General features: G+C 39.7%; 91 protein-coding genes and 9 pseudogenes (2 of these 100 cut by a window edge). 58 read left to right on the forward strand and 42 right to left on the reverse strand.

What is annotated here, in order from left to right:
- The 10 genes and pseudogenes from LOC50_RS15900 to LOC50_RS15945 all read left to right on the forward strand — a co-directional run.
- Positions 1-496: the final stretch of a type I restriction endonuclease subunit R gene (locus LOC50_RS15900; RefSeq protein ID WP_036983740.1), read on the forward strand. The gene continues 2,810 nt to the left of window position 1, outside the view; the window shows 496 of its 3,306 coding nt (coding positions 2,811-3,306); its start codon lies off the left edge, out of view; the stop codon is at positions 494-496.
- A gap of 148 nt (positions 497-644) precedes the next feature.
- Complete coding sequence (locus tag LOC50_RS15905; protein ID WP_036983741.1) at positions 645-2,150, forward strand: DUF262 domain-containing protein; 1,506 nt, start codon at positions 645-647, stop codon at positions 2,148-2,150.
- The gene (locus tag LOC50_RS15910; RefSeq protein WP_081762929.1) at positions 2,143-4,203 is read left to right on the forward strand and encodes a DUF262 domain-containing protein; all 2,061 of its coding nucleotides are present in this window, start codon (positions 2,143-2,145) and stop codon (positions 4,201-4,203) included. Before LOC50_RS15905 ends, LOC50_RS15910 begins: the two co-directional genes overlap by 8 nt.
- A gap of 247 nt (positions 4,204-4,450) precedes the next feature.
- A complete protein-coding gene (locus LOC50_RS15915; protein ID WP_036983742.1) occupies positions 4,451-5,425 on the forward strand; it encodes a helix-turn-helix transcriptional regulator in 975 nt (324 codons plus the stop codon).
- Positions 5,426-5,498: 73 nt separating this feature from the next.
- On the forward strand, positions 5,499-6,596 hold the full coding sequence (locus LOC50_RS15920; protein ID WP_036983743.1) for a cell division protein FtsZ: 1,098 nt from the start codon (positions 5,499-5,501) through the stop codon (positions 6,594-6,596).
- A gap of 416 nt (positions 6,597-7,012) precedes the next feature.
- A complete protein-coding gene (locus LOC50_RS15925; RefSeq protein ID WP_036983745.1) occupies positions 7,013-7,339 on the forward strand; it encodes a cyclic-phosphate processing receiver domain-containing protein in 327 nt (108 codons plus the stop codon).
- Between the two features lie 27 nt (positions 7,340-7,366).
- Positions 7,367-8,083 carry an SIR2 family NAD-dependent protein deacylase gene (locus LOC50_RS15930; RefSeq protein WP_036983748.1) on the forward strand — a complete coding sequence of 239 codons (717 nt, stop codon included), beginning with the start codon at positions 7,367-7,369 and terminating at the stop codon, positions 8,081-8,083.
- Positions 8,084-8,438: 355 nt separating this feature from the next.
- Positions 8,439-9,254, forward strand: coding sequence for a TlpA disulfide reductase family protein (locus LOC50_RS15935; RefSeq protein WP_036983750.1), 816 nt, complete (start codon positions 8,439-8,441; stop codon positions 9,252-9,254).
- A 255-nt stretch (positions 9,255-9,509) separates the two neighbouring features.
- Positions 9,510-12,437: a TonB-dependent receptor gene (locus tag LOC50_RS15940; protein ID WP_036983752.1), complete on the forward strand. Its 2,928-nt coding sequence runs from the start codon at positions 9,510-9,512 to the stop codon at positions 12,435-12,437.
- A 120-nt stretch (positions 12,438-12,557) separates the two neighbouring features.
- A pseudogene (locus LOC50_RS15945) lies at positions 12,558-13,204 on the forward strand (response regulator).
- A gap of 26 nt (positions 13,205-13,230) precedes the next feature.
- On the opposite strand, the gene LOC50_RS15950 reads toward LOC50_RS15945, so the two are convergent.
- The 3 genes from LOC50_RS15950 to LOC50_RS15960 all read right to left on the reverse strand — a co-directional run bounded on the left by LOC50_RS15950 (position 13,231) and on the right by LOC50_RS15960 (position 17,407).
- On the reverse strand, positions 13,231-15,318 hold the full coding sequence (locus tag LOC50_RS15950) for a bifunctional diguanylate cyclase/phosphodiesterase (protein WP_248532527.1): 2,088 nt from the start codon (positions 15,316-15,318) through the stop codon (positions 13,231-13,233).
- 182 nt (positions 15,319-15,500) lie between these two features.
- Positions 15,501-16,181, reverse strand: a complete 681-nt coding sequence (locus tag LOC50_RS15955) for an SDR family oxidoreductase (RefSeq protein ID WP_250653943.1) — start codon at positions 16,179-16,181, stop codon at positions 15,501-15,503.
- 227 nt (positions 16,182-16,408) lie between these two features.
- Positions 16,409-17,407 carry a DUF4382 domain-containing protein gene (locus tag LOC50_RS15960; RefSeq protein WP_248532529.1) on the reverse strand — a complete coding sequence of 333 codons (999 nt, stop codon included), beginning with the start codon at positions 17,405-17,407 and terminating at the stop codon, positions 16,409-16,411.
- Between the two features lie 348 nt (positions 17,408-17,755).
- Here LOC50_RS15960 and LOC50_RS15965 point away from each other — a divergent pair, with 348 nt between their 5' ends.
- Entirely contained in the window at positions 17,756-18,613 is an 858-nt protein-coding gene (locus tag LOC50_RS15965; protein ID WP_036983755.1) for a mechanosensitive ion channel family protein, read from the forward strand.
- 238 nt (positions 18,614-18,851) lie between these two features.
- Here the strand turns inward: LOC50_RS15965 and astB are convergent, their stop codons facing one another.
- The 3 genes from astB to LOC50_RS15980 form a co-directional block, all read right to left on the reverse strand.
- Positions 18,852-20,198 (reverse strand): N-succinylarginine dihydrolase, encoded by a 1,347-nt coding sequence (gene astB, locus LOC50_RS15970; protein WP_036983756.1) that lies wholly within the window; start codon positions 20,196-20,198, stop codon positions 18,852-18,854.
- 412 nt (positions 20,199-20,610) lie between these two features.
- A complete protein-coding gene (locus tag LOC50_RS15975) occupies positions 20,611-21,714 on the reverse strand; it encodes an L-dopachrome tautomerase-related protein (RefSeq protein ID WP_250653944.1) in 1,104 nt (367 codons plus the stop codon).
- Between the two features lie 2 nt (positions 21,715-21,716).
- Positions 21,717-22,727 (reverse strand): zinc-binding alcohol dehydrogenase family protein, encoded by a 1,011-nt coding sequence (locus LOC50_RS15980; protein ID WP_250653945.1) that lies wholly within the window; start codon positions 22,725-22,727, stop codon positions 21,717-21,719.
- Between the two features lie 173 nt (positions 22,728-22,900).
- On the opposite strand from LOC50_RS15980, the gene LOC50_RS15985 reads away from it, so the two are divergent.
- Positions 22,901-23,800 carry a LysR family transcriptional regulator gene (locus LOC50_RS15985; RefSeq protein WP_069439156.1) on the forward strand — a complete coding sequence of 300 codons (900 nt, stop codon included), beginning with the start codon at positions 22,901-22,903 and terminating at the stop codon, positions 23,798-23,800.
- Here the strand turns inward: LOC50_RS15985 and LOC50_RS15990 are convergent.
- The gene (locus tag LOC50_RS15990; RefSeq protein ID WP_036983764.1) at positions 23,789-24,247 is read right to left on the reverse strand and encodes a MarR family winged helix-turn-helix transcriptional regulator; all 459 of its coding nucleotides are present in this window, start codon (positions 24,245-24,247) and stop codon (positions 23,789-23,791) included. The two genes, LOC50_RS15985 and LOC50_RS15990, sit on opposite strands and share 12 nt — an antisense overlap.
- 128 nt (positions 24,248-24,375) lie before the next feature.
- Here LOC50_RS15990 and LOC50_RS15995 point away from each other — a divergent pair, with 128 nt between their 5' ends.
- The 4 genes and pseudogenes from LOC50_RS15995 (at position 24,376) to LOC50_RS16010 (ending at position 26,831) form a co-directional block, all read left to right on the forward strand.
- On the forward strand, positions 24,376-24,804 hold the full coding sequence (locus LOC50_RS15995) for an organic hydroperoxide resistance protein (RefSeq protein ID WP_036983765.1): 429 nt from the start codon (positions 24,376-24,378) through the stop codon (positions 24,802-24,804).
- Between the two features lie 199 nt (positions 24,805-25,003).
- Positions 25,004-25,359, forward strand: a pseudogene (locus LOC50_RS16000) (metalloregulator ArsR/SmtB family transcription factor).
- A gap of 16 nt (positions 25,360-25,375) precedes the next feature.
- A pseudogene (locus LOC50_RS16005) lies at positions 25,376-25,693 on the forward strand (glyceraldehyde 3-phosphate dehydrogenase NAD-binding domain-containing protein); the annotation flags it as partial.
- A 427-nt stretch (positions 25,694-26,120) separates the two neighbouring features.
- Complete coding sequence (locus LOC50_RS16010; protein ID WP_016900505.1) at positions 26,121-26,831, forward strand: VC0807 family protein; 711 nt, start codon at positions 26,121-26,123, stop codon at positions 26,829-26,831.
- Positions 26,832-27,026: 195 nt separating this feature from the next.
- On the opposite strand, the gene LOC50_RS16015 is transcribed toward LOC50_RS16010, so the two are convergent.
- A complete protein-coding gene (locus tag LOC50_RS16015; RefSeq protein ID WP_202807727.1) occupies positions 27,027-27,413 on the reverse strand; it encodes a transposase in 387 nt (128 codons plus the stop codon).
- A gap of 115 nt (positions 27,414-27,528) precedes the next feature.
- Here LOC50_RS16015 and LOC50_RS16020 point away from each other — a divergent pair, with 115 nt between their 5' ends.
- The 3 genes from LOC50_RS16020 (at position 27,529) to LOC50_RS16030 (ending at position 28,790) form a co-directional block, all read left to right on the forward strand.
- Positions 27,529-27,930 (forward strand): trehalase family glycosidase, encoded by a 402-nt coding sequence (locus tag LOC50_RS16020; protein WP_051498258.1) that lies wholly within the window; start codon positions 27,529-27,531, stop codon positions 27,928-27,930.
- Positions 27,887-27,997, forward strand: a complete 111-nt coding sequence (locus tag LOC50_RS16025) for a trehalase family glycosidase (protein WP_250654183.1) — start codon at positions 27,887-27,889, stop codon at positions 27,995-27,997. Before LOC50_RS16020 ends, LOC50_RS16025 begins: the two co-directional genes overlap by 44 nt.
- A gap of 103 nt (positions 27,998-28,100) precedes the next feature.
- On the forward strand, positions 28,101-28,790 hold the full coding sequence (locus LOC50_RS16030) for a helix-turn-helix transcriptional regulator (RefSeq protein ID WP_036983767.1): 690 nt from the start codon (positions 28,101-28,103) through the stop codon (positions 28,788-28,790).
- Positions 28,791-28,959: 169 nt separating this feature from the next.
- Here the strand turns inward: LOC50_RS16030 and LOC50_RS16035 are convergent, their stop codons facing one another.
- Positions 28,960-29,925 carry a hypothetical protein gene (locus LOC50_RS16035; RefSeq protein WP_250653946.1) on the reverse strand — a complete coding sequence of 322 codons (966 nt, stop codon included), beginning with the start codon at positions 29,923-29,925 and terminating at the stop codon, positions 28,960-28,962.
- Between the two features lie 238 nt (positions 29,926-30,163).
- On the opposite strand from LOC50_RS16035, the pseudogene LOC50_RS16040 reads away from it, so the two are divergent.
- Positions 30,164-30,286 (forward strand): annotated as a pseudogene (locus LOC50_RS16040) (helix-turn-helix transcriptional regulator); the annotation flags it as partial.
- Between the two features lie 52 nt (positions 30,287-30,338).
- On the opposite strand, the gene LOC50_RS16045 reads toward LOC50_RS16040, so the two are convergent.
- The 4 genes from LOC50_RS16045 to LOC50_RS16060 are packed head-to-tail and all read right to left on the reverse strand — an operon-like array spanning position 30,339 to position 33,470.
- Positions 30,339-31,112 carry a CsgG/HfaB family protein gene (locus LOC50_RS16045; RefSeq protein ID WP_024602690.1) on the reverse strand — a complete coding sequence of 258 codons (774 nt, stop codon included), beginning with the start codon at positions 31,110-31,112 and terminating at the stop codon, positions 30,339-30,341.
- On the reverse strand, positions 31,112-31,534 hold the full coding sequence (locus LOC50_RS16050) for a curli assembly protein CsgF (RefSeq protein ID WP_036983769.1): 423 nt from the start codon (positions 31,532-31,534) through the stop codon (positions 31,112-31,114). Before LOC50_RS16050 ends, LOC50_RS16045 begins: the two co-directional genes overlap by 1 nt.
- On the reverse strand, positions 31,528-31,920 hold the full coding sequence (locus LOC50_RS16055) for a curli production assembly/transport protein CsgE (protein ID WP_036983770.1): 393 nt from the start codon (positions 31,918-31,920) through the stop codon (positions 31,528-31,530). The genes LOC50_RS16050 and LOC50_RS16055 overlap by 7 nt, the downstream gene beginning before the upstream one ends.
- 41 nt (positions 31,921-31,961) lie before the next feature.
- Positions 31,962-33,470 carry a curlin gene (locus LOC50_RS16060; RefSeq protein WP_250653947.1) on the reverse strand — a complete coding sequence of 503 codons (1,509 nt, stop codon included), beginning with the start codon at positions 33,468-33,470 and terminating at the stop codon, positions 31,962-31,964.
- A gap of 576 nt (positions 33,471-34,046) precedes the next feature.
- Between LOC50_RS16060 and LOC50_RS16065 the strand changes: the two genes are divergently transcribed.
- From LOC50_RS16065 to LOC50_RS16075, 3 genes and pseudogenes are all read left to right on the forward strand, one after another.
- Positions 34,047-36,554, forward strand: coding sequence for a S8 family serine peptidase (locus LOC50_RS16065; protein WP_250653948.1), 2,508 nt, complete (start codon positions 34,047-34,049; stop codon positions 36,552-36,554).
- Positions 36,555-36,773: 219 nt separating this feature from the next.
- Positions 36,774-37,046 (forward strand): hypothetical protein, encoded by a 273-nt coding sequence (locus tag LOC50_RS16070; protein ID WP_076921967.1) that lies wholly within the window; start codon positions 36,774-36,776, stop codon positions 37,044-37,046.
- 92 nt (positions 37,047-37,138) lie between these two features.
- Positions 37,139-37,576 (forward strand): annotated as a pseudogene (locus LOC50_RS16075) (glycosyl hydrolase family 18 protein); the annotation flags it as partial.
- Between the two features lie 115 nt (positions 37,577-37,691).
- On the opposite strand, the gene LOC50_RS16080 reads toward LOC50_RS16075, so the two are convergent.
- A complete protein-coding gene (locus tag LOC50_RS16080; RefSeq protein ID WP_036983776.1) occupies positions 37,692-38,174 on the reverse strand; it encodes a putative 4-hydroxy-4-methyl-2-oxoglutarate aldolase in 483 nt (160 codons plus the stop codon).
- Positions 38,175-38,522: 348 nt separating this feature from the next.
- On the opposite strand from LOC50_RS16080, the gene LOC50_RS16085 reads away from it, so the two are divergent.
- On the forward strand, positions 38,523-39,986 hold the full coding sequence (locus LOC50_RS16085) for a carbon starvation CstA family protein (RefSeq protein WP_013463008.1): 1,464 nt from the start codon (positions 38,523-38,525) through the stop codon (positions 39,984-39,986).
- A 72-nt stretch (positions 39,987-40,058) separates the two neighbouring features.
- Here the strand turns inward: LOC50_RS16085 and LOC50_RS16090 are convergent, their stop codons facing one another.
- Complete coding sequence (locus LOC50_RS16090; protein WP_250653949.1) at positions 40,059-40,577, reverse strand: TetR/AcrR family transcriptional regulator; 519 nt, start codon at positions 40,575-40,577, stop codon at positions 40,059-40,061.
- A 177-nt stretch (positions 40,578-40,754) separates the two neighbouring features.
- Between LOC50_RS16090 and LOC50_RS16095 the strand changes: the two are divergent.
- The 3 genes and pseudogenes from LOC50_RS16095 to LOC50_RS16105 all read left to right on the forward strand — a co-directional run bounded on the left by LOC50_RS16095 (position 40,755) and on the right by LOC50_RS16105 (position 42,602).
- Positions 40,755-41,372 (forward strand): annotated as a pseudogene (locus tag LOC50_RS16095) (glutathione S-transferase).
- Between the two features lie 14 nt (positions 41,373-41,386).
- Entirely contained in the window at positions 41,387-42,079 is a 693-nt protein-coding gene (locus tag LOC50_RS16100; RefSeq protein WP_250653950.1) for a cupin domain-containing protein, read from the forward strand.
- 121 nt (positions 42,080-42,200) lie between these two features.
- Positions 42,201-42,602 carry a SpoIIAA family protein gene (locus tag LOC50_RS16105; RefSeq protein WP_250653951.1) on the forward strand — a complete coding sequence of 134 codons (402 nt, stop codon included), beginning with the start codon at positions 42,201-42,203 and terminating at the stop codon, positions 42,600-42,602.
- Positions 42,603-42,800: 198 nt separating this feature from the next.
- Here the strand turns inward: LOC50_RS16105 and LOC50_RS16110 are convergent, their stop codons facing one another.
- The 3 genes from LOC50_RS16110 to LOC50_RS16120 all read right to left on the reverse strand — a co-directional run bounded on the left by LOC50_RS16110 (position 42,801) and on the right by LOC50_RS16120 (position 47,660).
- Positions 42,801-43,745 (reverse strand): carbohydrate kinase family protein, encoded by a 945-nt coding sequence (locus LOC50_RS16110; RefSeq protein WP_069439127.1) that lies wholly within the window; start codon positions 43,743-43,745, stop codon positions 42,801-42,803.
- Positions 43,746-43,870: 125 nt separating this feature from the next.
- Complete coding sequence (locus LOC50_RS16115) at positions 43,871-46,264, reverse strand: TonB-dependent siderophore receptor (RefSeq protein ID WP_250653952.1); 2,394 nt, start codon at positions 46,262-46,264, stop codon at positions 43,871-43,873.
- Positions 46,265-46,430: 166 nt separating this feature from the next.
- Positions 46,431-47,660: an MFS transporter gene (locus tag LOC50_RS16120; protein ID WP_250653953.1), complete on the reverse strand. Its 1,230-nt coding sequence runs from the start codon at positions 47,658-47,660 to the stop codon at positions 46,431-46,433.
- A 175-nt stretch (positions 47,661-47,835) separates the two neighbouring features.
- Here LOC50_RS16120 and gtfA point away from each other — a divergent pair, with 175 nt between their 5' ends.
- The gene (gene gtfA / locus LOC50_RS16125; RefSeq protein WP_250653954.1) at positions 47,836-49,308 is read left to right on the forward strand and encodes a sucrose phosphorylase; all 1,473 of its coding nucleotides are present in this window, start codon (positions 47,836-47,838) and stop codon (positions 49,306-49,308) included.
- A gap of 73 nt (positions 49,309-49,381) precedes the next feature.
- On the opposite strand, the gene LOC50_RS16130 is transcribed toward gtfA, so the two are convergent.
- A complete protein-coding gene (locus LOC50_RS16130; RefSeq protein ID WP_250653955.1) occupies positions 49,382-50,413 on the reverse strand; it encodes a LacI family DNA-binding transcriptional regulator in 1,032 nt (343 codons plus the stop codon).
- 81 nt (positions 50,414-50,494) lie between these two features.
- The gene (locus LOC50_RS16135) at positions 50,495-51,388 is read right to left on the reverse strand and encodes an AraC family transcriptional regulator (protein ID WP_069439129.1); all 894 of its coding nucleotides are present in this window, start codon (positions 51,386-51,388) and stop codon (positions 50,495-50,497) included.
- Between the two features lie 195 nt (positions 51,389-51,583).
- Here LOC50_RS16135 and exaC point away from each other — a divergent pair, with 195 nt between their 5' ends.
- Complete coding sequence (gene exaC, locus LOC50_RS16140; RefSeq protein WP_250653956.1) at positions 51,584-53,104, forward strand: acetaldehyde dehydrogenase ExaC; 1,521 nt, start codon at positions 51,584-51,586, stop codon at positions 53,102-53,104.
- A 747-nt stretch (positions 53,105-53,851) separates the two neighbouring features.
- Here the strand turns inward: exaC and LOC50_RS16145 are convergent.
- The 5 genes from LOC50_RS16145 to LOC50_RS16165 all read right to left on the reverse strand — a co-directional run bounded on the left by LOC50_RS16145 (position 53,852) and on the right by LOC50_RS16165 (position 61,399).
- Positions 53,852-55,519, reverse strand: a complete 1,668-nt coding sequence (locus tag LOC50_RS16145) for an RluA family pseudouridine synthase (RefSeq protein ID WP_250654184.1) — start codon at positions 55,517-55,519, stop codon at positions 53,852-53,854.
- A 152-nt stretch (positions 55,520-55,671) separates the two neighbouring features.
- Positions 55,672-57,720, reverse strand: a complete 2,049-nt coding sequence (locus LOC50_RS16150) for a S9 family peptidase (RefSeq protein WP_250653957.1) — start codon at positions 57,718-57,720, stop codon at positions 55,672-55,674.
- Positions 57,721-57,848: 128 nt separating this feature from the next.
- Positions 57,849-59,075: a threonine/serine exporter family protein gene (locus tag LOC50_RS16155; RefSeq protein WP_028834183.1), complete on the reverse strand. Its 1,227-nt coding sequence runs from the start codon at positions 59,073-59,075 to the stop codon at positions 57,849-57,851.
- 123 nt (positions 59,076-59,198) lie between these two features.
- Positions 59,199-60,422 carry a glycosyltransferase gene (locus tag LOC50_RS16160; RefSeq protein ID WP_250653958.1) on the reverse strand — a complete coding sequence of 408 codons (1,224 nt, stop codon included), beginning with the start codon at positions 60,420-60,422 and terminating at the stop codon, positions 59,199-59,201.
- Positions 60,422-61,399 (reverse strand): LacI family DNA-binding transcriptional regulator, encoded by a 978-nt coding sequence (locus LOC50_RS16165; RefSeq protein ID WP_250653959.1) that lies wholly within the window; start codon positions 61,397-61,399, stop codon positions 60,422-60,424. The genes LOC50_RS16160 and LOC50_RS16165 overlap by 1 nt, the downstream gene beginning before the upstream one ends.
- Positions 61,400-61,563: 164 nt before the next feature.
- Between LOC50_RS16165 and LOC50_RS16170 the strand changes: the two genes are divergently transcribed.
- The 14 genes from LOC50_RS16170 (at position 61,564) to LOC50_RS16235 (ending at position 73,914) form a co-directional block, all read left to right on the forward strand.
- Positions 61,564-64,026, forward strand: a complete 2,463-nt coding sequence (locus tag LOC50_RS16170; protein WP_250653960.1) for a S9 family peptidase — start codon at positions 61,564-61,566, stop codon at positions 64,024-64,026.
- A 69-nt stretch (positions 64,027-64,095) separates the two neighbouring features.
- Positions 64,096-64,716 carry a LysE family translocator gene (locus tag LOC50_RS16175; RefSeq protein ID WP_069439159.1) on the forward strand — a complete coding sequence of 207 codons (621 nt, stop codon included), beginning with the start codon at positions 64,096-64,098 and terminating at the stop codon, positions 64,714-64,716.
- Between the two features lie 279 nt (positions 64,717-64,995).
- On the forward strand, positions 64,996-65,718 hold the full coding sequence (locus LOC50_RS16180; protein ID WP_069439134.1) for a hypothetical protein: 723 nt from the start codon (positions 64,996-64,998) through the stop codon (positions 65,716-65,718).
- Positions 65,718-66,620, forward strand: coding sequence for an LPP20 family lipoprotein (locus LOC50_RS16185; RefSeq protein ID WP_248532545.1), 903 nt, complete (start codon positions 65,718-65,720; stop codon positions 66,618-66,620). Before LOC50_RS16180 ends, LOC50_RS16185 begins: the two co-directional genes overlap by 1 nt.
- Positions 66,621-66,628: 8 nt before the next feature.
- Complete coding sequence (locus tag LOC50_RS16190; RefSeq protein WP_250653961.1) at positions 66,629-66,817, forward strand: hypothetical protein; 189 nt, start codon at positions 66,629-66,631, stop codon at positions 66,815-66,817.
- A gap of 79 nt (positions 66,818-66,896) precedes the next feature.
- Positions 66,897-67,760, forward strand: coding sequence for a hypothetical protein (locus LOC50_RS16195; RefSeq protein WP_250653962.1), 864 nt, complete (start codon positions 66,897-66,899; stop codon positions 67,758-67,760).
- Positions 67,757-69,124 (forward strand): hypothetical protein, encoded by a 1,368-nt coding sequence (locus tag LOC50_RS16200; RefSeq protein ID WP_214552449.1) that lies wholly within the window; start codon positions 67,757-67,759, stop codon positions 69,122-69,124. Before LOC50_RS16195 ends, LOC50_RS16200 begins: the two co-directional genes overlap by 4 nt.
- Before the next feature lie 48 nt (positions 69,125-69,172).
- Positions 69,173-70,429: a hypothetical protein gene (locus tag LOC50_RS16205; protein WP_250653963.1), complete on the forward strand. Its 1,257-nt coding sequence runs from the start codon at positions 69,173-69,175 to the stop codon at positions 70,427-70,429.
- Positions 70,429-71,142, forward strand: a complete 714-nt coding sequence (locus tag LOC50_RS16210) for a hypothetical protein (RefSeq protein ID WP_069439139.1) — start codon at positions 70,429-70,431, stop codon at positions 71,140-71,142. The genes LOC50_RS16205 and LOC50_RS16210 overlap by 1 nt, the downstream gene beginning before the upstream one ends.
- A 37-nt stretch (positions 71,143-71,179) precedes the next feature.
- The gene (locus tag LOC50_RS16215) at positions 71,180-72,379 is read left to right on the forward strand and encodes a murein transglycosylase domain-containing protein (RefSeq protein WP_250653964.1); all 1,200 of its coding nucleotides are present in this window, start codon (positions 71,180-71,182) and stop codon (positions 72,377-72,379) included.
- A gap of 1 nt (position 72,380) precedes the next feature.
- Positions 72,381-72,950, forward strand: a complete 570-nt coding sequence (locus tag LOC50_RS16220) for a hypothetical protein (protein ID WP_250653965.1) — start codon at positions 72,381-72,383, stop codon at positions 72,948-72,950.
- Positions 72,951-73,028: 78 nt separating this feature from the next.
- Complete coding sequence (locus LOC50_RS16225) at positions 73,029-73,277, forward strand: DUF4282 domain-containing protein (RefSeq protein ID WP_069439142.1); 249 nt, start codon at positions 73,029-73,031, stop codon at positions 73,275-73,277.
- Between the two features lie 146 nt (positions 73,278-73,423).
- Entirely contained in the window at positions 73,424-73,711 is a 288-nt protein-coding gene (locus LOC50_RS16230) for a DUF2798 domain-containing protein (protein WP_250653966.1), read from the forward strand.
- A gap of 14 nt (positions 73,712-73,725) precedes the next feature.
- The gene (locus LOC50_RS16235; protein WP_250653967.1) at positions 73,726-73,914 is read left to right on the forward strand and encodes a DUF2798 domain-containing protein; all 189 of its coding nucleotides are present in this window, start codon (positions 73,726-73,728) and stop codon (positions 73,912-73,914) included.
- Here the strand turns inward: LOC50_RS16235 and uvrA are convergent.
- Both uvrA and LOC50_RS16245 read right to left on the reverse strand, forming a co-directional pair.
- Positions 73,911-76,475, reverse strand: a complete 2,565-nt coding sequence (gene uvrA / locus LOC50_RS16240) for an excinuclease ABC subunit UvrA (protein ID WP_250653968.1) — start codon at positions 76,473-76,475, stop codon at positions 73,911-73,913. The two genes, LOC50_RS16235 and uvrA, sit on opposite strands and share 4 nt — an antisense overlap.
- A 266-nt stretch (positions 76,476-76,741) precedes the next feature.
- Positions 76,742-77,626 (reverse strand): LysR family transcriptional regulator, encoded by an 885-nt coding sequence (locus tag LOC50_RS16245; RefSeq protein ID WP_069439145.1) that lies wholly within the window; start codon positions 77,624-77,626, stop codon positions 76,742-76,744.
- A 121-nt stretch (positions 77,627-77,747) separates the two neighbouring features.
- Here LOC50_RS16245 and LOC50_RS16250 point away from each other — a divergent pair, with 121 nt between their 5' ends.
- The 6 genes from LOC50_RS16250 (at position 77,748) to LOC50_RS16275 (ending at position 85,634) form a co-directional block, all read left to right on the forward strand.
- The gene (locus tag LOC50_RS16250; protein WP_250653969.1) at positions 77,748-79,733 is read left to right on the forward strand and encodes a ligand-gated channel protein; all 1,986 of its coding nucleotides are present in this window, start codon (positions 77,748-77,750) and stop codon (positions 79,731-79,733) included.
- A 535-nt stretch (positions 79,734-80,268) separates the two neighbouring features.
- Positions 80,269-81,123 carry a PA4780 family RIO1-like protein kinase gene (locus LOC50_RS16255; protein ID WP_250653970.1) on the forward strand — a complete coding sequence of 285 codons (855 nt, stop codon included), beginning with the start codon at positions 80,269-80,271 and terminating at the stop codon, positions 81,121-81,123.
- A 394-nt stretch (positions 81,124-81,517) separates the two neighbouring features.
- A complete protein-coding gene (locus LOC50_RS16260) occupies positions 81,518-82,351 on the forward strand; it encodes a tyrosine-type recombinase/integrase (RefSeq protein ID WP_063528612.1) in 834 nt (277 codons plus the stop codon).
- Positions 82,348-83,436 (forward strand): IS91 family transposase, encoded by a 1,089-nt coding sequence (locus LOC50_RS16265; RefSeq protein ID WP_250653971.1) that lies wholly within the window; start codon positions 82,348-82,350, stop codon positions 83,434-83,436. Before LOC50_RS16260 ends, LOC50_RS16265 begins: the two co-directional genes overlap by 4 nt.
- Before the next feature lie 872 nt (positions 83,437-84,308).
- Positions 84,309-85,115 (forward strand): hypothetical protein, encoded by an 807-nt coding sequence (locus LOC50_RS16270; RefSeq protein ID WP_250653972.1) that lies wholly within the window; start codon positions 84,309-84,311, stop codon positions 85,113-85,115.
- Positions 85,116-85,463: 348 nt separating this feature from the next.
- The gene (locus tag LOC50_RS16275) at positions 85,464-85,634 is read left to right on the forward strand and encodes an energy transducer TonB (RefSeq protein ID WP_250653973.1); all 171 of its coding nucleotides are present in this window, start codon (positions 85,464-85,466) and stop codon (positions 85,632-85,634) included.
- Positions 85,635-86,022: 388 nt separating this feature from the next.
- Here LOC50_RS16275 and LOC50_RS16280 read toward each other — a convergent pair whose 3' ends face one another.
- Both LOC50_RS16280 and LOC50_RS16285 read right to left on the reverse strand, forming a co-directional pair.
- Complete coding sequence (locus tag LOC50_RS16280; protein ID WP_250653974.1) at positions 86,023-87,612, reverse strand: tetratricopeptide repeat-containing sulfotransferase family protein; 1,590 nt, start codon at positions 87,610-87,612, stop codon at positions 86,023-86,025.
- Positions 87,613-87,721: 109 nt separating this feature from the next.
- On the reverse strand, positions 87,722-90,136 hold the full coding sequence (locus LOC50_RS16285; protein WP_250653975.1) for a TonB-dependent receptor: 2,415 nt from the start codon (positions 90,134-90,136) through the stop codon (positions 87,722-87,724).
- Between the two features lie 373 nt (positions 90,137-90,509).
- On the opposite strand from LOC50_RS16285, the gene LOC50_RS16290 reads away from it, so the two are divergent.
- Positions 90,510-91,604, forward strand: a complete 1,095-nt coding sequence (locus tag LOC50_RS16290) for an NADH:flavin oxidoreductase/NADH oxidase (RefSeq protein ID WP_076922003.1) — start codon at positions 90,510-90,512, stop codon at positions 91,602-91,604.
- Between the two features lie 76 nt (positions 91,605-91,680).
- Here the strand turns inward: LOC50_RS16290 and LOC50_RS16295 are convergent, their stop codons facing one another.
- From LOC50_RS16295 to LOC50_RS16305, 3 genes are all read right to left on the reverse strand, one after another.
- Positions 91,681-92,550, reverse strand: coding sequence for an EamA family transporter (locus LOC50_RS16295; RefSeq protein WP_016899600.1), 870 nt, complete (start codon positions 92,548-92,550; stop codon positions 91,681-91,683).
- A 192-nt stretch (positions 92,551-92,742) separates the two neighbouring features.
- Positions 92,743-93,744 (reverse strand): Gfo/Idh/MocA family protein, encoded by a 1,002-nt coding sequence (locus tag LOC50_RS16300; protein WP_036983826.1) that lies wholly within the window; start codon positions 93,742-93,744, stop codon positions 92,743-92,745.
- Between the two features lie 37 nt (positions 93,745-93,781).
- Positions 93,782-94,783 (reverse strand): AraC family transcriptional regulator ligand-binding domain-containing protein, encoded by a 1,002-nt coding sequence (locus LOC50_RS16305; protein ID WP_250653976.1) that lies wholly within the window; start codon positions 94,781-94,783, stop codon positions 93,782-93,784.
- Between the two features lie 89 nt (positions 94,784-94,872).
- Between LOC50_RS16305 and LOC50_RS16310 the strand changes: the two genes are divergently transcribed.
- Positions 94,873-96,483, forward strand: a complete 1,611-nt coding sequence (locus tag LOC50_RS16310; protein ID WP_036984065.1) for a GMC family oxidoreductase — start codon at positions 94,873-94,875, stop codon at positions 96,481-96,483.
- Here LOC50_RS16310 and LOC50_RS16315 read toward each other — a convergent pair.
- The 3 genes from LOC50_RS16315 to LOC50_RS16325 all read right to left on the reverse strand — a co-directional run bounded on the left by LOC50_RS16315 (position 96,480) and on the right by LOC50_RS16325 (position 98,181).
- On the reverse strand, positions 96,480-97,289 hold the full coding sequence (locus LOC50_RS16315) for a class I SAM-dependent methyltransferase (protein ID WP_250653977.1): 810 nt from the start codon (positions 97,287-97,289) through the stop codon (positions 96,480-96,482). The two genes, LOC50_RS16310 and LOC50_RS16315, sit on opposite strands and share 4 nt — an antisense overlap.
- Positions 97,290-97,295: 6 nt before the next feature.
- The gene (locus LOC50_RS16320; RefSeq protein WP_013463074.1) at positions 97,296-97,694 is read right to left on the reverse strand and encodes a hypothetical protein; all 399 of its coding nucleotides are present in this window, start codon (positions 97,692-97,694) and stop codon (positions 97,296-97,298) included.
- A 67-nt stretch (positions 97,695-97,761) separates the two neighbouring features.
- Positions 97,762-98,181 (reverse strand): DUF3429 domain-containing protein, encoded by a 420-nt coding sequence (locus tag LOC50_RS16325; RefSeq protein ID WP_016899606.1) that lies wholly within the window; start codon positions 98,179-98,181, stop codon positions 97,762-97,764.
- 297 nt (positions 98,182-98,478) lie between these two features.
- Between LOC50_RS16325 and ahpC the strand changes: the two genes are divergently transcribed.
- The gene (gene ahpC / locus LOC50_RS16330; RefSeq protein WP_036983829.1) at positions 98,479-99,048 is read left to right on the forward strand and encodes an alkyl hydroperoxide reductase subunit C; all 570 of its coding nucleotides are present in this window, start codon (positions 98,479-98,481) and stop codon (positions 99,046-99,048) included.
- A 164-nt stretch (positions 99,049-99,212) separates the two neighbouring features.
- Positions 99,213-100,790: an alkyl hydroperoxide reductase subunit F gene (ahpF, locus tag LOC50_RS16335; protein WP_076922006.1), complete on the forward strand. Its 1,578-nt coding sequence runs from the start codon at positions 99,213-99,215 to the stop codon at positions 100,788-100,790.
- Between the two features lie 95 nt (positions 100,791-100,885).
- On the opposite strand, the gene LOC50_RS16340 is transcribed toward ahpF, so the two are convergent.
- The 3 genes and pseudogenes from LOC50_RS16340 to LOC50_RS16350 all read right to left on the reverse strand — a co-directional run.
- Positions 100,886-101,077, reverse strand: a complete 192-nt coding sequence (locus LOC50_RS16340; protein ID WP_036983831.1) for a DUF3185 family protein — start codon at positions 101,075-101,077, stop codon at positions 100,886-100,888.
- A gap of 47 nt (positions 101,078-101,124) precedes the next feature.
- Positions 101,125-103,150: pseudogene (locus LOC50_RS16345) on the reverse strand (ATP-binding protein).
- 189 nt (positions 103,151-103,339) lie between these two features.
- A pseudogene (locus LOC50_RS16350) lies at positions 103,340-104,018 on the reverse strand (patatin-like phospholipase family protein); the annotation flags it as partial.
- Between LOC50_RS16350 and LOC50_RS16355 the strand changes: the two are divergent.
- On the forward strand, positions 103,953-104,243 hold the full coding sequence (locus LOC50_RS16355; RefSeq protein ID WP_138626968.1) for an isochorismatase family protein: 291 nt from the start codon (positions 103,953-103,955) through the stop codon (positions 104,241-104,243). The pseudogene LOC50_RS16350 and the gene LOC50_RS16355 sit on opposite strands and share 66 nt — an antisense overlap.
- Positions 104,244-104,312: 69 nt before the next feature.
- Here LOC50_RS16355 and LOC50_RS16360 read toward each other — a convergent pair whose 3' ends face one another.
- From LOC50_RS16360 to LOC50_RS16370, 3 genes and pseudogenes are all read right to left on the reverse strand, one after another.
- Positions 104,313-104,765, reverse strand: a complete 453-nt coding sequence (locus LOC50_RS16360) for an NfeD family protein (protein WP_036983833.1) — start codon at positions 104,763-104,765, stop codon at positions 104,313-104,315.
- Positions 104,766-104,782: 17 nt separating this feature from the next.
- Positions 104,783-105,740: pseudogene (locus LOC50_RS16365) on the reverse strand (SPFH domain-containing protein).
- Between the two features lie 126 nt (positions 105,741-105,866).
- Positions 105,867-107,291, reverse strand: coding sequence for a diguanylate cyclase domain-containing protein (locus tag LOC50_RS16370; protein ID WP_250653978.1), 1,425 nt, complete (start codon positions 107,289-107,291; stop codon positions 105,867-105,869).
- A 223-nt stretch (positions 107,292-107,514) separates the two neighbouring features.
- On the opposite strand from LOC50_RS16370, the gene LOC50_RS16375 reads away from it, so the two are divergent.
- On the forward strand, positions 107,515-108,408 hold the full coding sequence (locus tag LOC50_RS16375) for a cation diffusion facilitator family transporter (RefSeq protein WP_036983838.1): 894 nt from the start codon (positions 107,515-107,517) through the stop codon (positions 108,406-108,408).
- A 42-nt stretch (positions 108,409-108,450) separates the two neighbouring features.
- Here the strand turns inward: LOC50_RS16375 and LOC50_RS16380 are convergent, their stop codons facing one another.
- Positions 108,451-112,950, reverse strand: a complete 4,500-nt coding sequence (locus LOC50_RS16380) for an EAL domain-containing protein (RefSeq protein WP_250653979.1) — start codon at positions 112,948-112,950, stop codon at positions 108,451-108,453.
- A 160-nt stretch (positions 112,951-113,110) separates the two neighbouring features.
- Here LOC50_RS16380 and LOC50_RS16385 point away from each other — a divergent pair, with 160 nt between their 5' ends.
- The 3 genes from LOC50_RS16385 to LOC50_RS16395 all read left to right on the forward strand — a co-directional run.
- On the forward strand, positions 113,111-113,665 hold the full coding sequence (locus tag LOC50_RS16385) for an isochorismatase family protein (RefSeq protein ID WP_250653980.1): 555 nt from the start codon (positions 113,111-113,113) through the stop codon (positions 113,663-113,665).
- 131 nt (positions 113,666-113,796) lie between these two features.
- Positions 113,797-115,263: a methyl-accepting chemotaxis protein gene (locus LOC50_RS16390; RefSeq protein WP_138626964.1), complete on the forward strand. Its 1,467-nt coding sequence runs from the start codon at positions 113,797-113,799 to the stop codon at positions 115,261-115,263.
- On the forward strand, positions 115,247-115,343 hold the beginning of the coding sequence (locus LOC50_RS16395; protein WP_013463088.1) for a DUF6436 domain-containing protein. The gene runs 428 nt beyond the window's last position; the window shows 97 of its 525 coding nt (coding positions 1-97); it begins with the start codon at positions 115,247-115,249; the stop codon falls past the right edge of the window. Before LOC50_RS16390 ends, LOC50_RS16395 begins: the two co-directional genes overlap by 17 nt.

The raw sequence follows: 115,343 nt of genomic DNA on the forward strand, positions 1-115,343 counted from the left end.
AGCTAAAGCCATAGGCGAGCTTAAAAAAGTAAACCAAACCCAAGGTATCGACTTTACTAAACGCTTTGAATCGCTGGTACAGCGCTACAACGAACGAAAAGAAGATGACGTACTGGTAAGTAGCGTACTTGATGAATTTTCAGACAGTATGGTTGATATGATTTACAGCGTACGCGACGAAATGAACGCCGGCGACGAGCTAGGCATTGATATTGAAGAAAAAGGCTTTTACGACGCCTTAAAAATGCTCGCCATTAAATACGACTTTGACTACCCCGAAGACAAGCTCATTGAGCTTGCTCAAGCAGTAAAAGTAATTGTAGACGATAAAGTTAAATTTGTTGATTGGAATCACCGCGACGATATTAAATCATCACTAAAAGTCGAGCTGATTTTAATACTCGCTAAATTTAAATACCCACCAATCAGCCGCGATGAAGTATACAAAGAAATATTTGAGCAAGCGCAAAATGTAAAAGCGAATAAAGAGGTGTAAAGCCGATGATGATTCGTTTGTTTTGCTGATGATTGTTGAACATTAGTAACGTTTTTGTTGCGAGTATAAGTTTTAGAATTGAAAGGGTGATGACAGGTTGGATAAGGTTATTTTTTATCTGGCAATTTTTTAACTACAAGGAGATGACATGGCGGTTGAAGTTGCAAGTTGTACTTTAGCTCAGTTGTACAGTAAGAAAAGTATTGTCAGTGCTAATGGAACTGAAATTCATGGTAAGTTAGCCATACCTGAATATCAGCGACCTTATCGCTGGGGGGAAGTGCAAATAAAAAAACTGCTTAGTGATTATCAGCTGTTTTTAAGTGATTTAGCACAAAGTGACACTGCTTATGGGTATTACTTAGGCAGCGTGATTTTGCATCAGTCAGCAGAGAATGGACAGTTAAATATTATTGATGGTCAGCAACGCTTAACCACTTTAGCATTGATTGCCTATGTGAAAAGTTTGGCTAATCAGCAAAATGAACTAGATGTATTTGAACTTAACCTAAGCTACGACTCACCAGAATCGCAACAACAAATCATTAAAAACCTTGCTTGGTTACAGCAATTCCTGAAAAGCAGTAATGCTAGCCAAATAGCTACATTTGATGCAAATAAAATCAATTTGACGCTTGTTGTTACGCGCTCAGAAGATGATGCTTATCGTTTTTTTGAAACTCAGAATACCGGTGGGGTAAGGTTAAGTGGTCCAGACATAATTAAAGCGCATCATCTTAGGGCTATTGCACGGAAAAACCAAAATGAGTTTGCCGCTAAGTGGGAAGCGTTGGGCGATTTAAACCCAGTTGTTGCCTTACTAGTTAAAGGTCGCTACTGGCAAAAATTGTATAACCGAAGTGTGCCTTCTCACCGTCAACCACATTTAGTTAGAAGCGCTGTAGTACATGAACTTGGCGAAAGCACCGGTAAAGGTGATGATATTGCTTTTGGTCGATTTGAACGAATTTACTTAACTGATGGTGGCCAAATAGACAAACAAGCGCAACAAGGTTATGAGCTAAGGCAGCCGTTAAATAGCGGTATAAATACCATTCATTATTTAAGCTATTTTGAGCAATTAAGAAGCAAGTACTTAACCAGTGTTATTAAGAATAATCAGGTAACTGCAAATAATACCGTGCAAGTAGGGAGCCCCCTTGCACGCTTTTTCCATTTTTATCAAAACCTGATCTGCCAACTCGACGGTTGTAGTTACGTTAAAGGATTATACGACACCGCATTGCTTATTTACATTAGCCAATTTGGCGAACAGCAACTGGATATTGCCGCGAAAAAACTGTTTCGAGTTATCTACTCACTAAGAGTAAGCAACCAAAAAGCAGTGAGAGAAAACTCCATATCAGCGTTTGTTCGCGATAATCCAGTTCTTGACTGGATTACAGCTAGTTACACACCAAACATGTGTTTTGATTATTTAGATCGTTTTAGTTTTAAAACTGATCCTGCCAATTTAGCGGTTGATAAAAACAGCGTTAAAAAACGCTTTATATTTAAGGTATGTGAATATTTTGGAATAAAAGTTATTACTAGCCTTGCTGCACAAGAGCTTGCTGATACTTATACCGCAAAGATAGATGATTATATTTTAGTATTAAGCAAGCGTAAAATGGATGGAGTGCTACATGGATAACTCATTTAGTAATGTTGTTAATAAAGAATACACTAAAGACAAGGTATGCCAAATGACACAAGATCGCGTTGAAACGCAGGTGCTGACATTAAATTACATTCAAACGAATGAATATCAATTTAGTATACCGAGTTATCAACGCCCTTATGTTTGGCCTGATGAGGCTGTATTAAAACTCTTTAAAGATATTAATGATGCACGAGTGGCTAAAGAAGCTAATTACTTTATTGGTACAGTGCTTACTTCAATTGAGCAAGATGAAGATGGTAATAGCTTTTATGAGCTAATTGATGGCCAGCAACGCACCACCACGTTAATACTTATTGCGCTTGCTTTTAAAATGGCAAAAGTTGATTCCGCCATTGCAGGTATTGCGGCATTTAAAAAGCAGCCGAGACTGCAATTTACTATTCGTGATCAAGTTCAACAATTGTTAGGTAGTTTGGCTGGTCTAGATGATTACGTATTCCCTGGGCTAGAAGCCATCGGTGAAAACCCATATTTAAAGCGCATATATGCAGCGTTACAAGTATTAGAACAACAAGTAAAAGCCCTTAAGCACGAAGATCGCATTTTATTAGGCGATTACATTTTTAATCATGTGCAATGGGTAAATAATATTGTACCTAAGCAAATGGATTTAAACCGCTTATTCGCCACCATGAATACTGCCGGGATACAGCTTGAGCAGGCTGATATATTAAAATCAAAACTGCTTAAACAAGTTTCTACAGATAAGCCTTTATTCGATGCCATGTGGTTAGCATGCGAACATATGGAAAATTACTTTGAACGTAATGTACGTAAAGTTTTTCCTAACGCAAAGTGGAATGATATTAAAGCAGAGCATTTAGCTTTCTTTGACGAAACGTTATTTGTAAAAAATGCTAGCAGCACTACGCAAAAACAGGGCTTAACTATTATGCAACTAGCAGAGCAATTAAAAGCAAGTACAGAGACTAGTTGCAAAGAAGATGAAGGCTGCAAACCTGACAATGAGCAGGACGCTGGCACCTACGATTTAGAAACCGAAACCGTATATTGTCGTCCCATTATTAGTTTCCCATTATTACTTATCCACGCTTACCGCATTTATTTGGCTAACCGTGCTGTAGAGTTAGGTGAAGACACTAATGATGTTATTCCTCGTGTACATGCTGATAAGCTACTAGAAACCTTTGAGCCATTAACAAACGCCAGTGAAGACAAAGTTAAAGAGTTTATTAAAACGTTGTGGCAAGTGCGTTATCAATTTGATCGTTGGGTAGTTAAATGGGTTGAACGTGATGATAATGATGACGAACAATTACGTTTAACCTACCTGACACGAAGCGAATCAAGTGGCAAGTGGTACATTAATCGTAGCCAAAAAGAGTTAAACGAACTAGTTATGCTGCAAAGCGTACGTAACTTTACCGGTGAACGCAGTGCACAGTATTGGATCACACCATTTATTGCAGGCTTGATAAAAGGTAATATTACTGAAGATGCGCAAGCTATAGCGCTGCTTGAAAAAATTGATAACGATTTATCAATGGCTAGTGAGTCTGAAACTCAAAAAATAGCCAGTTTCAAGCAAGCTAAACAACAGCAACCAGAAGTAGATTCTTGGCAAGCAAAAGTTGGTTATTTTGCCCAAGCGAGAGGAACCAGTTTTGAACATTATTGGTTTCAAAAACTAGAATATGTTTTGTGGAAAAAAGAGCCAGATAGGCAGCTAGAGCAGTTTAAAAAGTATCGTATAACAGCTAAAAATTCTGTTGAGCACGTATATCCACAGCGTGAAGAGCATCAAAATGTGTTGGAGCGAGACTTTTTAGATGCATTTGGTAATTTAGTTTTATTAAGCCCTGGTGAAAATTCGTCATACAGCAACCAGGCGGTTAAGAAAAAATGGGTTGATTTTGAAGCCAAACCGCAATATGACTCTTTAAAGTTAAAAGCCATGTTTAAACTGTTGAAAGAGCAAAATGATTGGCAAAAGGAGCAAATAAAACAACACCAGAAAGAAATGTTAACAGCGTTAGCAGAGCATTATGGTTACACGGAATAATTATGCGATTAAAGCTTGTAGAGCAAGTGAATTTGACCACTGCCATGAGAGTTAAGCGTTAAGTGCTTTGCCAAAGCAAATAGAAGCCCCGATTTGGGTAATAAATCTTTTTTAAGCAGCTATTTTAGGCTAACTGCGTGGAATTTTAATGGGTGTAATTTGTTAGGTTGAATCAGCATCTTAATTTTTTGTGGAAGATAAAAAGCCATGATGTTCTATCTCACCTTTATATATTGAGTAAGGCATAATGAATTCACACCGCCATTTATTAATTTTAGAGTTTGTGCCAATAGCGCCTGGCTCTATCTCGACCCACCAGTTGCAGCAAAAATTGCTTGAACGTGGCTTTGATATTTCAATTCGTATGCTGCAACGCGATCTACAATCACTTTACGAGCAAGGTTGCTTTGGGCTTGAAAAAGATAGCCGCAGTAAGCCCTATGGCTGGTCTATCAATGCGCAGTGGCGAAGTAGCAACTCAAGAGTAATGAGTACCGAAGTTGCAGAGCATTATTTGCTGCTAGAGCAATTACTACCGCAATCTATACCGAGCGATGTTAAACGCTCAGTTCATATTAAAGCAGAGCAGGCGCTTAAACGTGTTAATGGGCATGTGCCTGACTGGCTTTCAACTCTGCCAAAACCGTCGTTAAAAGTGAATATTGATAGCAAATTAGTTGCGCAAATTGAGCATGCGATTAAGCATAAGCGTGCTGTGAGCGCTGAGCTTTATAGAGTGCTGTACGATGAGGCACATTGGTTAAAATTTACTGAGCTGAGTTTTTATAACTTAGTTGAGCAAGGCGGCGTGTTAATGGCGCAGTTTATGGTGGGGTCGCTTCACGATAAATGTTACCAGATGCCGGTTTATCGCATTCGCAATGTTCATATCCTGCAAAAAACACGACGAGAGCCAACTGCTGAGCAGTTAAAGTCGTTACGCAGTGCGATTAATAAAGGTATGAAGCAAGAAACGATTGAGTTAGTTGTGAAAGTACCCAGCGACTCGGCGGTTAATCAAGGGTTTATTGAGCTTGGTGAGCTGACTGACAAGCAACATATTGATGAAAAAAATGTATTATTTACCTATCAAACTATTGATACTGAACAATTAACCGATGAGCTATTTAAATGTGCTCATTGGCTGGAAGTTATTAAACCTGAGCGCATTAGAAAAAGAATTACCACAAAGCTTAAAGCGGCTGCTAGTAACTATCAATAACGCTAATTAATTTGAGTGCGTCAATTTTTGACGCACCTATTTGTTATGCTCCTTTAAAAGTTAAGGAGTGGTTATGTTTCAATTAATTCAGCAAAATGATGGTTTATCGATTGGTGTATTTGGCATTGGTGGGTGTGGATGTAATACGCTTAATAGTATTTTTGAACAACGCGAGTCTGAGCAGGCGCACTTGTACAGCGTTAATACCGACAAAGTAGTGCTTGAGCATACACAGAGTGATGAAGCAGTACTGATAGGTGCAGAGCTCACTCATGGGTATGGTGCAGGAGCCGACCCTAAAGTTGGGCTGCAAGCGGCGGAAGAGAGTAAAGAGCAGCTTTTAATGCTTATTAATGGCTGCGATATAATTCTGTGTGCAACAGGGTTGGGTGGCGGTACTGGGACTGGCGCTAGCCCGTATATTGCAGAGCTTGCTAGTGAGCAAGGTAAGCCCATTATATTTGTTGCTACACTGCCATTTAGTAGTGAAGGACAGTTTAGAAATAATATAGCGCAAGCAGGTTTAAATGAGCTTAAAGAGCATGCTAATGCGGTTATTACGCTCCCTAACGATCAACTTATTGAAGTGCTTGGTAACGATATAGGATTATTTGATGCGTTTAAACACTCAAACCAAATACTCCACTCACTGATAAAATCACTCATCGATATGCTTTGTTTTCAAGGGCTTATAAATGTTGATTTAAATGACTTTGCTAAAATTATGGATTGCCAGGGTGATGCAGTCCTAGGTGTTGGTAAATGCGATGAAGAAAACGAGCTTACTACTGCACTTGATAGTGCACTCAATAACCCACTTGTTAATCAGGTAGATATGTCATCAAGTACGGGTGTAATAATACAAGTAAATTGCAAAGATGAAATTTCACTCGGTAGTTATAACCTCATTACCGATACAGTGCGCCAGCGGGTCAGCCCAAACGCGTTAGTTATTTGTGGTGTTTCTAAAATTGAAAATTTAGCAATGAATTATGAACTGTTGATCATCGCCACAGGAGCAAGCGCTAAGATAATTGTTGAACCTTTCGATAATGCGCCTAGTAGCGAAACCGAACAGTCGCCAGCTGCAAGAGCTAAACCTCAAGCTTCTGATATTTTTGACATACCAGCGTTTATACGTAATCAAGCACCAGCTCCTTGTGGAAAATAACTATGTTAGGGCCTGTTGACCTTTCAGGATTAAAATTTGTTCAATCTAGGGGCCATTTAATCGCGGCGCGAGGTTTGTAACCTAGTGGGCTCGATAACTGCTCCTGCGTTATTCTACTGGCTTACATCCATGTAAGAATTAGTAAAAACCGAGCAAAGCTTCCGCGTCCTGCTCACGCCCCTTACCTACATCCATGTAGGCAACAAAGAGTAAATGACCCCTAGGCAGAAACCCTTCGGGCAGCGCCTGTTTGGCATTTATGCTACGTTATCGCCTATTTATGGGGAACAACCACACTACATAGGCTCTGTCTTGCCTAATTACCAAACAGACTGCTGCAAATTCAACCTCGAAAGATAAACAGGCCCTAGTTACTGCTTTGAGAGTCTGAATACATTTTTCAGTGAGATAACCCTATGAATGTATATTTAGATGATGAAAGAGAAACACCAACCGGTTGGTTCAGAGCCTTTTGGCCTAGTGAAGTGATTAAACTTTTGAAGACTGGTAAAGTAAAGCTGCTTAGCCTTGACCATGATTTAGGGAATGATAATAAAGGCACTGGCTATGACGTTTTACTTTGGATTGAGCAGGCAGTGTTTATTGATGGCTTTGTACCGCCAACAATAGCCGTTCATTCAGCCAATAGCTCAGCACGAATTAAAATGGAACGCGCAATTACACAAATTAATTTACTGGCTAAAAATCAAAAGGGTTCTAAACGCTGTGATGGCGAGTGGTGAGCTTTGCAAGTAAACAGGAATATTTTTATGAATACGTTATACATTACAGGAGCTGGTGTGAGTGCTGCTAGTGGTATTCCAACTTTTCGTGGTGAGGATGGCTTTTGGACCATTGGCAGTAAAAATTATACACCCATGCAAATGGCAACCCGTGCCATGTATAAAAATAATCCGCGAGAATTTTTAGCTTGGTATTATCATCGCTTTGCTACCTATCGTAATCATGGCCCTAACGAGGTGCATCATTGGCTTAGCGACAAAAACCTAATTACCCAAAATATTGACGGGCTAGACGGCAAATCCGGTAATAAAAATTATATTGCTATTCATGGGCGGCTTGATCAAATGACCTTATTTCATAAAAATGGTCTGGTAAAACCGCAAACAGCACCTTGGGATAAGGTCGATGAAAATCGTTTAAATGACTCATTACTTGAGCTGTTTAACATTGAAAATAATAATCCTAAGGTCAATCGCTCGTTTAAACCCTATGTGCTGCTATTTGATGAATATTACACGGAACTTTACCGTATTACTGAAGCACAACAGCGAATGATTGATGCCGATAAAATGGTGTTTATGGGTACTTCGTTTAGCGTGAACATTACTCAAATGGCGCTGGATATTGCGCGTAATTATGCTATTCCAATTGAAATTGTTGACCCTGATCCAGTTCACGTTATGCATACAAACGTAAGCTATAAAAAAATGACTGCATTGGAGTACATACAGCAACAAGGTTAGTTAGGTAAATAACCTGAACTCTGGATAATAAATCTATCTCAAGCAGCTATTTACAGCGCTAACTACGTTGAATTTACTTGCAATAGGCGAGCTATTGACGCGTAATTTCGCCTTGTTTTCACTGGAAATCTCTGGCTAGAGAAAATAAACATAAATATCAATTTTGATTCAATACGTTAGTAAATCTCTTAACCAAAGTTCAGGTTAAATAGGTTATGTATTGCTGCTGGTATACATAACCTATTATGCGTTATTAATAATCAGTACAACTTACATTATGTTATTGTTGGTATTTAATTCACGCTGGTACTCGTTATTTTAGGTACTTAAATACATTATTAAGAAGACGGTAGCAATGTTAAGTATTTCTCTTGGACCTTTGGTTATTTCCATTTCTCAGTTAATTATTTTTTTAGGGTTAGGCATTTTTTGGGGGCTTACCTATTTATTAACGCGCCAACATCCATTACAAAAAGCGATTTTAGATACGGTTTTTAAAGCAATTGTGGTGGGCTTTTTAGTCTCGCGTTTAGCGTTTGTGTTTACTATGTGGGATGCTTATCAAGGTAATTGGTGGCAGCTTTTTAATATTAGCGACGGTGGTTTTATTGGTTATTATGGTTGGCTCAGCGGCATAGTGGTTTTAGCGTTTTATGCCCGTGGTAAAAAAGCGGTAATGAAACACTACGCTATTGCTGGGTTTGTTGGTTTTTGTTCAATGATTATTCCTAATTTTGCGCTGTCTATTTACCAAACGGGTGTGCAGTTACCGCAGTCTGTTGTGCATAATATTCAAGGGCAGCAAGTTAACTTACAAAACTTTAAAGGTAAGCCGGTGGTGATTAACTTTTGGGCGTCGTGGTGTCCGCCGTGTCGAAAAGAAATGCCGGTGCTACAAGCGGCTCAAAAAAATAATCCAAATATTACGGTGGCGTTTGTAAACCAAGGCGAAGACTTACACACGGTAAAAGCGTTCCTTGATGAACAGCAACTCGACCTTAATCATGTGTTTTTTGATCAAAGTAGTAATGTGAGTCGCGAATCAGGTGCTGCGGGCTTACCAACCACTTTGTTTTATAACAGCCAAGGTGAGTTAGTCACCAGTCATATGGGAGAGCTTTCTCATGCGAGTTTAGGCTATTATATTCAAGCTATTAGTGATAATAAATAACGGTGTATTGCTGTTTAATCGCGTCATTCCTTTTTATGCCCTTTTAAAAAGCAGCTAAATAGCAATTTTGCTGCTTAACTTCCTACCTTTATTTGAATTGACTGTTTTTTGATAGTTTATTCAGTTACTTATCAGTTTGCATTAACAAACTATTAAGCTTGGTTATGTAAAATACAGCTACTTTTTTCGTACCATCTTTAGCTAGTACGATCATCTTTAAGTATTAACTGTATTTTAAATGGAACTGTTAAAACTATGACCGCTCATCGGATAACCCACGCTGTACATCACTCTCTTCCACTTTTTATTAAATCAACGCTGTGCATCTCTATTTTATCTGTGATTAATCATGCATATGCTGATGAAGCAGAAGATAAAACATTAAAAAGCAAAGATATGGAAGTCATTGAGGTGCGTGGTATTCGTTCCAGTATGGCGGCTAATTTAGATATAAAGCGTTTATCGAGCTCTGTGGTTGATGCCATAACAGCAGAAGATATTGGTAAGTTCCCTGATAAAAATGTCGCAGATTCATTACAACGCGTACCAGGGGTCGTGATTGACCGTGACGGAGGCGAGGGCTCATCGGTAAGTATTAGGGGGTTATCATCTGAGCTAACCTTTTCTCAGCTAAATGGTAATTTTATTGCGTCATCACCAGGTGAGCCATCTCGTTCGTTTGATTATGCATTACTGCCCTCAGCCATGATTGAAAGCGTGGAAGTGTATAAATCACCAGAGGCACGTTTAGATGAAGGTGGCGTGGGCGGCACGGTATTAATGCATAGTCGTAAGCCGCTAAGTATGGATGCAAACTCAGGGGTGATTAATATTGAAAGCACTTATGCCGATGTGACTGAAGAGTCTGAGCCCCAAGTAACCGCACTTTATTCTTGGAAGAATGAGGCTGATACTTTTGGTGTGTTGTTTGGTTACACCTCACAAAAACGCACTAACCGAACTCTCTCAGGAGGCACAGATGCAAACGTATGGCGCTTTGTCGGTGATAACCCGATAGATACCAATGGCGAGCTGGTTGATAATAATAATCAGTGGGGCTCAATAAGTGATGCTCAGGGTAATAGTTATGACGATGTTTGGTTTCCTCAAGTGGTTCGTGGCTCAATTGTAAACGAATTACGTGAGCGAGAAGGAGTGCAATTTAGCACGCAGTGGCGCCCAACCAGCCGTGTTGAAATTGGCTTTAACTATTTTGGATTTTCACTTGATAAAAATAGAACTGAGTCGGTGATTGATATACCTGAATGGTCTTTAAATCCAGACTTTTTAACCGATGTAAGTTTGGATGAGTCGGGCACTATTATCAATGGGATGCAATTTGATGCAGCTGCGAGTGGCGCAGAGAATGATATGCAATTGCCGTGGATGCGAGGCTCTTATGTGCGTGAAGAGTCGACCTCAGACACCTTTGATTTTAATTTAACCTATGAAGGCGATTATTTTAAAGCCCGTTTTGTGGCGGGCAATACGCGCTCTGAAGGCGGGCCAAAGGAGAGTTGGGAAGCGGCGTATAAAAGTTCAAACGCCGGTGAAAATGAAAGCCGTATAGAAAATGCATCGCAAAAAGCGGGTTGGCAAATTAATGAAAACGATATTAGTTTAAATATAGACCCTAATACGCTAGCTAACTTACTAAATGGTGTGGGCGGTGGGCGCGATCCAGGCTCGTCAAATTCAAGCTTTGTGCGCAGTGAACTCGAAGAAGATTACTATCAAGCTGACTTTGATATTTATACCGATTGGGGAATTTTAAGAACAATTAAAACAGGGGTTAAGTATCGAGAAGCTACACTGCATCGCGAAACCGGTAATACCTTCTTTTTAGATCCTAACTTTGATATTGCTGCAGCAGAAGCCAGCGAGGGGGGGATCACACGTTTTGACAGTTATCAGTGGAACAACGGTATGCCACTAGCACAAGACGTGTTTATTAACGAAGGTAACATTGCGGGTGGTTTTAATATAAACCAAATGCCTGGTATTGATTGGCAAAAATACCGCGATATTGTGACCAGTCATTATGTGCCGTATACACGCAAAGAAGATAACTTTATTTATGATATTGAAGAGCAAATAGCGGCGTTTTATCTGCAAGGTGACTTTGAGTTTAATAGCGTGCGAGGTAATTTAGGGGTGCGGGTGGTGCGCACTAAAACCATGACATCATCAACCGACCTATATACTTATTTATTAGATCATACCAATGATGACAGCGGCGAGCCGGTAACCGGAGATGATCGATTTGTTGAAGACTATCAACTTATTACTCAAGAGAGTACCGATACTCAAATTCTTCCTAGCTTTAATATTGCATGGGATATAAGTGATGATGTAGTGGTACGAGGCGCGGTTGCTAAAGTGATGTCACGACCTGATTATGCCGATTTAGGCGCACAACAACGCATTACGTTTGTCTCAGATGAGTGGGCAGACGATAGAGCTGAGTTTAATGAAATCCCGGGTTTTAGTGGCAGTGGCGGTAATAAAAACTTAAAGCCATTTGAGTCGGTGCAAGCTGATTTATCTATTGAATATTATTACAGCGAAGGCTCTGCCATTGGTTTAGCATTGTTTCATAAAACTGTTGATAATTTTGTTGTTCCCTTAGTTATTGACGTACAACAAGATTTTGCTGGTAAAGAGGGCATAGTTGAGGCAGGAAATATTACTGTATCGCCATATAGCACAGTAGGTAATGGCACTGATGCCGTATCTAAAGGGGCGGAAGTATTTATACAGCATGCCTTTGATAGTGGTTTTGGTTTTTATGCAAACTACACTTATAACAAAACCAATAAAGCCGATGTAAGTGTTAATGGTAAAGAGTTTGGCCAATCACCATTAATAGGCAGTGCTAAGTATCAATACAATACCTCGATATATTATGAGGGAGATGCCTTTAATGTTCGTGCTTCTTATAATAAACGCGGTGAAACCGTGTTGGGTTTAAACAGCGGCTTAAATGTATACCAAGACCCATACGAGCAAGTTGATGTAAATGCTTCGATTAATTTATTAGAGGATTTGAGTTTGACCGCTGCAGTTATTAATTTAACTAAATCTGAGTCGGTAAAGCGCCTAGGTAATGATACAGAGTCTCGGTTATTAAACTCAAGCTATTCGGGAAGACGTTATTATGCGGGCATAAACTACCGTTTTTAAGCTGAGTGTGTTGAGTTTGGGTAAACAAGCTGCTTTGTTGCTGTTTTAGCTTTTTCTTGTAAGTTATTACTTTATAATGAGCGTTATAAAAATTATAGAATTAATAATAACAGAATTGAAATGAGTGATTTAACGGCAATAGCCAACTTATCTATTTTATTAGTTGAGCCTTCTGAAGTTCAGTAAAAGCTAATAAAAAATCACTGGCTCAGTGCGGTGTTACACAAATTGAAACGGCCAGCACTCAAGAAAACGCGCTGGCTGCTTTATCAAATTATCACCCTGATTTAGTCATTAGCAGCCTGTATTTAAGTGATGGCACAGCTGATTCTTTATTACAGGCAATACGCAGTAATAGTAATACCGAGCAACAAGTGGAACTAGAGCACTTTGATGTGACGCTTCTTAGAGTGCTTGTGGTTGATGACAGCCGTTTTGCGCGAAAACATATAATACGTGTCTTGGCGGGGATGGGAATTCTAGCACCGGTAGAGGCCGAAGACGCTAAACAAGCGATTGAAATGTTAAACAGCCAATCATTTGATTTAATTGTTACAGACTACAATATGCCAGAAATGGATGGTAAAGAATTAGCTGAAACGGTAAGGCAATCGAATGCATACTCGCCTATTCCAATTCTGATGGTGAGCTTAGAAGCTAACGATACCCATTTAGCTAATATTGCTCAAGCGGGTGTGGATACAATATGTGACAAACCGTTTGAGCCTGCTACGGTGCGCGATTTACTCTTTAAAATCATGAGCTAAAACATAACTATAAAAGCACTTTTTAACTAAAGTGCTTTTAAGTAACGCAATGAAAAATTGAGCAGCTTGGCGGCCGGCAAGGGCTTACTTAAATAAAATCCCTGAGCAATATCGCAGTTTAGCTCGTTGAGTAAATCTAGCTGCTCTTTGGTTTCTACCCCCTCAGCCACTACTTTTATTTCTAGGCTGTGTGACATAGCTATGGCCGCTTTCACTAAATTACAGTCTGCCTTGTTATCTGTTATGCCAGTAATAAAGCTGCGGTCAATTTTTAGCACATCAAAAGGGTATTCTCGTAAGTAACTTAATGATGAATAGCCTGTGCCAAAGTCGTCCATTGACAGCTTTATGCCCAGCTCATCAATTTGCAATAAGGCATCATGAATTGACGCTTGGCTATTCATCAGCACCCCTTCGGTAATTTCCAGCTCTAAACATTCATTATTAATACTATTTTTATGCAGAGTGTGTTTAATTATATTGACCAGTTCCGGGTCTCTGAATTGGCGCGGTGATAAATTAATCGCCATGGTATAGTTTTGCTTGTTAATTGATTGCCATTCATTTAAAAAGCGTAAGGCTTGTTGAAGAACAAATACACCAATAGGCGCAATTAAGCCGGTTTGCTCTGCAATTGGGATAAACTCATCTGGGGTGATTTCCCCTAACACTATATTATGCCAACGAAGCAAAGCTTCAGCGCCAACGATAGTGTTTGTTTTTACATCTATTTGTGGTTGGTAATAAAGCTCAAATTCATTACGCTCTAGTGCACCATGCATTTGCTCTTCTATTTCAAAGCGGCGACGCATGGCGACGTTCATTTGTGGGGTGAAAAAAGAGAACGTGTTTCGCCCCATGGTTTTTGCTTGGTACATAGCGGTGTCGGCATTTCGTAACAACACCGAGGCGCAGGTGCCATCCTTAGGGGAAATAGCAATACCAATACTTAATGTCAGTATTAAGTCTCTACCTACAAGTTTAAATGGTTTCTTAAATGCTTGAAGTAACCGCTCAGCAATCGCTAAAGCATCGCTTTCATCATTTAAATTGGATATTAAAACAATAAACTCATCGCCGCCCAATCGGCCTATTGTGTCATTTTTTTTAAGTGTTTGCTGTAATCTTGCTGCTGCCGCAATTAATAATTTATCCCCCACTTCATGGCCTAAAGAGTCATTTACTTTTTTAAAGTCATCAAGATCTAAAAAGAACACGGCGGCTTTTTCGTGGCTCTTTTGTGCTTCCAGTAATATTTGTGATAAGCGGTCTAGAGATAAAAAGCGATTAGGCAAATCGGTTAAACTATCAAAGTGGGCCTGATGGCGAATTAGTTCAGCGGAGCGGTGTAGTTCGCTAATATCACGAATAATCACCATAATTTGGTTTGTTTTGGGCAATAAACGCAATCTCGCTTCGTAATAAATTACGCCTTCAGGCATGCTTAATTCGTATTCAAAACTGACCATACTGTCTTGTGCTATCGTTTTTTCTATATGAACCTGAAACTTTTGCGCTATTTTTTCAGGTAATACATCCACCATTTTTTTACCAATAAACTGGTTAGGTGAAATATATAAATCGTTTTCATTGTTTGCATGGTAGTCAGTAATAGTGCTATTTTGCTCTAGTACAAAAAATAAATCAGGAATTGCCTCAAATAAAGTTTTGAGCATGGTGGCATTAAATACGGCTTCTGCTTGTGCTTTGTGAACCTCAGACAGATCAATATCAATACAGTACATTTGTTTGGTATTGTACTGATTGGTAAACATAACATGGCTTGAAAATACGGCTACCTCATTGCCATTTTTATGTCTGAGTATGAGTTCTGATGCGGGAATTTCAATATCATACTTAATCCAATTACTATGCGCTTTAATAACGGGCTCTCGCATTGGTGCGGGTATAATTAAATTTTCGAGTTTTTTGCCAATGGCTTCTTGGTGTGTATACCCATAAAGCAATTCACTGCCTTTGTTCCAATAAATAACACGTCTTTGCTCATCGTAACCTTGTACTGAGATAGAATCGACAGCATCAAAAAGCTGGTGCAATGGGTCATTTGTAACATATTGATGAGTCGGTATATTATTAGTTTTATTGGGAGCCATTAAATAGGTTCCAGTTATTGAATTACTTTATTTATATAATAGACATAAAATTGTGATTTAGCATGGTAAGCGGCATTTCAATAAGTGATTTTTTATTGATTGAATAGATAGTGATTTGAATAAAACACAGGTAAGCACTTTTATAGTAAAGGCCAATAAACATTGGCCTTTACATTTTATTATTAGTTGGTGGGCATTAAATAGATTTCGCGTACGCTATTACGCTGATTAGCTTCAATGGCAAACAATACGGCGTCGGCCACGTCTTGAGGGTCGAGCTTATCTGGTTTTGCTTCATCAAAAAATGGGGTGTTTACCATTCCAGGGGCTATGGTGGTACATCGGCCATGCCAAGGTTTCATTTCTTCTGCAAGGTTTTGACCAAAGCCATGGGCAAACCATTTAGTGGCACCATAAATAGAGCCGTCAATGGGTCTTCGCCCTGCTGCAGAGCTGGTTAAAATAAAATGTCCTTGGTTTTCACGTAAATGAGGCAAAGTGAGTTTAGCAGTCCAAAGCAATGCTTTAATATTAAGGTCAACCATGGCTGACCACTCATTGGGGTCGCCATTCTCTGTACCTGGTGATGATACACCCATGCCTGCGTTAGCGAATGCTACGTCTAATCGGCCAAATTTTTCAACGCCTTTACTCACTACATTCTCAAGCTCGCTAAACTGAGTGGCATCGGCTGAAACGCTAAATGCATTTTCATGGCCTAACTCGTCAACTAGTTTATTGAGTTTATCTTCGCTGCGCGCGGTTAAGATCACTTTGTGGCCATTATTAACTAATGTTTTTGCACTCGCTTCACCTATGCCACTAGAGGCACCTGTAATTAGAACTACTTTTTGTTTCGCCATGATTATTTCTCCTATGTTTACATATTCAAAATGATAAGAACGGTTTAACTAATACGTGCTATTAACTGTACCAGTTCTGGTTTAACGGTACTTGAATGCAGGTCACTTTTCGAATGAATTATTTGGATGATGTTAGATGAGTGGCTTTAATGGGTTTTTGCAAAGGTGGAGTGTTCGTTTTTGTTATACTTTTTATAAAAAAGCGCACCTAAAAGTGCGCTATACGTTTATTGTGTTATGTCAAAGCTAACTGAAAGGTCCTCAGTTTGCGGTACACTAATTTGCTTAAGTTGATAAACAGTGAAATCAGTATCTTCTAGCTCTGCATCGTCTATATGTGCGGTGCACGTATAGCCAAGTTGGTAGTCTCCCGGTGTAATGAAAGCAAGCTCAAACTCATATTGGTTATCGTCTTGGTCAAATACAACATTTGCGGTCGCAAGTGGAGCATCTTCTGGGGTTTGCTCATCTATTTCGTATATATCTTTAGGTACTTGAGCATCTGATGAATATAAATATACGGCGTGTCCAAACGTTGAATCTGCAGCAGCAGTGGCGATATTGTCTGTTTCACAGTTATTAATAAGCGCTTGGCTTACTGTGCCTTCAATTTCTTGTGATTCAGAAAGATTTTGTAATCGTACGCCTCTAGGTTTTAAAAAGATCTCCTCATTATTTTGGGGATCGACCAGCGATTTTTTTAGGTCAAATTCTAAAACAAAGTCGTTATCAGTTTGGTTAAGTGTAAAGCCATCGAGTTGTATTTCGCCTACACCATCATTCCCTTTTCTTTTTACCACGAGCGGAGCAATGCTGTCGTCTTCGTATACTACGTGAGATGTAAAACTAAGGTTATTAGTATCGCCATTTATAACCTGAGCGCGGATCCACGAGTATTCGCCTGCTGGCACTTCTTGATCGTCAAGCAGCTCAAAAACATCGTCCCCGGTGTAATCGAGCAAATTAACCATTTGTGGTTGAGATGCGTCAGCTTCACTTCGGGTTTCAAAACTAAATTCTTCATCGCCTTGCGTTTTAATCGTGATTGAATCAAACACGACGTTAACCGCTTTTAAACCACTAACCGGCGCATCTGACACACCAAGGCTAAAGGTTGACTTGTCGCTAGATTGTGGCGGTGTTGTGTCATTGTCATCACTTGAAGAGCCACACCCGGCTAATGCAAAAAGAACGGCGCTGCTGACTAATGTTGATTTAAAATTCATGATTTACTCCTTTAGTTTATAAAGCGGATCGTAGAAGATCTAAGCTGAATTTAGATTGAACAGGTTTTTAGAATAGTTACTTGAAATTAATCTTTATTTTACTTTGCGTATTTTTGAACAAAAGTATGTACGCCATAGGTTAACTAGTTTGTGAGCACTAAGGTTTTAAGTGTGAAAATTTAAGCGAAAAAAAGAAAAACCTTGCCCAATTAATTTGCTGATATAGGCACACCTTCTACTTATTTTAATGCTATCGCTTTAAAATTTTTACTATATACTCCTGCCACTTCTTTTGAAGTGTATAGATTTAATTCTTGCTGATAATCAGCCCATTTTTTTGGAATACGTATGAAAGATAAACTTATTGTGTTTTGGCAAAGCCATTCAGAAACCATCATCACTTTGGGTTACAAAGTGGTGTTAGCCTTGGCTATTTTAGTTACGAGTGCACTTATTGCGCGCTCGGTTAAAAAAGCGATTAAAAACTCTAAGTCGCCATTAAAAAAGGTAGACGAAACACTTATGCCGCTGTTATCGAGCATTGCGGGGTATTTAGTTTACATAATTGCAGGGCTGTTTATTTTAGATATTTTTGGTGTTAATACGGCAAGCTTAATAGCGCTAATGGGCGCGGCGGGTTTAGCCATAGGTTTGGCGCTTAAAAACACCTTAAGTAATATTGCCGCTGGCATTATGCTATTAATACTTAGGCCATTTAAAATAGGCGATTTTGTAGATGCAAGCGGCACGCTTGGCACAGTAAAAGAAATAAACTTATTTACGACTATTTTTAAAACCACCGACGGCCTTTATATCGCATCGCCTAACGGTAAAGTATGGGGCGGCAACATTAAAAACTTTACCCGTAACGGTAAAAGGCGTATGGATATAGTGGTGGGAATTTCGTACGCCGACTCTATTGATGTAGGCTTAAATGTACTTAAAGAACTCGCCGAATCAGAAAGCCGACTACTCGCAGAGCCTGCACCTAAAGTAATGGTTACCTCAATAGGCGAAAGCGCAGTAAATATACAATTACGTGCTTGGGCTGTAAATGGCGATTACTGGCAAACCGTGTGGGATTTAAATAAACGCGTTAAAGAGGCCATAGAAGGCGCGGGGCTGAGTATTCCGTTTCCGCAGCGAACGCTGCATATATCTGAGTCGATGGCATCGGCACTAACGGTTAATACCAATCCGCAATAATACTTAATCATTTTGCGGGGCTAAACGTGTCGCTACCTGCGTTAAAAAATTCTCATTTAGAATAACTAAATAACGAATTTTTTGCCTAGTTATCAACACGTTTTTCCAGCCTCAAAATAGATCACTTAATTAAGCGAATTGGTATAAAAAACGTTTAAACTCTATTAGCATAAGCATAAATAAAAATAGCGAGCCTTGGCTCGCTATTTTTGTATTAACCTTTGTGTTGGTTGATGTATTAACCTTCTAATTGAAAGTCGTACACTGAGCCTAAATTAAGCAGTTGGGTTAACTCATCAAGCGCTTGATAACTTTCGGTTAATAACGCTGGATCGGCAAAGTCGTTAGCACCGAGTTTATCGCGGTAATGGCGCGTAGCCCAATCACATAATTGGGTGTACTTTTGCTCATTTAAAATAACCTCTGGATTTACCGCTGCTAATTCTTGACTATTAAGCGCCACACGTAAACGCAAACAAGCAGGTCCGCCGCCATTTTGCATGCTTTGGCGTAAATCAAAAAACTGTACTTGATTTATGGGGTTATCGGCAATAATCATTTCTTCAATATACGCTTTTACAGCAGGATTACGCTGGCATTCTTGTGGAGCAACGAGCAACATTTTATCGTCACTAAGGCTAACCAGTTGGCTATTAAATAAATAGCTACTAACAGCATCTTGAATACTCACTTTGCTGGTTGGCACTTCAATAATATAAAGCTGTTTGTTACCTACATAAGCTTCGCGGATATCGTCTAATGCTTGCGTTTGATTTAAAAACGCCTGCTGATGGCATAATAAAACATTGGCGTTACCCACCGCGATTACATCATTATGGAACACCCCTTGGTCAATCACATCAGGGTTTTGTTGTAATAGTATTTGGCTCGATTCTTTTAAATTATGTAATCGGCAAATGGCTTCTGAGGCCTCTAATGTTTGCCTTGCAGGAAACTTAACCGGTTTTGGTAGTTGGCTGTTAAAGGCACTTGCGCCAAATACAAACATTTCTAGGCCTTGCTCGCCGTGGCTATCGCAAAGTCGGGTGTGGTTAGCGGCCCCTTCGTCGCCAAAAAAGCCCTGATCGGGTAAATGTGTATGGTGTGCAAAGTAGCTATCGTTATTAAACATGGCTTTTAGTAAGCGGGTAGTGGTAGCTGGCTCTAGCGAGCGATGGAACTTATTGTTTAAATTAGCTGAAGTAAAATGCACTTTGCCATCGAGGGTATCTGGCGAAGGTGACACAGTGGCGGCATTGGCGGTCCACATTGCAGAGGCCGAATAACACGCGCGCAATAAAATAGGGTCGGCTTTAAATGCTTTTTGAATAACTTGCGAGTCGTTGCCAGTAAAACCTAGGCGACGTAGTACGTTTAAATCGGGGCGTGCGTGGGGTGCAAACACACCTTGTGTTAAGCCTTTGTCGTGCATGGCTTTCATTTTTTCAAGACCCTGTAACACAGCTTCTTGTGGGTTTGAAATACTCGCCGCATTGTTTAACGAGGCAACGTTACCATACGATAAACCCGCATAGTTGTGAGTAGGGCCAACTAAGCCATCAAAACTTACTTCTAAGGCGTGCATACACGTTCCAATTATATTGTTTTTAGTTACTTAACAATACAACGCAATGGCTGTGCTTGCAAAGTATATAAATACCAAATCTATTGGCTGTAAACTCGCTCTTTGTCGCACGTAGTATGGGTATTACTCGGATCGTTTACCTGCCATACGCTAATGTCTAAACGCCAGAGTAGGTAGAGGGTGTGGTATAGGTTAGCCATGGTATTTTCCTTGAAAGTTTCACTGAACACATTGTTACTGTGGAAGAATTATGCCAACTGTTAATTAAATATTTTATGAATATAAATCAGGTATTTATTAAACAACTAAAAAATAACTTTTAAACGTTTAGCACCACTTTGGGGCTAAAAGGCCTAAAAGTTGCACCAAAATGCCACGCAGCAGGTGCGTGGCTTGGGTTTTTACGCTGTAATTAGCGCCCTACCTTACCTTTTACTAGCGGGTCGAACGACAGCACACTAAATTTTCCTTGGCTGGCATTTTTACCGTTATTTAATACTGGCGAGCGATGTAGCTCATTTACGGTAAAGTATATTTTATGATCGGCGCCATAACTAAAGCCATCTGGCCAGCTTAAGCGCTCGTCTTTAAATAATACTTGGTATTTACCACTTGGCTTTACTACGCCAATTGCGCCATTGGTTATGTCGGTAACATACACATTGCCACCGCCATCAACAATAATGCCATCTGACATGGGTTTAGAGCCGTAACGCGTTACTTTACTCTCAAGGGCGCTTGCGCTCAGGCTTTTATTGTTAATATCGCTTGTGGCAATACGGTAAACCGACGTGCCAGACATAGAGCCAAAGTAAAGCCACTGTTCGCTTGGGTCGAGTGTGATTGGGTTTACGCCTAAACGAGCTGGTTGACCGCCTAGTTTCATGGTGCGCTCTTCAATGACCATGTCGATGTTTTCGGCTGTGGTGTATGAGCTATTTTGTAATACTCTGCGCGCCTCACCAGTTTTTAAATTTACGATAATAATAGCGGCTTGGCTGCCTTGTGCGGTGTCGGCAATGTATACAACACCGTGTTTATTATCGATGACTAAATCGTTTAAAAACGAGGTGTCGGTAATGGTGGGTTTAGCTAAGTAAATTATTTTATATAGTTGCTCTTTATTGGTATCCCAACCGATTAAACGCCCAGCATGATCAGGGCCTGATGTATCAAGCATCCATAATACGCCATCGGCTGATACATTTATGCCAAGTACATCGTAAAACCCTTTGCCGTTTTTATACGCGTATGCCCATTCTTCATTAGGGTAGGGTTTGGTGGTGCCATCACTTAATAGCTCCATAATTTTTTGTTTTTGGCCGTAAAAACCATGTACCGATAAAAACTTACGACCCGATGGCGTAATAGCAATATTACCCGGTGGGTGTTGCGTGCCAAATGTGGCGACTGTTTTTAAATCAGCATTTTGATTAGCGGTATTAGCAAACACACTGCTGGTTAAAAACGCTGCACTGCAGGCTGCAATTAAAAGTAATTTTTTAATCTTGATCATGTTTAAAAGCCTTCTAAAACAAGTTTACCGCGTGAGGTGTGCGATTCTAAAATTTGATGCGCTTTATATAAATTAGCGGCGTTTATTGGGCCTAAATTTTTCCCAAGTGTGGTTTTAAGCGTACCTGAGTCTATCAGCTCACTAATTTCATTAAGTAAGGTGTGCTGCGCTGTTATATCGGGTGTAGTAAATAGCGAGCGGGTAAACATAAACTCCCAATGGACCGATATAGATTTAGGTTTAAATTTTAAAATATCGAACGATGTAGGGTCATCTATTAGCGCAAATTTACCTTGGGGCTTAATGCACTCCACTATTTGGTCTTGGTATTGGTCGGTATGAGTTAATCCAATAACGTAATCAAACTCAGCTAAACCGAGCTCTTTGCGCTGCTCGTTTAAGTTTTTAGAATGATCGAGCACGTGATCGGCGCCTAACTCTTTAAGCCAGGTTACGCTTTGCTCGCGTGATGCAGTACCAACCACATTTAGCCCAGTAAGTTGCTTGGCAAGCTGTACTAAAATAGAACCAACGCCACCTGCGGCGCCAATAACTAAAATAGATTGCTGAGTATTTTGCTTATTTTTAGGCACTTGCAGGCGGTCAAACAGCATTTCGTAGGCGGTAATACTGGTTAGCGGCAGTGCCGCGGCTTGTGCGTCGGTTAATGTTTTAGGCGCACGCCCTACAATGCGCTCGTCAACTAATTGAAATTGCGCATTACTGCCTTGGCGCGATAAATCGCCGGCGTAAAATACACGATCCCCCACATTAAATAACGATACTGACTCGCCAACGGCTTTTACAATGCCTACGCCGTCCCAACCTAATACTTTGTAGCCTTGTTCCGGCGCTACATTTGCACGTATTTTTGTATCTACTGGGTTTATTGAAATAGCATTTACTTCAATAAGTAGGTCGTGCCCGGTAGCGGTTGGGGTATCAAGCTCAATTTCTTGTATAGAGCTTGCTGTAAGCGTTTTAGTGTTTTTGCTGTATCCAAATGCTTTCATGTGCGTTCCTGATGATTTTAACTAGGGCTTGTTGACCTTTCAGGATTAAAATTTGTTCAACCTCGAAAGATAAACAGGCCCTAAGTACTTTTAACTTAATAAGTACTATAGCTCAGTTGAAAAATAGAAAAAGACATGAAAAACTAAAGCACTTTCAAATTTTAATTGAAAATATGCGATCATTTAACGATATTCAAACTTTTATAGATGTAGCTAGTTGCGCCAGTATTTCTGAAGCCGCACGGCAAAACGCGCAAACCCCAGCGGCGGTAAGTGCAGCTATTAAGCGCCTAGAAAAAGATTTAGGAAACGTACTGTTTATTCGCTCAACCCGCAGCTTACGCTTAAGTGTGGCAGGAGAGCAGTTTTTAACTTATGCCAAAGATTCACTTTCGCTTATTCAACAAGGGGTAGCCGCAGTGCAAACTGCAGTAGGCGAAGTAACAGGGACACTACAGGTATCGGCCCCGTGTGATTTAGGGCGAAATAAACTAAGTGAATGGCTTAATGAGTTTTTAGCGCAATACCCGAATGTAAAACTTAAACTGCACTTAAGTGACGAAGTAAGCGACATTTATAGCCAATCAATTGATATTGCACTGCGCTTTGGTGTACCAAAAGAGTCGCAGTTAATTGCAGCGCCACTATTTTTAAATAATGCGCGTATTTTAGTGGCCTCTGCTGAATATATAGCAAAAAATGGATTGCTTACACACCCCCTTAACTTAACGCAGCACACCACCATTACCTTTATGCGTTTTGGTGAAGTGTTTAAAGAGTGGCGTTTTTATAAAAACGGCGCAGTACAAAAAGTACATCTAAATTGCCAACATATAGTAAACGATGGTGAAATGGTGAGGCGCTGGGCGCTAGAGGGCAAAGGCATTGCGTATAAATCGTATTTGGATGTCATTGATAATTTAGCAAGCGGGGAGCTCGTTCATTTATGCCCACAGTGGCAAAGCGATCCGCTACCGCTTTATATGATGTACGCCGACCGACGCCAAATGACTCCGGTGATCACCGCATTTAGGGCGTTTATTCAACAAAAAATAACCGCGTTAGTTGGCTAACTCATCGTCGCTTTTAGTATTTAAATCGTTTACTACTAAATCAAGCAGCTGCATAAGCTGTTTGGCTTGCGTAGGGTCTACACTTTCAAACTTACATAATATATTTTTTGGAATATCAGCGGCTTCGTTTTTAAGGGCTTGCCCACGATGGGTAAGCTGAATTAGGCGCTTGCGCTTGTCGTGCTCGTCTTTAATAACGGCTAACAGAGACTTTTCGGTCATTTTTTTGAGTATTTGGGTCATAGCGCCGCCATCAATAGCGGTTTTATCTATTAGCTGCGCTATGGTTATTTTGTCTTGCTCCCACAGCGCCATCATTACTACATATTGCGGATACGTTAAGTTAAGTGCAGCCAAAGGCTCACGGTAAGCGCGTGCAATGCTATTTGATGCCATATATAACCTATGACACAGCTGATTTTTTAACTTTAATTGCTCAAACGACATACCTAACTCCTGAATACCTTAAATTCAAAAAACATTTTAATTTGCATGCAAAGTATTTGCAATCTCTAATTACTTGTCTTACTATTTTGCATGCAAATTAAATTAATTGATAAACTTTGGAGTTCACTATGAATGTATTACAAAACGTTGCCTACACGGCAAAAGCAACTGCAACCGGTGGCCGTGAAGGTGTAGCTAAATCTGACGATGGCCGTTTAGATGTAAAACTATCAACCCCAAAAGGGCTAGGTGGCGACGACGGACAAGGCACAAACCCAGAGCAATTGTTTGCAGCAGGTTATGCTGCCTGTTTTATTGGTGCACTTAAGTTTGTAGCGGGTAGCGAAAAAATTGCCCTGCCAAGTGATACTTACATTAACTCTGAAGTGTCTATTGGTGCGATTGATGCCGGTTTTGGTATTGCTGTAAAATTGGCTGTATCACTAGGTGATATGGACAAAGCAGCGGCACAAGCCTTGGTAGAGAAAGCACATCAAGTATGTCCATATTCAAATGCAACTCGCGGCAATATTGAAGTAGAGTTGTCGGTTATTTAATTAACCCCTTTATATTGTTTATAAAAACACGCCATGAGTGATCATTGCGTGTTTTTTATTGGGCACATCTCTAAAAAGCCAAACTTGAGTTGACGCGGAAAATAGATAACTTTACCTGTATATATGAAATTTCATATTTTCACTACTCCATATGTCTTTCTTTTCATATATTGTTGTATGCAAAACAAGACTACACTGTATGAATAAACTAAATCCTCTGCATTTTTTTAAATGTATCGCTGATGACACCCGCTTAAAGACAATACTGCTTATTGCGCATGAAGATGAGTTATGTGTATGTGAATTAGTGGCGGCACTTGATGTAAGCCAGCCTAAATTTCACGGCATTTAGCTGTATTACGTCAATGCGGTTTGCTTGCTGATCGTAAGCAAAATCAATGGGTGTTCTATAGCTTAAATAAATCACTACCTGATTGGGCGAAAGATGTAATTACAAAAACATTACATGCCACCCCTACATTTTATGAGTATCAATTACAGCGTTTAAATGTGATGGCCAAGCGTCCTGAGCGAATTTTAAAATGCTGTGACTAACTAAAGGAATTTTATAGTGACGATTAAAGTAGGCATAAATGGTTTTGGACGAATTAGACGTTTAACCTTACGAGCGGCAATTGATTGGCCTGAGGTTGAATTTATACATGTTAATGATGTGGCAGCTGATGCGAAAACACATGCTCATTTATTAGAATTTGACTCGGTTCACGGGCGTTTAAAATATGAGGTGCAAGCCGATGATAATAGTTTTTCTTTAGCAAAACATACGGTTAAAGTAACGAATAATAAATCGATTGCAGAGACTGACTGGTCACAATGTGATGTGGTGATTGAAGCCAGCGGTAAAATGAAAACCACAGAATTACTCAACGCTGGCGAGAGTGTTTTATCTTCTTGTAACTGAATTTTAGTTTGCTCAACTATTTCAGTGATATTTATGCTGTTTAAATTCATTAAAGCTAGAGCGATAGGGTAATCGCTCTAGCTTGGCATACTGGCAGGATCAGCAAATAGCTAAAAATGATCCTTAGAAAATAGTTTGTCTTAATGAAGAGTTACATTTTTTGTAGCTTTAATATAGTCTTTGAGGGCTTAAAATACGACTGGTGATTTAATTAACGCCTAAATTTATACCTATATTACTGCAGAGTAAGCGCTACATAATAAAATAATACGACTAAGTGCCATGCTAGAATGGCGAGCGTATTGCGAGTATTATGCAAAGAAGCAATGTTTAGCATTATTTATTCCACATAAGGGGAAATTAATGGCAGCAGTAATATTTTTTGGAACTAAAAATGACCAGTAATAATCAAGCTACAAATAAGCGTAAAAAAAATAATCCGCTTATCGAAATAGTCTTTAATATCATCATCCCTTCAGTCATTTTAATGAAGTTTTCTGGCCCTGAATATTTAGGCAGTGTGGCTGGTTTAATTGTCGCGCTTATATTCCCCATTAGCTATGGGATTTATGATTTTATAAAAGCGGGCTCATTAAACTTCATCTCGCTTTTAGGCTTTTTAAGTACTTTGCTTACCGGTGGTATTGCCTTGTTTGAGCTAAACGTTGAGTGGTTAGCTATAAAAGAAGCAGCTATTCCGGCAATCATTGGTTTTACCGTGTTGATGTCGGGTTTTTTTGGTAAACCCCTGCTAGCCAAACTTTTATTAAACTCACTTTTATTTAAGCTAGATACTATTTACGATGCCTTAGATGCACGAGGCAATACACAAAGCTTTAAACAAAAGATTACTAATGCTAATTACTTATTAGCGCTTACCTTTGTGTTTTCATCTACGATGAATTACATCCTTGCTAAATGGATTGTTACCAGCCCTGCAGGCTCCGTTGAATTTAACGAACAGCTTGGCGAAATGACGTTACTGAGTTATCCGGTAATTGCTATTCCGTCTATGCTCATGCTCATTGGTATTTTTGTTTATGTAATTAAAGTACTAACTAAATTAACCGGTATGAAGTTTGAAGACATGGTTAATGCTGAATAGGGTTATCCATAATCTATAATAAAAAGCCGTTGTTAAATAATAACACCACTCGTTTAAGAACGAGTGGTGTTATTTCGTTTATATCTAACCGGATATTTTTGTGTCTTTGCCAGCACCGCTCGCGGATAAGCTTTTCGCTTTCTTTTCTCCGGTAATATTAGCCGTTTACCGTTTTCACGTAGTTCTTTTAGCTTTTTAGGGATTGTCCCTGGGCTTTCGACCTGAACACCATAAAAACTCGTCTTGTATGAGATATAATGCGTTAATAAAACTGATGCGTAATGGCTCAACTTTATGGGCTTTAGCCATCTCTGCCATTTCTAGTCTCACGATATTATATGATGTCAGAATACCCCAGAGCTCTTGATAAATACCTTCCTGTTTCAAGCTCCGTAATGCTGGTTTATTTGAGAGTTGGTATTGCTTGAGCTCACCATAGCCTCGCTCTATTTCCCATCGTTGCCAATACACATCGAGTAGCGCTTTAAGCGGGTACTTTTCTGGACAGGCGCATGAGGTGAGCTGATGCAACCGCGCGTGTTGATTGGCAAAGTGCCTGTAAACAGTATGAGCAAATAGCACCCCTTAATAAGACTCAATTAAGAGACTTTGTTGATGCGCATTTTATAACAACGCTTTTATTAACCATGAAAGGGACTGCAAATACCACCAGTGTAAAAGGCTACATAAACTCACTGTGGAGCGGCCTGAGCAGCGTTTTTTTGTTGATTATAATCATAAGGTATCTAAGCCGTCTGCTATTTTAAGTGCAGCGGCAAGTACCCCGCTTTTTGTTAATTTAGCCTCGCAACAGCAAGCTGAACTGGTTGCAAACGTATTGAGCGAGCAGTTTTTAAAAGTAGGTGGTATTGTAACAACGGTTGTTGATACTCCACAGCAATGGGACAGCCCGAATGGCTGGGCTCCATTACAATGGTTTGCGGTAAAAGGCTTGCGTAATTATGGTATTGATCAATTAGCTACACGCATAATGAAGAATTGGCTAACAATGGTAGAACAAGATTTTATTGAAAATAAATGCTTGTTGGAGAAATATAACGTATGCACACCGCAACAAAAAGCCAGCGAGCGGGGGTGAATATCAAGTACAACAAGGATTTGGTTGGACTAACGGTGTTACATCACGCTTTTATACCCTTTTATAGGGTAACTAAACTCATTGGCTCATACCAAAGAAGCATTGTGTTTTGTAGTTAATTTAGGTAATGTGGCGATTGTTGTAAATTTAATGTTTCAAGGGTTGGTTATATGTTTAAAAAAAGCTCGGCTTTTATTAAGACAACGCTTCAATCGTCTTTCCATTCTCAAAACTACACAGTTATTTTAAGAACACTTCAAGCCATTTTTGGTGATATAAAAATGGACAGTACTATCCCACATATTGATCAGCGTGGTGCTTATGACATTTTTCTAATTGATGGGTCTAAAAATGATTGGCAGGACTTGATCCCAGCAGATTTAATTTGTTTGGCTAAACAGCATAAAGTTGTGCTTTTTAATGTAGAACTAGAGCAAGTATGTGAAAAAAACTTATTAATCAATCATTTTAATGGGGTATTTTATAAATCGGCAGCAGCAGAAGATATATTTAAAGGCTTAGTAAGAATTTCTACTGGTGAGCTTTGGTTTACTCGTAAAGTAATCTCTAAGGTCTTTAATGATATTCTAAGTGTCGCCTCTTCGTTTAGCTCCTTAAGCGAAGACATCACATTAAATGAAGCTGACTATAAACATTTAACTAAACGAGAAAAGTCGGTTATTCATTTAATAGCACAAGGAGCGAGTAATAATAAAATAGCGGACAAACTAAACATTAGCGACCACACTGTTAAAACTCACCTTTATAGCGCATTTAAAAAAACTAATTCGCGTAATAGAGTTGAATTGGCCAATTGGGCGCAAAGATATATTTCAGTATTATTACCCGTTGAGAGCTAATCGTTATTTGTGTTTGGGTAGTGTTTAGAAATCTGTGTCATTTCAGTAATATTAAGAAAACAGGAGTGACACATGACTCAATCTTTCGACTTCAACAAAGCATTAGCTGAAATCCATGCTTTTTGATAAGCATAGCGAGCGTTTATTATAAAGGTATCTCTATTAGATACTATATTTGGCATTCTTTTCTTATTTTATCTACTACCTCTTTCCCTAAAGTTGAAAATTTAAAACTTTTTTGTTTAAAAGAAACATTTATTCTATCGGTGTTTGTTATTAACCTTTTAACATCTACATTAGGGAATTCAATTTCTTCGCCGTTACTTGATGAAATACCTACAGTTTCGACTCCATTAATATCAACTTTAACTACATCTTCAGTTTTATAATCTGACCACATTACAGAATCTATAGCACTTAAATTGATACTATGAGAGTTTACTTCAGCGGAACGCTTTCCGATTTGACATTGGAATGATAACTCCAAACGCTTAGTATCATCTATTACACTAAAAATGTTTTTATAATGCATATCGTGAGACCGCTTAAGAAATAGATATTGATCAAATCTATTTGTTTCGCCTCCATTTCGTTTGATGCTTCTCATTCTATAAATGATATCTTTTGCCATACTTGAACATTTTTGGAAGTAATTGTTATAAAAAGAGTACGGATGGTTGTTAGCCGATAATTGATTATCAATGCACTCTTCACTGCAACGATTCACTATGGCCTCAGATAATTGAGCGACATCATCCTTACCACTATCATAATCTATTGCGACTTCTGAAAGGCACCTTAATGATATTGTAGATGCTCTATAGGGAGTCATAAATGCATCAGGTTTAACTATTCGGAATTCATATTTATAACTTGCCCAGTCACCAAGTATTCCAACAGGGTGATAGTAAGATGATATTTCAACTGCTTTTCCACCATTTTGTTCGGCTATTCTATGAACTTCATTCATGACTTCTTGCTTGAGTGCTGAGCTTGAACCAAATATACCTTTACGATCTTCTTTAAATACAACAAAAGTGTCCTGAGAAAGTTGTTTTGTAACTGGAGCTGAACAACTGGCTAGTAACAAAATCATCGCAACATATACTATAATATTAAGCTTATTGGCTGGCATTTTACTTCCTTGAAAACATTGGATGACACTATATTCGCATAGTGTCATTATATAAAGATAGAGCTAAATATCACAAAGAAGTACTTCAATATGGACATTGTGATAGCCTTAACGACCTTTAAGTGCCAAAACAGCCTGTACGTTTAATTAATATATTGTTTTGAGGAAGAAACAAGCGAGGGACGAACAGCCACATATAGCACAAACGCAACTGTCAGATTTGATTGAGCCATACTGATCTAATCTGACAGTTCAAGTTAAGGTTTATAGCGCATTTAAAAAAACTAATTCGCGTAATAGAGTTGAATTGGCCAATTGGGCGCAAAGATATATTTCAGTATTATTACCCGTTGAGAGCTAATCGTTATCTGTTTGGCCACATCAATGACGTTGTGGCCATCTACAAGAGTACGTTAAGTTGCCTGTTTAGCCCATAAGCCTTTATCAATACCTTTGGTGATAAGATCTGTAAGCGCTTTTTCTATTGCTTGCGTTACGCAAATGCTCATTGGTTCATTATCACTAAAGCCCGCCTCAGCTTCCGCCAGACGTTTATAGCTAACATACCTAAAAAAACCTGCTCGCATTTCTTGGCTCAATACTTTTTTGCTGGTGGCTACTGATAACAATACCTGGCCAGTTCTTACATCTACGGCACGTAAATAGATTGATATTGCATCTTCACGATATAGCTCTGATGCGCCAATACCAAAATATTCCATTCCTAAGCCACCCGTTTTTACATTAGTGTCGTAACTAATTATACCGCCTTCTAAAATGATTTTCGCAGTGGTTAACGGCGGTAGCTCGCCTTGATTAGGGTTAGTTGCTTGTGCCGCTCTAATAATTTTTCGCTCAGTCAAAATATTTTGCAAACCCTCACGTTCAACCGGCGTAAACCAGTCAGACTCATGTAATGCTTGCACTAGAATAGAGTTTGCACCTTGAGTGACTGCCGTTGAAAAAGAGCTAACATTAGTCTGTGGTTTATATTGACCGGTTTGATCGCGAAATGAATAAACCGAGACTGGAATGCTGCCCGCAGGTTTAGGTAAGCTTTTTAAATCAGAAAAAACATCTGTTGGCTCTAACGTTACCGCACTTTGTTTTGACGGAGGGATTAAATTACCCATAGTAGAGCAACCACTAAGAGAAAGAGCGATTGTTATTATTATTAATTTATACATTATCCAAACCTCGGTACTTCGATAACCACAACCGAGTCATCAATTACATTTGTTATTCTAACCGTGATAGTGTCGGTTGTACTGGTGATCACTTCTATTTGATAATCACCGCTCATAAAAATGGAGTCTTGATTAAAAATACTGTCTTCAATATTTTCCCCAAAAGCCATGTCGGTGATTTCTCTCACCATTCGATTTAAGTATGTCCGCTCTAATGAATCTTTAAACTGGTCTGCATACCCTTTTTCGACAACCGGCGCTTTATGTTTATTTTGTGCTTGTGCCTTACTAAGCAACATATTGGCATTGAGAGGGTTGCCACCAAAACTCGGGTTAATAGGGGTATAAATAATTTCAGTTGCGCAGACTGAAAAGCTTAAAGTTGTTATTATTGTTAATGCTATTTTTTTCATTGTTACCATCCATTCAATGCCATATCAGGACTCGCTGTTTGCATATTCGATCGCGCCATGGCGTCCATTACAGAGTGCACTGCTTGCTCTACTCGCTCGTCCAAAGGCTCTAACTTTCGTCCCAAATGGGTTGCATAAATAATCTTATGATTCATTATCAAAACTAATTTAGTACCAGCACGGGGTATAACTGTTTCTTTTATTTCTACATTAAAGCCAGCTGTTGAAGGCAGTTCACGCCAATAATTTGAAAATTCACTGTAAAATTGATACCCAAAGCGACTAATACTTTTGTTTAGTAATAATCCATCGATTTCTAAATCAGCACTGGCATTACTCAAAGGAGTAAAAAAAGTTAAAAGTATAAAAAGATAGATATATTGTTTATTTTCCATAGTTAAAATAAGGGAGAGGGTTACTCTCCCCATCTCATCAATTACATTTGTGTAATTGTTGCTGTATTACCATCACCAAGTTGAGTGACAGAGAATGTACTGTTAAAGCCAATTGCGCTACCTTCAACAGTGTTGTAGTTACCGGTTTGAGTAACAGAGAATGAAACGTTTTCACCGCCTAATAAAAACGGTGAATCTCCAGTTCCACCTACCCAGTTACCTTCGCCTTGCTGTGCAATATCAATAGAGTGATTACTGCCTTCTACCATTAAGTCAATAACGTTAATATCACCATTTTGAGCAATATCAATTTGGTTTGCGTTACTATCAAGGATACCCGCTAGTGTAACAATCGCCTCGTTTTGATTACCGACTTGATTAACATCAATATCGTTATCGTTTGAAGTGAGAGAAACATCAGGGTATGAAGACTGCACTAAAATTGCGTTTTCATCGCCACCTGATTGGCTAAGATCAACATCGTTACCGCTACCATTAAAGTTAGCTAAATGAGCCGAGTTAAAATCACTAACCTGGGTTACTGTAAATTCATTATTTGAACCAATGACACCCATGTATGCTTCATTAGTGTTACCAACTTGCATTGCTGTAAGCTCATTGTTATCGCCCATTAGCTCAGTAGTCGCAAGGTTTTCATCACCAATTTGATTAACTGTTACTTCATTGAATGAACCGTCAAAAAGACCAGACTCAATAGCATTATTCGAACCTTCTTGGTCTAGTTTTATTTCATTATCATTACCAGTAACGGCTGCAAAAGTAATGGTATTGTTATTACCGCTGCTTTGTTCAATAGCTATTTCGTTGTCATCACCAGCAATATCAGTAAATGTAATGATGTTACGTGAACCATCTTGGCTAACGTCAATCTCATTTTGGTTACCGCGTAATGAGCCTACTTTAAATTCATTCCAGGTGTCTGTTTGTTCAATTTCAATAATGTTTTCATCGCCTGATAAGCTAAGTACTTCAAATTCTTGCCACATACCAGACTGAGATGAAATAATTTCGTTACCATTACCTCTCATGTCCATGTTGTAAAACCAGTGACCGCCATTTCCTTGTTCAACGTCAATATTATTATCGCTACCAGTGATAATATTGATTGATTCATTGTTTTGAAATAATCCTTGGCCGGTTTGAGAAACATTAACGCCGTTGTTATCACCCGTTATGCGCGTAATGAAACCATTAGCAACACCATCTTGAGCATAAGTTTGTTGGTTGTTATCACCTGTTGTTTCAACTTCGGCGTAATTACCATTTTGTAATTGAGCTATTTTAACATCGTTGTTGTTACCGATTTCAGTAGCTAGTGCAGTGTTGCCATCGCCATCTTGAGATACTAATGCCGTGTTGTCAGAAAATGATTGGTTAACTGTTACAGCATTCTCAATACTTTTTACAGATACTTTAGCTGCAAGCTCAGAAGTTGAACCCGCTTTTGTTTCTGTGTTTGCGTTTGCTGTAAAGCTGGCGCCCATTGCAATTGCAATTGCACAGCTTAAAAGTGATTTATTCAATTTCATTATTATTCTCCTTGAAAGATAAAATAAAATACCTTGATTATTTATTAAGTTTTAAAAAGGTATTTTCGTTTTCGTTGCAGCATGCCGTGCTGCCATAATGTGTGATTAGCTTTTTATTCTTAAACGTAAAATGCTGTTTTAAATATGAATTAGGGTTTGGTCATTAGTACTTGTTAAGGTGGTTTGCCATTCACTAATTCATAACTGCTCAGTCACTATATTCTTCGATGAGTTCATTTTGAATCATCTTTTTTAATGGTAATTTAAATTCATAAATTTCAATTACTTACTCGTTTAATTTGTGTTTTCTATCTATTTACATAAAAAAACCAGTAAAAAATAATTAGTTAATTACATGTTAAAAATAAGTTATTTAATTCATTAAAATGGCTGTTATTAGTGTTTTTTTACTGTATTTCTAGTTAAAAATAATGGTTTTGTTCCTGATTTTGTTTTTTTTACTTGAGTTAGTGACTGATTACCCGTTTTCTTAATGCTTGCCACGTGATTACTTAAATTCATAAACGTAAATATTTCGCTTAGTAAAGCTAAGTTAACTTAATTACGGATAAAACAATGAAAACAAAATTATCTATTATTACACTTGCACTTTTACCTTGTTTAGCTGCGGCTAAATTGCCTGATGTTAACAGTACAACTCAAAAAGTAACTGCGAGCAGTGACTCGATTATTGTTAAATATAAAAAGAATGCTTCGCCGGAAATGCGTAAGCAAGCTCGTTCGTTAGTAAAAGCAAAAATATCAGATCTAAATAACGATGAAATTGATGATAACTTCACCTCGTTATTTTCAGGCCGCCTTGCTAAATTTAAAGTATCAGGAATGAGCGCTAAAGAAGCAATTGAGCGCTTAAAATCGCATCAAGCTATTGAGTATGTTGAGCCTGATTACCGAGTGAGCATAGCAAGTGCAACGAATGATCCTCGTTTTGATGATTTATGGGGCTTAAATAATGAAGGCCAAACTGGTGGTACTGCTGATGCAGATATTGATGCGCCAGAAGCATGGTCAATTTCAACTGGTAGCCGTGATGTTGTTGTAGGTGTTATTGATACCGGTGTAGATTATAGTCACCCTGATTTAGCTGCGAACGCGTGGGTAAACAGTGGTGAAATTGCTGGTGATGGTATCGATAATGACGGTAACGGTTATATTGATGACGTTCACGGTATTAATGCAATTACTGATGTTGGTGACCCGATGGATGACCAAGGCCATGGTACACACGTATCAGGTACAATTGGTGCCAGTGGTAACAATGGTGTCGGTGTTGTTGGTGTAAATCATGATGTTTCTATTGTTGGTTGTAAGTTTTTAGCCGCAGATGGTACAGGTTCTACCTCTGGTGCTATTAAGTGTATCGATTACATGGTTGGCCTTAAAAATGCGGGTGTTAATCTGCGTGTGTTAAATAATAGCTGGGGCGGCGGTGGTTTTAGCCAAGCGTTAGCTGATGCGATTACGGCTAGTGAGCAAGCTGATATTTTATTTGTTGCTGCTGCGGGTAACGATGCGGTTGATAACGATCAAAATCCACACTACCCATCTAACTATGAAAACGACAACGTATTATCGATAGCAAGTACTGATAGCAGAGATAATATGTCTAGTTTTTCTCAATGGGGCCTAACAAGTGTTGATATGGGCGCACCTGGCTCAGGTATTTTGTCGACCGTTCCTGGTAATAGCTATGCTACTTATTCAGGTACATCTATGGCAACACCGCATGTAGCTGGTGCTGCTGCACTTGTACTTTCAGTTAATCCTGATTTAACAACACTAGAGCTTAAAGAATTACTTATGTCTAGTGGTGATGCTAATGCAGCATTAAATGGTAAAACGGTTGCAGGTACACGCCTAAATGTTAATCAAGCGCTAATAGATGCTGATCCAACTCCAGGCTTTAAATTATCTGTATCTCCGGTTTCTCAGCAAGCGACTGTAGGTGATACGGTTACTTATACCTTTACGATTGGTTCAATTTCACAATGGGATGGTGACGTTTCACTGGCTTTAGCTTCAGATCTTTCAGGTGCATCACTAAGCGCAACTACTGCTCGTCCGGGCGATGAAGTTGTTCTAACAGTTGCAACTAACAGCGATACTCAGTGGGGAAATTACGACTTTACTGTAACTGCGACATCAGACGAGCAAGTTAAAGAACAAACTGTTAGCTTAATGCTTCAACCTGCTGGTTTAAATGACTTTACTTACAGCAGTGATGAAAACATCGCTATTCCGGATAATTCTCCAGAGGGCGCAAGCTCGGTTATTACGGTTGCTGATGATTTAACTATTTTTGGCACCACTGCTGATGTAGATATTACGCATACTTGGTCTGGTGACTTAGTACTTACGCTTATTTCAGCGCAAGGTACAGAAGTAACTTTACAAAGCAATGAAGGTGGCAGTGCAGACGATATTGTTAAGTCATTTACATCAAGCGTATTTAATTCTGAAGTGGCAACTGGAGATTGGACACTTCATGTTGAAGATACAGCTGGTGCAGATACGGGTAATATCAATGGTTGGTCACTTACATTTAGCGCTATCGGTGAGGTAAGCCCACAACCACCACAAGCTGGCTTTAGTGTTTCAGCACAAGGTTTAACTGCTACATTTGTAGATACAAGTCGTGATGTAAATGATGACATTTCACAGTGGAGCTGGAACTTTGGTGATGGTTCAACATCAACAAACCCAAATCCTACACATGTTTATGCTCAGTCAGGAAGTTATGAGGTTGAATTAACCGTAACGGATAGTGAAAATAACTCAGATACATTCACTCAAACAGTGGTTGTTAGTGATGTTGAAATTGAATTGAGCTTAAAACGCGCTAACAAGTCACGTCTTGATACTATGCGTGTTGAGTTAAACTGGGCAGAAGTAGGGGCTGAGTCACTTAGCTTATACCGAAATGGCGAACTAGTAGATACCGTATCGGATAATGGCCGTTACCGTGATTACTTACGTAAAGCAACATTACCGGCATACGACTACCAGTTATGTATATCTGAAAACGTATGTTCGAATATTATTACGGTTTCATTTTCTGAATAAAACGTTTACCCCTTAGACATCCAAAGCCCAGCAATGCTGGGCTTTTTTATGGAATATCCCTTCTTAACTTTATAGTTATAAATAACTAGTTAATTTTATAATGTAACTATTTTGTATGTGTTTTTGTGCATTGTTTTCTTGGTATTTACGATATCCATGTTAAGTTTGTACCTGAAAGGTAAAAAATAATGAGTATAAACATTGTTAATGGAGGAGCCAATGAGCTCACGTAAAATAATAACAAATGCCTTTAATCTAAGTGCTTTATCGTTAAATTTTCTTAGTTTAAATGTACACGCGTCTATTGATTGCAGTGCGTTAGAACAGTGGCAAACAGGCCAGACACACGTTGCTGGAGATCAAGTGCAAGTGCAAGCGTATGAAGCTAGCTGGTGGACACAAGCCAATCCAGTGGAGAATGCTGGTGATTATAAAGATTGGAAAATTCTGGGTGCATTTGACAACGCTGTCATTAAAATGAAATTCCCTTAATTATCGAGTTAATGCCAGCAGACGGTTTTCAACTAACCGATAAAGATAGCGTTGTCGTATCGACGCAAGCAATTGATAACGATGGAGAGGTAACCACCGTTGAGTTTATTGAAAAATATGAATTTGACGGCGTTGATATTGATTACGAATACCGATCTTCAATGAACGACTCAGGTCACCCCGATGATTTTCCTATTTCCAACGCGCGCCGTGCAGAATTGAATGCCTCATACCAAGTGCTAATGAAAAAAGTACGTGAAGAGCTATATCGTGCAGGTGAAGCCGCAGGTAAGCACTATTTACTCACTTTTGCGTCTCCATCTTCTGGTTATTTATTACGAGGTATGGAAACCTTTCAAGCGGTTAAATATCTGGATTATGTAAACATTATGTCTTACGACTTACATGGCGCATGGAACTCACATGTAGGGGACAATGCTGCCTTATTTGACACCGGTTTAGACTCATAATTAACACAATGGAACGTATACGGCACTAAAGAGTTTGAAGGGATTGGTTATTTAAATACCACGAGCCAGGCGTAACCGATGTATGGTTAGCACTTTAATGTAAAACCTTAATGTTAGATTTTATATAAAGCAGCTTTCGAGCTGCTTTTTTATCGCGAACAGTCACTTTTATTGTTCAAAACAAGGCTTTATTACTAATAATTAATCCATTGACATCAGCATACACCCAATCACCGGTATTAATTGTGGTGTTTAACATATTAACCGGGTGATCTTTGGCACCTAAACCGCGCTTAGTGGTGCAGCGCGGCGTAGCGCCTAGTGCCATCACGGGTAAATCAAGCGTGGCAAGAATTTCAATATCGCGGCAGCAACCATTAATAATAATGCCTTGCCAGCCATTTTTTAGGGCTCGCTCTGCAATCATATCGCCAATGAAGGCAAAACGCTTGCTAGCAAAGCCATTCACAACCAACACTTTGCCTTCACCATTTTCATGTAATATATTGCCAGCAAACGAGTTATCGTCTGGGCAGGTGACAGTCACTACTTGACCATAAAAGAGAGTTTTATTACCAAAGTGTTGCAAGCCACTGTCAGCGACTTGCACATGGTCGCGATGTTCATCGTATAAATCGGGCGTAGTAAACTGTGTCATTGAGGGCATCCTTGTTTTTTGTAAAGCCACGTAGGCCAACGGCAGTACATTTAAAGTAGTAATAATGTTTATCGTAGGCTAATTAATCATTCAGGTGTAGCTATTGTTGCAAATTGGCGTATAGATTTTAGTCGCAATATAAGTACTTTTAACGTTTTTTAACGCTTTTTTATAAGTAACTTATGCTGTTACTTAGTTTTATTTTTTGAATAAATTTGATTTTGCCAGAGCATTAGCCAAACGTCTCATTGTTGCGTGCTTTTTCATATGCTACGTTCAATTGTTATTTTAAAATTTGGGCTGTAATAATTGGCCCTATACACACATACAAAAAAAGAAGCGTGCTTTATGATCATCTTTTTTATTTGCCTAACTATTTTAATATTAGGCTATAAGTTTTACAGCCCGTTTGTTGAAAAGCAAGCGGGCATGGATTCAACGGTCGACACACCACAAAAACGCTTTAGCGAAGGTGTTGATTACGTTGCAATTCACCCTGTTCGTGCATTTTTGATTCAATTTTTAAATATAGCAGGCGTAGGCCCCATATTTGGCCCAATATTGGGTGCATTATATGGTCCGGTTGCGCTTGTATGGATTGTGCTTGGTAATGTTTTGGGTGGCGCTGTACACGACTTCTTCTCAGGGGTAATGAGTATAAAAGAAGACGGTAAAAGCTTACCGGAAATAGCTGGGCACTACTACAACGTTGTATTTAAAGGCTTTATGCTTATTTTTACTGCGATGCTACTATTTTTTGTTGGTGTTGTATTTATTATGAGCCCGGCAGGATTATTAAGTAACCTTGATATATTTAAGGATACAATATTTGCAAATAATACCTTTTGGGTTTTGGCCATTTTAGCTTACTACTTTTTAGCCACGTTATTACCCATTGATAAAATCATCACTAAGTTTTACCCTATTTTTGGTTTGTTAATGATCGTAATGACAGTAGCTATTGCGGTATCGCTGTTAATAAACGCACCACATTTACCAGTAGCGGGCGACTTTTTAGCATACTTTGAGGCTGATCACGCTCATGACTTCTTAGCACCAAATCCTGATGGACTGCCCACTTGGCCGCTGCTATTTATAACCATTACCTGTGGTGCTATTAGTGGTTTTCACTCAACGCAAGCCCCTATTATTGCCCGTTGTTTAACCAACGAAAAATACGTACGCCCAGTTTATTATGGTGCGATGATGTGTGAAGGCATTGTAGGTTGTGTTTGGGCATTAGCGGGTATTGCTGCATTCCCTGAAGGCTATGCGGGTTTAAAAGCTATGCTTGATCTTGGTGGCCCAGGTTTGGTGGTTAACCATATTGCAAACAGCTACTTAGGTGTATTTGGCGGTATTATGGCAATTATTGCTGTTGCTGTTTTCCCTATTACCTCAGGCGATACGGCGTTTCGTTCACTGCGCTTGACCGTGGTTGATGCGTTTAGTATTCCGCAAAGTTTACGTAATCGTTTATTGCTAGCAATCCCTATTTTAACCATTGCCTACTTTATGACTAAGCTCGATTTCTCTGTGATTTGGCGCTACTTCGCATTCTCAAATATGCTGCTTTCTACCAGTGTGTTGTGGCTTGCGACCAAGTACTTATTTGACCGTGGTACATTCCACTGGATCACTAGTATACCAGCAGTAATCGCTACAGCAGTGACCTTGTCATACATAATGACCGCGGCAATAGGGTTAAACTTATCAAGTGATTTAGGTAAACCGATTGGTGCAGCGGTGGCTGTTATAGGGTTTATTGTATTAGCTGTTGTGCATTCAAAGCATAAAGTGCGTACGGCTTAATAAATCGTAATCTTAAAAATGTAAAAGCGAGCCTTATGAAGGCTCGCTTTTTTTATACTTGATCGCCAATCGCTAAAAAGTGGCTTGTTCGAAGTAGCTGATATCATCTAGGGTTTTACTAATCATCATCGCACCCTCTAATAAGCTCACTGTTTGTATTGCCGCGCGAGCAGGGTTTTCTTCACCATTCGCAGCGTGTGCTTGGGTTAACCAGGCTAAATTTTTATTAAAAAACCGCTGAACTTCAACCCGCACTTTATCAGGTAGGCTGTCGCTTTCTGCGCCGAGCAAGCCACATAAACACATTTTTTTATCAATCACGAGTGCATTTCTAAATAACTGAGTGTAAATATCAATAGGGTTTTTACCATTTGCTTTGTGTGTCTGCGGTTCACCAAGTAAAGCGATAAAGGCATCGGTATATTGATGCGCAAGCTCTGCACCTAAATCAGCTTTAGTTGGAAAGTGATAATGCACACTGGCACTTTTAATACCAACTTCACTGGCCAACTCTCTAAAGCTAAAATTGCTATAGCCACCAAGTCTAACTTTATTTTCTGCTGCTTTTAACAGGGCCGCTTTTTTTGTCATTTTAAACTTCCTTCATATCGCTGCAAAAATTATCAACCAGTAGGTAGTTATTTTCAAGCTCTTTTATTTTTAGTTTGCAAAGGTCGAGATCTTAATATAAATTACCTATCAGAAGGTAGGTAATTTATTCTTGCCAGTATGAGTTCAAACTGTGGTAAAAAATATAAAGAGATAATTATGAAAATTTATGGCGTAGAAAACTTTCCTAATCCATTACGTGTACGTATTGCGCTTGCTGAAAAAAGGCGACTGATAAAGTAGAGTTTGTTGCTGTCGATTTATTAAATGGTGAGCACCGTACTGAGGCTTTTTTAACTAAAAACCCTTAGCAGGCGTACCTGTTTTAGAGCTAGATGATGGAACGTTCATAACAGAATGCACCGCGATTACTGAATATATTGATACCGCTTTTGCAGGCCCTTCATTAACCGGTGTTGAGGCAAAAGAACGCGTGGTGATTAATATGATGCAAAAGCGTGCGGAGTCTATGGTGCTTGATGCTGTAGCCAGTTACTTTCATCATGCAACGGATGGTTTAGGCCCAGCGCTTGAAACCTATCAAAATGTTGCTTGTGGAGAAAAGCAAGGTGAAAAAGCGCGCCAAGGCTTTGTTTATTTTAATACAGTGTTAGCCAACTCTGCTTATGTTGCCGGTGAGAATTTTAGTGTTGCAGATATTACTTTGTACGCCGGTCTGGTGTTTGCAGGCTTTGCAAAAATAGCTATTCCTAGGAGCTATCACATTTAATAGCATGGCAAGAAAAGGTCGCTCAACGTCCAAGCATTGCTGTTTAGATATGGAGTCAAATATGAAAATTGCAGCTGATTTTAGCGAACGTGTTGTTGTACATAGCGAATCGTTAGAATGGATAGCCTCACCGATGGCGGGTGTTGATAGGCGTCCACTTGATAGAGTGGGCGATGAGGTTGCACGCGCAACCAGCATTGTACGTTATGCGCCAAACAGCCATTTTTCTGCTCATACACATACCGGCGGTGAAGAATTTATTGTGCTTGAAGGTGTTTTTCAAGATGAACATGGTGATTTCCCCAAGGGTTCTTATATTCGTAATCCGCCTGAGTCAAAACATACACCAAGCTCTGAAAACGGGTGCGTTATATTTGTAAAATTATGGCAGTTTCAGCCAGAGGATAGAGAGCATGTTCGCTTGCAAACTAATACCATGTGCAGTGTTCCTCACCCTGAGTTTAGTAATGTAAATGTAGCTCCTCTTTATAAAGACGCCTTTGAAGAGGTGAGTATTTTAGCATTTGCACCTAACAGTGAAATATCGTTAAACGCCTTGGGTGGGGGCGAGCTTTTAGTTCTTGAAGGCTCGCTTGAAGAGCAGGGCGATATATTAGTAAAGCACAGCTGGTTAAGAGTGCCGCTTAACAGCGAAATTAAAGCAACAGCAGGCAGTGAAGGAGCCAGAGTGTGGCTTAAAATCGGTCATTTAACAGATGTTGAAAACCAAATAGCACGGCTTGAAAATGCATAATTAAGCATTTAATTAAAATCGGCACAATAAAAGTATATGTGCCTGTTTTTTGATCTACTTCACTATTGGTTACTAAGCTATCACCTATACTTGATGTTTATATTATTGTGGAGTTCGGGTTATGGTAAATTTAACACACGGCTTATCTATTGGTATTGAGCGCTCTGGTTGCGAGTTTTTTTTAACCTTAAAAGCCATAGGCACACTCACTCACAAAGATTATAAAGTGATCACGCCGATGATAGACTCTGCGCTTGGCGAAGTTAAACATCCTATTGTTAATGTACTCATAGATGGTACTGAGCTTGATGGCTGGGAACTTAGAGCCGCATGGGATGATTTAAAACTTGGCTTAAAACACAACAAAGAATTTAAAAAAATAGCCATATACGGCAACAAAGACTGGCAATCAACCATCGCTAAATTAGGCAGTTGGTTTGTATCAGGTGAAATTCAATATTTTGAGAACGCCACTGCGGCTTTAGAATGGTTAAAAAGTAATGATGAAGAAGCGGATGCTTAAATAAAGGCCATAACCGGCCTTTATTTTTAAAGTATTTATACCAATTCGCTTAATTAAGTGATCTATTTTGAGGCATGAAAAACGTGTTGATAGCTAGGCAAAAAGTTTGCTATTTAGTTGTTCAAAATGAGAGTTTTTTAACGCAGATAGCGACACGTTTAGCCCCATAAAATGATTAAGTATTATTGCGGATTGGTATTATACCTCTTGAAGTGTAGGTAATGCGGGAAATGCCCCCTTGGCTAAGCAGGCTTTAGAGCCACAGCGCAAACCAAAATTTAAAGCGTGTTTTACTAGATGCTCATTATTAATTTTTTCGATGAGCGGGCTATTTTCATCGGTGTGATTTAAATAATATAACACGCCTGCAATAAACGCATCACCGGCACTGGTAGTATCCACAGCATTAATGATTGGCGCCGATTCGTTTAATATAAACGCCTTATGGTAAACCGTTGCCGGTGCAGGGCCATCGGTTAAAAATACCAATTTAACACCTATATTTAAAATAGATTGTAAGTAATCATCAGGTGCATGCTGTGTTTGCTCAGCTAAAAAGTTCAGCTCATCACGCGATAGCTTAACAATATCGCAATAGGCATAACACGCGTGTACATTGTGTTCAATGTCATTGCTATTTTGCCACAAGCTATAGCGTAAATTTACATCAAAGCTAACGAGTTTATGGTTGTTTTTAGCCAGCTTTAAAGCACACACGGTGGTGTTTGCAATGGCTGGATTGGTTAACGTGTTGGAACAAAAGTGTAGGGTACTCAATTCATCCCATTTGATATGGTTTAAGTGATCACTCGTTAACAGTAAATCGGCGGTATTGTGGCGATAAAAATTAAAACTGCGTTCACCGGTTTCATCTAAACTCACAATAACCACGGCCGTTTGAGAGTCTTTAATCGTAAATAAGTACTCTGTACTTACTTTATATTGCTCAAGCGATTTACTTAATTGTTTAGCAAAGTAGTCATCACCCATACCGCCACAAAAAGCAGCCTTGCCGCCTAACTTTGCATAACCTACCGCTACATTGGCAGGGGCACCTCCTGCAATGGGCAAATAAGCACTGTTTTGAGAATCTTGTGGCAGCATATCAATAAGTAGCTCGCCGAGGCTAAGTAATTTGGTCATAGTGTAAATCCTAAAAAACCCAGCAGAGCTAGGTCAAAATTCAAGGGAGAATTATTAAAACTAATTAAAGTTAGTGTAACAATCGCTGAAAAACACAGCTTCAGCGTTTGTTACACTAAAGATGGTTAGTTAAACGCGTATTTAAGCGTTATTGATGTTGTGCGGCCATTAATAGTACGGGCGCGAATAATGTTATTATCTGGAATTGAGCCTTCTTCAGCTTCTGTAATACCTACCGTATCGAATAAGTTATTTACATTAAGTGCAATATTAAGGTTTTCAGATAAATCGTAACTTACAAAGCCATTTACTTGAGTGTAACCGTCAAATTTGAGGTCGTTATTGTCTTGAGCGTAAGCATCAGTAGTACCAATAAAGTTGACACCGGCAGCACCTTTATCAAAGCTATAACGAGCCATTAAAGAGTAGATTAAATCAGCTTGGCGGCGTGGCGTATTACCTACCACTTCAGGGGTAAGTGCATCCTTAGCAATTTCTGCATCAGTCCATGTTAAGTTACCACGGAAATCCCATGCATCGATGAAGTAAGTTGATTCAATTTCAATCCCTTTTGCTTCGTACTCACGGTCAAAAAAGGTTTGCGATGTTGCTTCAAAGTTTTGCTCTTCTGTTTCTGCATAAAACGCTGTTGCAAAAACTGAGAGTGAATCAAAACGTTTTTTAACCCCAAATTCATACTGGTTTACTTCATCAACGGCATCTTCATCAGCAACCGAACCGTCAGCGCGTACTTTACCAAATAAAAGTCGGTCAGCATTTGCACGGCCACCTTTACTCAATCGTGCAAATGTCGCAAGGCTTGAGTCTATTTGGTAGTTAGCCCCAATTGAATAGGATGCATAATCCCAATCGTAATTTACTGGGCTAGCATTTGCGGTATCAATGCCTGCTACATTTTGTTCAGGAACTGAAATCACTCCATCGCGATTCATATCGACCGTTGAGGTAACGGCACCTGCATAGTTGCCGCGTGCTTCACCACTATCGTAACGAGCACTGGCGTCAATACTTACATCCCCCACTTTTGTTGAAAATGAAACGTACGGGGCGCGGGTATCGTATTCTGTATCGTAATCACGCTGACAACAGTTACCCCAAAAAGGCGTTCCGTATGCATATAAACCATTTTCAGAAAACTCTGTACCATCAGCAGCTGTTACATTTAGTAGCGCCGCATTATCGCCCTTAAGCTCCATTAGGTAAGAGTTCCATAACCATGACATAGCAATATTTTGCGTTGAAGCGTAGTAACCAAACGTAACGCTTGTATCATCGTTTAGTGATTTAGTTAGTTTGAAGTCGTTCACAATAGAGTCAAAGTCGTTCATTGTGACGTCAAACGTATGAATACGCATGGCTAAATCGTCATTAAATGCAGCCCCGGTATTTGCATTACTAAGTGTTGCACCTGCGCCGCCAATACTTTGTGCAATAGCAGTCGCGCTGCCTACTTCAGCAGGAATAAGTGAATTAAAGTTACCGCTCACAGAGGATTTACGAAAACGGTTTTCAATACGCCAATCGTTATCTAAGTCAAACACGGCTTCAAAACCCACTGAGTCAACTTGCGGGTTCATACCATCGCGAATATCGCCGCTACTAATTTGATTTTCGCCATTTAAACGTACTGTTTTAGTAAATAATGCCGAATGCGGGGTATCCGATTGTGCGTCAAACCCTGGGATTGAGTCACCATTTGCATACATTGGCATTGGTAAGTAACCCACGCTTTTGTCATCTAAATGTTTGTAATAAAGACGCACGTAACCGTTTTCAAAGTCTTTTGTAAGGTTGGCTTTAATTTGCCCACCTTTATTTGATGTGTAACCTGTTTCACGCGGGCCTTCACCTTGGCGCACAAAACCACCTACATGAAAACGTACGCTATCACTAAGGTAAGTGCCGTATTCAAAGTCTGTACGAATAGTGTCGTAATCAAGGCCCAGTGTTGTAGAAATACTGCCTGATTCGTTTTCACCATTTTTAGAAATAAAGTTAATTATGCCGCCCGGTGCATTACTTGCTGCAGTCGAGGCCGAACCACCACGAATTGATTCGATAGTTTGTACGGTATTATCTAGGCGCATAAATATATCAGCGTTACCAAAAGCAATATCACCGTATTGCATAACGGGTAAACCGTCTTCTTGTAATTGTAAAAACTTAGCACCACCAGAGGCCACAGGTAAGCCGCGTACAGCAATGTTTGCGTTACCTTCACCGCCGGTTGATTCTGAGCGTACGCCCGGAATAATTCTAAACGCTTCAGCAGTTGAACGGGGTGTAGCTACTTCAACTTGAGCAAGCGATAGGCTGCTCACTGATGAGCTTGATGCCATAATGGTTGTACGACGTGGTACACCGGTTACAACGATAGTCTCAAGACCTTTGTTAGCTTGCGCTTGTGTGTTTTGCTCTTCTTGTTGTGCATAAACGCCCTGGCTTACAGCCAGCGCTAAAGCACTCATTAAATATAAAGGTGTGTTGTATGTTGTCATGTGAACGCCTCGTTTTGTGAGCCCGAAGGGGTTGTTATTTTTACTTAATCGATTAAGTAAAAATAACAAATCTTTTACAATAAGCAAATTATTTTATTCTTTATTTGCTGTTTTTTTACTCATCTATTGATTTATATAGTGTTTTTTTAGCCCCCAATTTGTTGATTTACTCAGTTATTAGGTTGCTCTCTTGTAAAGCGCTGGCTGATGGGTCACGGAAATAGTTAAAAAGCATCGCTAAAAATAAAATAATGGCAAAGCCGGTTGCAAGATAAAAACCATAACGTACATGACCAAAGTAATCGCTGATCATACCCATAAATAAAGGTGCTAATGCGGCTGAAAGTGCAGTGAAAAATAATATAACCCCAGCAACTGCGCCATGTTGTTGTACCGGGAAGCACGATATTCCTTTGGAGTTTAAGGTCGGGTAAACCATCGACATAAATAACCCTGAAAGCGGCAATAAACCAACAGCCCAATCAACGCCACCGACTAAAGTACCCACATAACATAATGCGATACCTAAACTTAAGTAAGCCATAACACCTTGCCAGCTATAGCGGTTTAATAACCACACCGCAATAAAACGCCCTGCGGCACGCAGTATAAAAAATATGGTGAGTGCATAGGTTGCCAAAAGGGGCCAAGAGCCCGTGTAGTCTTTTAACAGCGTCGGCATCCATACATAAATGGCAACCTCGGTTGCAACATAAAGCGCAATGGCGAGCGAAAAGCCAAGCGCGTAGGGGTTTTTTATCATTTTCATGGTGGTAGCAAGTGAAGCGGGCTTTTCAGTGCTTTTAACAACGCTCGGATACTCTGCACGCCACGCTAAAAACGCTAAAATTAAGCACATAATACCGGCAATAATATATAAATAAGTCCAACTTACTTTTTGTACCAGTAATACACCAACAAGTGCAGGCCCAACAATGGCACCAATACCAAAAAAGCCTTCTACTTTGTTCATGGTTTTAGTGTGCTCTGCGTTGCTATGAGAAATATCACCTAATAACGCTAAAGCGCCGGTTTTAAATAAGCCAATAGCTAAGCCAATACAGCAAAGCAAAAAAATAAAAAATATAAAGCTGCTACTAATGGCGAATAAAAAGCAACTCGCAGAAAATAGTAATAACCCAAGCATAATCGTTTTTTTACGCCCGAGGCTATCGGCTAAAAAGCCTAAAAATAATCCGCTAAAGGCAATGAGTGCCATAGGCGCATAGTGAAATGCACTGGCTTGGGTCATGCTTAAACCAAATTCAGTTATGAGCTCGGGAATGATCATGCCAACGGCATCGGAGGTCATGGCAAACATAAAAAACATCATATATGTGAGCCAGCGAATTTGTTGCAACGGATCGCTGCTTACGTGTGTGTGTGATTTTGTCATGTGCTTTTCCTCGTTAAATGCGTTCTTAACACCCGGTAAGTCAGTCAGTTACTGATTATAGTATTAATGTCGCCACGATATTTGTATGTAAAATTTATAAAAATAACTTGTAAATTCGTACGTGCTAGTTAAAGATATATCTTAATCGATTAAGTTTCAACATGGTAATCACACAATGATGAAGAATAAAGTTCAATTGATCACATACGCTGATCGAATTACTGGCCAAGATATAAATGCACTTACCACTCTTTTACATGGCCCATTAGAGGGCGTTTTTGGTGGTGTGCACTTATTGCCATTTTATAACCCAATTGATGGCAGCGATGCAGGCTTTGACCCGATTGATCATAGTGAAGTTGATTCTCGAATCGGTACTTGGGACGACATAAAGGCACTCGGTAAAGACCATGATTTAATGGCTGATCTCATAGTGAACCATGTGTCGGCGCAATCTTTTCAGTTTCAAGATGTACTGGCTAAAGGTAAAGCGTCAGAATTTTGGGATTTATTTTTAACCAAAGAGGACGTGTTCCCCAATGGCATGAGCGAGGCTGAGCAGCAAGCTATTTACCGTCCACGCCCAGGCAGTTGTTTTACGCCAATGAAATGCGGTGATGGTCAAACGTATGATTTTTGGACCACTTTTACCGATAATCAAATTGATATAAACGTAAAAGTAGAGGCAGGAATTGCGTATTTAAATAATGTACTTACTAAGTTCTCTGCTAACAACGTTAATATTATTCGTTTAGATGCAGCGGGTTATGCCATTAAGCAGGCGGGTACTAATTGTTTTATGCTAGATGAAACGTTTGGCTACTTAGATAACTTATCAAAGCAAGCCAACGATTTAGGCATGGAAACCATTGCAGAAATTCATAGCCATTATCAAACACAAGTAGATGTAGCTAAGCGCGTTAATATGGTTTATGACTTTGCGTTGCCACCACTTATTCTACATAGCTTGTTTAATAACAATGCGGATGCATTACTCAAATGGCTAAAAATATCGCCGCGTAATTGTTTAACGGTACTAGACACCCATGATGGCATAGGCATAATTGATGCAGGCCCAATGGGCGAAAAACCAGGCTTATTAAATGCAGAGCAAATTGATAACCTAGTAGAAACCATGCATGCAAATAGTAACAATCAAAGCCGCCAAGCAACAGGCGCGGCTGCCAGTAATGTCGATTTATATCAAGTAAACTGTACTTATTACAATGCATTAGGCGCTAATGATTTTGACTATTTGCTGTCGCGCGCAATTCAATTTTTTGCGCCAGGTGTACCACAAGTTTATTACGGCGGCTTATTTGCCTGTGAAAACGATATGGAACTGTTAGCAAAAACCAATGTTGGCCGTGATATAAATCGCCCATATTTGAACGCGGCTAAAATAGAGCAAGCCCTTAATAAACCTGTAGTAAAAGGGCTCATAGAGCTAATTAAAATGCGTAATGAACATCCCGCATTTGCAGGTGAATTTTCGGCTCAAGGCGGCGCAAGTGTTTGTTGTTTAATGTGGAAGCTTGAACAACAATCAATTTCTTTGAGGATTGACTTTGCAAGCCGTACTGCACTTATTACGCAGCTTAATGGCGCCGAAGAAAGCACTCTAAACTTACAAAGTTTATTGGCTTAATAGCTTTATTTGTTTGAAAACCAAAAGCCAAGCAGTTTCTGCTTGGCTTTTTTATTTGCTTTATTAACAGTGCTTAGCTACTTGCACCAATATCGAGTGCGTAACCTACTTCATATTGTTTTTCTTCTTTAGAAATAAATAAGTTAGCAGCCATAACGCCCTTTTTTTGGCTATTTTGATGAATTGTAGTGAGGCGAGGTACAAAACGAGCGGCTTCTTCTATGCCATCAAACCCCACAATACGCAGCTCACTGCCTATTTTTATCCCTTGTTTTATGGCTTCTCGCATGGTGGCAAGGGCAATTAAATCGCTCATGCATATAATCACGTTAGGGCGAGGAGAGGCTGTTAATACCTCTTTTGCGGCAATATTTGCAAAGCGCTCACTGCTTTCAGGAATATTCCAAATGCGGTCGTCGGCAACCGTTATATTGGCCTCACTTAAGGCGCGTTGATAGCCACGCAAACGTTGATGCGAAATAGATTGGCCAGTTTCAAATTCGTGATGTTCGTATACCCGGCACAATACATTTTCATCAAGTAATCTTAAACCTAATATAGCCACTTTATCATCTTGATTATGCAAAACATGTTTGGCTATTTCATAACTGGCTTGCTCGTTATTAACATTAATTGAGGCGTTACGGGCAATGTCAAAATCAACCGTCACCACATGTTTAGAGACTGTTTTTAGTTGCTCTACTAGTGCTTTATTGCGCGGGCGACCATAACAAATAAAACCATCGACAAAATCAACAACGCTGTTGAGGTTGTCACTGTTGCCTGAAAACAATAAAACATTAATATTATTTTTTTCAAGTACCGAGGTTACTCCCCGCATAAAACTGCTCGCAACAGGGTCTGATACCATGTATTCCACGCTATCAGGAAGGACTAATGCAACAATATTAAACGTGCCACTTCGCAAAGATTGCGCCGCTTTATTAGGGCCATAATACCCCAGCTCTTTGCACGCTTTAAGTATGGCTTCGCGGCGTTTAGCAGAGAGTTGATCCGGGCGATTAAATGCATTTGATACCGTAGCATTAGACACACCTAATTCTTTGGCAATACTCTTTAATGTCCAGCGGATGGGTTTACTCATCGGTGACTCATTACTACTTACAACATTGCAAACAATCTAGCATATTAGGCTGTTTAATATAACAAAAACTGTTGTGTTAGGTTAGTGGCGACACGCTTTTGGTGCAATACCAAAAGTTTGCTTAAATAAACGACTAAAATGACTGGCGCTATTAAAACCCAGATCGTAGCACACCTTGCTTATAGCGTGGCCTTCTAATAAAAGCGTGCGGGCTTTTTTAAGCCTAAGTTGTTGCTGCCAAAGTGCAGGGCTAGTACCAAAAGCAAGTTTAAATTGCTGGTAAAACTTACTTCGACTCATACAGGTTATTTTGCAAAGGGTGTTTATGTCGAGGTTTTCGCTTAAATGCTCCTCAATATAATGCAGTGCATCACTCACGTTACTTTTTAGGCGCAGCTTATCACAGTTTGCCAGCAATAAATCACGGCTCTGTTGTTGTAATAAACGGGTGATCAATTCGTTTAACGATAAATCAATTAAGTAGTGTCGCTCGGCGCCTTGCTCACTAAATAAATGCACCATGCGCTCTAATAACTGCTGCGTTTGAGTATTATGTTGGGTATGCACTAAATTAGGGTTGTATTCAAACAAGGCATCGTTTGCAAAACTTTGCTGCATATTAAGCGCATTAGCCACATTGGTTATTTTATCGGTGCTTATTTCAATGGCTAAACAGGTGGTGGGTGCGTTTAAGGATGCATGCGGAAAATCAATTAGTACGCCTTGCTCAGGTGCTAATACAAACGATTCATGTGGTAAAAACGCTTTGTGGTATTGACTGCTCTCAACATGCATTATTTTTTTACCACTGAGCATGGCACAAAACAGTAATTCGTTTGAGTGCAACGCCACTTTTTGCGCACTTTTATAGGTATCGTAAATACTTAGCTCAGAGTTATCGGCAGCAAAGGTTACTTTGTTTTCAATCAGTACATCAAGTTGTTGGCGTTTTTTATTTAACTGAGATGTGTGCATGTTCAGCCTTTTTTAATCGTTATAGAGCGTTTTTAATGTGGACTCACAGACAACTTTTTTGGACAGCTAAGCAAGTTTTTAAGCGCTTATTGGTCTAATGTTAATCAATACCGATTAAATATAAAGCAAGTTGCTACATTACTCTAACAAATTTCGGCTTAGACTTTTAGCTAACAACAACAAGAGAACACACATATGATTTACGCAAACCCAGGTTCAGCAGACGCACTCGTCACATTTAAACAGCAGTATGGTAATTACATTGGCGGCGAGTGGGTTGCCCCAGTCAACGGCCAGTACTTTGATAATATAAGCCCAGTAAATGGCAAGGTATTTTGTAAAGTACCGCGCTCAGATAAAGACGACATAAACCTTGCACTCGACAAAGCCCATGCAGTAAAAACGCAGTGGGGCACCACCTCAGTCGCCGAGCGCAGCAATATACTATTAAAAATTGCCGACCGAATTGAACAAAACTTAGAGTTACTTGCTGTGGCCGAAACATGGGATAACGGCAAAGCGATTCGCGAAACCCTTGCTGCTGATATTCCACTAGCCGCCGATCACTTTCGTTACTTTGCAGGCTGCCTGCGCGCTCAAGAGGGCAGTATTGGCGAAATAGACGAAACCACGGTGGCGTATCATTTTCATGAGCCACTAGGCGTTGTAGGGCAAATTATTCCGTGGAACTTTCCATTATTAATGGCCGCATGGAAATTAGCGCCTGCACTTGCAGCAGGTAACTGTGTAATATTAAAACCCGCCGAGCAAACACCTGCCTCAATCTTGGTGTTAATGGAAATTATTGGCGATTTACTGCCAGGGGGTGTTTTAAATGTGGTAAACGGCTTTGGTAAAGAAGCAGGTGAAGCACTGGCAACCAGTACGCGCATTGCTAAAATTGCTTTTACAGGCTCAACTCCTGTGGGCTCACATATTTTAAAATGTGCAGCCGAAAATATTATTCCTTCAACGGTCGAGCTTGGGGGGAAATCACCTAATATCTTCTTTAGCGATGTTATGGAAAAAGACGACTCATACTTAGATAAAGCAATTGAAGGTGCCATTCTTGCCTACTTTAACCAAGGTGAAGTATGTACTTGTCCATCACGCTTGTTCATTCAAGAAGATATTTATGAGCAATTTATAGAACGTATTTTAAAACGTACTAAACAAATTAAACGTGGCAACCCGCTTGATAGCGAAACTATGGTAGGCGCACAAGCCTCTAAAGCCCAGTTTGATAAAATTTTAAGCTACATTGAAATTGGTAAAGAAGAAGGTGCTGAAGTATTAACTGGCGGCCATGTTGAGCAATTAAGCGACGAGCTAAACGGCGGGTATTACATTCAACCTACACTATTAAAAGGGCATAATGATATGCGCGTGTTCCAAGAAGAAATTTTTGGCCCCGTTATTTCAATGTCGACCTTTAAAGACGAAGCCGAAGCACTTGAACTGGCTAACAGCTCAGAATTTGGTTTAGGCGCAGGGGTATGGAGCCGTAATATGAATCGTGCTTATCACTTTGGTCGCAAAATAGAAGCAGGCCGCGTATGGACTAATTGTTACCATATGTACCCAGCACATGCAGCGTTTGGCGGTTATAAAAAGTCTGGTATAGGCCGCGAAACTCACAAACTCGCGCTTGATCACTACCAACAAACTAAAAACTTGCTAGTAAGTTACAGCGAAGATCCGCTTGGCTTTTTTTAATAACGCGTTTTAGTTTAAACAAACAACCTATAAGTAATGAAAGCGCTACATTTTTGTAGCGCTTTATTTTTAAAACCCAATACCCATCGCATTAAATTAGTGGCTAATTATAACAATAAAGAAATGGCTTATTTGTGAGGCAAAAATCTTAGTGAATTATGCATAAAGAGCGCAAAGAAGCGCTGCGCTGAAAGAGTAGGTTAAAGGTTATAGTTAAGGGCTGTTATAACTAGGTGTCATGTTGTTTTCACAAGCTCGCTGCTCGTCACTCGAAGCCCGCTCATTTACTTCTGATTCACTTCTCTCAGTTCAAAAAAATTTAGTGAATTATGCACAAAGAGGGTAAAGAGACGCTGCGCTTTTAGAGGTACAAATAAGTAATCAAATAATAAAGGCAAAAAAAATGGTTATAAGCGTTAGCCTATAACCAATAAAGTACACAGGGAGTGTAGGAAGTTCTGTTGTACGCAGTAAACGGTTAGTTACCCATTTACTGTGTGTCATTAAAAGCACTTAATGGCGCTTTTAATCAAATAAAGTGGACTGTAATAAATACTTGTTTTTATAAAAGCAAAGCCAATGCCAGATTTTAATGCATTGAAATATATGACTATTTATTATTTGTAATTAGAAGCTTTGCATAGTGCAGGTAAATTTTTCTATATTGCAACGGTAAAGGTTACCGACTTTGCAATATAAAAAATGGCAAGGCTTTTTAAAACAGAGGGGAGTTTTAGTATCGCTGATTTAAAAATCAGCGGCTACTTCAAATTCTAAACGTTGATGAGAAATAGGGTGGGTGAAGGCTAAATACTCGGCATGTAAATGCAAGCGCTCTGCCTCTTCACCATAATGAGTATCGCCAACTATCGGGGTATTTAAACCTAATTGATGAGCGCAATGCACCCGTAACTGATGTGTTCGCCCTGTTTTAGGGTATAGCTGCAGTCGGGTGGTGTTGTTTTTGCGCTCCAGTACATGCCATGTTGTTAACGACGGTTTACCGGTTTTATAACACACCATTTGGCGTGGTTTATCATCAAAGTCGAGCACAAGGGGTAAATCAATCACTCCGCTATTCTCAGTGATATTGCCCGCCACTAAAGCAACGTAACGCTTTTCAATTGTGCGTTCAATAAACTGTTTTTGCAGCGCTTTATGCGCGCGCTTATTAAGCGCAATAATTAACAGCCCTGAGGTCGACATATCTAATCGATGCACAATAAGTGGGCCAGAAGCCGCGGGGAACTGAGTTTTAATACGCATGTACACTGAGTCATCAATATTAATCCCTGGCACCGATAAAAATTCAGCGGGTTTGTTTATTACCAGTAAATCATCGTCTTGATAAACAATAGTTAAGTCTTTCCCTTTTGCTGGATTTGTTAGTAATGGGTTTTCTTCAACATTTAAGCCTTTTAGCATATGACCTAAAATGGGTTGGCATTTGCTATAACACGATGGGTAATAATGTAAGTGATGCCTAATTGCTGATTTAGGTGGTGCACCCCACCAAAATTCGGCCATAGCCACTGGTTTTAAATGGTGCTTGTATGCATATTGTAATAATTTAGGGGCGGCGCAATCCCCCGCTCCCGAAGGTGGAGTGTGCTCAGGAAGTTTGGCAAAAATGGCATTCAGATCGGTCACTTCACCGTGTGCATTTAAAAATTGGTATTGAGCAAATAATTTCTTTTGTAGGTTTTTTGAGAGTGTTTTGCGGCGCTTTTTTAATCCGTTAATTTCACCCAGCATAGCTGCTTGGGTTTGCTCAAGCGCTTTAATTTGCGTTTGCCAGTCTTGCTTTAATGCCTGCAGTTGTTTTTTCTCAACAATACTTTGCCCAGCTAAGGTTGTTTTAAGTTGTTCAAAGTCATCGGCATTGAGTTGCTCTTGGCCAGTTTGGCGTTGCTCTTTTCGCTGTTTGCGGGTCACTTGCATGGCTTGTTGTTTGGCTACAAGTTGCTGTTCATAATTTTTACGTGTTGTGGCTAATTGCTGCTCAATGGCTTGATAATCTTCACTGTTTTCTAATGCCGTAATTTGCGCATTAATGGCGTTAATGATTTGGCTTTGCTGACTAAATACAGCATCGTCTATGTGTTTAAGTGCCACATTAGGTGCAAAATTCAGTTGCTCATCTATGCCCGCTATTTGCCCCGAATAGGCGCTAATAAACCCCAGTTGTTGCGCCTGATTTTGAACGACTAGCACACCAAACATTTTACCCGCATCAATATCATTCGTATCTAAAATAGCCTTATCTAGCTTTTTTAATTGCTGTTGTAATTGTTGTGCAGCGGCAACGGCCAAAGGGTGCGGTTTATAATAAAATGGAAATGTAAACTGCTCAGGCAGAGTAAGGGAATCGACGTTTTCATCAAAAACGGTAAAGCAGCTAGCAGGGTTTGACATGGCAGTAAAATTAGCAGTTAACAAAATAATTGCCGAGAGTTTAACATAAGCTGTGCTATGTCACTAAGGATGCGTGCGCGCCAATTTAGACCTATAAAAAAGGCCAACATTTTTATGTTGGCCTTTTAAAATTAAACAGCGCTTATAAGTGCTTATTTATTTGCGTCTTTAACTTCTTTTAACTTAGCAGCATGGTCAATTTCAAACGCAGGCATCTCTTTTTTGCCTTCCATTAAATAGTTGTCCATCCAGCGCATTAAACGCAAGCTGTAGTCGTATTGCGCTGCCACTTTACGGTTACCATGACCTTCACCTGGGTAGTAAACAAGACGTACATCTTTACCTTGCACTTTCATGTAGCGGTAAAGCTCCATAGATTGTGCAGGGTGAACGCGAGGGTCGTCTTTACCATGCATAATAAGCAAAGGTGTTTCAGATTGGCCTGCCCAGTAAATAGGGCTGCGCTCTAAGTACCACTGCCATTTATCCCATGGGTATGAACGCGCATGAACTAGGTTCATTTCGTTAGAAATATCAGTAGTACCAAATTTAGACAGTTGGTTGGTGACACCCACAAACATAACACTGGCAGCAAAGTGTTTGGTTAGTTTTGTTGCGCCCCACGCCGATGCATAACCACCGTAAGATCCCCCAGTAATACCAACACGTTTAGTGTCTACTAAACCCATATCAACAAGGTGATTTTTAAAGTCAACTAAATCGTCAAACTCTTTACCTGCATAATCGTTTTGGCCTAATTTTGAGTAATCTACGCCTTTACCTGTAGAGCCTCGGTAGTTAGGATAAAACACCGCATAGCCACGTGCTGCACCCATTTGACCTGGGCGTGAGTAGTTAGTGACCCAGCCGTCTTTATCATGGCTTTCAGGGCCACCATGTACCGACATAATAAGTGGGTAGCGTGTGCCTTTTTCATAATTTAATGGGTAAACAAGCACACCATCAAGCTCAACGCCGTCGCGTGCTTTCAGCGTAATGGTTTCTTGCTTGGCAAAGTGTTTATCATTTAACCAGCTATTTGAATCGGTTAAACGTGTTGCTTTATTGCTGCGCACAATAAACACTTCGTTAGGGTGTTTTGCGGTATTACCACGAAGTGCGAGTGTTTTATCTGAATCTGAAACACTTAATTGTGAGGCAATAAATTTACCTTCTTTGACTAATTTTTTGTATTTATTAGAGCCCGTTTTAATGCTCGCTACAAAACTTTGCGTGCCTACATTGGCAATAAAGTTAAGTGTATTACGCTTATGCGACCATTCAAAATCAACAATGTGGCCCATAAAGTCAGGTAACCATTCAGTGATTTCAGCGGTTTTAGTGTCAGCAATAAATAAGCGGCCTGTTGCAGGGTCATGCTTATCTTCTGCACCTAAAATAGCAATGTATTTACCATCATGCGACAGCTCTGCATCACCTAGCTTGCCTTCAGTTTTAAACGATAATGTTACTTTATTGCTAGCAATATCAAACAAATGCCACATAGATTTTGTGTATTTATCATCAATCAATGCGGTAGGTTGAGTTTTAACCAGTAGTTTTTCGCCATTAGCTGCCCAATTAACGTCACTCACGTAATTATCAACGTTGAGTGCGGTGGGGGTAAGTGGCTTATCCGATTTTGCTAAGTCAACAATAAAAAGCTGCTTGTTCTTTAAGCCCATTTCATATACTTCAGCTTTAAAGCCAAGTTTTTTAAGTTCTTTTTCTGACTTGTCTGCTGCAGGCATTGCTAAAATAGCCACCTGTTTGTTGTCTGGGCTTAATTTGTAGCTTGAAATTGATGTGTCTTTTAAAGCAAGAACAGGTTGTGCTTGGCCGCCATCAACAGGTATTTGGTAAAGCGAGGTAAACTTATCGTCTTTTAATTTCGCTAAAAAGTAAATTGTTTTACTGTCGTTTGACCATTCTATGCTTTTAATATTAACCGAGCCGGTAATGAAAGGACGTTCAACGCCTTTATCATCCACAACATAAAGTTCACTGTAATTACTGCCGTTCTCATCAACATATAATGTACGCGGTAACGATCGTGTAAACGCAACGTTGTCGCCATCTGGGCTAACACTGGTTTGGATCACAGATTTAATTTTTGGAATGTCTTCAACAGTGATGGCCGATTGCGCAAATGCAACTGAGCTTGAAAGCCCAATTGCCAGCGCTAAGCTAGTTTTTAGCATTGTTATTTCCTTTGCTTTATAAGATTTATCTCATTATAACAATGTGTAACCAATATACTAAAAAATGCGATTAATCCTCAAAAGAGGACGTTAAGTGAAGTGATTCTTGTGCAATACCGCGCATACATTTATAGACTCTTTTTAGGAGGAAGCGCCACGTTTGCAAATATGAGCCCCGCTACAAGCGACATAAATATTAAAAACGTTTGCTGCCCAATATGTTCAGCATAAACAAAGTCTTGGCCTTCAATAAGCGAGTTTAAGCCAATATAAGTTTTACTGCCGGGGACCAGTACAATTAAGCCTTGCATAGCAACAATAGAAGCTGGGGCATTTGCAACGCGATTAAATAAGTTACTAAATACACCGACAGAAAATGCGCCAACAAAGGTACCCAGCGTGTAATCTAAATACATGGCGGAGCCAATACTGGTGCCGTAGGCTATAAATCCTGAAGCAATAGACCAAGCAGCATGTTTAAACTTAGTTCTAAATATCACAATTAAGCTGCTACATAGTAAAAATATAGCTAACCAAGCTGTCCATTTAGGCAGTGGCTCTGGCTGTACAAAATCAGCTTGGCCAAAAATAGCAAAGCCAATAGCAATACCAATAAATGCACCAAAATAAAGCTTAAACAGCAACATAAACGAGTCCATAACGCGTGCTGTGCCAGATACTAAATGCCGCGCTGCGAGTTCAGCTAAACCAAGTGCCAGTGCTAGGCCTGGAATAAACACAATAATGGCCGACAGAACAATTAAACGAATATTAATATGCGCATCTAAATGAACGCTAATGGCACACGCCAGTACCGCTGAAACAATGGCCACTAAGGGTTCTAACATGTGGGCAACGCGCTTGGAACGTGCCGACCACAGCACAAATAAATAAACAACAAAGGTTAATAAACCAGACCACAGCACGTCATTCCAACTGGTACCCATAAGCATTGCAAATGCGCCGCCAGAGGTAGCAAAGGCAATACCTGTAATCACTCTATTGTAAGGGTTTGGGGCATCAAAAATGATATCAAGTTGCTGATCAACTTCTTGCAACGTTAATTCATCATTAAGCATTTTATTGACGAGATCATCGGTATCTGCAAGTGAGCCTAAGTCATGATCGCCAGGGTCTACACGGGCAACATGGGTGTATTCATCTTCGTGGCCATCAGTCCAAATAACAAAGGTAACCGATGTTGGCGACATGACAAACGATGATTTAAGACCGAGGTAAGTCGCCACTTCCATTAAATGAGCTTCTAGGCGATATGCCGGTGTACCGTACTTATGAAGCATTTTGCCCAATTTAACGATAAATTTGCGTTTTTCTGTAAACGTTGCGGTTTTCAAATTTGTTTTGAACCAACTATTAAATAACTAAGCTAAAAATATAGGCAATAATGCTAAAATTGCCCAAGTTTATTTGCGGCGATTTTAAACACAAATCGCCGTCTGTCTAGTCATTTTTCACTGTTATTTTTTATTTTTTTCTGCTATCCATTGCGACATGTATTGTGTGCTGCGCATGGTGTGATGTTTTAGCATTTGACCGGTGAAATTTTTCATTCTATGGGCCGATAAATTTTGGCTTACTAATTGAATTTTTTCGATTAAATTGTCGCTCAACTGCGCTTTATCATAAAGTGTATGAAGTAACTCATTACCAGCTTTTTGTGCAGCTGTAAACTCAGCTTGATTGGTATAAATTGAGACAGCAGCGTTTGCAAATTCTTCTGCATTTTGAGTGATAGCCCCAGGCCATGGTAAATGGCTATGCATACCTTCGCTACCTATTGGCGTGGTGACGCTTGGGGTTTGCATGATCATGGCCTCTAAAAGTTTGCCTTTTATGCCAGCACCAAAACGAAGCGGGGCTAAACAAATCCGCGCGCTTTGCATTACTTCATAAGCATCATCTGCCCAGCCTTTAATTAAAAAACCGGTTTTAGGGTTATTGAGTGCGGTGGCTTTAGGTGGCGGGTAAGAGCCATAAATGTGCAGCTCTGCCTGCGGTAGTTGTTTGCGGATAAGCGGCCAAATTTTTTGTAAATACAGTACCGCATCCCAGTTTGGGGCATGCCTGAAGTTGCCAATGGTCATAAAGTGTTGGCGTTGTTCATACGATTTAGTTTGCTCAGGTAAGGCGCTTAAATCAACCATAAATGGTAAATGATGTAACACACTAGGCTCAACTTTAAACACTTCATTGAGTAGTTCCATCTCATAGCTTGAGATAATTAAGCTTAAGTCGCAGCGTAAAATAGCGGCTATTTCACGTTTAGCTATGTCTGAATGTAAATCGCTGGTGGTAAATTCACGCTCACCTTTATGGGCTTCATGGCGGGCATTGCGCAGGCATTGTAAATCTTCGGTGTCTAAAATTTTAAGTGCATTTGGGCAATGCTTATCTACGCGCCAGCCAAATTGTTCTTCCATCATAAAACGGTCGAACATTACTATGTCTGGGTTGTAGGCTTTAACGTAATCATCAAAACTATCGCAGTTAAGTGCGATGCTTTGACTGCTTATGCCGTACTCATCTAAATTTACCATGTGTTCGGTACGCTGTGCTGGGGTAGCAAATTCTACTTGCCAATCTTGCGCTTTAAACGCGGTTAATAACGACATCATGTGCGTACCCGCAGCAGACGAATTTGGCTCTGGCCATACGTAGCCAATTACCAGCACTTTTTTCATTACGGTGTTTCTCTAATTTGTAGGTTTACATTTACCAGTGTTTTTACTGGCGCAGTGTTGTTTTGTAGTTGCTCTTGCAGCACTAAAATACTGCGCTTAGCAAGCTCTTGGGTGTTTATATTGGCGCAAGTAAAGCGCGGTTGCATTTGGGTAATATCAGGAATATGCAAGCAGCTTACTATATTGTTTTTTAAGTGTGGGGCGGCGGCTAAAACGCCATGCGCAATTATGTTGTTAGCGCATACAACCGCATCAATACTCGGCTTATTAAGTAATGTGTTATTAAATACTTGCTTTGCATGTAATGAGGTGTTTTTTGTGCACGTAATAGCTGGCTCGGGGATTATATTGTGTTTTTTACACGCACTATTAAAGCCGCTTAATAAATCCTCTGTCGATAAGCTTTCATCACCCATAAACAGTATGTTTTTAGGCGACTCATTTATTAGCTGTAATGTAACTATATGGCTTGCTTTAGTGTAGTCGGGTAAAACACATGGAGCTGAGCTGTAAGGTACTTCGTGCATTAGGCTAATAACGGGGTGGGTGGCTGCAAGGTTGTCGATCCACTGCGCACAGGTATTAGCCACAGGGCACATTATAAATGCAGCTACTTTGTATTCTTTTAAATTATTTATTAGCTGCGTTTGGCGCTCTACGCTGTTGTTACTACTAACAATAATGGCCTGAAAAAAAGCCTCGCTTAATACTTGCTCTATATTTTTAGCAAGTAATGCCATTAACGGGTTTGTTGAATCATCAATTACAACAGCCACTAAGTTTGAACGCCCAGAGCGCATAGCCGCTGCATCACGATTATACACATAACCCAGCTCGTCAATAGCTTGTAGCACTTTTTGTTTGCTTTTGTCAGCAACCTTATTACTTTGCGTTAGTACCAGCGATACGGTCGATTTAGACACTCCCGCAAGGTGGGCAACATCAAAAATAGTGACCGATTTAGCTTTGTTAGGCATGGTATTTATGCGCGAAGTAGTAAATAAATAGCTGCGTAGTGTAGCGTATTTAATCTATTTAAGTCATCTCTTAACTCTGCAATTTAAAGCTTAATACTTTATGAACAGGTCAAAACGTGATTATATACCTTTTATAATCTTAAAAATAACATAAGGATAAAAACATGAACGCATTTAGGCTCTTAATTGCCTTTATTTGTTGTGTTGTAATAATGCCAAACAGCTATGCTGAGCAAGGTTATCAAACACCATCGCCTGAGCTTGCTGCTGTGGTCGATGCAAAATTAGCACCTACAAGTTTTTTATCGAGCGATGGCCAATGGCTTGCTTTATTTGAGCGTAAACGCGTGGAAACGCTCGATGAGCTTGCCAAAGATGAGCTCAAGCTTGCCGGCATAAAGCTTAACCCTGCTAATTTTTCACGTTCGCGTGTGAGTGCTAAATACAGCGCAATTGATCTTAAACATGTGCAAAGCGGCACTGTTATTAATATTAATAATTTACCAAGTGGTATTATTCGCTCGCCTAAATGGTCATCTAACAGTAAATATTTAGCGTTTGTTGTAGAGCAACAAAGCCAAGCAAATTTATGGCTATACAGTGTAGAAACTAAACAAGCAAAAATGCTCTCAAGCGCAGCGCTTAATTCTGTTATTACCGCTATGCCTTACCAATGGCTACCCGATGGAAGTGCACTGATTGCCAATTTAGCGGTTAACATAGGTAAACCCGCGCTTAAAAACAGCAGTCAAAATGTTGTGCCAGTTATACAGCAAAGCACTGGCGAAAAAGCGCCAGCGCGTACTTATCAAAACTTATTAACCAGTCCGTTTGATGAAGCACAATTTAAATTCTACGGCCAAGGGCAATTAGCTTATGTAACGCTTGATGGTAATACACAAGCCATTGGTAGCCCTGCTTTGTTTAAATCGTTTTCGGTATCGCCAGACTCAACCAATATTTTAGTTGCTGCGATAAACGAGCCATTTTCGTATCAAGTACCGTACAGCCGTTTTGCCAGCACTTGGCAAATATGGGGAATGCGCGGTTACGCATTAGCCGAGCTTGCAAAACAACCCCTTGCCGATAATATTCCACAAGGCTACGACAGTGTTCGCACCGGCCGACGCAACTTTGAATGGCGCGCCGACCAAGGCGCAGAAGTTATTTGGGCCGAGGCGCAAGATGGCGGCGACATGAAAACTGACGTTGAGCACCATGACTATATTTACAGCCTACGTGCGCCGTTTAAACGCGAGCCTAAGCTGTTTGCAAAAGTAGAGCGCCGTTTTGCAGGTATTGAGTGGGCTAACCAAAATATTGCCATACTGAGCGATTGGCGCTTTAGCGACCGTCAAGTTCGCACGTACGTTATTCAACCACGTAATGCCGATAAAAACCGCGTGCTGTTTTCAGAGCGCAGTTATAACGATGCGTATAAAGATCCAGGTAACTTTATTTACGAGCGCAACGATTTAGGTGCTAACGTTATTAAAATTGTTGGCGGGCGTTATATGTATTTGCGCGGTAACGGCGCATCAGAGCAAGGTAATATTCCATTTTTAGATCAATACGATGTAAAAACGAATAGCAGCAAGCGTTTATGGCAATCACAAGCGCCATACTACGAACGTGTTCGTGCTTTGCTTGACGATGAAGGCGAGCGCTTTATAACGGTGCGAGAGTCTAAAACTGAGCAGCCTAACTTTTTTATACGTGATTTAGATAACGATACGCTTACTCAATTAACTAATTTTGCTCACCCATACCCTGCATTTAAAGGGGTGACAAAAGAGCAATTACGTTATAAACGTGATGACGGCGTAGAGCTTTCGGGCACACTTTATTTACCGCCAGACTACGATGCAACTCAAGGCCCGTTACCGGTACTTATGTGGGCGTACCCGCTCGAGTACAAAGATAAAGCCGTAGCATCACAAGTGCGCGAATCGCCATACGAATTTACTTACATAGGCTATTGGGGCCCTATGCCTTACCTTGCTAAAGGTATTGCCGTGTTTGACGATCCTAAAATGCCGATTGTAGGTATTGATGGCAGCGAACCAAACGATAACTTTAGAACACAACTTGTAGCAAGCGCGCAAGCAGCGGTTGATGTATTAGTTAAAAAAGGCATTGCCGATAAAAACAACATAGCCATAGCTGGGCACTCATACGGTGCATTTATGGTGGCAAATTTGTTGGCACATAGTGATTTATTTAAAACTGGTATTGCTCGCAGTGGCGCGTACAACCGTACCTTAACGCCGTTTGGTTTTCAGGGTGAAGAGCGTGATTTTTGGCAAGCACAAAATGTGTACGCTAATATGTCGCCGTTTTTTCATGCTGAAAAAATTAACGAGCCAATGCTGATGATCCACGGCAAAGAAGATCCTAATTCAGGCACTTTTCCAATGCAAAGTGAGCGCATGTACGCAGCGCTTAAAGGCTTAGGTAAAGATGCTCGTTTAGTAATGCTGCCTTACGAAGCCCACGGCTATCGCGCACGTAAAAGTTTATTACACGTACTGTGGGAACAAGAGCAGTGGTTAGATAAGTATTTGTTAAATGATAAAGCAGAGCCTGTAGAGGCAATTACTGAACTAGAGGCAAGTACAGGGCAATAGCAATAAACATAAGTAAGCAAAACGCGGCTATAAGTAGCCGCGTTTTTGTTTGAATACGAGAGTAAATTAATGATTGATGTAGCAGCGCTTGCGGTTTTTATTCCTACCTTCTTTTTTGTATCTATCACCCCCGGTATGTGTATGACCCTTGCCATGACACTCGGCATGAGCATAGGTGTACGCCGAACACTCTGGATGATGATAGGTGAGTTATTAGGGGTCGCAAGTGTTGCCGTTGCTGCGGTACTCGGTGTCGCAGGTGTAATGCTCAATTACCCAGAGGCCTTTGCTATTTTAAAATGGGTAGGTGGTGGGTATTTAATTTATATAGGCATAAATATGTGGCGCGCCAAAGGTAAAATGTCAATTAATACACATGGCCCAAGCGATATAAGCCGACAGTCGCTTTTTACGCAAGGCTTTGTAACGGCCATTGCAAACCCTAAAGGCTGGGCGTTTATGATCTCACTATTGCCGCCCTTTATTAGTGTACAGCATGCAGTAGCCCCACAACTTTTAGTGCTTGTTTTAGTTATTATGGTAAGCGAATTTTTATGTATGCTCGCCTATGCAACAGGCGGTAAAAGCCTACGTTTATTTTTAAGCCGAGGCGATAACATAAAATGGATGAACCGAATTGCAGGCAGCTTAATGGTGCTAGTAGGCATATGGCTGGCATTAGAAGGCTAGTTTATTATTTATACTAAATCTAAGCCTGTTTGTGCTATTTAGTAAAAAAATTTAAATTTTTTAAAAAATGAGATAAAAGTATGAATGCTGGCTGAATGCCTTGCCAGCGTTACATTTGTAATAAAATGAAAGGTAAATAAATAAAAAGTTCTTAATTTGTAGAGTTGCATTTTTTCATAAATTTGGTAATTCTAATTAAATGTTCAAGGAAGTATGAATTTAGTCAATAGCTTAGCTTTGTGCTTTCTTGTGTTTTTATAAGTACAGGGAAATAACCTAATGAAAAAAGCTATCTTATCTGCCATTATCTTCGCCCCCCTTTTCGCCGGTTGTGTATCAACAACTGATACAGGTACATCTGCTAATCTAGACAGAAATGCAGTCGTTGCAGAATTAACAGCTCGTATGGACACTTTAGGCTATTTTCACCCTGTTGAAGTGCAACCAGGCATAGATGAATTTTTAAATATGTCCGCCATTATTTTAGAGCGTCAACGCAAGGTTATGGCCGAGTATCGTACTCAAACTGATAACTATAGAGATGTACAAGCATTTTTATACGCGCATCAGAACTCTACACCTGAACAATTACAAGCTGCCATTGTTGAATTTGATGCAGGGGCTAAAAATAAAGATGAAGAAATTGGTCATAAAATTGCGGCTTATAATATAGCTAACGAAAGTATTTACCAACAAAACGTTGAGCTTGCGACAGACTTAACAGTTGAAATAGCTAAGTCTGCTTATATTTTGAGCCAGCACAGTACTGCAGTTGCTAAGGTTACAGCGATGCGAATGGGAGGTGATTTAGTTAGCTCTTGGTTATCAAGCGATGAAGAAAACGCTGAAAAAGAAGAGGATCCAAAAGATATAGGTAATGCTCTAGTGAAAGCAAAAGAGCAGCTTGAATTAGCACTTGAAGCAAACGAAATTATTGAGCTTGAACAAGCAACTATTACAGCTATAAATGAACTTCAGCTTGAGCAAGAAGCGAAAGGCTAATGAAATTATGCTCTTTTGCTTTTTTATTGGTATTTGCTTTTAATTGCTCTGCTGATACTTGGCCTGACTGGGTAACTAGTTCAAATAAAGATGATGAATATATCACTGCAGTTGGTATAGATAAGAGCCGCTCAGCTGCAAAGCAAGCGGCTATAGCCGACATTACTACTCAGTTAAGCATTGATGTAAATACACGGCAATTACAAACGCTAAAAAAGCAAAATAATCGAGTAAATAACTATTTTGAACAAACTACGAGCCTAACAAGTTTACCGGTTACATTAACAGGGCTTGAAGAGCTTAATTCAGTTAATCAAAATAATCTATTTGCTTTAAAGGTGGGCATAAAAAAAGCGACTTTAATTGCTAATCTTCAGTCTGATTTAGAAGCGTTACATCAAATAGTTGCCCCCCAAAAAAATGTAGAGCAGCGATTCATATGGGCCCTTAAAATGACTGGAGAGCTTAATCTTGCTTCAAAAAAATTAGCTTTGTTAGAGCATCTTTCTGGTTCTAAACCATTTATAAAATCAACATTAAATAAATTATTACAAGCGCATTCCTTTGCGCTAGATGCGGTAGCTTGCGATGTGATTGGTGCTAATAATATTAGCCAAATAAAGTCAGCATTAAGCGATGCCTTACCCCACAGCGGGTCAACACGCTTATGGGTTCGGCCACAATTACAATGGCAGTTTGCTCAAACCAATGAGAAGTACCTTGCAAAAGCAAACTTAACTATTGCTCTTACTCGCAGTGTCAGCCCATTTAAAGTGCTGTTACAGCACGATATATCCGCTCAAGAAAGCGCCAGCACTCGAGAAATTGCAAAACAAAGCGTAATAAACAACTTAGTAAAACAAATTAAAGCGCCAGCAAGTCAGTGGCTGTTTAATAATTAGGAATTGCAATGAACTTAGTCAAAAACTTAACTCTTTCTGCACTAACAATTGCCTTATTGGCTGGTTGTAACGCAACCCCAAAACAGGGAAGAACGACTCAATCCGGTGTTGTAAGCAATAACGCATCTAATACAGTAATCGCTAAAAGTGCCTATGTATTTGAAGATGAAGATATAACAATGCCGGCCCTACTTTGATACTCAAGGTTTAGAGCGTTGCACATTCGATATTAATAATGAAACTGATAGTTGCCCACTTAAAAAACCTATTGTACGTATGTATTTTGACTTAGCTGGTGTAAGCGGAAGTGGTATTGGTGTTGATGCAATGCGTGAGTTTGATAATCAAAATTTATTGCTTATGCTCGAAAATCAATTTGCTGGTATTAATCGCTTTAGAATTGTTACACGTGATGATGATGCTATTTCAAAAGAACAGCAGTTAATTTTACAACAACAAGGTGTAGCAACAGCAGCTAAACGCGCTGAAGTTAAAGCATTAATCCCTGATTTTGTTGTGAAAATAGATTCATTAAGAACATTAAAAACAGAAGGGGCGATCACAGATTGGGCTGACTATACATTAGAGCTAACAACTGGCGTAATAAACCCACAAACACGTGAAAAGCTCTCGCACCCTAATTTAGGAAAGATTCGTGTTAAATCGGAAGATGTACGTGATCGCTCAGAGTTAAAGTTTACAACAGTAAGCGGACGCTATGCAGCGGGTTTTCACTTTGATCAAAGTGCGCATGTAAATGCAGTACTTAGTGACATGGGATCGCGCGGTATTGATATTTTACTTACTCGTATGTTGAGTGAAATGCCAGCAACAGCACAAGTGTTAGGTATTAAAGGTAACAAAATTAGCTTAGACAGAGGCCAAAATGCTGGTGTGCTGCCTAACGAAACAATGATCATTTTTAGCTATGAGGCTGGATTTGTTGAGCCACTTGGAGTTGCCAATGTAAACCCTTCGCGTAGTAGTGCTAATGGTGAAATTATTCGTTGGAAAGACTCTGATGCAGCTGATGATGTAAAAAACAAAGCTGAAAATGGAATTTACCGTCCATCAAATGGTGCAAAAATATTTGCTGTATCGGTAGGCACGCCTGCAGACTTTTTGGAGAATAGGACATGATCAAAAAGCTTGGCCTACTAGCTTTGTGTTCTTTAAGTGCACAAGCTCAGGTTGACGTATTGGCTGATGGCACATTGCAAACACAGGCGTGTGCTTATGGTCGAGGTAGCACGGCTATTTCTGGTGCAAAAGCTCAGGCAAGTGCTGAGCTAATCAGTTTTATTAAAGGTAATAAAAGCCTTACAACACAAGGTGCACAGCAACATTTAACAACCAGTTTAGATGATGATGCAGCCAGCTTATATGAGCAGCATCGCACTACGATGATGGAAGGGTTGAGTGCCGGCGCTGTTCCTTTAAATTACTCAGCACCTACACTAAGCGGTAACGACACGTGCATGACTGTAAGTCTAAACCCGCAAGAGATAGGGGAGCCGAAAGAGCAAAACTGGCAGCAAACTGCGCAAAATATTAGTGTGACAGTAATAGGTCAAGGCTGGAAAAAAGAAGGTAAAACAGCACTAACTATAGCTGAACAAGACGCTTTACAACGTGCTGTATCGCAAGTTGTAGGTGTGTGGCTTACTCAGCAACATACGCAATCTTCAAGCACGAGTATGAGTATTGTTGACGGTAACGAGTCAACAAATATGCAAGAGCTGATAGGGCAACAGCTTTCGAGTCATAGTGAAGGGCTTGTTAAAGAGTGGCAAACACTGCAAACCAAAGAGCTCAAAAATGGGGGAGTAGAAGTTACTATTATGGCTGTGGTAGAGAAAGCACCTCTCATTCAAAAAGCATCTAAATTAATGAGCATGATAGGCTCGCCTAGAGTGCAAATTATTGCACCGGAGCCACTAAAAACAGAACTTAAAGTTTGGCTAAACGAGCAGGGTATTGAAGTTGGTAATGCAGCTAGTTTAGCTATTTATGCAAAATCTACAGTGATTAGCCGAGGGAACAATAGGCAGCTTTATTTAACTGCTGACGTTAGAGATTTAGCTGGAAATATTTATGGTCAATGGAAAAACGACCCCTCATTTATGTCATTACCTAAAGGCCCATACGTTGAAAAAGACTTAATGGCTGTACATTTGGCAAGCGAGACACAATCAAAAGCACTTCATAACACGCTTAATAATGCCTTTACTCAAGTTGTTGCAAGAGGGGGCTTAGTTCGTGAAGTCATGTTGCCAAGTAATAAGTTAACCCAACCAGAAAAACTGCATGATGTATTAAGTACATTAGGTGGCGTAAGCGACGTATCTATACACAAACAACAAAAATATACTGTAGCAAGCCTTAGGTTTAAAGGTAATACCGGTGAGCTTGCTAATGCGCTCGATCAAGCATTAATGACAATAACAGCAAAAAACCTTTCAAAAATTACAGTCGAAGACGATTTTACACTCAGGTATAAATAAGGATAGATGATGAAATTTAAAGTATTAACATTAGCAATGGTTTTAGCTATGCCTGCGATCGCAGCTGAAGAGTTTAGCCTAACAGACATGATACCTGCTCGCCCTGGCGCACAAGTAGCGGGTGCTGATCAAGCGCAAGTTTCTGGCGATGTAGTGGTTGCAAAAGATACAAATGTTGCGGTTGCTGTAGCTCATCAGGCACTAATTGATGATAACGAAGATGGCATAAAAATGATTCAGGTTGGCAGTGGTACCGGTATTTTATCAATCGGTAGTGCTAGCTATAACACTTACGATAATATGAATGCATCGTTACTTTCTAAACGCGGGGCTTATAATCAAGCTTATTTAATTGCAAAAAAACAATTAATTGAAAACATGAAAGGAGTTGACCATCAATGTGGTAATGTAGTGTCTGCAAGTATGGACTCTATCGATACGGGTGTTGAAAGTACTGTAAATGAACAGACTAATATGCTGGAAGCGTGTAAAGAGTCTGTATCAGGTTCGCTTGCGGGTTTTGTTACTTATGATGTTTACGACAATACTGATGAAAAAGAAGTGCGTGTAAGTTTAATATCTACTCCTAAAACGCGTTCACAAATTAAAGGGAATCGTGGTGCAGTTGCAGTGACTACTGAACCAAATGTTATTTTTCAACAAGTAATTGGTGATGTAAAAAGTGGCGTTTTACCTCCTGTTGGGGCTAAAGTACTAACTAATGCGGACACAGGAGAAGTCATCATATTAGGTTACGGCTCAGCCATTGCTCGTCAAAACCGAAATAAAACGGTTGCCCGTAAACTTAAAGGTGTTGCTAAATCTCAATCGCAAACACGTGCTCGTTCTGCCTTGCTTGCCACTATTCAAGGTGAAAAAGTGTATTGGCAAGGTAGCTTTGATGAAAGCCAAATGGAAGGCACAAAGCAGTTTGAATACGAAGACCCATATTTAAACGATCCTCAACAAGTTAAAATTCTCGAAGAAGACCGCAGTACATTTTTAAATCAATTAAAAACGTCAGACGAGTACTCAACAGTTGCTAAAGGGAAATTACCACCGGGTGTAAGTGTTAAAAGCTTTGCAAGTGATGATGGCTTTTGGCAATACAGTGTTGCGGTTTACGCGCCAAGTCTAGAGGCAACTGCGCGCCAAGCTGCAAAAGAAATGACCGGTAATAATGGACAAACAGTAAACGGTGTCAGTCGCTATGGTCATAAAATTAAAGCCCATGGTGGGTTAAATGAAAAAGCGGCAAATCCTCAGGGGGCATCAGGTAAAGTAGCGAGCGAAGAGGAACTTTAATGCTAGCACCTATTTTAGCGCTTTCATTGGTGGCTTCGGCCACCTTTGACTCAGAGCAAACCATTGAACAGCAAACTGCTTTTTTTAAAACTCAGGCTAATGGACAATACGCCCGAGTAATGGCGTTAAAATCGAGTGCAAAAAATGCGCTTGAGCAGGCATGTAGAAATGCATTGACTCTGCCACAGCGCAGTATTATTAAAAATACTTTAGCTAAAAAGCTTAATATTACTTTGCCAGCATCGGTAAGCTTTATTGACGCTGAAATTACTGACTATAAACAAGAGAAACAGCAAGAATGGTTAACTTGTACCGGCGTTGTAACACCTGCTGCGCAAGATATTAATGAAGCAGGTCTTGCCGTTAGAGCTGCGTGGCAAATAGGAAACCAAAAAGATAAAACAAACTTACGCCCTTTATTACAAGTTGCATTGAATCACCCTACAACGATGTCTGATGCGGTGGCGTTAGTTGCAGATCAATCACCAGAAGAGCAACGTTTAGGCTATCTCGATAAATATTTAAAAGTGAGTGAGTTAAAGCTCGATGAAGCTAAGGCGTCAGTTGCACAAACCTGGTTTGTTAATGGTCGTTATAAACAAGTTATTTCGCTAACCCAACAATGCGATAGCATAGACTGTAAGCGGTTAAATTTAGCAGCTCAAACTGCTTTTGATAATCTACCTGCTGATGATTTGAGTAGCTACTTTTAATTTTATAGGGATATAAGAAATGCATTTAAGAGCTAAAATGCTTCTAAAAATAGGCGCATTCGCTTATTTAACAATGAGTTTGCCTAGCATAGCTCAAACGAATGATGAGGCTGAATTTGAAGCTTTTTTAAAAAAGCGTCAAAGTGAGTTTAATCAGTTTGAGCAACAACAAAAGCAAGAATTTGACGCATTTGTAACTGCCTGGCGTGATGCGCAAGATGCATATTTAAAACAAATAACGACAAAATGGCAAGATCCAAGTCTGCCAAGCTCAAAAGTGTGGGTAAAATACAGTGGTGATTTAAATAAGCGTACCAGTGTAAACTTTGAGAGTGGTGAGGTTGTAGTTGAGCTTTTAAATAGCAAAAACAACGAGCAAGCTGTTGAATATGCAAAACAGCAATTAAATGAGCTTTCTCAAGTCACGGTAGATAAAACACTTGCAAATGATCCCGTTTATATTACTGCTAATAAAACCACTAATAATAAAAGCTTCACTTCTACGGGTAAGCCATTAAATAAAAAAATTCAAAGAAATAAGCCATCAGCAACGGCCCAACCTAAAAAAATAGCTAAGCAAACAGTACTTTCTACAGAGATTGTAGAAGAGGTACTCTCTGCCAAGGCACCTGTTATAACTAAGCAAAAAGACAGAGTAACAATTAGCTATAAGCTGCCTGCTAATACGCTTTCTAACCAAGCAAAACGATACTTACCTGAAGTTCAGCAACAAGCTAAACGTTACAACTTAGATCCCGCATTGTTATTAGCCATCATTCATACCGAATCAAGTTTTAACCCACTAGCTCGTTCCCCAATTCCTGCTTTTGGATTGATGCAAATTGTCCCGACATCAGCGGGTAAAGACGTGAGCAACTTTTTGCAAGGTAAACCGCTATTACTTAGCCCTGAGTATTTATTTCAGGCTGATAATAACGTAGAGGCAGGCAGCACTTATGTGCATATTTTAAGTAATCGTTACTTTAAAAATGTGCGTAATGCGCAATCAAGAATTTACATGAGTATAGCCGCTTATAATACTGGCCCTGGCAACGTAGCCAAAACGCTGAGTGGCTCTAAATCACTTAATCAGGCAAGTATTGCAGCTAATTCAATGTCTGCAGAGAAAATTTATACCTTAATGGTTAACAATTTACCTGCGCAAGAAACCCGTAATTATTTACAAAAAGTGGTAAAACGCACCGCTTATTATCAAAAGCAATTGAAAGGAATTTAAAATGAAAAAGTTTTTACCCGTTATAGCCGCTTTAGCATTAGGTGCGTGTTCAAGCACTGAAAACACACAGTCGGCACCATTAGCAAAAAATGATTCAGTACCAAGTTGGGTGTTATTACCTGTCTCTGATAAAGGTTTAGCATCGTCATCATGCGTTCCTTGGTCTGGCAGTATGTCTACCGATAGAGCGCAAGCTATTGCAGCAGCTCGCGCTGATTTATCTCAGCAAATACAGGTAAAAGCAAGCGTTATGGACAAGCTATATCAACGTAAAGCACAAAGTAATGATGAGCTAAATGTTGGCGGTACTTTTGAGCAAGTAAGCAAACAAGTTGCACAGCAAAGCCTTGTGGGTGCTGTGCCACAAGAAGTGGCATTTGCGAAATTAGACGGGGTAAAGCAGCTTTGTACATTCGTTGTAATGGGCAATACAAAAGAAACATTTAATAACCTTGTAGCTCAATCTGGTAAGCGTTTAGATCCCAGTTCACGCGAAGCGCTTTACGAAGAGTTTAAAGCCCAAAAAGCAATGAAAGATCTTGAAAAAGAGTTAGATAGTTTAAATAACTAATAAAAATTCTAAATTACTAGCTTAGTTTATAACTCCGCTAAGCTAGTATTCTTATACGGAGTTTTAAAGGACTATAAAATGAAAGATATATTCTTTTTTGATTCAATGTTAACGCCAAAAATAATTACATTTGTTTACTGGTTAATTTTAATAGGGACTTTGATTTCAGGTCTTACTACAATGTTTGCTAAGTTTGGTGGTGGCGTCATCAGTGGTTTGGCTATCATTGTTGGTGGGGCGATTGGTGCGCGTATCTGGTGTGAGCTGTTAATTGTATTATTTAAAATTCATGAAAATCTTCAAAAAATAGCTAATAAATCAGAATAAATTCAAATTTTCATAAAGTAGTGGCTGCATTGAGTGCCACCACTACTTTTAAGTTTTGACGACCAAATTAACCAAATAAAGTTGATATTGTCAATTAATTCGATATAGGTGACTTTATCATCTATGTTAGAAGTGTTATCTATTTAATGAATACGCCTGCTTTAATAAACTATGTGCCTGTTACGCTTAAAAAAACACCTGTTATATACAAAATACTGGTTATGGTCATGATGATCACACTTGTTGGCGGTTTTCTTACTTACATTATGACTTATACAAATGTAGGTATAACTGATCATTTTTATATGGATTGGTTTACCTCGTTTTTAAGTGCTGTACTGGTTATGGCGCCAATAGGTTTAGCAATGACTGCTTTTATGAATGTTTTTGTGACTAAGTTATTACCAACAGCAAGCGAGCTAAATGTAATTTAGTGATTAGTGTTTTTATGGCACTGAACATGGAGTTGTTAATGGCGTTTGTTACCGCTACTAATAATATTGGCTTTGCTAATACTCGCTTATTTTATACAGCGTGGGTAGAGGGGTTATTAGCCGCGCTACCCATTGGTTTAATATTAATGCTTGTTATGTCGGTTACGATAAAACCCAAATTAGAGCGGTTTTTAAAAAGCTAAATAGCGCTATTCAAAAACGGCGCAGTACGGCTTTTTATAGATTGCGCAACTTCGTTTGGTTTACCTTGAGCAACTATTACCCCGCCTTCATCGCCGGCTCCGGGGCCAATATCAATAACCCAATCACTGTTACTGGCAACTTGCATATCGTGCTCAACCATAATGACGGTGTTGCCCGTATCAACTAAACCATTTAACTGCGCCATTAGCATGGCTACATCTTTAGGGTGTAGGCCGGTAGTTGGTTCATCTAAAATATAAAGCGTATCGCCGCGCTGAGTACGTTGTAGTTCAGTGGCAAGTTTAATGCGCTGGGCTTCACCGCCCGAAAGCTCAGTAGCAGGTTGGCCTAAACGTAAATAGCCAAGGCCTACTTGTAGCAGCGCATTTAGCGCACGTAAAATAGCGGGTTCATCGGCAAAAAAGGTATGCGCAGACTCCACCGTTAAATTAAGTACATCGGCAATGGTTTTATCTTTATAGGTAATCTCGAGTGTTTTTTGGTTGTAGCGCTTGGCGTTACACACAGGGCAAGGCGAATACACGCTAGGTAAAAATAACAGCTCCACGCTTACAAAGCCAACACCTTCGCAATTTTCGCATCGACCCTTTTTAACATTAAACGAAAAACGACCGGCATCGTACTTACGTGCTTTTGCCTCTTTGGTATTGGCAAACAGTTTACGTACGTGATCAAATAAGCCCGTGTAAGTTGCGAGGTTTGAGCGAGGTGTGCGGCCAATGGCTTTTTGATCAACCGTTATTAGTCGCTTTATGTGCTCAATGCCCCCAGTTATTTGTCCGCCGGTTGTTATATCGAGTTCTTGCTCGAGTAGCTCGGCTTCATCTATGGGTATTTGTGGCTGCGATTTTTGCCCTAGTGCATCGTAAATCAATTCAACAAGCGCTTGGCTTACTAAGCTTGATTTACCTGAGCCAGATACCCCCGTAACACTTGTAATAACTCCAAGCGGAAATTCTACATTAAGCTTTTGTAAGTTATTACGCTCAACATTTTTAAGCGTAAGCCATGCTTTTGCTGGGCGTTGTTTACTTTGAATTTGAGCTTGCTGAGATTCGTTAATTTTAAATAAGTATTGGCTCGTGTGTGAGCTGCTAATTTGCTTTAAGCCTTCAACAGGGCCGCTATAAACTATATTACCGCCACGGGAGCCCGCATTTGGCCCTACATCAACCACCCAATCGGCGTGACGAATAACACTTACGTCGTGCTCAACCACAAACACGGAGTTACCAGCAGCTATTAGCTCATCTAGTGCGGCTAATAAGGCCTGGGTATCGGCAGGGTGTAAGCCTGCAGAGGGTTCATCTAACACATACACAACACCAAATAATTTTGAGCGAATTTGCGTTGCAAGGCGCAAGCGTTGCAACTCCCCGGCTGATAAAGATGGCGTAGTACGCTCAAGCGATAAATACCCTAAACCAAGTTTGGTGAGTGCTTCAACGCGTTTAATAATGTCGCTCGTGATGCGCTTTGCAACTATGGCTTTTTCGGGGTTTGCAGCATTACTTTTAGCGGGGGTACTAGCGGCAAACCTTAATTTATCTGCCAGCTCATTAAGCGTTAATTGCGAAATCTCACCTATATCAAGGCCCGCGACTTTAACCGACAACGACTCTTTTTTAAGCTTTTTACCTTCGCACTGCGGGCATTGTGATATTTGCATATACTGCGATACGCGCTTTTTTGTGCGTGGGCTTTGCGTACTGGCAAACGATTGTAAAACAAAGCGTTTAGCACTTATGAATGTACCCATGTAACTGGGGCTTTCTTCATTTTTAATCGCCGATTGGGTTTGCTCAAGCGTGTACTCAGGAAAAACGGGCACTGTGGGTGTGTCGTCGGTAAACAAAATCCAATCACGGGCTTTTTTAGGCAGGGTATTCCACGGTTTATTAATGTCGTAGCCTAGCGAGGTAAGAATACGGCTTAGGTTTTTACCTTGCCAGGCCGGCGGCCATGCTGCAATAGCACGCTCTTTAATTGATTTAGTAGGGTCGGGCACTAACAGCTCTTCGGTTACGTTAAATACACGGCCAATACCATGGCACTCTGGGCAGGCGCCTTGTGGCGTATTGGGCGAAAACGCATCGGCGTACAGTATGCCTTGCCCTTTGGGATATTCGCCTGCGCGTGAGTAAAGCATTCGCAACGCGTTAGAAATAGTGGTTACACTACCCACCGATGAGCGTACCGAAGGTGCACCACGCTGTTGCTGCAGTGCTACCGCGGGTGGCAGCCCTTCAATTGAATCTACATCCGGCTCGTCTACCTGATCGATTAATCGGCGTGCATAAGGGGATACCGAATCAAGATAACGATGCTGCGATTCGGCAAATAATGTTCCAAAGGCGAGCGATGATTTACCCGAACCTGATATACCGGTAAAAACAACAAGTGAATTACGGGGCAAGTTTACATCCACATTTTTTAAGTTATGAACACGCGCGCCTCGTACTTGAATGCTGTGCTCTGGGTTTAATAAAGCCGATTGTGCATTACTAACCTCGTGTGACTTATTAGATGTGGTTGCCATGTAATTTACTCCTGTTTAATAACCGTGTGTTTATTAACGTGCCGCAAAGTATTAATACTAATGCAGTCTTACTGAATGAGCGCTTAGCTATATGCTTGTTTTGCGTTTACATAACAGAAAAACTACAAGTATAAACTTTAACCAAAGGCAATAACATTAAGTAACTGAAGCGTATTGCGGGGAGTTAAATGATGCAGGTAGGAATTTTGCTTGCAATGAACTAGCTATAAACAAGCCATAGGTTATTTAACCTGAACTTAGGTTATTTAAATAGCTGAAAATGATGCGTTAAGTGCTTTAATTGCGGCTTTTGTTTTTGCTGCTAACGTATCGCGTGCAGGCGTTAGAGCAAATACATCGTAATGGGGAAGTTGCCAATCAGTGCATATTTCTAAAAGTTCTCCTGTAGCTAAGAAATTACGTACTTCAGGCTCAGGCAAAATAGCATAGCCTAACTCATCGAGAACAAATTGAATCACAGTTTGCATATTATTAATGGTAATACGCGCTTTTTGTAGTGTTGTATTTACGCCGCGAGTAAGGTGCGTAAGCGCCGGATCAACAGCTATATGCGCAATGCGATTATGCGCTTTTAGGTCATCCAGTGTGATTTTTGGTTGCTGTGCTAGTGCATGATTTTTATGAACACACAGTATTAATGGCCAACTAGCGAGCTGGCGTGCAATTAAGTTTGAGTCTTCGAGAGGGCCAATCGCCAGCACTAAATCTATACCTGTTCTGATCATATCAATGGGTTCGTCAGAAAGCGTTAAGTGCACATCTATATCATTAAATTGGCTAATTAAATGCTTTACAGGCTCGCTTAGTAACCCACCTCCAAAACCGACAGGGGCTGCTAGTTTTAATTGCCCACTCGGGCAATTTTGTAAATGCTGTAATTGTTCTGATGTAGCTGTTGCAACGGCAAGCATTTGTAAACAACTTTGATAATACAGTTCACCCGCCTCGGTAAGCGTTAATTCTCGAGGGCTTCGATTAAATAAACTCAAACCTACATCTTGCTCTATTTGTTTTATTTGCTGGCTAATTGCAGAGGTTGTCATTAAAAGGTCAGCGGCAGCTTTACTCATACTTCCCGTTTGTACTGTGCGAACAAATATATTCAGGGTTTTAGTTAACTTATCACTCATACCGTTAAGCCTTACTTAAATTAGCTTTAATAAAAATAACGTTGTGAGAAAGGGAACTTCTCACTATTATCGCAAACGCTAATTATTATCATTTGCACGCTAAATGTCACGGAGAAATATCATGAACACGGTAAGTTGTAAGTTAAGGCCGGTAACTGCATTTATTTTAAGTACTTTTGCAATTGCTAACCCTGCTTTTGCTGATGAAAAAAAACAAGATATGGAAGTAATGGTTGTCACTGCTTCTGGCTACGAACAAATGCTCAAAGAGGCGCCCGCAAGCATTAGTGTTATCGACAGAGCGCAGCTAGAAAAACGCTTTTATCGTGACTTAACCGACGCAATGGCTGATATTCCGGGTGTAATAGTAACCGGCGGAGGCGACAGAAAAGATATTAGCTTGCGTGGTATGGCTAGCCAATACACGCTTATTCTTATTGATGGACAACGCCAAAGCTCAAGAGAAACACGACCTAATAGTGATGGCCCAGGCGTAGAAGGTGCTTGGACGCCGCCAATTTCAGCGATTGAACGTATTGAAGTAATACGTGGCCCTATGTCGTCGTTGTATGGCTCTGATGCTATTGGTGGTGTGATCAATATTATTACTCGTAAAGCGCCAGAGCAGTGGTACGGTGAACTGCGTTTAGACAGCACCATTCAAGAGCAAAGTCAGTCAGGTGATATAAACCAAGCCAGCTTTTTCACTTCTGGTGGCATTATTCCAGATCTATTGGGCGTGCAATTGTATGGGCAGTTTTCAAAGCGAAATGAAGATGAGTTTACTGCAGGATTTCGAGGAAAAGAACAAAGTAACGTAAAAGCCAAGTTCACATTAACACCTAATGATAGTCACGAATTAATGTTTGAACTTGGCTCAGCAAAACAAACATTAGATGAAACTCTCGGCAAAACAGTTGCCCCGCTTGCGCCAGGTGAAAACTGTGGTCGACGTGGTTGCCCTGAATCAGCAACTACTGAGTATGAGCAACAAACATACTCTATGTCACACAACGGTTTTTACGACTTTGGCTCGTCGCGTAGTTACATTAAGTACGATAAGTTTGATAATAACTCACGTGAAATGTTTGTCGAAAATACCGACATTCAAACGACATGGAGTTTACCGCTTTATAGCAATCATAACTCTACGTTTGGTGCGACCTATTTAAAAGAGTCATTGGATGATTATACAAGCAATAAAATTAGCGACTTAACCCATGTAGAAAACGAGCAATGGTCAGTTTTTGGTGAAAACGAGTGGGCAGCTACGGATGACTTTAAGCTTACCGCAGGCCTACGTTACGATCATGATGGCAACTTTGCGGGTCATTGGAGCCCACGTTTGTATGGTGTTTATAGCGCATCTAAGTTGATCACCATTAAAGGCGGCATATCAACCGGTTTCCGTGCGCCAAATATTCGCCAATCTACCGCGCAATGGGGACAAGTGAGTCGTGGCGGGAATATTTATGGTAATCCTGACTTAAAGCCTGAGCAGTCAGTTAACTATGAAATGGGTGTTTACTATGATTCTGGACGCGATTTAAGCATATCGACAACCGTTTTTTATAATGAATTTGATGACAAAATAACCCGTATAGCTTGCCCATTAACGCAGTGCACAGATGGCCCAAATCAGTTTGGCTCCATGCCAACTACGTACATTAATGTGGATGAAGCCATAACCCAAGGTATTGAGCTATCAGTAGATTACGATATTTCAACTGAAATTGATGTGAGTGCCAGTTATACCTACACCGACTCAGAGCAAAAAACCGGTGAATATAAAGGGAGCCCACTTAATCAGCTACCAAAACATAGTTTACAAACGTCTTTAAATTGGCGTCCAACAGATAAGTTAGGCGGATGGTTACGTGTGCAATATCGTGGAGAAGAAAGCCAGCCTACCACAGGGCCTTCACAAAGTAGTTTAATTGCCCCTGATTATACCATTGCCAATTTAGGTGCTAATTATCAGCTAAGTGACAGCGTTAAACTTGGTGCTGGAATTTACAACTTGCTTGATAAAGAGATCACAGAGCAAGAGTACGGTTATGTTGAAGATGGCCGTCGCTATTGGGCGTCTTTAGTGTGGCAGTTCTAAACACTTTTTAATAATATAAAGTAAACGAGTACGCTAAACCGTGCTCGTTTTTTGGTTTTATCTAGGGTCTGTTGACCTTTGCGGATTAAAATTTGTTCAAACTAGGGGCGGTTTAATCGCGGCGCTCGGTTTGTAACCTAGTGGGCTAAGTAAAAACCGAGCAACAAAGAGTAAATCGCCCCTAGGCAGAACCCAAAGGGCAGCGCCTGTTTGGCATTGATGCTGCGTTATCGCCTATTTATGGGGAATAACCACACCACATAGGCTCTGCCTTACCTAAATACCAAACAGACTGCTGCAAATTTAACCTTGAAAGGTCAACAGACCCTAGGCTCTTGTTCAATAATGTTTAAAAAGCAAAAAAGGCGGTTGGCTTTTTAGCTGTAGTCGCTTATTCTAGCTGCGTAATTTAGTCATTAAATGTAACTTTAAAGTTTACTAATAATTTATAACTTTCTTCAATCCCCAAAGGTATGCCTCGTTTGAACCACATAGCAAAACAAAAAGCCAACCCTGTATTTTTAGTAGGTGTCGTTTGAAAATACCTAAACGCTTACAGCCATTAGTTGATGATGGTTTTATTGATGAAGTGATCAGCCGTTTAATGAGCGGTAAAGAGGCCGATGTATTTGTGGTGGCCTGTGGCGATGACATTCGCTGCGCTAAAGTGTACAAAGAGGCCAGTAAGCGCAGTTTTAAAAAAGCCGCGCAATATCAAGAAGGGCGAAAAGTACGTGGTGGCCGCCAAGCCCGTGCTATGGGTAAACGTTCAAGCTATGGCCGCCAATTAGAAGAAGAAATTTGGCAAAATGCCGAGGTTGACGCACTGTCGCGTTTATCCTCAGCAGGTGTTCGCGTACCGCAAACTTACGGCTGCATTGACGGTGTTTTGTTAATGGAACTAGTAAGCGATGATGAAGGCGATGTTGCACCTCAGCTTGGTGCAGTTGATTTAACCGAACAACAAGCCATTGAGCAACATACATTAATGATGCACTACATTAAACTCATGCTGTGCGCTGGGATTATTCACGGTGACTTATCTGAATTTAATATACTTGTAGATAGTAACGGCCCGGTAATTATTGATTTACCTCAAGCGGTTAACGCCTCTGCCAATAACAGCGCCGAAGCCATGTTTGCCCGTGATGTAAATAACATGCGCCGCTATTATGGCCAATTTGCACCAGCGTTATTACACACGCAATACGCCAAAGAAATGTGGGCATTGTTTGCAGATGCTAACTTAACCCCGCACTCAAAACTCAGTGGCGAATTTGAAGACGACAGCGAAGCGGCAGATGTAGACTCAGTACTTGACGAAATTCAAGCCGCCTTTGATGAAGAGCAAGAACGTAAAGAACGCATTCGCGACGCCGATGAGCAATAACCTTGAATTTACGTGCTAAGTTTTGTTTATAGTCATAATTATTAGATTAAACTTAGCATGTAGGTATGAGCGATAACCGGGCATTGAGATTGGCAAAAAAAATCGTCGTTAATTAATTAGCAAAATAGCCCTTTGCTCATATATTCATGAAAATGAGCGACGCGCGCATATTAATCTGTTCTTTATCACTTAATAACAATAAAAGCTTAGTGATAGTAATACCTTAGGTTATTTGTTAAAACTATATAAGCTAGATAAATGAGCGTTAAGTCGGTAGAAATATGCGCGATGAGCGCACTATTAAATTGTTGAACTAAGCCGCTACGCGGAGATCCTATTCTTATCATTTGAGCCACACTTACCTTGGGGTTATCCCATAACTTGGAGGTAAGTCATGAATACACTCATTGAACAAGTCAAAACTGAAATAGCCTATCGTGGTTATTCGCAAAGTACATGTAAAAGCTACTGTGAACATTTACTAAAACTCAGTCATTATTTTAATAAACCGCTCGATTCGATTACTGATGAGGAACTTAACGCCTTTTTTAACGATCCTGCGATTCGTAAACTTTCTAGAGCAAGCCAAAAAATACAGATAAACAGTATTTGGTTCTTGTTTAAGAATATTTTACATCGGCCACTTAACTTAGATATTGTACTGCCAAAAGTAAAACTTCGCGCACCCACGTATTTATCGCGCGATGACATGCGACGGCTTATAGAAAGTTGCACCGATATGCGCTTAAAAACATTGATTATGGTGTGCTATGGGTGTGGCTTACGTATTAATGAACTGCTACGCATTAAAGTGCAAGATATCGATGGACAGCGTAAAACTATTTTAATTGAACAAGGTAAAGGGGATAAATCACGATATGTGGTTGTATCAGATAGCGTGCTGGCTCAATTACGTTGTTATTGGAAAATGTATCACCCAACAGGTTGGATGTTCTATTCACGGTTATTAATGGATAAACCTATGTCAGCATCAACCTTCAGGAAGCCATTGAGAAAACATGCACAAGCGTGTGGCTTAAAGCACTGTAATCCACATACTTTACGCCATGCTTATGCAACACACCAACTTGAATCAGGTATGCCACTTCATCAACTGCAACATCAGCTTGGCCACAGTGATATTAAAACCACACAAAGTTACTTACATTGGTTACCAGAGTTAGGTCATGGCGGCATTGATTTGCTTGCGAGCTGGAGTAAACAATGAACGCCTTACACCTCGCTGATATTTTAAACTCAAGCCTTGAGAGTTATCGCCAACATCATACGGTGAGTTATCAACAACTGCGCGTGTGTCAGCACCTTCAATCATGCAGAACGGGTCAGCTCGGTTATCAAGCATGGCAATGTGATAGCTGTGGGGAGTCGCAAAAGATTGGATGTAGTTGTCGAGACCGTCATTGTCCGCGTTGCCAAGGCATGGCTACTGCTAAGTGGGTGCAAAGGCAGCAAGAGGATTTATTACCGTGTCGGTATTTCCACCTTGTTTTTACGCTCCCTCATGAGTTGAATATCATTGCGCACTACAACCCAAACGCGTTGTATCAGTGTTTATTCAAAGCCACATGGCAAACGCTGAGTAAATTTGCGAAACGAAAGAGGCATGGTCAGTTAGGCATGACAAGTGTACTGCATACGTGGGGGCAAAACTTAGGTCAGCATATCCATTTACACTGTTTGATACCCGCAGGCGCGCTTGATAAAGCGCACTGGCATGAAATAGAAAAAGGCTATTTATACCCCGTTAAAGCATTATCAACAGTGTTCAGAGGGAAAATGCTGGCGGCGCTCAATGAATGCGATAGTTCATTCGCGAAGGTAAGCACGCCAACCAAATGGTGCGTGTATAGCAAAGCCTGTTTAACGTACAGTGAAAAGCTAGTTAGTTACCTTGCTCGTTATACCCTAAAAGGCGTGATGTCAGAATCGCGATTAGTGTCAGCGACTGAAGAAACAGTGAGCTTTAAATACCGCGATTATGCAGATAACAACCGCGATAAAGTCATGACTCTGAGTTGTGATGAATTTTTACGGCGCTACTTACAACATGTATTGCCCAAAGGGTTTATGCGCATTCGCCACTATGGCTTTTTAGCTAATGCGTGTCGCAAGCGAAAGTTAGCATTAATAAGGTCACAAGAATCACACAGAGGTAAAGTGGAGAAGCTAAAGACAGAAAACGTAACACTGATACCGCATTGGCCTTGCCAGCATTGTAAGGCAGGTATCTTGCGGTTAATTGGCGTATTCCAGTTATATGAAACAAGGACCAAAGTAGAGCGAACGAGTTAGCAGCTAGGTAGCTGCTTAAAATCAATTAGTTAACCTGCTTAACTGCTCAGGCTAGCGGCCTCTGTACGTGTAAAAAATATAATTGCTTATTAAGGCAAATTAAGGTGTAATGAATACATAATAAGCGCTGAGCAATGCAGGGAAAGCTTACATAACACTAGCTAAGCTGATTAAATCAGCTAGGAAAGTGAGAGCCTCCAAAAAGCAAATTCCCATAGCATAAACAACACCAACGCTGACACACCGAGCAGGTAGCGGCTCAGTCCAACAAGCGATTATGCAACACAAACAGCGTGTCGCATAAATACTAAAATGTTATGTGCTTATTGTTTATATTCAAAAGGTTAAGCTCAAGAAAATCGCTAAATAAGCATGAAACTAGCCGTTTTTATCAGAATTTAGATGTTAGTTTTAATCGTGTCATAATAGAAGTGTAAGCAGTTAAAAGCCGAAACAAATTTTGTCCCTATGCGGTGGTTCCCTTAGGCTGATGATGGCAACCTTAATTTACTTACATCCAGAACAAGTTGGCTTTTGGGCTGCATTTGTTCTTTCTGAAATTACAGGTCTTATCACATCTCAACTTGAAGGAGGGTTTCCTATGGTAGTAGAAAAAATTCGTATATTAGTTGTTTATTTGTCCAACCAATCATCGAAGGTTCTATCATCCCTAGGGATCAACCGCGGTTTTAGGCAGAGCCTACTGACGATTTGGTGAAATTCCAATGAAAACCAAGAAAGTGCATATCTAAAAGTACGCACATAACAAAGCGTTTAAGAGTGACTCCAAACGCGTGCCGGTTTCGCTTCGCTCAAGTATGGCACACTATGTTTGTCGCACCTTAACGCGGCGTTAGCTTTTCGAGGCAATCATGTCGGTATTTAAAATTTATGACAAGCAGATGTACTTAAATAGGGCAATGGATCTGCTTAAGTCTAATAATGCAACTGATCATATATACGCCTGTCTCGAACTTAGATTTTGCATTGAAGCGATTGTATATCAGAAACTTCTTCACGGAATAGATGGGCTGCCAAATTCAATTATCGAAACTTGGCAGCCAAATAAAGCACTAAGAATGTTGTCCGAATTTGATTCATTAACGGGAGCAAATTGTGTTGTTGAAATAAACTTATCAAACGCGAAAGAGCCACCGAAAGACGATTGGCTGTTTTTAGGTGAGCAAAAGCTACCTCCTGTTCGCTGGTTAAATAAGACTTACAATAAGCTGGGTAGCTTCTTGCATTTAGTGGAGCCTAAAAAAGCAGCCTTTGTAGATTCAACAGATGTAAGAAGTGCTGCTCTTACAATTGCAGAACAGCTAAAAGAATATATAAACACTAATTTTCTTATTAGTATTAAAGGTGTTGATATACAAAAATGTCCAGTCTGTGAGCAGGATATAGCCTTTTCTTTGCTTAAGGCAAAAGATGGAGAAGTTCGCAAGTGCAGCAACAACCGCTGCGGAGCATTATTCTCAGTGAAAGTCGATAAAACAAATAATAAAGTTACTTTTAACTGCAAAACCTACGATATTAAGTGCCAATGTTGTAATGAAGATATTGTGATTCCTGAGCTTACTATTAGAAACTTAGATGTGTTTGGTTGTAGCAGTTGTGGTTCAAAATACATACCTAGAGGAAATTATGAGTTTGCTCTTCTTCCCAAAAAAAGCTAACAAGTGCCTAAACCAAAGGACGCAAAACAGCAGGCTGCGCTCCTTCGTCGCTAATTTTAGCCTGCTATTTTTCGCCGGTTAGGCAAGCGTTATATGTACAGGAAAGTATGTCGCCAGATAATCAAATAGTATTCAAATCATTGATCGGTTACGGCTTATTTTTCTTTGTAATTTGGCTTGTTTTATCAATGGTTCTTATTTTTACTGGGTCAGCTGAATTTTCAGTTAAAGGCTTAGGGTTTTCATTCTTGGTATTACAACTTCCTACATTAATTCTTGTAGTTAAAACAAAACTACGGTTAAATAAAAATCCAATAAAATGAGTAATATACATATAACAAAGCAATAGTGAATGAAGTTGGTACGTTAGAAAGAGTTGAAGTAATTGAATCTGCTCCTAAAGGTGTATTTGAAAAGGAAGGTTTACGGGCTTTAAAGCTATGGCGATTTAAGCCTGCGTTATTAAATGGTAGGCTGGTTAAGGTTGAGTACGCTGGTACTCTCGAGTGGAAGTTATAATGTCTTTAGGGATGAGCATATCATGGAGATCTAAGCAACCTAAACAAAAACGATGTGATAGGTGTGAACTGTATTATTCTGAATTCTTGGATAAATGTACGCATTGTTCCGATTTAAACGAAGCACAATTACTTATGCTTAAGGCTAAACACCAAGAATCTCTTAAACATAATGCTAAGCTTGGTAAATACTTATTTATAGCTGCTGCAGTAATTGGTGTATTACTTTTTGTTAGTTTTTTATGGTAGCAGCGTTGGGTTTTTCCTTAAGTGGGGGAGGGTAAGTTAACAGAGAAAAAACCTTTAATACATTCAGCCTAAAAAATTATATCCATCCGCTAACTTTTAAATTAATCAAACTGAACTATCCGTCCACGTAATATTTTTTGTTATTTAATTAAACCTAAAACTCCTTCCTTAACAAAATAAGACTGCGCTTCATCGGTATGGGGCTTAAATTTTTTCCAGCGGCCTATGGCTTTGTTGTTAAGCGGTTGGCGTACTTGCATTTTACTGGCGGTTGATACCGGTGCAGTGTTTAAATGAAAATCAAGGCACTGTGGTTGCCAGTCTAAGTCACAATAGCTCACTAACTCTTTTATCTTTTGCTCTGGTGCGGCTACAAGTTCTTCGTATTTTACTAGTTTAATATTGCTGTGAAGGGCGCTAAAGTGCTGTATTAGTTTATAAAAGCGGCTGTAAAATTTAGCAGTGTCGAGTAAGTCTAACGAGTAAGCATAATACGGGTTGTTAATAGTAAATAGCTGACGATAGTTACCAATACAGGTGTCCATGGGGTCGCGAAGTAGGCAGATTATTTTGGCGTTTGGCAGGGCTTTGGTAATTAAATCGATATAAAAAAAGTTAAACGGTAATTTATCAATAAAGTGTTTATGGCTACCGGTAACTACACGGGTCGCCTCAAGGTAAGTGCTGCCAAGTTTTGCAAAATCAAGCTGGTAAGCTTGGCTTAAGGTGTCTGTATCAAGTACTTGAGGCGTTGGTGTTTGGCTAAGTTTTTTTACACTTAGGCCAAAGTCTTGCAGCTCGCCAGCCGATTGTACGTCGCTGTGGCTTGATAAAATGCGCTCAACTAATGTGGTGCCAGAGCGCGGCATGCCTAATACAAAAATTGGCTCACAGCTTTGGTTGCCAGCTGTTTGTTGGTTTTTGTATTTATCACTGAGCTGTTTAATGTGTGCGAATAGTGCCTCAGACGCTTGGTTATCAAACGCCTTATTAGCGAGTTTTGCTGCTTTACCATGTTGTAACGCGGCAAAGGCTGCTGAAAAGTCGCCTAGGTCTTGATATTCTTTTGCCAGTGCATGACCTATATGCAGTTTAGCGTCAGGGTGATTGACCTGTTCAAATGCGTTTTTTAATCGCGCTATGTGGTTGTTTTGCCTAGTGACTTTAGTTAAATCAGCTAAAGCAAAATGACTTTGATGATGAAGCGGATTCAGTGCAATGGCATTTTCAAACGCGTGCTGCGCCTTTTCAAACTGGCCTAAAAATTTAGCACATACCCCATAGTTATAATAAAACTGTGGCTGACGAGTATTACTCCTCTCAGCTATACTTAATGCGCATATAAAGTAATCAGCTGCTTGTTGATGTAAACCCGCTTGGGTGAGCGCCACGCCTAATGTATCGGCATCAAGTGCTTTACTAATATGTTCAAGCTTAACGCTGAGGGCGGTGCTTTTCGCTTTTTGTAAATCGCCGGTAAGAGCGTAGCACTTGGCAAGTTGCGCTGTATATTCAATAGACTGAGTAAAGTTTAATGCTTTTTCAATTAGCTTTATCGCTTTATAAATTTGACCAACCTGTAAATTAACCATGGCGAGTAAAAAGTAGCCATCAGCAAAGTCAGGCTGCAGTGTCACTAGCTCAACCAGTGCTTTATGCGCTTGCTGAATGTTGCCTTGGTTTAAGTTGTTTATAGCGCTTTGGTGTAGTTGCTTTAAGTTTGGCTGCATGAATACTCTTATAAATAATGTACTTACAAATAAAAAGGCTCAAATTAATTTGAGCCTCTTGATTGTACTTAAACTTATCGTTTAATTATATTTCCAACGTATCGTTTAATTATATTTCAAACTTATAGTTAAATTTAATGCCTACAGTAAGCGGGCGATTAACATAGTAACCATAGTTACGTTGTATGTCTGCGCCATTCGCTGTTGTAATATCCGCATCTGAGCGACGAACAGAGGTAACCGCATATTTATTAAATAGGTTATCTACATATAAAGTAGTCGACCACGCATCGGCGGTTAATTTAGCTGAAAGATTACTTAAGCTATAACCTGGAAGTGCTTCACCGTTGTCACGTAGGCCTACTTTTGAAATTACATCACTTTGTGCAGTTAAACCGTAGTTAATATCTAAGGTTTTATCATTTAACACGTCTGTTTGGTAGTTAATCCCCATAGAGAACTGATGCTCTGGCGAGCCTGGTAAACGGTCGCCATCTACCGCGCCATCACTCCCGTCAGCATTAAATAAATAGGGTGCGTCTGAGGTTAGCTCTGCTTTTGTATAGGCATAAGTTGCATAGGCAGTAAATGAGTCTGATAAAATTGCACGCGTGGCAATCTCAATCCCTTTCGCATTCGCGCTACCAGCATTTGATAAATACGGTAGTTGGCCTACTGTTGTTGCCCCTGCAATTTGTGCGTTATCCCAATCAACATTGAATAGTGCGGCGTTAAAGTGTAGTTGGCTTCTAAACCATGTACTTTTAAAGCCTAGCTCATAGTTAGTTGTGGTATCTGCTTCATACAGCATTTCATCAGGTGTACCACAGCCTGTTTGTTGATCCTCAGGTAAGGGCACAGGACAAGGCACTAGGCCATTTGAGCCGCCAATTCTAAAGCCTTCGCTAACAGTGGCGTATCCCATTACAGTATCAGTAAACTGATACTTAGCATTAAATTTAAATAGATTACCGTTGTCACCCGCTTTGTTTTCTTCAAAATTAATTGAGATTGCATCAGGTGCAGCACCTTCATACAAGGTATTTGCTAATGGGAAGTCAAAAGCCGCTTTTGACTCAACATCGTATTCGTAAAAACGCGCGCCAATGGTAATGTCGAGTTTATCGGTTACTTGGTAACCCACTTCACCAAAAAGCGCTGATTCAGTGACATCGCTGCCAGTAATTTCTAAATATTCTAAAGAGTCTGGTCTAAGTTGTGCGCCTTCGAAATTATCAACCGCGAACTGATCAAACCCTGGTGTGTACTCTCTGCTTGATGCATCGGTGTCAGTTTTGTTGTAAAAACCACCAACAATCCAGCTTAAATCGCCATCACTTTGTGAGACTAAACGCAGTTCTTGAGTAAAGGTGTCTTTTTCGTCAATTTCACGGGTAAACGCTGAAAACGAAGGAAACTCTTCGTACCCATAGTCTAAGCGAATTAAAAGATCAGTTTGATCACGTTGCCCATCGGCGTCAAATTGAGAAATACCGGTAGCTGAGACCAGCTCAGCAAAACCTAAGTCGGCTTTTAGTTCAAGGCTTAGTAATTGGTCTTCTTTTATCCGTGGCTCTTCATAACGGTACGCTGACTCGTATTTGCCAATGCGATCATTTAAGCCATTGTTAGCATTAAGGCTGTTGTGATGAACAATTGAGCGGCCTTCGGTGTCTTGCTTTTGATAGAAGTAGTTTAATGTGCCTTCAAATGACTCATTTGCTTTGTAACGCAATGAAATACGGCCAGTTGTGGTTGTTTCACCGTTGGCGTCTTTTACATTTTTAAGATTGCTGTTGACTGCATCAAGGTTTGTCCAATCAGGGTCGGTAATCGATACACCTGGTTCACGAACGGTGTAGGCGTAGTCAATAAACCCTGGGTCTTCATAAATATTTAAACTGGTACGTACCGCCAGTTTATCTTCAATCAATGGTAAATTGAAAATAAAGCCCGCTTCACCACCGACCGAATCACTTTCTTGAGTTTGAAAAACATCACCAAATACTTCCCCTGAGGTGAAATCAAGCTCTGGTTCTTTAAGCATATAGCGAATAGCGCCGCCTAATGTACCAGCTCCATATAATGTACCTTGTGGCCCAATAAGCACTTCCACGCGCTCTACATCAACAAGGCGCATATCGACCGATACTGGAATTTCATTAATATAAGTGGCAACAGTGCCACCATCTGATGAAGGGCCTGATGAATTAGTATTTAATCCACGAACTATAATAGGTGAACCGGCACGGCCACCTTGATCTGTAATTGTTAAGCCCGGTACCCAACGTGCTACATCGGCCAGCTCACTGATGTTTTGATCTTTCATTACATCAGCATCGAGCGCGGTAATGTTAAGAGGCGCAGCTTGAATTGAGCCACTTCGGCGCGTTGCTGTAACCTCAATAACTTCAAGCGATTTGTTCTTTTCAATAACTTGCTCTTGAGCCACTGCATTACTGCTAAATAATACACCACTCAGTGCGCTTGATACAGCCAAGGTTAACAGGCTTGGTTTAAACATAAAAAGTGATCCTAGTTCAATAAAATGTGTTTATAAATGAGCGCTAATAGTATCAGGGTGTTTTAGTGATGGAAATAAAAATATGAATTTTAATTCACTTTTCTAGAATAAAAATATAAATATGAATTTGAGTGTTTCGCACTGTATATTAAATGAACAAAGGCGTTGCTTTAAAATCAACCAAAATAATAATTGTGCCTAATATAGATAAAAACTGGATAATGAATAGTTTAAAACGTCATTACTTATATTTTTATAAACACTATAAAAATGAATATTCCCCCCCATAATCTTTATAGTACATGTTTAATTATTGATAACACGAACAGCACAATTTAGTTGTGGCTGAGAGTCAGTTATATGAGGATTTATAATGTCAAAGCTGTTTTCACCATTGTCACTTGGTAAGTTAAGCCTAGAGAATAGAATTATTATTGCACCCATGTGCCAGTACTCGGCCAACAATGGCGCTGCAAGTGACTGGCATACCATTCATTTAGGGCAATTGAGTTTAAGTGGAGCGGGTTTACTTATTTTAGAAGCGACGGCCGTTAATCCCGAGGGGCGAATTAGTTACGCCGATTTAGGATTATGGGATGATACAACCCAAGCTGCATTAGCAAAAAGTTTAACGGCCGTAAGACAATACAGCCCAATGCCTATTGGTATTCAATTAGCCCATGCAGGTCGTAAAGCGTCAACCGATAAACCATGGGATGGCGGTGGGGCACTTATGCCCGATCACCTTAATGGTTGGCAAACGGTTGCGCCATCAGCCATTGCCTATGATGAAAACAGCCCCATTCCCAAAGCGATGAACCAAGATGATATAGATTCGCTCATAAGTGACTTTGTTAATGCGGCAAAGCGCGCTGACGAGTTGGGCCTTGATTTAATTGAAATACATGGCGCGCACGGTTATTTGCTACACCAGTTCTTATCGCCGCTGACAAACAAACGTGATGATCAATACGGTGGTAGCCTAGAAAATAGAATGCGATTATTACTCGACGTATTTAAAGCTGTAAGAGCGGCATTTCCAAGCAATAAAGCGGTGGGTGTACGTATTTCAGCAACCGATTGGGTTGATGGTGGTTGGGATTTACCGCAATCAATTGAACTGGCAAAAGCGCTTGACGCGTTAGGGTGTGACTTTATTCATGTAAGCACTGCGGGTTTAAGCCCTGAGCAAGATATACCTGTTGCTAAGAATTTTCAGGTGCCGTTTGCAACCGCCATTAAACAGGTTGTGAATATGCCAGTGATAGCGGTGGGTTTAATTACCGAGGCGCAGCAAGCTGAAAGTATTATCAGTGATGAACATGCTGATGGTGTTGCTTTAGCGCGGGGTATTTTATATAACCCACATTGGCCTTGGCATGCTGCGGCCGAGTTGGGCGCGCAAGTACAAGCACCAAAGCAATATTTGCGTTCAAGCCCACATGGCCAGCCATCCCCTATAAAATAGTGAATAACTTAATTGCAAAACCCAAGCAAATAGCGTGGGTTTTGTGTGTCTCAGTAGCTTAATATTTAATTAAATATTAAGCAGGAACTGGCTGCTTTTTACTGTTTGACGTTGAGCTACCAACCGAGGCAATAATAACTAATAAAATAGCAAGCCACTGCCAAATGCTAAGTAGTTCACCTAAAATAACTAAGCCAGCGAGTGCTGCAATAGCGGGTTCAAGGCTCATCATAATGCTAAACCCTTGCGGCGACATATTACGCAGCGTGATCATTTCTAAAGTATAAGGTAAGGCACTTGAGAGTACCGCAATGGCAATACCTAACGGAATAATATCCCAAGTAAATGCAGCACTTTGTGATATACCACCATAAGGTACAAGCACAATAGCTGAAATGGTCATACCCATCGCTACTGTTGCTCCACCAGAGCTTTGGCTGCCGGTTTTTTTACCAAATAAAATATAACCTGCCCAACACGCACCCGCTGCAAGCGCTAAGATCACGCCAATTGGGTCTAAACTTTCTTGGCCTTTCATATCGGGTAACAGTAATAATATTCCGGTTATTGCGCAGGCAACCCAAAATAAATCACGCTTTCGTCTTGATGAAAATAACGCAACGGCAAGGGGCCCGGTAAATTCAAGCGCAACACCAATACCCAGTGGAATACGTTCAATGGCGTAATAAAATAGAATGTTCATGCCGCCTAGGCTCAGACCATAAATTAAGATGGGTAAACGCTGGCTTGCAACCGGAAAGTGTCTCCAAGGTTTAAAAATTAAACAAAGAATAGCGGCAGAAAAACCTAAACGTAAGGCCGTTGTGCCCTCAGGGCCAACAATAGGGAAAAGCTGCTTAGCCAGTGAAGCCCCAGACTGAATAGTGATCATTGCAAGCAATATGCATAAAATAGCCAGTAATAGCTCTTTGGTTGATTTTTGCATGGTCGTCCTTAAAAATTGCCACTTAATTGCGGCGCATATTACCTGCTTTTACCTACGCAGGTAAATGTAAATTAACGTTTTACATGGAGTTCCCAGTGATGAGAGGCTATCACTGGGCTGAATAAAAAATAAGCGTTACTCTTTTTAAGATTGAGGTGGCAGGTAATGAGGGCTGACTCATTGAGTAAAAATTTATAGTTCAGCTTTACTATCTGCAGGGTATATAACGCCCAATTGTGCGCGGGCGGTATCGAGTACCGTCATCACATCGCGTGAAAGCTGGTGGTTGTTAATATGTGACTCTAATGTGTTTTGCTCAATCATCTCAATAAAGTGCGCAACTTCATACTTCATAAAATGCTCATCAAAATCTGCACTTATTGTTTCTTTTTGGCCATTATTAGCGATGAATTCCACTTTTTTAAGCTGCGATACAGCTTCAATACGAATACGACCTAACTCACCTTGTATTTCGGTGATGTTCTCGCCCTGCGATATTTTTGAATAACTAATTACCGCTTGTTTATCTGCATAATTTAAAAGTACATCGCCGGCACCATCAACACCGGTTTCTAGTAATACGCCACTGGCGTGCACACTGTTTGGTGCGCCCCACAGTGCTATAAGTATATAAAGCGGGTAAATACCCAAGTCTACTAATGCGCCATTTGCAAATTCAGGTAAAAAGGTATTAGGGCGCTCACCGTTTTTGAACTTATCGTAACGTGACGAGTATTGGCTAAATTGGCCAATAAATTTACGCGGTGTACCAATTCTTTTTAATGCGTTTTTTAAAACAGCAAAGTTAGGTAAATGCGTTGTCATCATCGCTTCCATGTACAAACGTTGATGTTTTTGAGCAGCTGTTAAAATAGCCGTAAGCTCATGACTATTTGCTGCTGAAGGTTTTTCGCCAAGTACGTGTTTGCCCGCTTTTAAACACTGTATTGCATACGCACTGTGCAGGCTATTGGGCGCAGCTATATAAACTGCGTCTACTTGTTCATCTTGGCACACAGCATCAATAGAGGTAAAAATTTTAGCGTCGGTATTTGTTGGATGATTAGCTAAAAAGCGCTCGCCGCTGCTTATTTGGCGAGAGCAAATACCGTATAAATTAAAATTACTCAGAGTACTTGCCGCATCGAGTAGGGTGTCGCTAATAAAATTGGTACCTACAATCACAAAATTCATGTTTAGCCTTTTTATGTATTTTACGCAGCTTTGCAGTTTAACAATGTTTTGCTCTAAATGCGCGGGCAGAGCAGTTAAACCAGCGTTTTACACTGGCACTTAATGTGGCTTGTTCTTGATAACCTAACAGCTCGGAAATATGTGAAATAGAAAATTGGTTTTGCATTAAATAGTGTTCACATAATGCGCGGCGAGTGGCATCTTTTAGTTTTACAAAACTGGTGTTATGTTTTTTAAGTTCACGGTGCAAGGTCCGTGGGTGCATATTAAGTGCCGTTGCTATCGTTTGGTTTGAGCATTGAAAAAGGGGCAGCATGGGTCGAATAAGTGCACTTATTTGCGAAGGTAACGACTGAGTATGCGCATTATTAGCGGCTAAAAAGTTTAATGCGGCTTGTACTTTGTGTTGATCAGAAACATTAAGCGGCAATAATAAATCGTCTTTGGCGATTAAAATACCGGCGCTGTTTCTGTGTTCAATAACGTTACAGCCAAAGTGCTGATGGTAAGCGCGTAGATTTGCATCAAGCTTTTGCGGTAAAAATACCTTAATGGGTTTGCATTGATTTTGGCTCACTTTTTTTAAGGTGGCGAGCGCCAGTGCAATTGTTAATTCAATAACTTGATTTATAACAGGTAATGGCTTGAGTTTTATTTCGAATGATAAAAATATATTTTGGTCATCTTCAAGTGTATGCGTGGTTAAATTAAGTGCGGGTGTATGTAAGTGTAGGTATTTAATTACCCACGTTAGCGCTTCACCTAAATCAGTTCCACTTTTAGCAGCGATAGCGATATGCCCTAAAATATCAAAGCTTTGTTTGCTAGCGAGTTTAAGGCCAAAACTTGGGCAGTTTAAGCTATGAGCGCAGTATTCTAAAAGCTCAGCATAATGGCGATAAGTTAAGCTTTGTGTTTCAAGGGAGTTTAACGCTACCTCAATGGCGCAATGGCGCATAATGCTTGTTGTATCACCACCTAGTTCGGTAATTAATATATCAATTCCCTGCAAAGAAGTGGCTTTAATCAGGCTGCTCATAACAATTGCATTAGTGGAGAGGTGTCTAAAAATATCAAGTTTTCAGTAGATAATCCATGCAAAGTAGTTTTTTTAATGGGAGATTTTTTATGCATACCACCTCATTTGATTACATTGTGATTGGCGCAGGCAGTGCCGGCTGTGTTGTTGCCTCGCGATTATCTGAAAATAAAAATGTAAGTGTGTGTTTAATTGAAGCCGGCGGCCGTGACCAAAGTGCTATGGTGCAAATGCCTGTGGGAGTTGCAGCTAGTGTTCCTTATGGCATTAATAGCTGGCATTACAATACGGTGCCACAAAAAGAGCTTAATAACCGCTGTGGGTTTATGCCCAGAGGTAAAGTGCTTGGTGGTTCAAGTTCAATCAATGCCATGGTGTACATAAGAGGGAATAAAAAAGACTACGACAACTGGGCCGCTATGGGAAATACCGGCTGGGATTATACCAGTTTGCTGCCTTATTTTATCAAAGCTGAAAACAACAAAACCTTTACCAACAGCCCATATCATGGTGTAAACGGCCCCTTACATGTGCAAGAGCTGAGTTTACCAAGCCCAGTTAATCAGCTGTTTTTAAAAGCATGCCAAGAGCAAGGCGTGGCCCTTAATGACGATATTAATGCGCAGCAACAGCTAGGTGCGCGTTTATCGCAGGTCACTCAACATAAAGGGGAGCGTTGCAGTGCGGCAAAAGCGTACTTAACACCTAATTTAGCTCGTAAAAACTTAACCGTGCTCACTGACGCGCAGGTGCATAAAATTAATTTTTGCGGGAAATCTGCAACTGGTGTAACAGCTGCAGTTAATAATAAAAGCTTGGTGCTAAATGCCTATAAAGAAGTTATTTTAAGTGCCGGTGCTATTAACTCCCCACACCTTTTAATGTTATCGGGAGTGGGGCCTGCAGATCATTTAAAGCAGCATAACATTGAGCTTGTAACGCCATTAGAAGGTGTAGGCAGTAATTTGCACGATCACTTAACCGTTGTGCCATTATACAAAGCAAAATATTCGCAAGGCACATTTGGAATAAGTGCCAGTGGTGCGTTTAATATTGCAAAAGGATGCGTTGATTGGTTTGCCAAACGCGAAGGAAAGCTAACCAGTAACTTTGCCGAATCGCATGCGTTTATAAACTTATTTACAGATTCTATTGTGCCCGATGTGCAACTTGAATTTGTTATTGGGCTGGTGGACGATCACAGCCGTAAACTGCATTATGGCCATGGATACAGTATTCATAGCAGCATAATGCACCCTAAAAGCCGCGGCACTATTCGTTTAGCGGATGCCAACCCTTTAAGTGCGCCACTCATTGATCCTAATTATTTAAGCCACCCCGATGATTTACAGGTTATGCTACTTGGGCTTAAAAAAACATTGAGCATAATGCAAAGCAAAGCGTTTGATATTATTCGTGCAGATATGGTATATCCGCTTGATATTAATGATGATACGCAGCTTATTGAGTTTATTAGGCAAACAGCCGATACAGAATACCACCCCGTAGGAACCTGCAAAATGGGCCAAGACGATATGGCTGTGGTTGATAGCGAATTACGTGTTCACGGTGTGCAAAATTTACGGGTGGTAGACGCCTCTATTATGCCCAGTATTATTACCGGAAATACCAATGCTGGGGTAATAGCCATTGCAGAAAAAGCCGCTGATTTAATTAAGCTCGCCGCAATCTGTGATTAATTTGACTTATAAAACGCGGTTAACCATTGCTGCCAGTCTTGTTCTAGTTTGAGCATTTGCTGGTGTTTTTTAGCGGAAAAATGTTTGTTTTTATCCTCATCCGCTAAAAACGGCCCCACACGACAAAGCGGGCAATAATCATCCGTTAGATAATTCGGGGTTGTTAACATATCACTTAATTCGGGTGGTGTATTTTCACTAAATACATAGGTAATACCGCTGGTGTCTTTGACGTGTTTGTCACGGTCGACATTGCGAATTTTATAGCCATCAAAGCGACTGATATCGAATGGCATTTGTCCTTGGTATGCCGCGTTTAAATGGGTATTTAAACTCCCCTCAATATTCCACTCACGATACGGTTTAACATCTTTTGAGGTTATATAACATAACCCAGGGCCTTGAGGGTTCAAGGCAAACTCATTGGCATATTTTATAAATTGATGCAGTAACGCACGGTTAAGCACGTTCATGCTGTTATTACGTGTATTTTTCTCAAATGCGTCGCGACCAATAAACGCAGGAATAAGTGGAAATTGAAAAATCACCACATCAAAGCTGTTTAGGTGCTCGGCTAGTTGTTGCCAACATTGTGTGTTGGTGACATCAAATTCATTAAGCACATTAACTTTATGTGCTTTAAGTGAAGCAAGCGCGTTATCGGGGTATTTTTCTGTAAGAGTTGCAGCTGCATCATAGGTTGAGGCAACTAACTTTTGCGGTTTAATGTGGTTGTAAAGCGCGTTTGAAAACGATAAGTCGCCATCACCTACCGTGAGTATGTTCCAATTTGGGTTTAAGTACATATTAAATTATATGTTTTTATTAGTAACAGGCGATGTGTCAGGATGCGGTGTACTAATCAGCTGTTGATGTAACCTATACATAGCTAAACGCGTTTTTAACCCTTCAATGGCAACTTGTTTAAGAATTAAATTAAAGGTAATCAAAATAGCAAACACAATATGAATAGGGCCATGAGTAAAACCGGCTTGAGGGTCGTAAATGGCTAAGCCAAATAAAACAAACAACACCACCATAAATATTTCAATGAGCTGATTTGAATAAAAAGAAAGACGCCCCTCACTTTTATGATCTTTTTTTATGCTAATAGCGCAAAAAAACGGGATCACTTTAATTTTAAAAGCCGCGTTTTTTTCTACAAAATTCTCACCAAGGTCAGTAAGCTGTTGGCGTAGTTGGTCTATCATGGTGTGTCCTCTCAATACAGTGCGCGGATGTTACCCTATTACAGACTAATGGTTAAGCCATGGCGTGTTATTTAGGGTAAATACTCATACCAATAATTAAGATATGACACACAAATACCACTGATGTGAGCACAAAACGCATTTTTTGATAATCTTTATGATAACCCTGCCACTGTATTGTGGCCTTTTCAAAAATCAGTACTAACCAAAAACTCGCGCCTAACCACGCAAGCATCCACTCAATCGGTAAGAATGATAAAAACGGAATAGGAATGACCGGTAGCACTGCTTTAATCGCATCGGCAAAGCTTTGTTGGCCTGCATGCCATAAATTACCCGCCATAAACGCTAAAATAGCAATGCTGTAAAAACTAAAAAACTCTAAATTTACACTGTTACTGCCAACCATGAGTGGCCAGCCCACACAGCCTAAAAATGGCAATAAGCCCAAATAGCCAAGTTGAATGTGATTGACGAATTTTTCCATAAACGAAATGCCTTTAAAGGTTTTGTAATGTAAACCACGTTATTGTAGCAAGGATGTGCAGTGTAATCTTATTAAAATCTATATAGCGCAACTGACTATGAGTGGTAGTTGAGTTGTAACTGCTTTAACGCTTAAAAGTAAGCAGTAGATCACTCCTTGGGTTTTTAATCTTAAAAATCGATTGTTTTAATCTAAACAATCAATTTTATTTAATTTCTCAATGGCCTTATTGTATTAATCAAGCCAACGCACAAGGCGTTAACTTTTTAAATACACTAAACATAAATGAGGAATACTATGAGCACTTCATTGATTAACACAAAATTACAACCTTTCAATGCAACAGCTTACCACAATGGTGACTTTGTAGAACTCACTGAAAAAGACGTATTAGGTAAGTGGTCTATCTTTTTCTTTTACCCTGCAGATTTCACATTTGTATGCCCAACTGAATTAGGTGACCTTGCAGATCATTACGCACAGTTACAAGAAATGGGCGTTGAAGTTTATTCAGTATCAACTGATACACACTTTACGCACAAAGCATGGCATGACACGTCAGACACCATCGGTAAAATTACTTACCCAATGATTGGTGACCCAACAGGGCGCATTACACGCAGCTTTGGCGTTATGATTGAAGAAGAAGGCCTTGCACTTCGCGGTACATTTGTAATGAACCCAGAGGGCGAAATCAAAGTTGTTGAAACACATGACTTAGGCATTGGTCGCAGTGCTAAAGAGTTAGTTCGTAAAGTACAAGCAGCGCAATACATTGCAACACATGATGGCGAAGTTTGTCCTGCATCTTGGCAGCCAGGTGAAGACACATTAGCACCTTCACTAGACCTAGTTGGTAAGATTTAAACCTTACCACTAACTAAATTTAGAGTAGAACATGACTCTAAACCCAGTGAGCCTGTATAGGTTCACTGGGCACTCTCCCACGCCATCACACGTTTCTAAAATTTCGCACATGCACTGATGGCATGGGAACCTTGCTGTTTTAATTTTCCTTAAGGGGCTAAGCCATGTTAGACAACAACATAAAGAACCAATTAAAAAGCCATTTTGAATCGCTGACTCAGCCTGTTGAGCTGCTTATCGCCTTGGACGACAGCAAAAAATCAACAGAAGTAGAAAGTTTAGCGAATGATTTAGCATCACTAAGCGATAAGTTTAGTGTGATAAATAATCCCGATACTAACGCCCGTAGGCCTTCTATGGTGGTGCATTCACCAGAAAAAAACACCCATATTACCTTTGCAGGTGTTCCTATGGGACACGAATTTACTAGTTTAGTGTTAGCGCTATTACATACGGGTGGTCACCCTAGTAAAGCAAGTAAAGATGACATTGAACAAATACAAACACTTGAGCAAACACTCAATTTTGAAGTGTACATTAGCTTGAGTTGCCAAACCTGTCCGCAAGTTGTGCAGGCACTCAATACTATGGCAGCAACAAATAGCAATATTAAAGCCACCATGATTGATGGGGCATTATTTCAAGATGAAGTAGAGCAAAGAAACATACTGGCGGTACCCGCTGTATATTTAAATGGTGAACCCTTTAGCCAAGGGGCTATGAGCCTCACTGATATTTTAAATAAAGTGGATAGCAAAGGTGCACAGCGCCAAGCAGCATCACTCAATGAAAAGTCGGTGTTTGATGTACTTGTCGTCGGTGGTGGGCCAGCTGGTGCTTCGGCAGCTATTTATTCAGCACGTAAAGGGCTCAATACTGGGGTTGTAGCAGAGCGATTTGGCGGTCAAGTTGCTGATACATTGGCGATTGAAAATTTTATTTCAATTAAAGCAACGCAAGGGCCAAAAATGGTGGCTCAGTTGGAAGAACACGTTAAAGAATACGATGTTGATGTTATGCACAACCAACGCGCGGCAAACCTGCAAAAAGGCAGTAATGGGTATGATATTACGCTAGAAAATGGCGCTGTGTTAAAGGCAAAATCACTCGTACTAGCAACCGGTGCACGCTGGCGCGAAATGAATGTACCCGGTGAGCAACAGTATAAAGGCCATGGCGTTGCATACTGCCCGCACTGTGATGGGCCTTTATTTAAAGGTAAATCGGTTGCAGTTATTGGAGGTGGTAATTCAGGTATTGAGGCGGCAATTGATTTAGCCAATATAGTTGAACACGTTACTGTACTTGAATTTGCAGATACGTTACGCGCCGATGAGGTACTCATTCGTAAAGCTAATAGCTTAAAAAACATCACTATTATTAAAAATGCCCAAACCACGGAAGTACTTGGTGATGGCAAAAAAGTAACGGGGTTAAGTTATACCGACCGCCTTAGCGGCGAGAGTAGGCAGTTGAACTTAGCCGGTATATTTGTACAAATTGGTTTAATACCTAATACCGAATGGTTGAAAGACAGCGACCTTGAGCTGAGCCAATTTGGTGAAATACTCATTGATGCCAAAGGCGCAACATCGTTACAAGGCGTTTATGCTGCAGGTGATGCAACCACTACACCATTTAAGCAAATTATTATTGCGATGGGGGCGGGCGCAACAGCAAGCCTGGGTGCGTTTGACTATTTAATTCGTCAAACGCCCGATGCAGAGCAAAGCGCTGCTTAATAGTGTTTTAGCTTAAAGTCTCTTGATATAACAGCTCTCACCCATAGCTGTTTGTTCACCCAAGCCGCCCTCTCCAAAGGCGGCTTTTTTGAGCGCTATTTAAGTCGGGTAATACCCACTAAAATACACACTGCCCCGCCAATAAAGCCTAGCCATGCTTCTATAGGGGTTTCGCCATTTAATGCGCGGGTAACTTGTGAAGATGCAGAATCGTAAACATCATAACCCCACATACCAAGCGCTACGCCAATAACAATAAGTACAATACCAATGATTTTATTTGTCATAATGATCCTTTGTTTTTTATGCAAGTTAATCTGAGCGACATTTGTTGTTATGGTGTGGCTACGCCCAGTCTTTTTAGTGTATTTGTAATTGCTTCTTCTATCGCTGGAAGCTTAAACGGTTTGGCTATAAACATGTCCATGCCCGCTTGCTGGCAGTTTAGTTTATCTTGTGAGGAAGCATTAGCAGTTAACGCCACAATATAGGTTTGTTGCGGGTCACAAATACCTTGTGCTTTTAGTTGCCTAGTGGCCTCGAAACCATCCATGATAGGCATGATGCAGTCCATAAAAATAAGGTCAAAATGCTTTTGCTTGCATTTTAACAAGGCATCTTGGCCGTCTATAGCAAAGTCTGATTTTATATTAAACTTATCCAGTGCCGCTTCTAATACCAGGCGATTTATTTCGTTATCATCAACTACCAGAACAGATAACTTATTACTGTGATTATTAATAGATTTAAGGCTAGGTGTTTGTTTTTGTTGTTTACCAAGTTCAATCGGGATAGTTAAGGTAAAACATGTGCCCACGTTAATCTCACTGGTTACCTTAATTTTGCCATTCATAAAACCAACGAGCTCTTTAACAATGGCTAAGCCTAACCCAGTGCCATCTTTATTGTTGTTAGCATCAACCTCTTGGGTAAAAGGCTTAAATAATGAGTTTAAATACGCTTTACTCATGCCGCGACCTGTGTCGGTTATTTTAATGGTAAGTAAAGGGGACTTTGTATCTAATGTTAACTGCGATTCAAGAGAAACAGATCCATGCTCTGTAAATTTTAGCGCGTTACTCAGTAAATTAGATACAATTTGACTTAATCGAGAGGTGTCGCAGTATACCCAAACATCATTAGGAATGTTGTTTGTGGTTAGTAGTTCAATGTTTTTATTACTAAACAATACCGAATATAAAGAAACCAAATCGGTAAATACCGTTTTAAGTAGAGAGTGGTGTGGCTCCAGTTTTAACTCACCATGATTTATTTTTGAAAAATCGAGTACTTCATTAATAATGCTTAATAAAATGTCAGCACTTCGAAGGGCTACTTTTATTTTTTCTGCTCGCTTGTCATAATCGTGTTCATCAATGAGAGTCGCTAACATTCCCGTAATACCATTAAGCGGGGTTCTAAGCTCATGACTAATTTTGGCAAACAGCATACTTCGGTCTTGGAGAAGTTGTTCTGCAAGTGCTTTTTTTTGTTTTAACTCTTCGCGTAACTTAACGGCTTCAGTTATATCTTGAAAAGTACCAAATAATCGCACACATTTGCCGTTGTTAAACTCGGCCTCACCAAAAGTCGACACCCAAATGTCTTGCTGCTTTGCGGTAACTATTTCCAGCTCTAAATGCCATTTTTCACCCTTAGATACCGCATTTTCTACCGCTTTTTTAATGCTATCTCGACTTTTACCCGCTTTATAAAATTCAATGGCTGTTTCCATGTTTGGAGTATAGCCTTCTTCGGCTTGATGAATACGTCGAGTTTGCTGGCTCCAAAAAATGCTATTGTCTATTAGGTCGACTTCCCATGTGCCTATATTTGCAACGCTTTCAAGTTTCAATAAGGTGTCACTATTTTTAGTGAGATTAACTTTATCCTGATTGCGCGCAAATTCTGAGCCCAACCACTGAGCCAATAATTTCAATATAATCATAAGCTTCATCGCTAAAAGGGGCGCATTCTTGAGCTGATGAAAAGTTAACAGTTCCAAATACATCTGTACCTATTCGTATAGGCGCTCCAATATACGCCTCCAATTGGAAATTAATATAGCAAGGGTGATTTGCAATACTACTTTGCGACGCATTATGAAATGCCAGTGCAGAGTTGGCCAACAAAGTATGTGTACAATAGGTGCCGTTTAACTCAAACTCAGTACCAATAGCAAGAGAATTGTCAGGGGTAATAGCATGTAAAACAGTGTAAGAATTATTTTTTACGCGGCTGATAATAGCCAAATCGAGCTGAAAAACATCGAGCCCAAAAGCAAGTAAGTCTGCAATTTTTTGATCAAAGCTAAGCTGTTGATCAGATACTATATTATGAAAGCATCGAAGAAAATTCACAAAAAACCTTATTTTATTTAGTATGTACACAAGAACACGAGCAAACACTATGCCTAAACATAATCTATTTTTTGACAATAAGCCATTATCACATAACTCCTTATTACATTAACTCGCGGGTTTAAAAATTAATAGCTTGAATTAGATGTAAATGCAATTTTGACTTCGAGCAATCTGTTTGTAATGGTTTTATCGCTCATAACCAATGCTACCAAATCTAGGGTTATCTAAGTAACTTATAGCTTCACTTATGCCCATTTGATAGCCTGAATTGAGTATAGCTCGATTTTTGGTGGTGCGGCCGACTTTAAACCCTGTTGGTGGTGCAATAATATTTATTTTGCAATCTGACGGAGCATGGTGCAAAAAATCAATACTGTCATTATAATTTTTAGAACGCTGTATGGCGGCCTCTGCAAGCGCTGGGTTTTGTTTATAGAGTTGTTTAGTTAACCACGGACTTTGTTGCCTTTTTTACGATAGCCTAAAGGTTGGGAAAGGATAACTGTTATTTCTGATGCACCCATTTCATAGGCTTTTTTTACCGGAATAGAATCGGCAACGCCACCATCGGTCATGGCGATCCCGTTTATTGTTGGGTAATCCCGATAAGCGATTGGGATGGCGCAAGAGGCTTTTAATTGCTCAACCATTTCATTGCCCGTTGCTTGCAAATAGTGAGCTTTACCTGAATCTATTCCCGTTGCAACAATATAAAATCGTAAAGAGATTGCGAGAATTCGTCGGTATTCAAGGGGATTTCACGAACTGTTTCTTGCCACAGCCAATCTAAATCAAATAGATGGCCGCCTTTGATAAAACGTGCGAGATTGATAAATTCTGGCCTGCAGGAGTAATCGGTAATAATAAATTGATCATTGTTGGGTTTATGACCCACATGTGTGTGACATTTACAGCGCAAGGTGCATTTTTAAGAGGTAACCACGAAACGGTAGTCGCTGACGCGTGCGCTTCAAGACCATTACAAACTTCAGTAAGTGATGTGTTGGCATCTGATCTACATAAAAGTGCTTTAGCAACCATTAATGACTTATATGGCGTGGTTATCCTAAGTGCTGATGACTTAAGCTAACAAATAAAAAATTTTAAGGGCAGTAATAGTGATATTGTAGCCCTTAAAATCTAATGTGATTCTAGTTGGCTAAATGGCTTCAACCCACATAGTGCCTACTTCTTTTTTTACGACCTTAACATGTGTACCTGCAGAAAGTGGCTGTTTACTTTTTAACTTCCAACTAATTCCAGAGTAAAGATGCATTGTGAGACCGTTTTCATCAACATCGTCAGCTAAAACAAAATCAAGCTCAGCAAAGTCGCTTTGTACACCTTTTTTGTCCACATTGTTTTGCATACGCTTTAATGGTTTCCATAAAAATAGCGCAAACCCAGCTGTAATAAGTGTGTTACTCCACAATGCGGTAGTTAAAGAGTCATCTAACAAGTTAAAGTTCATCATTAAACCGCTAGTAAACAAAGACATACCTAAAAATAATAATATAAAGGTAGACATACCTAACACAGCCACTTCGATAATGAGCGCAAGCACACCTAAAATCATCAGTGCTTCAGGTAAGTTGTTAGTAATAAGCGTCATTATTTATCCTCAACAGATTAAAGTTTTTGCTTTTGATTTAGTGAGTTAATAATTGACATGCCTTGTGCAACTAATGAGCTTGCATCAGTGGCGCTATCGGGTAATAAAACAACAGACGATTCTTTCGCAATAGCTTCTTTAGCGGCAATGGCTTTGGTTGCTAAATCGAGTTGAATCGCTTTTTGGCCTTGCTCAGTATCTGCAGCTTCACCTACTTTACGCAGCGCATCAGCTTGCGCTTCTGCAACAGGCAATAATAGCTTTAGCTTCACCCTCTGCGCGCAAGATTTGTTCAGCTTTTTCACCTTCAGCACCTAAAACTTGAGCCTGTTTTTTACCCTCGGCAACATTGATGTTTGCTTGACGATCACCCTCTGATTCTAAAATTTTGCGCACGTTTAACTCGTTCGGCTTTCATTTGCGCTTCCATCGCTTCCATCACGGATTGTGGTGGTACAATGTCTTTTATTTCGTAACGTAAAACCTGGATACCCCAGGGCTCAGCTGCTTGGTTGATAGAGGTTACGATATTAGTATTGAGGACATCACGTTCTTCAAAGGTTTTATCAAGCTCCATTTTACCCCAGTTCAGAACGCATGGTGGTTTGTGCTAGCTGCGTTACTGCAAATACGTAATCGTCAACCCCATAAGTGGCTTTATATGGGTCAAGCACACGAAAGTACAGTACACCATCAACAGATAACGAAATATTGTCTTTGGTAATAGCTGACTGTGAGGGGACATCTTGGGCTTGCTCTTTTAAGCTACGGTCGGGCAGCAATGCGATCAATAAAAGGAACAATAAAATTTAAGCCCGCTTCTTTGGTTGATTGGTATTTACCAAAACGCTCAATCAGCCATGCACGGTTTTGTGGTACAAATTTAACGCTACTCTTTAGCAGCACTAAAACAAAAATCAGTAAAAACGCTTCAACAGTAAAAACAATATTTATAATTTCTGCGATGGGATCCATAGGGTTTTTCCTTGTTAATTACGTTCAGTTCAAAAACTGCACGATGCTTATAATTTCAACAAGCTACAGATTATCATTAGTTTTTAATTTGTACTATAAAAACAGCAGGTAGGTTTTATAGATAGATTATTCAAAAATACATATTTGATTTCTGCCAGCTTTCTTTGCTTTATATAAAGCGATGTCAGCGCTTTTTATTAAGCTTTCTGTGTGTGTATCTGCATTTGGATAACTACAAAAGCAACCAAAGCTAAGTGTTATGTAAGGGGCAATAGGAGAGAACTCATGCGTAATATTAAGTGTTTTTATTTTTTGCTCAATTAACAAAGCAAATTTATGGCATTGCTCTATATTCGTAGCAGGTAAAATGATTGCGAATTCTTCACCGCCATAGCGAGCTGCTATGTCACCCTCACGCTTACATAAACTTTTTAAAGCAAGAGCAACGTGTTTTAACGTTTCATCGCCTTTGTGGTGGCCATAATTGTCGTTATAGCGCTTAAAAAAGTCGATATCACACATAATTAAACTAATTGGTTGGTGTTGTCTTGCAGAGCGTTTAATTTCGCTCTTTAGGGAAGTATCAAAAAAACGACGATTAGCAATATTAGTTAGCGCATCGGTATTCGCTAATTTATTGAGCTTTATATTGGCGTTAATTAATTGCTGTTGGGTTAACTGTAGCTTTTTTTTATAGTTAATATTTTTAAGTGCATTATTAATGATTTCGCCTACGAGCTTTATTCTAATTAAATCTATTTTGCTCCAATGACGTTTTGTTTTAACACAATCACAACCAATAAACCCTACTAGCTCTTCATCAAAACGTAGGCCTATGCACAAAACAGATTGAATATTTTGCTCTTTAAATTCAGCTTTTTCAGCGTCGGCTTTTGTTGGTAGTTGTTCAATATCATTGACTTGAAATAGATGGCTCTCATTCATTATTTCAAAAAAGTAGGGTAGCTCAACTTTGGGTACATTTTGTAGTCTGTCTTTGCAAGCGATAATGCCCGTATTGACCCATTCGTGAGTATTGGTGATAGTTTCGTTGTCGGTGTTGAATTCAAATAAATAACTGCGGTCTGCTTTCAAAACTGTGCCAATGGCTTTAAGGGCAAAGTTAATTTGCTGGTCTATATTGTCATTTTGTATATCAATGAGTTTGGTAGAAATTTTAGAGATAATTTGATCAAAGTTATATTGTTCTGTAAGTGTACGATCTTGCTCTAAAGTGATCATAGACACAGAGTCATTAACTATTGAGTGGTTAACATTTAGAAGCTGCGGCGAAAATTCACACTCTAATAAAACAGCTGTGATATTTGATGAAAATAATTGCTCAATGGTTATCACCGTATCATCATTAAAGTCGCGAAGCGTAATATTGTTAAAAACATCGCTGCTGAGCGCGTCGTCACTATTTATGTTAAGTAACGTTTTGGCATGTTGGTTTAAGATGTAATTATGTGTTTTATTGTCATAAACAATCACCGCTAAATTAATTAGATTAAAAATCTGCCAAATTGTATTGTTTGAGTCATGGCTCACTGGTTTCTCCGCATTAAAATATGAAAACTACCCATATTTATGAATTAATTATTATTTTTGTATCCGCTTAGTTACTTTTAGTACAGTTTTTTGTATTTTACTAAGTTTTTAGTGCGTTTATTTGGCCTACGTATTACAATTGTGACTGTATATCATTACGTATTTCCCAATTTGCTTTATTTCATAAGCTTACTTTATTTTTAGTGAAGGTCTATTATATTTCATGACAGAAATAACCACACATCACGCTTCTCGTCGCCGTTTGTTAATTGCACTTGCAATTACCTGCTCATTTATGGTGATTCAATTAGTGGGTGCGTATTACGCAAACTCACTTGCAGTACTTGCTGATGCAGGGCATTTGTTTGTTCATAATAGCTCTTTGTTCATTGCTCTCATTGCGTCTAGCTTTGCTATTCATTTAGCTAAAACCTATAACGATGGCCATCAAAAAGCAGAGCTAATAGGGGGGTTGATCAACGGCGTTTTATACCTAGCCATTAGTTCACTTATTTTATATGAGGGCACTGAGCGCTTTATGCATCATAAAGGGGGACATGAGCTGGTTATTAATAGTTACTTAATGTCGGTAATTGCTGCTATTGGTTTTTTATTTCATGGCGCAGCGGCATGGGTGCTTTATAAAGGCCGTAAGGCGAGCATTAATGTGTATGCCGTGTTTTTACACTCGTTTTTTGATTTAATATCAACGGTTTCTACTTTTGCTGCTGGTGTACTTATATACTTAACAGGCTGGAATGTAATTGATATTTTATCGAGCATGTTAATTGCGTCTTTTGTCTTGTTTACCGGTATTAAGGTCATTGTTAGCTGTATCAAAGGGCTGCGTTCAAATAAAGCTAAGTTACCTAAAGTGGCCGATATTGAAACAGAAATAGCCACCATGGAACATGTTGAAAATGTGCACAATGTGACTGTTGTTCGTAAAAATAAAAAGGTGATAGTGGGGGCTCATGTGGTGTTAAAGCAACATTGCACTATAGAAAAGCATGATGAAGAGTGCCGCTTAAAGGTAATTAAACTGCTTGCAGATAAATTTAATGTGCGCAACAGCGTATTACAAATAGAAAGCTACGAATGCAAGCACATACACTAATGCGTTAAACCTAAAAGCGACTTAACTAAGTCGCTTTTAGTTTCATATCAAATCAATAATTTTTTCGAAGCACTCCGGGCTCATTAAATCGTTAGCACTCATAGGACGAGCGAAGTAGTATCCCTGTAGCTTATGACAACCTATATTTTTTAAAAACTCTAGCTGCTCCCGCGTCTCTACCCCTTCTGCAATACAATATAACTCTAAGTTTTCAGCGAGTGAGTAAATCGTTTTAATAATAGATTCATCCCCTTTATCAATACCAATACTATTAACAAAGCTTTGATCTATTTTTATCACATTAATTGGAAATTGACTCAAATAAGTTAACGATGAATAGCCAGTGCCAAAATCATCAAGAAACAGTTTGAACCCAGCAGCCTGTAAGCTTTTTAGTTGCTTAGCCGCTTTGTATTTATCTTCTAATAGCGTGTTTTCTGTAATTTCTAAACGAAGTTGTTGTGGTTTTATCTGTGCTTTTTCTAGTATGGAGCTGAGCTGCTGCGTTATGTTGGCCTTTAAAATATGTTTTGGAGACAAATTTAACGATATGTAAAACAACGGGTTAATGTTCAAAAGTGGAGCAAGCTCAGTAATTGCACGCTGTAATGCTTGCTCAGTTAACATATCAATTATGCCAGTCTCTTCAGCAATAGGTATAAATAAAGCGGGAGAAACCGGTTTGCCTTGGTTTTCCCAGCGCATGAGTAATTCAACCCCACTTATTGTTTTATCTAGTGTATTAACAATAGGTTGATAGTGATTAAAAAACAGATTATCCCTAGCAGCATCTTTTAAGTCGTTTTCAAGAATAAGCTTTTGTTTAATTTGCTCATTCATTTTTTCATTAAAAAATTGAAATCCATTTCTGCCTGCTTGTTTAGCATGCATCATGGCAATATCTGCGTTACGTATGAGGGCATCGGTCGATGTTGCATCGTATGGGTACAATGCAATACCAATACTGGCTGATATATTAATAGCGAAGTCTTCAATAATAACCTTGTTAGCCAGCTCTTTGCTTATTTCGTTGAGGGTGTGTTGTAAAGAGGCCATTGAGGTAACGTTTTCAACTAACACTAAAAATTCATCACCACTTTGGCGGCCAAGTGTAGCGTCATCACCTAAGTATTGGCTCACTCGCTCGGTAATATTGCACAATAGTTTGTCACCCACTGCATGGCCAAAAGAGTCATTGACGGGTTTAAATTTATCTAAATCTATAAATATAACAGCGCATTGCGAATCGTCTTTAGCGGCGCTTGTAATGGCATTTTCGATTTTTTGATTCATTAAACTACGATTAGGTAAGCCCGTTAACGCATCGTAATTAGCAAGATAGCGTAACTCATTTTCAGCGCGTTTCTGCTCTGTTAAATCGGTAATAACAATAACATAATAACTGACTTTATCTTTTTTATTAGCAACGGCTGTGGCACTTAAATGAATAGGGTGTTTTTCAGCTTTTGTGGTCTTTACATAAGCATTTGTTTGCCAGTTTTCTTTTGGTTTAAGTGCTTTTAAAATTGTTGCAAACTCTCTACACTTAGCTTGACCAATGGCATTAATAAATAATTTTGAGGTAATAATCCCCTCTCTGCCTTCATCAGAAAACACATCCATAAAGCTGTTATTGGCTGAAAATGGCACAAGGTCTTCATCTAAAATTAGTAAAAAGTCATTTATTTGACTAAATGCTTCGCCTAATATTTTGGCTTGTTGTTCGTTTGCCAGCTGCTCGGTAATATTAGTAAAAATACCCGACACATAAAGAGGCTCTTTAGTGTCTTCATTATGAATAGTTTGCCCCAAATCATGAAACCATAACCAGTGCCCATCCTTGTGCCGTAAACGATAAGTAGCTTGCCAGTGTTTTTGCTTTGTTTGGTTTGTAAAAGTATTCCATTTACTTTGTAGCCTGCGACGCTCATCAGGATGCATAATATTAAAAAAACTACTTATATCGATGCGTTCAGGTAAGTTCTCGTAGCCAAGCTCTGCGCATCTATCTGTATTTACGGAGTTATCTGCAAAGCTATAGTTCCATACACCGCTTTTATTACTTTTTAGTGCCAGCTCAGTTTGTGTTTTAGAGTGCACAGCGGCGCGGTGAGCTTGTTCAATTGCAATTTTACGGCTTCGGTATTGCCAGAAAAATAAAAACAAAATAACAACAATAGCAATAAAATATAAAGTATATGCAATAGGAGACTGCCAAGGGGCGTAAGCTACACTAAATTTTAACTGAATGGGGTCACTTGTGATCACTCCATTTCGCTGTTGAGTAGACACAGACAAAATATAATCACCAGGTTGTAATTTAGTAAAAAACACCTGGTTAGATTTTAAATCGTTGTAGCTCAAAGATGAAAGGCCTGTAAGCTCAACTTTGTAGTAGGTTTTATTAATATTTTTATAGTCAAAATTTGAAAACCGAACCGTTAAGCCCATATCGTCGTGCTTAAGCATTAATGGATCAGTGCTGTATTTTGAAGGGGAGTAATTAAGGGCTTGTGAAAACAAACTAATATTAGTAATTGCTAAGTTATTATTGATTTTTCGCTGTTCATTATCAAACTGTTCTGGGTCAAACATTAGCACGCCGCTACGGTTACCAAACGCTAACTCGTTGTTGTGTAACCTTAATGCTGCTAGTGCTGTAAAGTGATTGTTATTTAAGCCATCTTTTATTGTGTACGTGGTGATGTTAAGCGTATCTAAATTAAGTTGATAAAGACCGTTATCAGTACTTATCCATAAAAAGTCTTTATTATCTGCAATAAGTTTAAAAATAGAGTTAGTATTTAATGAGTTGTGTTTATCAAATACATGCACTTGCTGATATGTTTTAGCGTTTACTGCAATTAAGCCTTCTTGGGTGGTGGCTAACCACAGCAGCTCTCGCTGAGCATCGTAATAATAATTCTCTACTGTATGGTAAAGATTGTTTTTTGCTGTTTTAGATTTAAAAATAGTAATTAAAGTCGCTGTTTCTTCGTTGTATCGATAAAGCGTGTCAGAGGTACTTAACAGTAATTCGCCAGGGAAAGCCTCAGAGGGGGTATGAAACGTATATGCAAGCATGGGCGATACCTGATCTTTTAGTCCATTAATAACTCGGTTTTCGCCTGTGTTACCATTAAATATATAAAAGTTATCATTGTTTATATAAGCAAAAGTATCGGGTGCAACTTGTGCAATGCCGAACGTATAGTTGGTATTTAACTTGTACTGAGTAATGTATTTGTTTTTTTCAAATGTTGTTGTTTCTTTATTAAAGAGATCGAGCCCGGAAAAAGTTGCTAGCCATAGGTAGTTATCGCCTTTGCCATATGCAGGGAAAATATCACCTATAGCCGATAGGCCATAAACCGCTTTGCTATCTTTAGATTGTAGATATAAGTCACTCTTTTGGGTTTCTAAGTTATACTGAACAAGCCCATCGTCAGTGCCTATCCACAGTAATTTATTATTATCTTGGTAAATAGTGTTTACAATATTATTTTCAGGTAAGGTTATTTTTTTAAACTTTTTTGTTTGTGCTGCCCAAGTAAATATTCCATGTGTTCTAGAGCCTAACCAAAGTAAGCCTGACTCATCAAACATAATATCGTTTATCGTGTTCTCTGTTACGTTGTAGTTACTATCTTTGAAGTTTAAAATAGGGCTAATGCTTGTGTTTTTTCTATCGAATTCAAATAACCCACTTTCTGTGGCAATAAACTCACCATACGGTGTGTTTATATAATCCCAAATATTATAGTCACTTATCAAAGTTGTTAATGCTGAAGGGTTTATATTTTTAATTTCATCAAAAGCAATCCGATACATTCCTTCAACCGTACCAATTAGCAAACCGAGCTCATCATCTATGGATAAAAATTTAACATTGTTGCTATCGTTTGTAACTTCTTGAATGTCGTTAAGTGTTATTTGTTGTAGGTCGTTATTGGCAAAGTTATAAACATATAGCCCCTGATCGGCACCAATATACAATGTGTTTTGGTATAATGATAATGCTCTAATAAACATATTTTCATCGGGCAAAGATGAGATGAGTGTTAGATCTTTTGATGTTTTACCATATCGGTAGATGTGCGAATCAATAGAAAAATAAAAATGCGCCGGTTGTTCAGCAACAGCCTGAACAGGAAAGAACTTTTCTTGATTTTGGTTTAAGTGCCCTGAATATATTAGCTCTGCTTGCAAGGTATTAGGGTTAATCAAATAACTTCCTGCAAGTTGAGTATTAACCAGAATTTGGCCGTCAATTGCTTTATAAATACTATTAATGTAGTTATTTTTTAAACCCAATTCGCTCTCGTAAGGCGTGACTTGGTATCCGTCGAATCGGTATAAACCTTCAGTTGTAGCAATCCATACATAGCCGATGTCATCTTGGAGTGATTTCACTATAAAGCTTTGCGACAATTGTTCGTTGTTAGTGATACGTTGTAATTGTTCTGAATAAGTTTGTGAAGCAAAGCTATGCTGCGAGCAAACAAATAAAAACATATAAACAATAAAGAAAAACTTACTCAAAAGCACTTACCCTTACAACGAACAAGGTTGGTATTAAATATTGGCGTAATATAACTTGAGTTTAATTCAAAAATTACAAAAAAGCATTAAATGTAAACTGTTTGTTATGTTTTTGTTGGTGTGTTACAAGGTTAATTTGATTATAACGTAAGGACATAGTATGAATTACGCAGGAAATATTAAAGCAGAGCACAGTTTACTTTTAGTTATCGACTTACAAAGTAAGTTAGCACCAGCGATTGCTTCGTTTAACGACACGCTAGATTGTGCTCTGCAGTTAGCAAAAGCAAGTGCTATTCATCAAATTCCTTCAATAATTACAGAACATTATAAAAAAGGACTAGGTGAAAGTGATGAGAAAATAAAATCTGCGTTACCTAATGCACACTATTTTGAAAAAATTAACTTTAGTGCCTGTGTGCAAGAGGGGTTTTTAGATACTCTTGCGCAGTTAAAGCGCCCGCACATAGTTGTTATTGGCACTGAAGCGCACGTTTGTGTGTTACAAACATGCTTAGATTTATTGCAGCAGGGTTATGCGGTCACTGTGGCAGCTGATGCAGTAGCATCAAGAAACACAGAGCACAAAGCTATTGCACTAGAACAGCTTCGTCAAGCCGGTGCTATAGTGTCTTGCGTAGAGACCATCATATTTCAATGGACAACAAAAGGAGGGACGTCTACCTTTAAACAAATACTACCAATTGTTAAGTAGCGCATTAAAAACGGTTTTAAATCAAATAATTTGTACTTTTGTTTGATTTAAAATAATAAACAGCGAGCTGTTTTGAGTTCAGGTAACGGCTGAACGTGTTTAATTTAGAACACAATTAATTTAAGGTTTTTATGTCTAGTGTAAGTCGGTTATTTACAATTATTTTTAGTCTTTTGTTTATTGAGTCTATAGGTATTGGTCTTTATTTTGGCACCCTAACAGAAGCATTTCTTGTCGGCTTACCGTTATGTTTGCTCCCCATTTGGCTTTTAAAAACCCAACCTGATAGCAAAATGACCCCGCATGTTGTTGCGGCTGCAATTATGATGTTTTCATTTTTACATATTCAACAAGCCTATGGCCTTATTGAAGTGCATTTCGAAATATTCATTTTCTTAGCCATGCTAATAATGTTCATACAGTGGCGAGTGTTTATTACCGCTATTGTGTTTGTAGCTATACACCATTTATCTTTTTACTACCTGCAAACACAAAATACTGGTTTTTACGTATTTGATCCAGACCGACTCGCTTTTTCAACTGTGCTTATTCACGCAGCGTATGCCATTGTGGAAGCGCTTGTGGCCGGTTTTATTGCTAAAACACTGCAGCTTGAACGCCGTGCGGGTTTATCGTTAAGCTATGCCACAGAGCAAATAATGCAAGATCCAAATCAAGTTAAGCTTTCTATGCGAGCAGATGACACAACAAGCAAAGCGGTAGTTGGTTTTAATACTTTACTTGGGTACTTATCAGATGTGATTAAGCAAGTTCAAGTACAGTCTGACTCTTTAAAAAATAACTCTAAAGAACTTATTCATGTTCATGATGAGTTAGCCAATAGCGCGCAGCAACGAAACGCGCAAACAGATGATATTGCTAATTCAGGCTCACAAGTTGCGCATGGTTTTAAGTTAGTTGAACAAGAAAGCGATACTTTAAAACAACAAGTTAATAGTATTACTGAATCAGCCAATGTTGCGCTGGAAGAAGTATCACAAACCGACAGAAAAAGCACCGAGCTACTCACCTTGTTAACAAATACTGAAGAGCAGTTGAGCCATTTAGTGGCCGCTGGCGATGTTATTACTAGCTTACTCAATGAGATTTCAGGCATAGCCGACCAAACTAATTTATTAGCCCTTAATGCTGCAATAGAGGCCGCACGAGCGGGGGAGCATGGCAGAGGGTTTGCTGTTGTTGCCGATGAAGTACGCTCGCTTGCAAATAGCAGCCAAGCAACAACAACCAAAATAGCGTCTACGCTTACTGATCTGGTAAATAATAGTCGCACGTCAACTCAATCTATGAATCAATGTGTAGAATTTGTGGTTGATTTAACAAAAATAAGCGCAACGATGAAAGAAAAAATTTCGTCAATGAGTGATCAAATTCAAGCGGTATCTGCCAGTACTAACTCAGTCGCTCAAGTGGTTGCCGAGCAGGCTGGAAATACAGAGCAAATAGCAATGAGTACAGATCAAATGCGCCAAAATCAGTATCAAGAGACTAAAATAGTTGAGCAGTTAACGGCTAAAGTACAGCTGATAGACGTAAGTATTGATGTATTAGAGCAAAGTATTGCAAAATTTAAGTAAGTCTCGTTATTTCACCATTAGCTTAATTTGTATATGGCTTGCTTTTGTTGTGTCGGCACTTGTTTACTTTCAGCTAGGGC

This window comes from Pseudoalteromonas sp. SCSIO 43095, assembly GCF_023650455.1.
Lineage (GTDB): Bacteria > Pseudomonadota > Gammaproteobacteria > Enterobacterales > Alteromonadaceae > Pseudoalteromonas > Pseudoalteromonas tetraodonis.

Bases quoted from the DNA above. Each gene is read 5' to 3' on its own strand.
- LOC50_RS15905 (WP_036983741.1), top strand. From the start codon at position 645: ATGGCGGTTGAAGTTGCAAGTTGTACTTTAGCTCAGTTGTACAGTAAG.
- LOC50_RS15910 (WP_081762929.1), top strand. From the start codon at position 2,143: ATGGATAACTCATTTAGTAATGTTGTTAATAAAGAATACACTAAAGAC.
- LOC50_RS15915 (WP_036983742.1), top strand. From the start codon at position 4,451: ATGAATTCACACCGCCATTTATTAATTTTAGAGTTTGTGCCAATAGCG.
- LOC50_RS15920 (WP_036983743.1), top strand. From the start codon at position 5,499: ATGTTTCAATTAATTCAGCAAAATGATGGTTTATCGATTGGTGTATTT.
- LOC50_RS15925 (WP_036983745.1), top strand. From the start codon at position 7,013: ATGAATGTATATTTAGATGATGAAAGAGAAACACCAACCGGTTGGTTC.
- LOC50_RS15930 (WP_036983748.1), top strand. From the start codon at position 7,367: ATGAATACGTTATACATTACAGGAGCTGGTGTGAGTGCTGCTAGTGGT.
- LOC50_RS15935 (WP_036983750.1), top strand. From the start codon at position 8,439: ATGTTAAGTATTTCTCTTGGACCTTTGGTTATTTCCATTTCTCAGTTA.
- LOC50_RS15940 (WP_036983752.1), top strand. From the start codon at position 9,510: ATGACCGCTCATCGGATAACCCACGCTGTACATCACTCTCTTCCACTT.
- LOC50_RS15950 (WP_248532527.1), bottom strand. From the start codon at position 15,318: ATGGCTCCCAATAAAACTAATAATATACCGACTCATCAATATGTTACA.
- LOC50_RS15955 (WP_250653943.1), bottom strand. From the start codon at position 16,181: ATGGCGAAACAAAAAGTAGTTCTAATTACAGGTGCCTCTAGTGGCATA.
- LOC50_RS15960 (WP_248532529.1), bottom strand. From the start codon at position 17,407: ATGAATTTTAAATCAACATTAGTCAGCAGCGCCGTTCTTTTTGCATTA.
- LOC50_RS15965 (WP_036983755.1), top strand. From the start codon at position 17,756: ATGAAAGATAAACTTATTGTGTTTTGGCAAAGCCATTCAGAAACCATC.
- astB (WP_036983756.1), bottom strand. From the start codon at position 20,198: ATGCACGCCTTAGAAGTAAGTTTTGATGGCTTAGTTGGCCCTACTCAC.
- LOC50_RS15975 (WP_250653944.1), bottom strand. From the start codon at position 21,714: ATGATCAAGATTAAAAAATTACTTTTAATTGCAGCCTGCAGTGCAGCG.
- LOC50_RS15980 (WP_250653945.1), bottom strand. From the start codon at position 22,727: ATGAAAGCATTTGGATACAGCAAAAACACTAAAACGCTTACAGCAAGC.
- LOC50_RS15985 (WP_069439156.1), top strand. From the start codon at position 22,901: ATGCGATCATTTAACGATATTCAAACTTTTATAGATGTAGCTAGTTGC.
- LOC50_RS15990 (WP_036983764.1), bottom strand. From the start codon at position 24,247: ATGTCGTTTGAGCAATTAAAGTTAAAAAATCAGCTGTGTCATAGGTTA.
- LOC50_RS15995 (WP_036983765.1), top strand. From the start codon at position 24,376: ATGAATGTATTACAAAACGTTGCCTACACGGCAAAAGCAACTGCAACC.
- LOC50_RS16010 (WP_016900505.1), top strand. From the start codon at position 26,121: ATGACCAGTAATAATCAAGCTACAAATAAGCGTAAAAAAAATAATCCG.
- LOC50_RS16030 (WP_036983767.1), top strand. From the start codon at position 28,101: ATGTTTAAAAAAAGCTCGGCTTTTATTAAGACAACGCTTCAATCGTCT.
- LOC50_RS16035 (WP_250653946.1), bottom strand. From the start codon at position 29,925: ATGCCAGCCAATAAGCTTAATATTATAGTATATGTTGCGATGATTTTG.
- LOC50_RS16045 (WP_024602690.1), bottom strand. From the start codon at position 31,112: ATGTATAAATTAATAATAATAACAATCGCTCTTTCTCTTAGTGGTTGC.
- LOC50_RS16050 (WP_036983769.1), bottom strand. From the start codon at position 31,534: ATGGTAACAATGAAAAAAATAGCATTAACAATAATAACAACTTTAAGC.
- LOC50_RS16055 (WP_036983770.1), bottom strand. From the start codon at position 31,920: ATGGAAAATAAACAATATATCTATCTTTTTATACTTTTAACTTTTTTT.
- LOC50_RS16060 (WP_250653947.1), bottom strand. From the start codon at position 33,470: ATGAAATTGAATAAATCACTTTTAAGCTGTGCAATTGCAATTGCAATG.
- LOC50_RS16065 (WP_250653948.1), top strand. From the start codon at position 34,047: ATGAAAACAAAATTATCTATTATTACACTTGCACTTTTACCTTGTTTA.
- LOC50_RS16070 (WP_076921967.1), top strand. From the start codon at position 36,774: ATGAGCTCACGTAAAATAATAACAAATGCCTTTAATCTAAGTGCTTTA.
- LOC50_RS16080 (WP_036983776.1), bottom strand. From the start codon at position 38,174: ATGACACAGTTTACTACGCCCGATTTATACGATGAACATCGCGACCAT.
- LOC50_RS16085 (WP_013463008.1), top strand. From the start codon at position 38,523: ATGATCATCTTTTTTATTTGCCTAACTATTTTAATATTAGGCTATAAG.
- LOC50_RS16090 (WP_250653949.1), bottom strand. From the start codon at position 40,577: ATGACAAAAAAAGCGGCCCTGTTAAAAGCAGCAGAAAATAAAGTTAGA.
- LOC50_RS16100 (WP_250653950.1), top strand. From the start codon at position 41,387: ATGAAAATTGCAGCTGATTTTAGCGAACGTGTTGTTGTACATAGCGAA.
- LOC50_RS16105 (WP_250653951.1), top strand. From the start codon at position 42,201: ATGGTAAATTTAACACACGGCTTATCTATTGGTATTGAGCGCTCTGGT.
- LOC50_RS16110 (WP_069439127.1), bottom strand. From the start codon at position 43,745: ATGACCAAATTACTTAGCCTCGGCGAGCTACTTATTGATATGCTGCCA.
- LOC50_RS16115 (WP_250653952.1), bottom strand. From the start codon at position 46,264: ATGACAACATACAACACACCTTTATATTTAATGAGTGCTTTAGCGCTG.
- LOC50_RS16120 (WP_250653953.1), bottom strand. From the start codon at position 47,660: ATGACAAAATCACACACACACGTAAGCAGCGATCCGTTGCAACAAATT.
- gtfA (WP_250653954.1), top strand. From the start codon at position 47,836: ATGATGAAGAATAAAGTTCAATTGATCACATACGCTGATCGAATTACT.
- LOC50_RS16130 (WP_250653955.1), bottom strand. From the start codon at position 50,413: ATGAGTAAACCCATCCGCTGGACATTAAAGAGTATTGCCAAAGAATTA.
- LOC50_RS16135 (WP_069439129.1), bottom strand. From the start codon at position 51,388: ATGCACACATCTCAGTTAAATAAAAAACGCCAACAACTTGATGTACTG.
- exaC (WP_250653956.1), top strand. From the start codon at position 51,584: ATGATTTACGCAAACCCAGGTTCAGCAGACGCACTCGTCACATTTAAA.
- LOC50_RS16145 (WP_250654184.1), bottom strand. From the start codon at position 55,519: ATGTCAAACCCTGCTAGCTGCTTTACCGTTTTTGATGAAAACGTCGAT.
- LOC50_RS16150 (WP_250653957.1), bottom strand. From the start codon at position 57,720: ATGCTAAAAACTAGCTTAGCGCTGGCAATTGGGCTTTCAAGCTCAGTT.
- LOC50_RS16160 (WP_250653958.1), bottom strand. From the start codon at position 60,422: ATGAAAAAAGTGCTGGTAATTGGCTACGTATGGCCAGAGCCAAATTCG.
- LOC50_RS16165 (WP_250653959.1), bottom strand. From the start codon at position 61,399: ATGCCTAACAAAGCTAAATCGGTCACTATTTTTGATGTTGCCCACCTT.
- LOC50_RS16170 (WP_250653960.1), top strand. From the start codon at position 61,564: ATGAACGCATTTAGGCTCTTAATTGCCTTTATTTGTTGTGTTGTAATA.
- LOC50_RS16175 (WP_069439159.1), top strand. From the start codon at position 64,096: ATGATTGATGTAGCAGCGCTTGCGGTTTTTATTCCTACCTTCTTTTTT.
- LOC50_RS16180 (WP_069439134.1), top strand. From the start codon at position 64,996: ATGAAAAAAGCTATCTTATCTGCCATTATCTTCGCCCCCCTTTTCGCC.
- LOC50_RS16185 (WP_248532545.1), top strand. From the start codon at position 65,718: ATGAAATTATGCTCTTTTGCTTTTTTATTGGTATTTGCTTTTAATTGC.
- LOC50_RS16190 (WP_250653961.1), top strand. From the start codon at position 66,629: ATGAACTTAGTCAAAAACTTAACTCTTTCTGCACTAACAATTGCCTTA.
- LOC50_RS16195 (WP_250653962.1), top strand. From the start codon at position 66,897: ATGTATTTTGACTTAGCTGGTGTAAGCGGAAGTGGTATTGGTGTTGAT.
- LOC50_RS16200 (WP_214552449.1), top strand. From the start codon at position 67,757: ATGATCAAAAAGCTTGGCCTACTAGCTTTGTGTTCTTTAAGTGCACAA.
- LOC50_RS16205 (WP_250653963.1), top strand. From the start codon at position 69,173: ATGCCTGCGATCGCAGCTGAAGAGTTTAGCCTAACAGACATGATACCT.
- LOC50_RS16210 (WP_069439139.1), top strand. From the start codon at position 70,429: ATGCTAGCACCTATTTTAGCGCTTTCATTGGTGGCTTCGGCCACCTTT.
- LOC50_RS16215 (WP_250653964.1), top strand. From the start codon at position 71,180: ATGCTTCTAAAAATAGGCGCATTCGCTTATTTAACAATGAGTTTGCCT.
- LOC50_RS16220 (WP_250653965.1), top strand. From the start codon at position 72,381: ATGAAAAAGTTTTTACCCGTTATAGCCGCTTTAGCATTAGGTGCGTGT.
- LOC50_RS16225 (WP_069439142.1), top strand. From the start codon at position 73,029: ATGAAAGATATATTCTTTTTTGATTCAATGTTAACGCCAAAAATAATT.
- LOC50_RS16230 (WP_250653966.1), top strand. From the start codon at position 73,424: ATGAATACGCCTGCTTTAATAAACTATGTGCCTGTTACGCTTAAAAAA.
- LOC50_RS16235 (WP_250653967.1), top strand. From the start codon at position 73,726: ATGGCACTGAACATGGAGTTGTTAATGGCGTTTGTTACCGCTACTAAT.
- uvrA (WP_250653968.1), bottom strand. From the start codon at position 76,475: ATGGCAACCACATCTAATAAGTCACACGAGGTTAGTAATGCACAATCG.
- LOC50_RS16245 (WP_069439145.1), bottom strand. From the start codon at position 77,626: ATGAGTGATAAGTTAACTAAAACCCTGAATATATTTGTTCGCACAGTA.
- LOC50_RS16250 (WP_250653969.1), top strand. From the start codon at position 77,748: ATGAACACGGTAAGTTGTAAGTTAAGGCCGGTAACTGCATTTATTTTA.
- LOC50_RS16260 (WP_063528612.1), top strand. From the start codon at position 81,518: ATGAATACACTCATTGAACAAGTCAAAACTGAAATAGCCTATCGTGGT.
- LOC50_RS16265 (WP_250653971.1), top strand. From the start codon at position 82,348: ATGAACGCCTTACACCTCGCTGATATTTTAAACTCAAGCCTTGAGAGT.
- LOC50_RS16270 (WP_250653972.1), top strand. From the start codon at position 84,309: ATGTCGGTATTTAAAATTTATGACAAGCAGATGTACTTAAATAGGGCA.
- LOC50_RS16280 (WP_250653974.1), bottom strand. From the start codon at position 87,612: ATGCAGCCAAACTTAAAGCAACTACACCAAAGCGCTATAAACAACTTA.
- LOC50_RS16285 (WP_250653975.1), bottom strand. From the start codon at position 90,136: ATGTTTAAACCAAGCCTGTTAACCTTGGCTGTATCAAGCGCACTGAGT.
- LOC50_RS16290 (WP_076922003.1), top strand. From the start codon at position 90,510: ATGTCAAAGCTGTTTTCACCATTGTCACTTGGTAAGTTAAGCCTAGAG.
- LOC50_RS16295 (WP_016899600.1), bottom strand. From the start codon at position 92,550: ATGCAAAAATCAACCAAAGAGCTATTACTGGCTATTTTATGCATATTG.
- LOC50_RS16300 (WP_036983826.1), bottom strand. From the start codon at position 93,744: ATGAATTTTGTGATTGTAGGTACCAATTTTATTAGCGACACCCTACTC.
- LOC50_RS16305 (WP_250653976.1), bottom strand. From the start codon at position 94,783: ATGAGCAGCCTGATTAAAGCCACTTCTTTGCAGGGAATTGATATATTA.
- LOC50_RS16310 (WP_036984065.1), top strand. From the start codon at position 94,873: ATGCATACCACCTCATTTGATTACATTGTGATTGGCGCAGGCAGTGCC.
- LOC50_RS16315 (WP_250653977.1), bottom strand. From the start codon at position 97,289: ATGTACTTAAACCCAAATTGGAACATACTCACGGTAGGTGATGGCGAC.
- LOC50_RS16320 (WP_013463074.1), bottom strand. From the start codon at position 97,694: ATGATAGACCAACTACGCCAACAGCTTACTGACCTTGGTGAGAATTTT.
- LOC50_RS16325 (WP_016899606.1), bottom strand. From the start codon at position 98,181: ATGGAAAAATTCGTCAATCACATTCAACTTGGCTATTTGGGCTTATTG.
- ahpC (WP_036983829.1), top strand. From the start codon at position 98,479: ATGAGCACTTCATTGATTAACACAAAATTACAACCTTTCAATGCAACA.
- ahpF (WP_076922006.1), top strand. From the start codon at position 99,213: ATGTTAGACAACAACATAAAGAACCAATTAAAAAGCCATTTTGAATCG.
- LOC50_RS16340 (WP_036983831.1), bottom strand. From the start codon at position 101,077: ATGACAAATAAAATCATTGGTATTGTACTTATTGTTATTGGCGTAGCG.
- LOC50_RS16355 (WP_138626968.1), top strand. From the start codon at position 103,953: ATGGCCGCCTTTGATAAAACGTGCGAGATTGATAAATTCTGGCCTGCA.
- LOC50_RS16360 (WP_036983833.1), bottom strand. From the start codon at position 104,765: ATGACGCTTATTACTAACAACTTACCTGAAGCACTGATGATTTTAGGT.
- LOC50_RS16375 (WP_036983838.1), top strand. From the start codon at position 107,515: ATGACAGAAATAACCACACATCACGCTTCTCGTCGCCGTTTGTTAATT.
- LOC50_RS16385 (WP_250653980.1), top strand. From the start codon at position 113,111: ATGAATTACGCAGGAAATATTAAAGCAGAGCACAGTTTACTTTTAGTT.
- LOC50_RS16390 (WP_138626964.1), top strand. From the start codon at position 113,797: ATGTCTAGTGTAAGTCGGTTATTTACAATTATTTTTAGTCTTTTGTTT.